This is a genomic window from Sphaerisporangium corydalis (assembly GCF_025506355.1).
Lineage (GTDB): Bacteria > Actinomycetota > Actinomycetes > Streptosporangiales > Streptosporangiaceae > Sphaerisporangium > Sphaerisporangium corydalis.
On sequence record NZ_JANZYP010000032.1, the window covers coordinates 1 to 98,761 of the forward strand.

Consider the following 98,761-nt stretch of genomic DNA (forward strand, 5'->3'; position numbering starts at 1 on the left):
GCCACGTCAACCGCGTCAAGATGCTCAAACGACAGATGTACGGCCGCGCCAACCCCGACCTCCTGCGCAAACGCGTCCTCCTCGCCGACTGACGAGGGTCAACCTCACGAAATTAGTGCCAGAGCCAGTTTTCACGCGTCGTCGACACCAGGGGCCGCCGGCTGGTGATTTGGTCGAGTTGGTCACTGAGTCGCCGGCCCAGTGAGGTTCGAGCCGGCATCGAGCACGTGTCGGTATTCAGGAGACGGCTGTCCTGCCCGCCTGGCTGATCGGTGGTCGTCGTGCGTTGCGAAGGATTGCCAGGTTGTTCGGGTGCGGGTGCGAGCCGGTCGCTTGGGCGGGTGCGGACTGGTTGCTCGGGGCACGTGCGAGGTTGTCGCTTGGGCTGGTTCGAGCTGGTCGCTTGGGCTGGTTCGAGCTGGTCGCTCGGGTAGGGGGGAGTTGGTCGCTCGGGGCGGGTGCACCTCGGTGTTTGGGTAGGGCGAGGTGGGCGTCAAGGTAGGTGCCCAGAGGGTCGATTGGGATCGATGAGGTTCGCGGGGTCTGGTCGGCCGTGGTGGTCCAGGTCTCAGGGGGCGGGGAGGCGTTCGGCCAGGTCGTGGGGTGGATCGGGGGCTTCGGGGGGTGGGCTGGAGAGGGTGGGTCCTCGGTTAAAACCGGGTGACATTTCGGAGTACTTGCCGGAATGCTGGGGGCGGGCGATGAGTTTTGTCGGTGGTGCCGGTCAGTCTTTGCATGACCACAACTTCTTGTGAGACCCAGGGCTGGGACACCAGCCATGACCACGTGATGACCGACAACCCCAATTGAGGTGCCGTGACCAGCCCACTGCTCGACTCACCCGCCAAGCCCGCGACCGTCGTATCGGGTCGCACCCCGGCCGTGGTCCGGCTGCTGGTGCTCGCCACGTTCGTGGTCATCCTCAACGAGACGATCATGATCAACGCGATCCCGCAGATCATGGCCGCGCTGCACATCAACGAGCAGAGCGCGCAATGGCTCTCGACCGCCTTCATGCTGACCATGGCCGCCGTCATCCCGGTCACCGGATGGTTCCTGCATCGCGTGTCCACCCGCGGCGCGTACACCACCGCGATGGGCTTGTTCCTGCTCGGCACGGCGCTGGCCGCCGTCGCGCCGTCGTTCGAGGTGCTGCTGGGCGCCCGCATCATCCAGGCGTCCGGTACGGCCGTGATGATGCCGCTGCTGATGACCACGCTCATGCAGGTGGTGCCTGAGGAGGACCGGGGCCGGGTGATGGGCAACGTCTCCCTGGCCATCTCGGTCGCGCCCGCCATGGGGCCGACGGTCTCGGGGGTCATCCTCAACTTCGGGTCCTGGCGGCTGCTGTTCGCCGTGGTGCTCCCCATCGCCGGGGTGATCACATGGCGCGGACTGAAGCAGCTCAAGAACGTCGGAGAGCCCGAGTTCAGCACCATCGACTGGTTGAGCGTCGTGACCGCGGCTTTCGGCTTCGGCGGGCTGGTCTACGGGCTCAGCCGGTTCGAGGGCGGCGATGTCAGCGTCGCCGGCGCGATCGTGGCCGCCGGTCTGGCCGCCATCGTCGTCTTCGTCGTCCGCCAGCTGTCGCTGCAGAAGCGCGACATTCCGCTGCTGGACCTGCGCACCCTGCGCTACCGCACCTACACGGTCGCGCTGATCCTGATGTCGGTGTCCTTCATGGCGATGCTCGGCTCGATGATCTTGCTGCCGCTGTATCTGCAGAACATCCGCGGGCTCAGTGCCCTGCAGACCGGGCTCCTCGTGATGCCGGGCGGTCTCGCGATGGGGCTGCTCGGTCCGACCGTAGGCCGCATGTTCGACCGGTTCGGCGGCAGGATCCTGGTCATCCCCGGGGCGATCGGGATCACGCTGGCGCTCACCGGCTTCACCCAGGTCTCGATGACCATGCCGTTCTGGCAGCTCCTCGGTCTGCACGCGCTGCTGATGGTGAGCCTGGCCGCGACCTTCACCCCGGTGTTCACCCTCGGGCTCGGAGCGGTTCCGCCGAGGCTCTACTCCCACGCCAGCTCGATCCTGAGCACGCTGCAACAGGTCTCCGCGGCCATCGGCACCGCGCTCGTGATCACCGTCATGGGCGCGCGCGCCGCCGCCCTGAGGGCCGAGGGGGCCACCGAGGCCCTCGCCAACCTCGGCGGCATGCGCCTGGCCTTCATCATCGGCGCCGTGCTGTCCGTGGCCGTGGTCATCACCGCACTGCTGCTTCCCGCCCGGGCGGACAACACCAGCGAGTTCGGGGAGACCCGGCCGATGGAATCGGTGTGACGGCGACGGTGAATCTCTCCACGCTCACCCGGCGCCGGTTGGTGAGCGTCACCGTCGCCCAGTACATCTATCGGGACGACGCGCCTGAAGTCACCGATGTGTGGCTCCATCTGGAGCATTTGACCATCGGTGTCGACGTGGGCGCTGACTGGTCGTTTCGGATCACCCCGGCGGAGCCGGGGCAGGGGTACACGATGGACGATCTCGGAGCCCGTGTCGAGATCGTCCCCGCTCCTGGCACGGTGCCCTTCGCCCGGTATGTGGGCGAGCTGCTCGTAGGTGTCGAGGCATGGTTCGACCCCGACGATCCTTCCGATGGTGTCGGAGCGGAGTTCGCGTTCGAGTCGGGATCAGTGCTCGCGAAGAGTTTCGGCGGTGAGTTGCACCTGGACCTCGGTTGACGTGTCCCAGAGACGCGCGCCCCGGGGTGGGGCGCGCGCTGGTGAGGGGTCAGGAGATGGTGAGGGTGCCGTTTGGGTTGCGGGCGCAGGTGATGATCGTGCGGGGGGTGGCGGTGAGGGCGCCGGAGAGGCATTGGCCGAGGACGGCGTGGCCCGCGGCGTTGGGGTGCCAGGCTTCCTGGCAGGTCTGGAAATAGGTGACGCAGGTGTTCGCCGCGCGCTGGATGCCGATCTTGTCCCAGCCGGACAGGCTGGTGATGGGCGTGCCGCTCGGCCCGTCCTGCACTCGGACCGGTGTGGCGAGCGCGCCCGCCGGGCTGCCGGGGTTCTCGCAGAGCCGGGCACCGTCGAAGGCCTTCTGGACGTCCAGCACGCGCAGGTCGGCTGTCGGGCGCTCGGCCGCCAGGGTGGTGTAGGCGTTCTTGACCAGGGTGCCGAGGTTCTGGGAGAACACGTGCCCGGGGGCGAGGCTCGCGCGGTGGATCGGGCAGCCGGCGGCGTACCGCTCGGCGCCGAGGGCGCGGAACTTGTCGCGGGTGTCGGTGCGGTCGTCCTCGTCCCGGTACTGCGGGGCGACGTCGAGCGGCAGCGGGTTGGTGTAGGTCTGCAGGACCACGCGGTGGACGCCGTCGGCGTCCACCTGGGCGAGGGTGTCGAGGACCTGGCGCAGCGCGGCGGTGGTCTCGGTGGTGGCGGCGGCGACCTCGGCGTCGGAGGCCAGGTCGGAGACGGTGCAGGGCTCCTGCGGCACGTCGCCGCCCAGGTAGGCCCAGAACTCCCACCAGCCCGTCCAGGCGTCGGCGATGAAGCGGTTGGCGCACACCGTGGCCACGTCGCCGAAGGTGAACTGGGAGTTGTTGGAGCCGAGGCCGATGAGGACGACGTCGATGTCGTGGGTCTGGGCGACGGCACGCAACTGGTCGAGCTGCGAGGCGACGGAGCGGCCGTGGGCGCGGGCGCTTGAGGGGTTGGCGATGTCGGCGGGCTGACCGCCGGAGCACGCGAGGTTGTAGCGGTCCTGGATGCCGGGGAGTGTCGCCTTGAACAAGGAGGCGTTCGCCGAGCGGTGGCAGAAGTAGGCGTTGCTGTTGTCCGCCGACCAGCCGGGGAAGGACTGCGCGGTCCCTGAGGCGTCGACGACGGGCTGGTAGTCCCCCACGCCCTCCCCGCTGACGAAGCTGTCGCCTAACGCGACGGCGGCGGTGGGCAGGGCCGCCTGCGCCGTTCCGCCCTGGACGACCTGGATGCCGACCGCGCTGACCAGGAGCGCGGCCATCGCGGCCACCCGCCGGAGAACCCTCACAACCGCCCCATTTCCTACTAAACAAGCATGAAATAACGGATATTGAGATCTCAGCATGCCGCGCGGATGGCGTCAAGATCTCCATGGGGCCCGGCCGCTTCACCTAAGAGATCGCGGATTCCGCTGATCGTCAAGCATGCGTTTGCTTGCTCGGGGTGAGGGTTCGACGGGCAGGTGGCCAGACCAGGCCGGGGGACTACTACGTTCACGATTCGATGTGCGAGGGCCCGGAGGTCCTTGTTCACTAAGTGATCGGCCGGGTGCCTGACCTCTGTGGGCGGGACATCTGGCGGACGGCGGCGGTACGCCTAGCGGACGACGTTGGGGGGTCCGTCGCCGGCGGGCCGGTGGGAGAAGCGGTCGAGCAGCAGCGTCAGGCGTCCTTCGCGGCCCTCGGGTCGCAGCCTGCCGCTGCGCATCAGCGTGACGAGTCCGTGCAGGCCGCCCCAGAATGTCTCGGTGAGCGCCTCCAGGTCGTCGTCTCCCGCCAGCGGCCGCATGGCCTCGCGGAGCTGGCCGAAGGCTTCCTGGAGTGCGAGCGGCGCCTCGGTGGTGGCGAACGGCAGGTCGACGGCGTGGGTGAACATCGCGTCGTACAGCGCGGGCCGCCGGGTGGCGAAGTCGGCGTAGGCCGCGCCGACGTCGGCCAGGGCCTGGTGCGGGCCGGTCGCCGACGTGCGTGCCGCGCGCATGCTCGCGGCGATGTCGGCGAAGCCGTCCACCGCCACCGCCGCCATGATGGCGTCCTTGCCCTTGAAGTGGCTGTAGAGGACCGGCTGGCTGTACTCGATCTCCTCGGCCAGCCGGCGCGTGGTCACCGCGTCCCAGCCCTCTGTTTCGGCCAGTTCGCGCGCGGCCGTGACGATCAGCCGTTCCCGCTCTGCTCGCTCGCGCTCCCGGCGCGTCTGGACGGACATGACCTTCATTCTAGCGCCGCTAGTGTTGTCGTCTACGGTATTCTAGTTTCGCTCTCGTATCTAGCACTGCTAGCGCAATTCCGTACAGAGGTGCCGCCGGAGAGCCTGCTGACGTGCAGGAGCTCTACGACACCTACTTCCTCAGCAGCGCGACGTGGGACGACGCCAGGTCCTGAACCCTCACAGCGGCCGGTTGCCGCGATCGTGGCGGCCGGTCACCCGAAACAGGCCAAGGACCTCGGACGGCGGGTGGCGGGCTTCGAGGAGGAGGCGTGGGCGGCGGCCCGCTTCGACCTGGTGGTCCGGGGCAACCTCGCCAAGTTCGGCGAGCATGCCGATCTGCGGGGGTTCCTGCTCGGTACCGGTGAGCGGGTGCTGGTGGAGGCGAGCCCGATGGACCGCGTCTGGGGCATCGGGATGGCGGCCGACGACGAGCGGGCCGGGCGGCCGGAGATGTGGCAGGGGCTCAACCTTCTCGGGTTCGCCCTGATGGAGGTGCGCCACGCCCTCCGGCTGAGGTGACGGCGAGCCTTACCCTGACGGGGTGAGGCGCGGTTCGGTGGTGGCGCGCATACTCGGATCCATGAGCAAGCACGGGCATCTCGCCGACTTCCTCCAGGCGCGCCGGGGTCTCCTGCGGCCCGAGGAGGTCGGGCTCCGGACGTACGGCGAGCGGCGCCGGGTGCCGGGGCTGCGGCGGGAGGAGCTCGCGATGCTCGCGGGCATCAGCGCGCCGTACTACGCCCGCCTGGAGCAGGGTCAGTCGCACAACGCCTCGCCCGAGGTGCTCGACGCCATAGCGGGTGCCCTGCGGCTGGACGAGTCAGAGCGTGCCCATCTGCACGCCCTGGCCCGTGCGCCGAGACGGGACGGAGCCGCGGGCCGGCCGCGTGCCGAACGCGTCACCCCGGCGACCACCGCCCTGCTGGCGGCCTTCGAGACCACACCCGCCATCGTGGTCGGCCGCCGCACTGACGTCCTGGCCTGGAACCGTCAAGGTCACGGGCTGTTCGCCGGCCATCTCGATCCGGATGGTCCCGGCGACCCGGCACGGCGGCCGAACATGGCCAGGCTGGTGTTCCTCGACGCGCACACCCGTGACCTGTACGCCGACTGGCCCGCCAAGGCCAGGGCCGTGGTGGGCAACCTGCGCCTGACGGCCGGGCGGTACCCGGGCGATCCGCTGCTGGCCGGGCTGATCGGCGAGCTGACCATGCGCAGCACGGAGTTCGCCGCGATGTGGGCCGATCACCGGGTCCTGGCCTGCGACGTCGCCGACTACGAGATGCGCCACCCCATGGTCGGGACGCTGACGGTCACCCAGCAGACGCTGCGGAGCCCGCAGGGAGACGGTCCGGTCCTGGTGGTGGCCACGGCCGACCCCGGTTCCCCCTCCGCGACGGCCCTGACCTTGCTCGCCCATGTGACCGCGTCGCGGGAGGCGGCCCGGCCGCGCCCCGGCGCCGAAGTCCGCCCCGCCTGATCTGAGCCCCTTCATCGGCTGACGGCGCCGGGCGCGCCGAGGCTGCCGTATGCCCAAAACCCCTATGCCCGAAAACCCGTATGCCCAAGAACCCGTATGCCCGAGAACAGTGAGGAACCATGTCCAAGCGAAGCGTAAATATCACCATGTCGGCGGTTCTGGCCGCCGCCGCCCTGGCAGTTGCCGTGCCGGCCGGCGCGGCGACCACCCGGGGGCCGCTGAAGGATGTGCGGATCGCCGCCCATTTCGACCTGGCCGCGGGCCAGCTGCCGGAGAACATCACCGTGCTGCCCGAAGGTACCGCGCAGGTCACCTTCGCCGCCGGCCGCCAGGTGGCCCAGGTCGGCCCCCGGGGCACGACGCGCGTCCTGGCGACGCTGCCCGCGCCCGCCGGCGGCGGAACCGGCACGCCGGCCCTCGGCTTCCCCTTGACCACCGGCATCGTCCGTACCTCGGACGGCACCGTTTACGTGCTGTACGCCACCGGCACGGCCGATCTGACGGGGTTGTGGCGGCTGCGCCCAGGGCGGGCCCCCCAGCGCATCGCCGCGCTGCCCGCGAACGGCCTGCCCAACGGCCTGGCGCTGGACGAGCACGGCGATCGGCTCTACATCACCGACTCGGTGCTCGGCACCGTGTGGACCGTCCCCGTTGCCGGCGGCACACCCACCGCGTGGTCCACCGCTCCCGAACTCGCCTCGACCGGCTTCCTCGGAGCCAACGGCGCGAAAGTCCACCGTGGCGCGCTGTGGGTGACCAACCTCGACCGGGGCACCCTCCTGCGCATCCCGATCGGCCCCGGAAACCGTGCAGGAACGCCGCAGGTCAAGGCGTCAGGCATGGTCGGCATCGACGATTTCGCGTTCACCGGCCGTGGCGACGAGATCCTCGCCGCCCTCGACGCCCCCAACACGGTCGTGCGCATCCGGCCGGACGGCACCGTCGCCACCGTCCTGGACGCCGCCGACGGGCTTCAGAACCCCACCTCGATCGCGCTGCTCGGCGACGAGGTGTACGTGCTCAGCGCCGCCTACACCACGGGCACCGACCCCAACCTGCTGCGCGCGCGCCTGTAGGCCCCGGCCGCGTCACAGTCGCAGTTCGGGTGGGAAGCCCGTCCACCTCAGCTCGGCGGGCAGGTGCCCCATGTCGTTGTAGAACAGGACGGACGACGGCCGACCGGGGGAGTATCGGATGACGGTCAGGGCCGCGTTGCAGTGGTTGAGGCCGAACCAGCGCCATTCTGGGGCGTCCTGCGCGGCCCGGACGAGCCACCCGATCAGGAAGTTGTGGGTGACGACCAGCTCGTGGCGCGGCTCGGCGCCGTCCACCGGGCCGGTGAACCGTTCCAGGGCCTCACGGGCGAGCAGCGGGCCCTGTTCGCGTTCTTCCGGCGTGAACGGGTCGAGGTAGCCGAGCACCCGATCGGCGAACTCCGGCGACAGCTCCTCCCTTTTCGGAAAGTAGGGGACGTAGTCTCCGGCGGCGTCCGAGACGTACGCGGGGACCCCGTCCAGCTGCTCGCCGGCCAGCCGCGCGGTGAGCGTCGCCCGGGCGGCGGGGCCGTGGTGGACGGCCGCGAACGGTATGCCCTGGAGTCTCTTCCCGAGCAGCACGGCCTGACGGCGGCCGTTCTCCGTCAGGGTGCTCTCGTCCGGCGACGCCTCGCCGTGGCGCGCCAGGTAGAGGTAACGGTCGGCCCTGTCAGTCACGCGGGAACCCTTCGCCGGCGTTCACGATCTTGGTCACCTTACCCCCGAGGGTGCCGCGCCTTAGTCGAGCCAGATCACGATACCGGTGAGGCCGTTGAGCACGGCCGCGACCCCGGCCCGGACGGCGCGGCCGGCGCGCTCGGGGGTGAAGGTGGCGGGATCGTACCCCGAGGACATGCCGAGGCCCTCGCCGCGGAACGACGCACCGGTCCAGTCGGCGGCGGTGACGTTCGCCGTGGGCTCGCCGAGCTCGGCGCCGACCACGAGGAACTTCTGGCCGAGGTGGCTGGGGGTGACCAGGGCCAGGGGGTCGACGAGGTCGTTGCCCGCGCTGATGATGAGGTCGGGCGCCAGGGCGATCGCCTGGCTGATGCCCGGGACGAACTGGTCCGGCGCCGTGGCCGTGACCGTCTTGAGGCTGGCGTGCGTCTCCTTCGCCCAATCTGTCACGGCGTTCACCAGCGTCCGGGTCTGCGGGTCCTTCCCGGCGGTGAGCAGCACCACGCGGTAGCCCTCCGAGGGACGGACCCCGTCCCACGAGCCGGGGCGCGGGGTGATCGTCGCCTCCGGGGCGGGTGATCCGGCGGGGTCGGAGAACCCCGGGCCGAGGGTGCCGACGGCGGTGGGCTTCGCGTGCGCCCCGGACCAGTCGTCGCCGGAGCCGCATCCGCTGACCAGTACGGCGGCCGCGACCGCCGCGGCCAGCGCGCCGGCCGGCAGGAGTCGACAGCGCATGGAGATCGTCCTTCGGAGTGGCGGGAAACCGTGCGCCTACTTCCTACCGCATCGTTCGCGCAGTTCACGGCAGGAGTGACGTCCGCCGGACGTGGTTCGCCGCCGGTTCGCGCGCGGGCCGCCGTTCGTTCACCTGGGCCCAGCAGATTAGGACATCAACCCCAAGGAGTCACATGTCCCACGTCGCCCGACGTCGTGCCGGTGCCCTGGCCGCCGTCGTGGCCGTGGTCGTGGCCGTCCTGCTCGGCACCGCGCCCGCCCTCGCCCACGGGTTCACCTCGACCGTGTACGTCGGCCTCACCTCGCCAGGGGCCGGGCACGTCCGGTCCGAGCTGGGCCTGGAGTACGACCTGCTCGTCGTCTCCGCCGCCGACTTCGAGAAGGACGATCCGCTCTTCCGGGAGGGCACCGCCGCGTTCGAGGCCGGTGACGCGACCAGGCAGGCCGCCGCCCTCGACGCCCATGCCGCCTCGGTGCTCGCGTACGTGACCAGGCGTTTCGCCGTGACGGCCGAGGGCCGGACGTGCGTCCCCGTCCAGGACGGCCACTTCACGATCGAGGAACGCGAGGACGTCCCGTACGCGCGGCTGGCCCTCGACTACCGGTGCCCGGCGTCCGCCGAGGAGCACGAGGTGCGCAGCGGGCTGTTCCCCGACTCCGAGAAGTACGTGCGCGACAGCAAGACGGTGGTCACCTACGACCTCGACCTGACGGCCGGGAGCGCCGCCCTCGACGCCGGGCACCGGTCGTTCTCCACGCGGCAGACCTGGGCGCAGCGGTTCTGGCAGTTCTTCCGCCTCGGGGCCGAGCACCTGCTCACCGGGCTGGACCACATCCTGTTCCTGCTGGCGCTCATCGCGGGGTCCCGCCGCCTGCGCGAGATCGTGCTGGCGGCGACGACCTTCACGCTGGCCCATTCGGTGACCTTCATCCTCGCCGCCCTCGGTCTGGTGCGGGTGCCCGCGCCGGTCGTCGAACCGGTCATCGCCCTCTCGATCGCGGTCGTCGCGGGCTGGCACCTGTGGCGGATCTGGCGGCGCCGATCGCACGCCACGGATCTCGACACGGCCGGCGGCGGTCGTCTCGGCCTGGACGCGGCGGGCTGGGCGCGGCTCGCGGTGGTCTTCTGCTTCGGCCTGGTGCACGGACTCGGCTTCGCCGCGGCGCTGGGCATCGACCAGGCGTTCTCGTGGACGCTGCTGTGGTCGCTGCTCGTCTTCAACGTGGGCATCGAGGCCGTCCAACTGACGATCATCATCGTGGTCTTCCCGCTGCTCGCGCTGCTGCGCCGCCGCAGGCCGGCCGGGCTGTGGTCGACCGGGGTGATCGCGGCGGGGGTGGCGGTGATGGGCCTGGTGTGGTTCGCGCAGCGGGTGCTCGGGACCTGAGCTCACATCACCTCTTCCGGCAAGCGCAACGACGTGCCTGTCTCACGTTCACCTTGCCGCCACCGGCCTCCGAAACCGTGACAAATGTTCTTTTTACTCATCAAATGGACGGAAATCCGATGAAGTTCGACAATCGGCGCCTCGGGCCGGTCCGACGCCGGGTGGCCGTGGGCGCCACCGCGGCCGTCATGGGCCTCACCGCGGTGTTCGCCGGCGGCCTTGCGACGGCGGCTCACGCCACCGCGGGCACGCCGCCGACCGCCATCATCCTCGGCGTGGGCGCGACCGAGTCGCAGCGCGTCGTGTCCTGGTACTCCGCGGCCGGCACCGCGCAGGTGGTCCAGGTCGTGCCGACCTCCAAGCTCGAGCACGGCAGGTTCCCCCGGCACACGGCCACCTACTCGGCCACCGTCGCCGCGAACACGGTCAACGGCGGCTTCAACGGCCACGCCACGATCGACGGCCTGAAGAAGAACACCGCGTACTCCTACCGCGTCGGCGCCGAGGGCGGCTGGTCCTCGACCTACTCCTTCAGGACCCGGGACTTCAAGGGCGACTTCGACTTCCTGTTCTTCGGCGACCCGCAGATCGGCTCGTCCGGCGACGTGGCCAAGGACGGCGCCGGCTGGGCGGACACCGTGAACGTCGCCCTCACCGCCAACCCGAAGGCCGAACTGCTGGTCTCGGGCGGCGACCAGGTCGAGGCCGCCAACACCGAGACGCAGTGGGACGCGTTCCTCGCGCCCGACAAGCTGCGCCAGTACCCGTGGGCCGCCACGATCGGCAACCACGACGTCGGCGGCAAGGCGTACGAGCAGCACTTCTGGACGCCGAACACCGACCGTTCCGCGCCGTACTACAACGGCGACGCGGCCACCCGGTCGGGCGGTGACTACTGGTACCTCTACAAGGACACGCTGTTCATCGACATCAACAGTAACGCCTACGCCACCGGCGCCGACGCCGCGCACATCGGCTTCATCACCGATGTCGTCAAGAGGCACGGCGGCCACGCCAAGTACACCGTGCTCGTGTACCACCACTCGATCTACTCGCCGGCCGATCACGCGAACGACGCCGACAACCAGCAGCGCCGCCAGGACTTCCCGACCGCCTTCTCCAAGCTCGGCGTCGACCTGGTCCTGCAGGGTCACGACCACAGCTACTCCCGCAGCTACGTGATCAAGAACGGCAAGAAGGCGAACAAGAACGAGCGGCCCGGTGCCGCGCAGGTGGAGCAGGGTCCCGGCGGCGTCATCTACGTGACGGCGAACTCCGCGTCGGGCTCGAAGTACTACGACCTCACCGCTCCTGACACCACCCAGGACCCGAACTACGGTCCCGACCCGCTGAACCCCAAGAGCCACTGGGCCAACTCGGTCGAGAGCCAGGAGCACGTCAGGACCTACGTCAGGGTCCAGGTGCGTGACGACAAGCTCATCGTCGAGGACCTGCGCAGCGGCACCTGCGCCGCGCCCAACGCCGCGGTGGAGCTGGGCAAGGTGTCGTGGTGCGGCCCGGACAGCGGCGCCAGCGCCGCCCGGCCCGTTGGTTCCGCCGTCGACAAGGTGGTGATCCGCCCGTCGGACGACGGTCACGGCCACGACGGTCATGACGGCCATGACGACGACGGCCACGGCGGCTGGGGTCACGACGGCAAGGGCGACGACCACAAGCCGGCCGCGGCCGAGGCCGCCTGGCTGCAGTAGCCGGCCGAGGGCGGCGCCGGAGAGGCCCGGCCTCATCACGCCGAGCCGATCCGGCCCGCCACCTGGTGGGGTGGGCACCGCCGGGTGGCCCCCCCCCCCCCCAAACCCCCCCCCCCCCCCACCCCCCCCCCCGCCCCCCCCCCCCCCCGTGCCGGCCCGCCACGGGGTGGGGTGGGCCCCGCGGGGGGCCCCCCCCACCGCACATCCCGCCCCACCCACGACCGCCCCACCGGACATCCCACGCCACCGCACATCCCGCCCCACCCACGACCGCCCCACCGGACATCCCACGCCACCGCACATCCCGTCCCACCCGCGACCGCCCGAGGAACACCAGATGCGCCCGCCCAGACCGTTCACGACCACAGCAGCCGGAGCCCTCGCCACCGTGGTGGTGCTGTTCGGCCTCCTCGGAATGGGGGCCGGGCCCGCCGCGGCGGACGGCGACGCCTCCTGGGCGATCTCGACGGCCGCCAACGACTTCGGGTCCGACCGGCAGAACTACAGCTACACCCTCGACCCGGGCGGGCGGATCGAGGACGGTCTCGTGGTCGTCAACCACGGCACCACGCCGCTGCGCCTCGCCGTGTACGCCGCCGACGGGTTCACCGACGAGGGAGGCGGGCTCGACCTGGTCACCAAGGACGTGACGTCGAAGCGGGTGGGCGCCTGGGTCCGCGCGGACCGGCCCGACGTGACGGTCCGGCCCGGCGGGTCGGCCGAGGTGCCGTTCATGGTCACCCTCCCGGCCGACGCCGCGCCCGGCGAGTACATGGGCGGCATCGTCACCTCGACCAGCGCGGCGGACGGCACCGGCGCGGGCCGGCGCCTCGGCATCCGGATCCGCCTGCGCGTCGGTGGCGAACTCAGGCCGGACCTGTCGGTGGAGGACCTGCGCGTGCGCTACTCGGGCACGGCCAACCCCTTCGGGAAGGGCGACGCCACCGTCACGTACACGATCCGCAACACGGGCAACGCGATCCTCGCCGCCCGGCAGTCGGTGTCGGTCTCCAGCCTCTTCGGGAGTGCCAGTGGCGGCGCGGGCCGGATCGGCGACTCGCCCCAGCTCCTCCCCGGCGACACCTGGAAGGTCTCCGTGCCGGTACACGGGGTGGTGCCCGCGCTGAGGGCGACGGGGACGGTCACCCTGGTCCCGCTGGTCACCGACGCGGCGAACTCGGTCGCCCTGCTCGCCGGGGTCGAGACGACGGCGCACGCCTGGACCGTCCCCTGGACGCTGCTGCTCCTGCTCGTCGTCCTCTGCGCCCTCGCCGCCGGGGTCGTGGCCGCTAAGCGGCGACGATCATCTGACCGATAAGCGGGTTTGAGCCTGCCTGAAAGCTGTACTCGGCGGACGGCCGATGGAAGACTTGCGGGCGTTTCGAAGTCGGCTCCAACCCCCCGGAGGAATCGTGCGCAGAGCCGCCAAGGCTTTCCTGACGCTGGCCGTCGCGCTGGCCGCTGTGACCGCGACGACCCAGCCCGCAAACGCCGTCACGAACACCTGCCGCCCTGACCTGTTCTCGGGTAAGTGCGCCAGTGGTTACACGCCCGCCAACCACACGCTCAACCGCGTGTGGATCGGCATCGACACCGGCAGTTCCATCGCCAACTGGGAGGTGTGGGACCGCGACACCGGCGTCCGTGTCGGATCGGGCAAGGTGTCGCCGAACACCAACTTCCGGGACGGGGTTTACGGACTGTACGGGAACAAGTACCAGCTCATCATCAAGGGAGCCTGGGGGATCTACGGCTTCATCTGCGACTGCTGACGCGCTGAGCGACCAGGGCCTCCGCGCGACGCGGGCCGCGAGAACGCGGGACGCGGGATGCGAGGCGTGACGCGTGGGCGTCGCGCGGAGGCCGCGGGTCAGGACGGGGTGCGGGTCAGGACGGGGCGCAGGTCAGGGCCGAGGCGGTGCCCGCTCCCGTGCCGGTGAAGCCGAAGGTGGTCGCCGCCCCGGACGCCAGGGCGCCGTTCCAGTTCAGGTTCGTGACGGTGATATTGCTCCCGCTGGTGGTGAGGGCGCCGTTCCACAACTGGGAGATCTGGCCGCTGAGCGTCCACTGGACCCGCCAGCCCTTGGTGGGGACCGAGCCGGTGTTCTTCACCGAGACCTCGCCCTGGAAGCCGCCCTGCCACTGGTTGGTGATCTTGTAGGTCGCCGTGCACGCGAGACCGGCCGTGGGGGTCGGCGTGGGCGTGACCGTCGGGGTCGGGGTGACCGTGGGGGTCGGGGTGACGGTGGGCGTCGGGGTGACGGTGGGCTGCGGCGCGGCGATGGCCAGGTCGTAGGCCCGCTGCGGCACGAACTGGCCGGCCGGGCCGATGCAGCCGTCCGATTCGCCGGGCGGCTTCACCCAGAGGAACGCGTCGATCGCGGCGTCACCGGTGGCGGTCGTGCTCCAGATGCCCGTGGCCCGTCCCCCGGGGTCGCACCACTCGCTTCCGGCGGGGCCGTTGCCGTTGCGGCTGGTGTCGATGACGGCGTGCAGCCGGGAGACGCCGGTCGCGGAGATGATGCTCTTGGCGTACGACACCAGGCCAGGGGTGGCCCGGTAGTTCGAGGTGTTGACGGCGATGCCGTCCGCGCTGTTGGCGACGTCCGCGCCGTTCAGCCGGGAGGCGGCCTCCGAGGCGGACAGCCAGGCGTCGTGGCCGATGTCGAAGTAGACCTTGACCTGCGAGGAGGTGCCCCGGAACTTCTTGCCCGCGTAGGCCATGGAGGCCTTCACCTCGGCCTGCTCGCTGGAGTTCATGCAATTCGTCATGATCGCGAGCGCGTCCGGTTCGAGGACGATGGTGGCCGGGCGGCCTCCCAGGCCGGCCGCGATCTCGTCGATCCACGCGCGGTACGACGAGTGGTTCGGGGCGCCGCCCGCGCTGGCGCCGCCGCAGTCGCGGTTCGGCATCTCGTACACCACCATGATCGGGATCTTGCCCGCCGACGCGGCCGCGCCGACGTAGGCGTCGACCTGGGAGCGCACGGTGGTGGGGTTGTAACTGGCGAACCACCGGCCCTGGGGGACGGCCGCGATCCGGTCCCTGATCACGGCGGTCCGGCTGTCGCCGGGGTTGGCGGCCACCCATTTGGCCGCGTTGGTCTGAGGATCGACGTAGAAGGCGGAGTCGGCGGCCTGGGCGGTCGGTGACATGAAGATGGCCGCCCCTGTTGCCACTACGGCGGCCGTCGCGGCGATCGCCGCGATCAAGGGCCTAGTGCGAGCCATGAGGTACTCCCGTTCCGGTTAGGTGGGAGCGCTCCCACCGCTTCTCCGGATGGTAGGGAGCCGCCGCCGGTCCCAGAAGGGCCAGGACCGGCGAGGACGGCCCCACGGGCAATAGCCGCAGGCGGGGCCGCCTGGCGTGCCTTGCCGTCAGGTGAAAGTTTCAGGTCGGAACGGGATCCCTCGCCGGACAAGGCGAAAGGCCCTCCGAACCGATTCGGAGAGCCCTTCCCATGTGACGGAAAGCGCGTCCACGTCACGGAAAACATGCGGGCGTCACGACGCCGGTGGCGCCGGGCCGGGAGGGGTCAGCGGGCCGTCATCGCGTCCAGGGTCTGGGTCATGTGCTTGCGCAGTTCGCCGAGCCGGACGTCGAGGATGATCGAGGCGATCTCGGGGTTGCCCGCGATCATCTCGCGCAGCCCGCTCATGCCGGGGCCGTGGACGAAGCTGTGCCGGACCCGGGTCTGGCCCGGGGCGTCTCCGGGCTCCAGGTCGTACCGCCAGCGGGAGGACGGGCGGTCGAGGTTCTCGTCGCGGTCGAGCACCGACCACGCGAACGCGCGCGGGGAGTCCACCTCGGTGACCACGCAGGTCACCGTCCAGACCCGTCCCTCGCGGCGGTTGGTCCCCTTGAAGCGAACGCCTTCCTCCAGCGCGTCGTCGGGGCCGAGCCAGGCCGCGTGCTCGCACTCCGGGCTCCACTCGCTGATCCGGGGTACGGCCGTGATGAGGTCCCACAGCCGCTCGGGCGGCAGGTCGACCGTGGTGTCCAGGTCGACCCGCGCTCCCGTGATGCCGAAGTCCTCCATGTCGCCCTCCACGCGTTCGCGGCACCCGAACCGATGCCTGCTCTCATTGTCGCCCGGCACCGGCGCCCGGGTGGACACTTACCGGTACACGGTTTCGAATATCGCGCCGGGGGCCGAATCGCCGGACACCGGCGCCCGTGCCGATAACTAATTGAATCCCGTAGGATCGGCGGGCGCGGGTGACGCCATTGGCCGCTCCGCCGGGCGTTCAAAGCATTTGTTCTGGGGGTTCCCGCACACGTTAATCGGCCCGGTCATCCGCCTGCAACCCCTAACGGCGCGACGCCGCCGCAGGCGCGTGGAGCCGCCGGTGAACGCGCTGGACAGGGCACTGATCGGCGGCCGGCAGGGCCGATGGCGCACGTCCTGCGCCTCCACCGTCCAAATGGACATCACGGTTATCAGCCCGGTTGGTCTGTGTCAATGACATGGCGGCGAAAGGGCCGGGGAAACGCCACGATAGGGGTCGGCGGTGCCGCCCGTGTCAGGGGTTGACCCGCACCGGCACCCAAAGGGGAAAATCCATTGAACGGCGCGCGAAATTCCGGTCACGTGACGACGGTGCCGATGTGAATGAGCAATCGAGCGGATGACACGCGCGCCGGGCGAGTGCGACGTTTTTGGTCGGCGAATAGGCGAATACCTGGCCGGGGGTGTGGGGGCATGACCCCGGCCCCGCGTTGATTGGGGAACCGATGCTGAACCGACGACGATTACTGGCGCTCGGCGCGACCGCGGGCGGGGCGATGCTGCTGCCGTTCACGAAGCTGACCCCGGTCGGCGCGAACGACGGCGAGCTTCCGCACAAGGGCTACCACCTGGGCGCGCGGACGGCGGGCACCGGCGTACGGCCGGCCCTGGCCCCGTTCTCCACGCAGATGCCGATCCTCCCGACCCTCCAGCCGGTGCAGTCGGGCCTGGACGTCGACATCTACAAGATCCCGATCAAGGCCGGGACGGCCGAGATCCTGCCCGGCGTCCAGACGCCGGTGCTCACGTACGGCGGCCGGTTCCTCGGGCCCACCATCCGGGCCAAGACGAACCGCCGCGTGAAGATCATGTACCAGAACCAGCTCGACATGCCGGCGAACGTCCACCTGCACGGCGGCCACGTGCCGTCGGTCAGCGACGGCCACCCCATGGACGTGATCCAGCCCGGCCAGGCGCGGGTGTACGACTACCCGAACACCCAGCAGGGCGCGACGCTGTGGTACCACGACCACAGCCACCACATGGAGGCCGAGCACGTCTACCGCGGCTTGCAGGGCTTCTACCTGATCGAGGACGACAGCGAGCGGCGGCTCAACCTGCCCTCCGGCGCCTACGACGTGCCGATCCTGCTCAGGGACGTGGAGTTCGACGCCAACGGCGAGCTGATCTTCTTCGACGACCCGGCGAACCGCACGACGATCCTGGCCAACGGCAAGGCGCAGCCCTACTTCCCCGTCGCCGCGCGCAAGTACCGGTTCCGGCTGCTCAACGGGTCCAACGAGCACGTCTTCCAGCTCAACCTCGGCGGCGAGACGATGACGAAGATCGCCTCGGACGGCGGCCTGCTGCCGGCTCCGGTGCCGGTCACCGAGATGCAGCTCGCCTCAGCCGAGCGGGCCGAGATCGTCGTGGACTTCGCCCGCTACCCGATCGGCACGCAGCTCGTGCTGTCCAACGGCAGCGACCCGATCCTCCGCTTCGACGTCGTGCGGCGCGCCGTCGACACCAGCCGGGTGCCCGACCAGCTGCGCCCGCTCCCCGCGCTCCCGACCCCGACGGTCACCCGCGACGTGGCGCTGAGCTTCGACCTGACCGCCGACCCCATCGGCCTGGTCAACGGCAGGCCGTTCGACCCCGCCCGGGTCGACTTCCAGATCAAGCGGGGCAGCACGGAGATCTGGAACGTCGTCAACGCCGACACCTTCGCCATCGACCACACGTTCCACATGCACCTCGTCCAGTTCAGGGTGCTGGAGCGGAACGGCGCGGCGCCCCCGCAGCATGACGCGGGGCTCAAGGACACGGTCAGGCTGCCGCCGGGCGGGTCGCTGAAGCTCCAGGCCACCTTCCGCGACTACCTGGGCAAGTACGTGTACCACTGCCACTATCTGGAGCACTCGTCCATCGGGATGATGGCCCAGATGGAGATCATCCCCTAGGGGTGACGCGCTCTCGCGGGGGTGCGTGACTACCGTTGCGGGAACCGGCACCCCCGGGAATACCGTCTGCGACATCGGCCGGGCGACGACGTCCCGGCCATGTCGGACGGAGCATCCATGATCAAGATCGTTGTGTTCGGCGCGGGCGGCAGGGCGGGCCGCCGCGCGGTCGCCGAGGCGGTCGCGCGGGGGCACCAGGTGAGCGCGGTCGTCCGCGACCCTGCGCGGCACCAGGACCTGGCCGGCGACGGCGTCACGGTGGTGACCGGCGACGTCACGCGGGCCGGCAGCGTGGCCGAGGTCGCGCGGGGCCACGACGTGGCGATCAACGCCGCCTACCAGAGCGACATGTCCTCCGAGGAGTTCTTCGTGGGCGCGGCCCGCGCCCTGCTGGACGGCCTGGCGCGGGCGGAGGTCGGCCGGCTGCTGGCGGTGGGCATCGGCACGACGCTGGAGACCGCACCGGGGGTGCGGGTCATGGACGCGCCCGGCTTCCCCGAGGACGCCCGGGTGTTCTCCCTCGGGCACGTGTCCGAGCTGGAGACCTTCCGCGCGGCGGAGACCGGGCTGGACTGGGTGGTGGTCGCCCCGCCGCCGGTCGTCCTGACCGACGACGTGCCTCCTACGGGGAGATACCGGACCGCCGTCGGCGAGCTGCCGCCCGGCGGCGGCGCGGGGCCGTTCTCCTACGCGGACCTGGCCGTCGCCCTGCTCGACGAGATCGAGACCCCGAAGCACCATCGCGTGCTGCTCGGCGTGGCCCCCTGACCCGCCGGCGTCCCCCGGCCGGGGCCGGGCGTCACTCCTCGTCCTCGCCGGTGTAGGCCTCGTACAACTCGCGGCGCAGCAGGTCGGTGCGCACCATCAGGGCGCCGAGCAGCTCCTCGTCGTTCAGGCCGTCGGTGCGCCGGAACGCCCACGACGAACGGCCCTCGTCGTCGAAGCACTTGACCAGGATGATCGCGCCCAGGGCGGTCCAGCCCTCCGGCAGCGCCGGTACGGCGAGCCCGGCCAGGGCGTCGCCCACCGGGATGTGATCGTCGTCTTCCACCGTGACTCTCCCAAGGTGTCCGAACTCCGTCGGACAAGGGTGTCCGAACTCCGTCGGAGATCGTCCCATCACCACCTTACGGTCACCTCGGTGGCCGGGTCACACCCGCTCCAGGCCAGGGCCGTGCCGTCATCGTCCCTGGTCACCGCCTCGCCGTCCGGAAAGCCACAGTGCCAGGGCGATGCCGAGGTAGGGAACGGCGGCCAGCCCGAACAGCGGCCCCGGCCCGGCCCGCTCGGACGCCAGGCCGTACGCCGCGTAGATGAGCACCGCCGCCACGTCGGTGCCGAAGCCGGCCATGGACGTCACCGTGGCCCGGGCCGCGTCGGTGATCCGTTCCTGCAGCCGGGTCTCGGCGGCGGTCATCGCCCACTGGAAGGCGCCGTAGGCGGCGGCGACCAGCGTCATCCCCCACGGGCTGCCGCCCACCGCGCCCACGGCCAGCAGGACGGCGGCGGCGGCCAGCACCGGCGCGGCCCAGCGGGTGCCGCGCCCGGCGAGCCATCCGCCGATGGCGGACCCGATGGTGACCAGGAGGACGAGCAGCGGGACCGTGGACGCGTCGACGCCGGTCGCCTCGGCGAGCAGGGGGATGTACTCGTCCAGGGCGCCGGTGCTGGAGATCGCCGTGACGAGCACGAGCGCGCTACGGACCCGGGGCGAACGCCGCACCTCCGCGATGCCCTCCCGGAGCACCTTCACGAAGCCGTCCTCGTGCTCCTGGGGGGCACGGGACTCGGGGAACGTCCATCCGGCGAGCGACCCGAGCAGGGGCACGGCGACGCTGGCGACGCCGAGCGCCAGGTAGCCGCCGGCCGCGAGGACCGGGGCGGCCACCGCGGACGCCACCATCACGGCCGTCATGCCGACCGCCTCGGACCTGCCCATGAGCCGCGCGTACGACTCCGCGGCGCCCACCCGGTCCAGTTCCTCGTACACGAGCGCCTGAAGGGTGCCCGAGCGCAGCGCGCCGCCCGCGCCCCACAGCATGAAGCCGATCGCGAAGGCGAGGTAGGACGGGAAGAACGTCCAGGTGGCGAAGCCCGCCGAGCACAGGACAGGGGCGACCACCAGCAGACGCCTGCGGGAGAAGACGTCGGCCCACAGGCCCGAGGGCACCTCCAGCGCGATGGCCGTGACCGACCAGATCACGAACAGCGAGGAGATCTCGGCGGTGGACAGCCCCGTGTCGGCGAACAGCACCGCGTAGACGGGGTACAGCAGGACGAAGTCCTGCGAGAACGCGTAGGCATAGAGCCTGCGCGCCAATCTCGACTCAGGTGAAGATCATTGTCGCCAGGTCATGGCAGCACCTTAGCCGTCACCGCGCGGTGACGAAAGCGAATTATGATCGGCCGCATGATGCCGGAGCCCGAGGCGGGTAAGCCGTTGCGGGCCGACGCCAGGCGCAACCGGGCGCGGGTGCTGGAGGCGGCAGGCGCCGTCTTCGCGGCCAGGGGCGTCGCGGCGTCCACCGAAGAGGTCGCCCGCGAGGCCGGGGTCGGCATCGGCACGGTCTTCCGGCACTTCCCGACCAAGGAGGCGCTGCTCGCGGCCGTCCTGGTCGACGTCCTGCGCGCGCTGGCCGACCAGGCGGAGGCGCTGGCCACCGCCCCCGACGCGGGCGGCGCGTTCTTCGGGTTCTTCACCCGCGTGGTGGAGCGGTCGAACACCAAGAACCTGTACGCCGACGTGCTGGCCGAGGCCGGTGTCGACGTGACGGCGGCGACGGCCGTCATCGCGCGGCGCCTGCGCGCCGCGCTGGCCGTCCTGCTGGACCGCGCCCAGCGGGCGGGGGAGGTGCGCGGCGACGTCCGCGTGCCCGAACTGCTGGCGCTGATGGTCGGCGCCTCGCGCACGGCGGGGTACGCCGCGAACGACCCTGACGTGCGCGTCCGTGCCCTGGCGATCCTCTTCGACGGCCTGCGGGCGCCCGGATATCCAGGTGCGGAAGGGCGCTCGCAGTAGGTAACCTCCGCGAGAAGGTTGGGAGAGGATCGTCGTGTCGCATGTCGAGGTCGGCCGTCTGACGTATGTACTGCCGGATGGCCGCCCGTTGCTGAACGAGGTCTCCTTCCGCGTCGGGGAGGGCGTCAAGGCGGCCCTGGTCGGGCCGAACGGCGCGGGCAAGACCACGCTCATGCGCCTGATCGCGGGCGACGTGCGGCCGGTCGAGGGCAGCGTCGCCAGCTCCGGCGGGCTCGGCATCATGCGCCAGTTCATCGGCAGCATCCGCGACGACCGCACCGTCCACGACCTGTTGCTGTCGGTCGCGCCCCAGCGGGTGCGCGAGTCGGCGCGGCGGCTGGAGGAGTCCGAGCTCGCCATGATGGAGCGCGACGACGAGAAGACCCAGATGCGCTACGCCCAGGCGATCACGGACTACACCGACGCCGGCGGCTACGACATCGAGGTGCTCTGGGACACCTGCACGATCGCCGCGCTCGGCGCGCCGTACGACAACGTGAAGTACCGCGAGGTCAACACCCTGTCGGGCGGCGAGCAGAAGCGGCTGGTGCTGGAGGCGCTGCTGCGCGGGCCCGACCAGACCCTCCTGCTGGACGAGCCCGACAACTACCTGGACGTACCGGGCAAGCTCTGGCTCGAACAGGCGCTCAGGGAGACCTCGAAGACGGTCCTGCTCGTCTCCCACGACCGGCAGCTCCTGGCCAACGCCGCCGACCGCATCGTCACCGTCGAGTCCGGCAACGTGTGGATCCACGGCGGCGGTTTCACCACCTACGCGGTGGCCCGCAGAGAGCGCAACGAGCGCCTGGACGAGCTGCGCCGCCGCTGGGACGAGGAGCACGACAAGATCAAGCGCCTGGTCGTCATGCTCAAGCAGAAGGCCATGTACAACGACGGCATGGCACCGGCCTACCACGCCGCCCAGACCCGCCTGCGGCGGTTCGAGGAGGCCGGGCCGCCCGAGGTGGCGCCGAAGGACCAGATGATCACCATGCGGCTGCGCGGCGGCCGCACGGGCAAGCGGGCGGTGATCTGCGAGGGCCTGGAGCTCACCGGCCTGATGCGGCCGTTCGACCTGGAGATCTGGTACGGGGAGCGGGTCGCCGTGCTCGGGTCCAACGGGTCGGGCAAGTCCCACTTCCTGCGGCTCGTCGCGGGTGAGGAGGTCCGGCACACCGGTGTCGCGCGGCTCGGGGCTCGGGTCGTCCCCGGGCACTTCGCCCAGACGCACGCGCGGCCGGAGCTCCAGGGGCGCACGCCCTGCGAGATCGTCATGACCGAGCACGCCCGGCTGAAGAACGAGGCGATGAAGGCGCTGGCGCGGTACGAGCTCGCGGGAAGCATCGCCGAGCAGCGCTTCGAGACGCTGTCCGGCGGCCAGCAGGCCCGGCTGCAGATCCTGCTGCTGGAGCTGTCCGGCGCGACGCTGCTGCTGCTCGACGAGCCGACCGACAACCTCGACCTCGCCAGCGCGGAGGCGCTGCAGGAGGGCTTGGACCAGTTCGCGGGCACGGTGCTGGCGGTCACCCACGACCGCTGGTTCGCGGCCGACTTCGACCGCTACCTCGTCTTCGGCGCCGACGGCCGGGTGTACGAGGCGCCGCAGCCGGTGTGGGACGAGGCGCGGGTGGTCCGCGAACGCTGAGCGCGGGCCGCGCCCGTGTCCGCGGCCGGCGCGCGGACACACCGGGCGCAGGCATATGGCCGTTAAAGGTTCCGTACGCCGCGCGCGTGTCGGAGGAATCGCCGCCGACTAACCGGGTTATGACGGCTTTGTGACCCAGCGTAGTCGAAACACGACAGCACTCGCACTCGGGCTCGGAGTGGCCGCGGCGGCGTCGCTCCTGACCGGGTGCGGCGGCGAGCAGCAGCCGAAGCAGGCGCTCAAACCGCTCGTGATCAAGGAGCAGACGTCGACGGTCACCCAGGGGACCGGCGGTTTCGTGGTGACCTGGGCCGGTGTGATCAGCAACCCGAACCGGTGGTACTTCGGCGAGAACATCGCCGCGACCATCGTCGGGCGCGACGCGGCCGGCAAGGAGGTCGTCCGCATGGAGCAGCCTCTGGACGCCGTGCCCCCGGCCGGTTCGCTCAAGTTCACCGGCCAGGCCATGGCCTCGTCCAAGCCGGTCGACGTGAAGGTGGCCTACAAGCCGGCCCAGTGGCGGCGGGCGGGGCGGATCCCGTCGGCGTTCGTGCCCTTCCCGATCTCGGCGTCCAACACCGAGAAGCTGGGCAACGGGTCCTACCTGGTGACCGGCGCGGTCGGGAACCCGTACCAGAAGGCGGCGACCAGCCTGGTGGTGACGGCGCTGCTGCGCGACAGGGCCGGGCGGCTCGTCGGCGGGGCCAGCACCTACGTGGACGACGTGCGGGCGGGCTCGCCACGCAGGTTCGTCCTCACCGTGGACAGCCTGAACGGCACGGGGCCGGTGGCGCACGCGGACATCACCGCGCGGACCTGGGGTTCCAGCGGCCGGCCGTACGAGGAGCTCGCGATGAGCGGGGCGCTGCCGCCCAGCACCGACAGACCGAAGACGCCGCCGTTCGCCAGGGACCGCGGGTACCAGGCGATGCCGGTCGACCGCCGTCCGTGAGCGCCGGGCTGACGATTCCCACTACCGGTGGCGACCGGCCCGCCCCTCTATGGATCTTGAAATCACCGGCGGGTTACGGTACGTACATGACATCCCCCCGGATTGTTCTCTTCGGCGCCACCGGGTTCACCGGCCGGCTCACCGTCGAGGCGCTTCTGGCCCGCGGCGCCCACCCTCTGCTGGCCGGGCGTGATCCGGCGCGGCTGGAGGCGCTGGCGTCGTCGCTGCCGGTCGAGCTGCGGACCGCGGTCGCCGACGTCAACCGTCCCGCGACGCTCAGGCGGCTGATCGAGCCGGGCAACGTGCTGATCTCCACCGTGGGGCCGTTCGCCCGGTGGGGGGAGCCCGCCGTGGAGGCGGCGATCGAGGCGGGCGGGGTCTATCTCGACTCCACGGGCGAGCAGACGTTCATCCGGCGGATCTTCCAGCGGTACGGGCCGGCCGCCGCGGCGTCGGGCACGACGCTGCTCACCGCTTTCGGATACGACTACGTGCCGGGGAACGTCGCGGCCTCGCTCGCGCTGGAGAAGGCGGGCCCCGAGGCGGTCCGAGTGGATATTGGATATTTTGTACAAGGTAATGCCGCTCGCCGGGCCAGTGCGGGAACCCGGGCCTCGGCGCTCGGAATGGTCCTGGAACCGATGTACGGATTCAGGGACGGCCGCATTCTCCGCGACCACGGGCGCACCAGGGTCTTCACCGTGGACGGCGACCGCAGGCATGGGCTGTCGGTGGGGGCGTCCGAGCATTTCGCCCTGCCGCGCACGCATTCGGGGCTCAGCGAGGTCAACGTGTACCTGGGCTGGCTCGGCGCGCTGACCCGGGCCGCGGGGGTGCTGTCCCGGGCCACGCCCTACATCGCGGCGGTGCCCGGCGCCAAGCGGGTCACGCACGCGCTCGCCGACCGGGTGATCCGGTCGGCGGTCCGTGAGGACCCCACGGCGGCCCGGGACGAGCCCGCCGCGTCCCGGGGTGAGGGGGTCTCGATGCAGATCGTGGCCGAGGCCTATGACCGGGGCGGCAGGAGGCTCGCCTCGGTGGAGATGCACGGCGGCGACCCGTACGACTTCACCGCGCGTGCGCTGGCGTGGGCCGCCATCACCGCCGCGACGGACGGAGTCGGGGCCACCGGAGCGGTGGGACCCGTGGAGGCCTTCGGCCTCGCGCCCCTGGTGCGCGGTTGCGCGGAGGCGGGGCTGCACGCCGTGGCGTGACCGTTCGCCCCGCCCACCGCCCGCTCGGTCGCCCACCGACCACCGGTCACCCACCGCCCGTCGCTCACCGCCCGTCGCTCACCGCCCGTCGCTCACCGCCCAGCCGCCGTGCAGCGCTCATCGCCCGGCGGTGAGCGGGCGGGTCATGCGAAATGCGGGATTTTGTGAAACGGTGGCCCCGCGATTATCGGCCGCGCAAGCGCGTCGGAAAAAGGGGGAGTCCGCCACCTCTGTCACCTGTGCTTCCCCTGCCGCGCCCATCAATGGTGATATGTCGAATTAGATGAGCATATGGTCGGCGGCGCTGGTAAACAATCTTGCTGGCTTTCATTACGGTATTAATACAACGCCGGTCATTGTCCGGGAAACGGTGGAGCGAGCAGTTACCGAGCCTTTACTGTCGGTTACATGAATGACAGCGTCCTGGTCGAGGCACTCCGGGCCCGCGATCCTGGTGCCCTCGCTGCCCTCTACGACTCCTACGCCGAGAGCATCTACAGATACGCCTGGGCCCTGCTCGAAAGCTCCGACAGCGCGCAGGTCGCGCTGCGTGACACCTTGATCGCCGCGGAGGCGCACGTCCACGCCCTCGCCGACCCCGAGCGGCTGCGCGTCTGGCTCTACGCGCTGGCGCGGGGCGAGAGCCTGCGCAGGCGGCCGGCCCCGCCGCCCGACGTCGACGCGACGAGGCCGACCACCCCGGTGCCGGAGACGGGCGACGGCGACCTGCGGGTGGTCGCCGTGAACGCTGTCGGCGCCCTGCCGGACGACGAGCGGGAGATCCTCGACCTGCTCACCCGGCACGCCATCCCCGAGGACGAGCTGGCCGCCGTGCTCGGGACCACCGGCGAGGAGGCGGACCGGCTGCGCGCCGCGTCCGCCGCCCACCTCCAGGACCTGGTCACCGCCGAGATCCTCGCGCGCGACTCCCCCCGCGACTGCGAGGAACGGGCGGAGATCCTCGCGGGGCTCCCCGGCGGGCTCGACGGTGAGACGCGGGAGGCGCTGCTCACGCACGCCGCCGGCTGCGACACCTGCGCGCCCCACCTGGAGCGGCAGGTCTCCCCGGCCAAGGTCTTCGGCCTGCTGCCCTGGCCCGTGCTGCCCGAGACCCTGCGCGTGCGGGTGATGAGCTGCTTCATCGACCCCGAGCTGGTCCCCTACCGGCGGTTCGTCGCGCGTCGGACGGGGTTGCTCGACGGCGCCGGGTTTCCCGCTCGGCCGGCCAAAGGGCATCGGCGATGGCCTCAGGCTCTTGCGGGCGCTGTGGCGGCGGTCGCGATCGTCACCGCCGCCATAATCCTGGCCGCCTCGCTGCGCGAGGTGGACGACCCGCTCTCGCAGAGCGCGTTCGGCGCCGCCTTCCCGCCGGCCCCGGCCTCCGGCGCCGGCGGCACCCCGGCGCCGCCCGAACCCACCGGGCGCCGCCTGGCCGAGCACGAGAAGGTGCCCGAGCCTCGCGGCACCGCCCTGACGGCCCCCGCGGCGGCTCCCGGGTCCGCCGTCCCGGTGCCGGTCGCCGTCGCGCGGCCCGGCCGGAACGCGTCCGCCGCGCCCGCGCGCCTGCCGGCGCCGTCGCCCGCCGCGTCCGTGCCGGTCCCGAGCAGGGTCGCCTCGCCGCCGGCCTCCCCGACGGCGACGCCCGCGCCCAGCGGGGTCGCCCCGCCCACGGCGCCCGCCCCGCCGTCCCCGGCGCCGAGCGGGCGGCCGTCCGCCGTGCCGAGCCCGACGGTGAGCCACCAGCACGGCCCCGTGCCCCCCCCCCGCCCCCCCCGCCCCCCCCCCCCGCCCCCCCCCCCCCCCCCCCCGGACCCCCCCGACCCCTCTCCTCCCGGCACGCCCGCCCCTTCGGCGTCCGCGCCCTCCGAGGGCCCGCCCTCGGCGCCGCCCCCGGCCCGGCACCACGCCCGCCGTGCGTCCGGCCACGGGCCGTCCGGGAACGGGAAGGGGAACGGGGGCACAGCGGCGCCCACCGCCACGGGAGACCCGGCGGCTCCTGACACGGGAAACCCGGGGTCCACCGATACGGGAAGCCCGGGGGCTACCGGCACGGGAAGCTCCAGGTCCGGTGGCACGGGAAGTCCGGCGTCCGGTGGCTCGGGAGGCCCGACGGCCGGTCAGGGTCCCGAGGCGGCGCCGGAGACGCCGGCGGCCACGGGGGCTCGTGTTCACCGTCCGTGACGATCCCCACCTCGGGCGCAGGGTGTTCCCCGGCCCGGTGGCGCCCGAGGTGACCGGCCTGGTGCCCCGCGTCCACCACGCGGACTGGCCGGTGTGGCTCGACCCCGGGCCGCGCATGCTGCGGGACGTGCTCGACCTGTGCCGCCTGCAGACCGCCAGGAGCCTGGCCGTGCTGTCGTGGCTGGCACACGGCCGGGTCCCCGGCGACCACGCCTGGCTCTGGCCGGGACGCCGTCTCACCGGCCCCCGGCAGCACCTCATGTACGCAGAGGCCGCCGGGGTGCCCGACGCCGCGCTCGGCCTGGTGGTCGCGAACTGGACCTGGGTGCTCGGCACCCGCTTCGCCGGCCAGGTCACCGCGCCCTACCTGGCCGGCACCGCCTACCCCGACGACGGGTTCACCGCCGCCCAGGCGACCGTGACGCTCACCCGCATCTGGGAGCGGCACGCCGAGGCGCGCCCGGCGCTCGGCGTCGCCTGGGCGGCCAGCCGCACGATCACCGACTGGTGCAAGGCGGCCGAGCTGGGCGCCGCGTACGGCCGCGAGGCCCCCGTGTTCACCTACCCCCGGGGCCCGCTCCCGCCGCCGGCCGGCGTCCGCCCGTGGATGGTCCGCCTGCTCCGCCTCTGATCACACAAAGCGACGACGGGCGTGTGCGCGATGTGACCACGGGGAAGCCTGTGGATTGGACGGTGCGAGACCACCCGGACCCTGCCCGAGGGCGGTGTTCCCCTCCTCGGGCCGGTGAGCGGAGGGGGTGCGCATGCCGCAGGAGGCGCGTCGTCGTACGGCCGTCGTGATGATCGTCCTCGCTTGCGCGCTGACGGGCGCCCCGGCGGTGTGGGCGCAGACCGGCCCCCGGCCCTTCGGGGGGAACCACTGGACGCCCGCCCCGCCGGCCGGGCAGCGGCCGGCCGGGACCGCGGGGACCGGCACGCGGCTCGGCGACCTCGCGGCCGACTGGGCGCTGACCCAGCTCGGGAAGCCGTACACCTGGGCCGCCGCGGGGCCGCGCGCCTACGACTGCTCGGGCCTGACCATGCGGGCGTGGCAGCGGGCCGGGGTCGGCCTGTCCCACTGGACCGGCACGCAGTGGACCTCGGGCCCGAAGATCTCCCTGGACGCGGTGCGCCGCGGCGACCTGCTGTTCTTCGGCCACCGCGGCCGCGACCCCGCCGCCATCCGCCACGTCGGCATCTACATCGGCGGCGGGCTGATGGTCCACGCCCCCCGGACCGGGGACGTGGTCCGCGTCGCCTCGATCTGGCGTCCGCACCTGGTGGGGGTGGTCCGCCCCCGCGACCGGGCGGCGGTGTGACGTTCGCCGCCGCCCATGGTGCCGCCGGGGGTCAGCGGTGGTGGCCCGTGGCCGGTCCCTCGCCCTCGTCGGTCTCGATGTGGTCGAGATGGCGTTTGATCGAGCGGTGGATCTCGATCTCGGCCTCCACCCGGCCGACCCAGTTGGCGCCCTCGACGGACTTTCCGGGCTCCAGGTCCTTGTAGACCTCGAAGAAGTGCTGGATCTCCAGACGGTCGAACTCGGGGACGTGGTGGATGTCGCGGATATGCTCCATGCGGGGGTCGGTGGCGGGGACGCAGAGGACCTTGTCGTCGCCGCCCTTCTCGTCGGTCATCCTGAACATCCCGACGGCCCGGCAGCTGATCAGGCAGCCGGGGAAGGTCGGTTCCTGGAGAAGGACGAGCGCGTCGAGCGGGTCGCCGTCCTCTCCCAGGGTGTCCTCGATGAAACCGTAGTCCGCGGGGTACTGCGTGGAGGTGAAAAGCAGGCGGTCCAGCCGGATCCGGCCCGTCTTGTGATCAACCTCGTACTTGTTGCGTTGTCCCTTAGGGATCTCAACGACAACGTCGAACTCCACTGCGGTTCCTCCGCTCAAGCCCCCCCGGCACTCCGGGGCGGGCGTTAATGTCTCGTAGGCGTATATCCAGGATGACGCATGTTGGAAAGAGGTCGGTGAGGTGGTGCGGCGCGAGCGGGCGGTCGCGGTGGCGACCCTCGCCCTGCTTCAGGCGTTCGTCTGCTCCGTGGGCGCGTACACCCTCGCGGGGGGCGGAGGGCTGGGCGGTGTCGCCGCGACGCCGTCCGCCGGGACCGCCACGCCCACCCGGTCTCCCGTCGCCGTAGTGACCTCGGGACCGGTCCTCGGGCCGGCCCCGGACGGATCGCCCCCGGGAAGGGGTACTTTAGCGGCCAAGCTGGCCCGCGCGCTGGGCGACTCCTCACTGGGTGACAGCGTCGGCGCGGTGGTGGTCGACATCTCCGGAGGGGCGACCCTGTTCGGCAGCAAGGCCGACGTCGGCATCACGCCCGCCTCCACCACCAAGGTCGCGACGGCCGTCGCCGCGCTGACCGCGCTCGGGCCCGACGCCAAGCTCGCGACGCGCGTCGTGCGGTCCAAGGCCGGCACGCTCACCCTGGTCGGCGGCGGCGACCCGACGCTCGCCGGGCCCAGGGCCAAGGTGTCCGGCGACTACCCGAGGTTCGCCTCGCTCGCGACGCTCGCCGCCCGCACCGCCAAGGCGCTCAAGGCCGAGGGCGTCACCTCCGTCGCCGTCGGCTACGACGACTCGCTGTTCACCGGCGCGCGCACCGCGCCCGGCTGGAAGCCGGGGTACGTGCCGGAGGGCAGCGTGGCCCCGGTGACGGCCCTGACGATCGACGAGGGCCGCCAGAACCCGTCCGCCTCGGCCCGGTACGCCGACCCGCCCCGGTCGACGGCCGAGGCCTTCGCGTCGCTGCTCGGCAAGTACGGCGTCAGGACCGGCAAGTCGGTCAGGCGGGCCCGCGCGGCCGGGGGCGCCACGGAGATCGCCAGGGTGGAGTCGCCGCCGGTGTACGAGCTGGTCGAGCACATGCTGACGGAGAGCGACAACGACGTCGCCGAGGCGCTCGCCCACCTCGTCGCGGTCAAGGAGGGCAGGCCCGGCACCTTCGCCGGCGTCTCGCAGGCGGTCCAGGGGACGCTCAAGAAGCTCGGGGTCGGCGACGGGGTCGTCGTCTACGACGGCAGCGGGCTGTCCACCCGCAACCGGATCACCCCCACCGCGCTCGCCCGCCTGATCGCCTACTCCGCCTCGCCCGCCGGCCCCAATCTGCGTTCCGTGATCAGTGGGCTGCCCATCGCCGGGTTCTCCGGCACGCTCGGCCACCGGTACGCCAAGCAGGACACAAAGGTCGCAGCGGGAGTGGTACGGGCCAAAACGGGCACGCTCAACGGGGTGAACACCCTGACGGGTCTCGCCAGGACGGCCAACGGCCGGTTGGTGGCCTTCGCGTTCATGGCCGACAACGTGCCTGATCCGCAGGGGGCCGTGGCGGCGCTCGACCGGCTGGCCGCGCTGGTCTCCAGGTGCGGTTGCTCATAACCGGACCGCACGACGTACGGTGGTGAACATGCAGGTGATCGACTGGGATCTGGCCGTTACTACCGGTATCCGCCTTGTCCGACCAGGGCCTCAGGTGAGCCGTGAGGAGGCCAGGCATGCCGTCACCGAGCTCAGGCGGCTCTCGCGCGAAGCCGAGGGGCACGTGCAGGAGTTCGCCCGCATCGACGGGGCGGCCGAGCCCGAGGAGGCCACCGTCGTGGACCGCCCGGGGTGGATCCGCGCCAACGTCGAGGGCTTCCGCGTCGTCCTTGAACCTCTGACCGACCGCATGGACTCGCGGCGCGCGCAGATCCCCGCGATCGTGGGGGCCGTCGGCTCCCGCGTGACCGGTGTCGAGGTCGGCGCCGTGCTGGCCTTCCTCGCGACGCGCGTGCTCGGGCAGTACGAACTGTTCCTGCCGCCGGACCCGAGCGGGCGCGCGGCCACGGGACGGCTCACCCTCGTCGCGCCCAACATCGTGCACACCGAGCGCGAGCTCGGCGTGAACCCCCGCGACTTCCGGCTGTGGGTGTGCCTGCACGAGGAGACCCACCGGGTGCAGTTCACCGGCGTGCCGTGGCTGCGGGAGTACGTCCGGGCGCAGATGACCGAGTTCCTGCTGGCCTCCGACCTGGACCTCGGCACCATGCTCGACCGCATGCGCGCCGCCTCCGACGCCGTCGCCGACGCGATCAAGGGCGGCGAGGGCAACCTCATCGACGCGATCCAGACGCCGGAGCAGCGGGCGATCCTCGAACGGCTGACCGCCGTGATGACGCTGGTCGAGGGGCACGGCGACTACGTCATGGACGCCGTCGGGCCCGCGGTCGTGCCGTCGGTGGCCGACATCCGCTCGAAGTTCCAGCACCGCAGGGAGGGCGGCTCCCGGTTCGACCGGACGATCAGGCGCCTGCTGGGCGTCGAGCTGAAGCTGAAGCAGTACGCCGAGGGCTCCGCGTTCGTCCGCAAGGTCGTCGACGAGGTGGGCATCGACGGGTTCAACCGGGTGTGGGGCTCGCCGACGACGCTGCCGGACCACGGCGAGATCCAGAACCCCGAGCGGTGGATCGCCCGGGTGGTCCACGCCCCGGAGCTCCCGTCGGCCAACGGGCAGGTCTAGCGGCCTCCTACGGGCAGGTGGGGCCGGTGGGCGCCCGCCTGCCCGCATAAGGGTCTTCCCCGCCTGCCCGCCTAGGGTCTTCCGGCCTGCTCGCTGGGGTCTTCCCGCCTGACTGCCCGTATGGGGCTTTCTGTAGTGGTCTGACCCTTCTTGGCCGCCCGCTCCGTGAGCCGGGCGGCCCTCGGATGCGCGCCGCGCCGGGGAGCCCGCTGGGCGCGTCCGCCCCGGTCCCACCAGACTGGGGGCATGGGACCGCATCCCGCCGTCGCGGAGATCCGCCGCGCCGTGCGACGCTCGCTCGCCGATGTGCCGAACGGCGCCCTCGTCCTCGTCGCCTGCAGCGGCGGGACCGACTCGCTGGCGCTGGCCGCCTGCCTCGGCTTCGCCGCGCCCCGCATGGGGCGCCGCGCCGGGCTCCTGAGCGTCGACCACGGCCTCCAGGAGGGCTCGGCCGAGCGGGCGCGCGGGGTGGTGGCGCTGGCCGCCGAGCTCGGTCTTGAGCCCGCCGAGGCGCATACCGTGAGCGTGGGCAGGTCCGGCGGTCCCGAGGCCGCCGCCCGGGACGCCAGGTACGAGGCGCTCTCGCTGGCCGCGGGCCGGCTGGGCGCGGCGGCGGTGTTCCTCGGGCACACTCTCGACGACCAGGCCGAGACGGTGCTGATGCGGCTGTCACGCGGCAGCGGCACCCGGTCGCTCGCCGGGATGCCGGGCACCTCGGGGATCTACCGGCGTCCCCTGCTGGGCGTGGCCCGCGCGACGACCAGGGTCGCGTGCGAGGCGCTCGGGCTCACGCCGTGGGACGACCCGCACAACGTCGACCCCGCCTACACCCGGGTGCGCGTCAGGCACGACGTGCTGCCCGTACTCGAACGGGCGCTCGGGCCGGGCGTGAAGGAGGCGCTCGCGCGGACGGCTGGCCTGTGCAGAGACGACGCCGACGCGCTCGACGCCTGGGCCGACGAGGCGTACGCGCAGGTCAGAGGCCTCGGATCGGAGCTGACCGTCGCGGGGTTGAAGGTCCTGCCCGGCGCGGTGCGGCGCCGGGTGATCCAGCGGGCCGCGCTGGCGGCGGGCGCGAACGCCTCGGCGCTGGCGGCCGTCCACATCGAACACGTCGAGCACCTGGTCACCGAATGGAGGGGACAGCGGGTGGTGGAGTTACCCGGGGGGATCGGAGTGGTCCGCCGGTATGGCACCCTGATATTCGCCAGCACCCTCTCATGAAGGAAATCCCAGGTGGACGCAGCCGACATGGGGACGGACCTGGAAAAGGTCCTCATCCCCGAGGAAGAACTTCAGGCGAAGATCAAGGAGCTCGCCGGGCAGATCGACGCGGACTACGCGGGCAGGAACCTGTTGATCGTCGGGGTGCTCAAGGGTGCGGTCATGATCATGGCTGATCTCGCGCGCGCGCTCCATATCGAGGTCCAGATGGACTGGATGGCCGTCTCGTCGTACGGGGCCGGCACCAAGTCCTCGGGCGTCGTGCGGACGCTCAAGGACCTGGACACCGACATCGCCGGACGGGACGTCCTCGTTGTCGAGGACATCATCGACTCGGGGCTGACGCTGTCGTGGCTGATCCACAACCTGCGGTCGCGCGACCCCGCCTCAGTGGAGATCTGCACGCTGCTTCGCAAGCCGGAGGCGGTGAAGGTGCCGATCGACGTGAAATACGTGGGGTTCGACATCCCTAACGAATTCGTGATCGGATACGGCCTCGACTATGCCGAGCGCTACCGGAATCTCCCCTTCATCGGCACGCTGGCGCGCCATGTTTACGGTGCGGAGTAAGCCCTGAGCGAAGTTCCAGGGCGTCAACTGGTGCGATACGCCGTTATTCGGTCTCGTCGTGGGGAACACCAGGCCGCCTGACGTACGTTGGTAGGACAAAGCCGGTGTCGCCGGGGCGGTGACCCCGTGCGGCGGCCGGTGTACCTTCGGATGTCTCGGAGGTGCGACTGCCTCCGGGTAGTCAGTAGGAGCGGTTTGGGATGCCGCTAACCCCGGGCTCGCCCGGGGCGTCAGGCCGTGTTCAGGAAGGGACGGGCCCGCAGGGGTTCCGCATCGGATGGATCTCAAGCGATTTACACGTGGGCCACTGCTGTGGATCCTGGGCATCGTCGTGCTGCTCCTCCTCGCCTCCACATTCTGGAGCGGCAACAGCAACTATGCCCAGAAGGACACTTCGTTCGTCATCAGCCAGATTCAGAACGGCGCTGTCGACAACGCGGTGATCGTTGACAAGGACCAGCGCATAGAGATCAAGACCACCCAGAAGATCGGTGGTGAGGATCGGTTCTACGCGTACTGGGTCCAGGGGCAGGGTGTGGAGCTCCAGAAGCAGCTCCAGGCCCAGGTGAACGCCAAGAAGCTGCCCGGCGGATACAAGGTCACCGTGCCGACGGAGAACTTCCTCGTCGGCCTGCTGGTGAGCTTCCTCCCGATCGTCATCATCGTCCTCATCTTCCTGTTCATCATGAACCAGATGCAGGGCGGCGGTTCCCGGGTCATGAACTTCGGGAAGTCCCGGGCCAAGCTCATCACCAAGGACACCCCCAAGACCACCTTCGCCGACGTCGCGGGCGCTGACGAGGCCATCGAGGAGCTCCAGGAGATCAAGGACTTCCTCCAGGCCCCGGCCAAGTTCCAGGCGATCGGGGCGAAGATCCCCAAGGGCGTGCTGCTGTACGGCCCGCCCGGCACCGGCAAGACCCTGCTGGCCCGCGCGGTCGCGGGCGAGGCGGGCGTGCCGTTCTACTCGATCTCCGGTTCCGACTTCGTCGAGATGTTCGTCGGCGTCGGCGCCTCCCGGGTGCGCGACCTGTTCGAGCAGGCCAAGGCGAACGCCCCGGCGATCATCTTCATCGACGAGATCGACGCCGTCGGCCGGCACCGTGGCGCGGGCCTCGGCGGCGGGCACGACGAGCGTGAGCAGACGCTGAACCAGCTTCTGGTCGAGATGGACGGCTTCGACGTCAAGGGCGGCGTGATCCTCATCGCGGCGACCAACCGGCCCGACATCCTCGACCCCGCGCTGCTGCGTCCGGGCCGGTTCGACCGCCAGGTCGTGATCGACCGTCCCGACCTGGAGGGCCGCAAGGGCATCCTTCGCGTCCACGGGCGGGGCAAGCCGTTCGCGCAGGACGTCGACCTCGACGTCATCGCCCGGCGGACCCCCGGGTTCACCGGCGCCGACCTCGCCAACGTGATCAACGAGGCCGCGCTGCTGACCGCCCGCCAGGACGAGAAGCTCATCACGATGAGCACCCTCGAGGAGTCCATCGACCGCGTGATGGCGGGCCCGGAGCGCAAGAGCCGGGTCATGTCCGACCAGGAAAAGAAGATCATCGCCTACCACGAGGGCGGGCACGCGCTGGTCGCCCACGCGCTGCCCAACTCCGACCCGGTGCACAAGATCACTATCTTGTCCCGCGGCCGGGCCCTGGGGTACACGATGACCCTTCCCATGGAGGACAAGTTCCTCGCCACCCGGTCGGAGATGCTCGACCAGCTCGCCATGCTGCTCGGCGGGCGCACGGCCGAGGAACTGGTGTTCCACGAGCCGACGACGGGCGCGGCCAACGACATCGAGAAGGCCACGACCATCGCTCGACGCATGGTCACCGAATACGGCATGAGCGAGCACCTCGGCGCCCGCAAGTTCGGCAGCGGCAACAGCGAGGTCTTCCTCGGCCGTGACATGGGCCACGAGCGCGACTACTCCGAGAAGATCGCCTCCACGATCGACGAGGAGGTCCGGCGCCTGATCGAGGCCGGGCACGACCAGGCCTGGGAGATCCTCGTCCAGTACCGCGACGTGCTCGACAACCTCGTGCTGGAGCTCATGGAGAAGGAGACGCTGTCCCGTCAGCAGGTGGTGGAGATCTTCGCGCCGATCGTGGTGCGGGAGAAGCGCCCGTCCTACTCCGGGTACGGCAAGCGGCTCCCCTCCGACCGGCCGCCGATCCTCACCCCGAAGGAGGTCGCGGGCAACGGCAACGGCGCCGCGCTTCCGGCGGGCAACCCGGCGATTCCCGGAGCCGTGCTCAACGACCACCACCCGGCCCCCCAGGACGAGGCCTGACAGGTGAGCGTGAAACTGCTCAAGGTCGACTCGTCCCGGATCGAGAAGGCCGTTCGCGAGATCCTTCTCGCGATCGGTGAGGATCCGGACCGGGACGGCCTGGTCGACACCCCGGCGCGGGTGGCCCGTGCCTACGCGGAGCAGTTCGCGGGGCTCGGGCAGACGCCGGAGGACGTCCTGACGACGATCTTCGACGCCGACCACGACGAGATGGTGCTCGTCAAGGACATCGAGGTGTTCTCCACCTGCGAGCACCACCTGGTCCCCTTCCACGGCGTCGCCCACGTCGGGTACGTGCCGAACGAGAAGGGGCAGATCACCGGCCTGTCCAAGCTGGCCAGGCTGGTGGACGTCTTCGCCAGGCGCCCGCAGGTCCAGGAGCGCATGACCTCGCAGATCGCCGACGCCCTGATGGGCGTCCTTGCGCCGCGCGGGGTCATCGTGGTGATCGAGGCCGAGCACCTCTGCATGACCATGCGAGGGGTGCGCAAGCCCGGCGCCAAGACGATCACCTCGGCGGTCCGGGGTGACTTCCGCGACAGCGACCGGACCCGCGCCGAGGCCATGGCGCTGATCCTCGGCCGCCGCTGACCCCCCGCCGAGCCGGGCTCTCCGCGCGCCGGACGTCACCGGCGCGCCGAGCCGATTCGTTATCCACAAAGCCGGACCCATGGCACAGATCGTCATCGGGGAGCACCTAGGCTTGACGCCATGACCACATGGACGGTGCCGGGCCTGCCGGCTGAGGGCCGCTGCCTGGTCATGGGCGTGGTCAACGTCACCCCCGACTCCTTCTCCGACGGCGGCGAGTGGTTCGACCCCGACGCCGCGGTGCGCCACGGCCTCGAACTGGTCGAACAGGGCGCCGACATCGTCGACGTGGGCGGCGAGTCCACCCGCCCGGGCGCGGCCAGGGTCTCCCTGACCGAGGAGTTGCGCCGGGTCGAGCCCGTCATCCGCGTCCTGTCCCAGGAGGGTGTGACGGTCAGCGTCGACACCATGCGGGCCGAGGTGGCCGACGCGGCCGTGGACGCCGGGGCGAGCATGGTCAACGACGTCAGCGGCGGCCTGGCCGATCCGGCGATGCCCCGCGTGGTCGCGGCCTCCGGCGTGCCCTACGTCGTGATGCACTGGCGCGGCCACAGCCACCTCATGGAGGACCGCGCGGTCTACTCCGACGTGGTGACCGAGGTCGCCGAGGAGCTGCGCAAGCGGGTCGACACCGTGCTCGCCGAGGGCGTGGCCGAGCACCAGATCGTCCTGGACCCCGGTCTCGGCTTCGCCAAGCGCGCCGAGCACAACTGGCCGCTGCTGGCCGGCATCGGCAGGCTCGGCGAGCTGGGCTACCCGATCATCATCGGGGCGTCGCGCAAGCGCTTCCTCGGCCGCCTGCTCGCCGATCCCGGCGGCGCGCCGAGGCCGTTCAGCGGATCCGACGACGCCACGCTCGCGGTCACCGCCCTGGCCGCCCACGCGGGCGCCTGGTGCGTGCGGGTGCATCACGTGCGCCCCAACGCCGACGCCGTCCGGGTCGCGGCGGCCTGGCAGGGGGGTGAGGAGGTTCGATGAGCACCACGGCAGCGGAGATAGAGAAGCTCAACGAGGCTTTCTACACCGCGATCGAGGGCGGCGACCTCGACCGCATGACCGAGATCTGGGCCGAGGACGCCATGGACCGGGTGGCGATGTGCGTCCACCCGGGCTGGCCGATGCTGAGCGGGCGCTCCGAGGTGCTCAGGTCCTGGGCGCTGATCATGGCCAACACGCCGTACATCCAGTTCGTGCTGACCGACGTCCGCACCACGGTGATCGGCGACGTCGCGGTCCTGACCTGCGCGGAGAACATCCTCACGGCCGCCGACACCGAGGACGCCACCTTCGCCGCCGGCCGGGTGGTCGCGACCAACACCTTCGTCAGGACGCCGGCGGGCTGGCGGCTGTGGTTCCACCACGGCTCCCCGGTCCTGCAGGGCGAGGACGACGAGGAGTCCGAGGAATGACCCTTCCCCGTGAGCGTGTGGCGCGCGACAGCGTGCGGCTGGTCGGGCTGCGGGCGCGAGGGCGCCACGGGTGCCTGCCCGCCGAGCGCGAGCTGGGCCAGGAGTTCGTGGTCGACGCCGCGCTCTTCTTCGACACGGCGCCCGCGGCGGCCGGCGACGACCTGGCCAAGACCGTCGACTACGGTGAGCTGGCCGTCAGGCTGGCCGCCATCGTCGAGGGCGAGCCGGTCGACCTGATCGAGACCCTGGCCCACCGCCTGGCGGACGCGTGCCTGGTGAACGAGCTGGTCGAGGAGGTCGAGGTCAAGGTGCACAAGCCCGCCGCGCCGATCCCGCTCCCCTTCGACGACGTGGTCGTGACTGTGACGAGGAGGCGGGAATGAAGGTCGTCCTGGCGCTCGGCAGCAACGTCGGCCGTCGCTTCGACACGCTCCAGGGCGCCGTCGACGCGCTGTTCGACGCCCCCGGGCTCGATTTCACCGCGGTGTCGCCGGTGTACGAGACCGATCCGGTCGGCGGCCCGCCTGACCAGCGTCCGTATCTGAACGCGGTGGTGGTCGGCAGCACCATGACCCTCGGCCCTAGGGCGATCCTGGAGCGCGCCCTGAGCGTGGAGACCGCCTTCGGGCGGGTCCGCCTCGAACCGTGGGGTCCCCGCACGCTCGACGTCGACCTGATCATGGTCGGTGACCTGCTGTCCGGTGAGGCCGAGCTCACGCTCCCGCATCCTCTCGCGCACGAGCGGGCGTTCGTGCTGGTGCCCTGGTCCCAGGCCGATCCGGGCGCGGTGCTCCCAGGCCGGGGGTCGGTCGCCGGGCTGCTCGCCGACCTCGACCAGCGGGGCGTGCGGCTGCGGCCCGACCTCGCCCTGCAACCGCCGGACTGACCTGGTGCCGGGGTGCCCGTGGGAACGAGGAGGATGATCGTGTGAAGCCGAGCCGTCCCGGCGTGCTCGTCGTACTGCTGGTCGCGTTCGCGGTCATGACCTGGGCCCTGTTGCAGAAGATCTATTCCGATCTGCCCACCGTGCCGTGGACGGCCATCCCGACCGTGCTCCTGCTGGCGGTCGGCGAGGGGTACAGCGGGTGGATGACCAAGGCCAGGATCGAGCGCAGGCCCGACACCGAGCCGGTGGAGCCGCTGGCGGTGGCCCGGCTGGCCGCCCTCGCCAAGGCGTCGGCGTACGTGGGGGCGGCCTTCGCGGGGGTTTTCGCCGGTTTCGTGTTCCACGTCATCCCGATGCTCGACCAGGAGACCCCGCTGCGGGACTTCTTCCTGGCCGGCGGGTCGCTGGTCGCGTGCGTGGTGCTGGTCTGCGCCGCCCTGTACCTGGAGCACTGCTGCCGGGTCCCGAAGGGGCCTGACGACGAACCCCCGGCCTGACGGGAAAACCAGCGGGGCCCCGCCGGCGGCCGGGCCCCGCGCTGCAAGGAGCCACCCATGTCCCAGAATCCCAAACCCGTTACGCAAGGGGTGTTCTTTACGGGAATCAGGTGATTAAACACAACTAGTGGGATTCATTCTGACAAGGCCAAAACGTTACTTGTCGATGTCCCCGACGACGAAGAACATCGAGCCGAGGATGGCCACCATGTCGGAGATCAGGTGGCCCGGCAGCATCTCCCTGAGCACCTGCACGTTGTTGTACGACGCGCTGCGCAGCTTGAGCCGCCACGGCGTCTTCTCGCCCCGCGACACCAGGTAGTACCCGTTGAGCCCGAGCGGGCTCTCCGTCCAGGCGTAGGTGTGGCCCTCGGGCACCTTGAGCACCTTCGGCAGCCGCTGGTTGATCGGGCCCCGCGGCAGCGACCGCAGCCGGTCCACGCAGGCGTCCGCGAGGTCGAGCGAGACCTTGACCTGGTCGAGCAGCACCTCGAAGCGGGCGTGGCAGTCGCCGGCCGAACGCGTGACCACCTTGACGGGCAGCTCACCGTAGGCGAGGTACGGCTCGTCGCGGCGCAGGTCGAGGTCGACCCCCGACGCGCGCGCTATCGGCCCGCTGACCCCGTACTGCAGGATCGTCTCGCGGTCGAGCACCCCGACCCCGCGCGTGCGGGCGACGAAGATCTCGTTGCCGGCGATCAGGTTCTCGATGTCGGGCAGCCTGCGGCGCACGTCGGCGACGGCCCGCGCGACCCGGTCGAGCCACCCGGCCGGCAGGTCCTCCTTCAGGCCGCCGACCCGGTTGAACATGTAGTGCATCCGCCCGCCGGAGATCTCCTCCATGACGGCCTGGATGGTCTCCCGCTCGCGGAAGGCGTAGAAGAGCGGCGTGATCGCGCCGAGCTCCAGGGGATAGGACCCGAGGAACATCAGGTGGTTGAGCACGCGGTTCAGCTCGGCGAGCAGGGTGCGCGCCCACACCGCGCGGACCGGGACCTCCATGCCGAGCATGCGCTCCACCGCGATGACGACGCCCAGCTCGTTGGCGAACGCCGACAGCCAGTCGTGCCGGTTGGCCAGCACGATGATCTGCCGGTAGTCCCGGACCTCGAACAGCTTCTCGGCGCCGCGGTGCATGTAGCCGATGATCGGCTCCGCCGTCGCGATGCGCTCGCCGTCCACGGTCAGCCGGAGGCGCAGCACACCGTGGGTCGAGGGGTGCTGGGGGCCGATGTTGAGGATCATGTCCTCGGTGGCCAGTTCCTTGGCCCCGGCCCCGATCCCCACGATGCGCTCGACGGGCGCCGCCCCGCTGCGAGGTTCGGTCATACCGCCCATGCTGTCACGTCAGCGCCGGGAGACAAGATCCGGCGCTGGGACGTCAGTGGCGGGAGGCGGTTTCCCTGGCCGCCGGGGCGGGATCAGGCGCGGGGACGTCAGTGGCGGATGGCGAGATCCGCGAGGGCGGAGACGAGGCGGCGGACGTGCTCCTCGGTCGTACCGATGCCGATGGACGCACGGACGGCGCCCGCGGTGCCGTCCGCGCAGTTGCCGTCGGCGGCCTGCCCGACCCCCTCCAGCAGGTGCTTGACGAAGGGGTGGGCGCAGAACCTGCCGTCGCGCACCCCGATGCCGTAGTCGGCCGAGAGCGTCTCGGCCACCTCACGCGCCGTCCAGCCCTCGACGACGAACGAGACGATGCCGACGCGCGGGTGCCCCGGCCCCCACAGGGACAGCTCGTGCACGCCCTCGATCGCGTCCAGGCCCTCGCGCAGGAGCTGGAGAAGGCGCTCCTCCTCCTTGACCAGCACCGTCCAGCCGGTGGCCGACAGGGCGTCGCAGGCGGCGGCCAGGGCGATGGCGCCGATCACGTTCGGGGTGCCGGCCTCGTGCCGCTGCTCGGGGTCCTCGCTCCACTCCGCGTCCAGCGGCAGGCCCTGCCCCGCGCCGCCGGTGACGGCCTTCGACGCGCCGCCGCCCCGCAGGTACGGCTCGGCCCGCGCCAGCCAGTCGGCCCGGCCGATCAGGGCGCCCGCACCGAACGGCGCGTACAGCTTGTGCCCGGAGAAGGCCACGTAGTCGAGGTCGAGCGCGGTCAGGTTGAGGCGGCGGTGCGGGACGAGCTGCGCGGCGTCGACCAGGATCCGCGCGCCGTGCCGGTGGGCGATGTGGGCGAGCGCGGCGATGGGCCACAGCTCGCCGGTGACGTTGGAGGCGGCGGTGACGACCAGGAGCTTGGGGCCGTCGATGGCCGCCAGGGCCTCGTCCGCCGCCCGGACCGCCTCGCCGGGGAACGCGGGCGGCGCCAGCCGTACCGCGCCGGACCAGGGCAGCAGGGAGGCGTGGTGCTCGGTCTCGAAGACGACGACGGTGGTGCCGTCGGGCAGGCAGCGGGCCAGCAGGTTCGACGCGTCGGTGGTGTTGCGGGTGAAGACGACGGCGTCACCGGGCCGGGCGCCGACGAACGCCCGCACGGTGTGCCGGGCCTGCTCGTAGCGCGAGGTGGTGAGCTGCGAGGCGTACCCGGCGCCGCGGTGCACGCTGGAGTAGGCCGGGAGCGCGGCGGTGACGGCGGCGCTCACCGGCTCCAGACAGGGCGCGCTCGCCGCGTAGTCCAGGTTGGCGTACGCCACCAGCCTGCCGCCCCTGACCGGGACCTCGAGGTCGGCGCCGAGGACGGCGGGGACGCGCGGGACCGCGCGACCCGTGAGCCCGGAAACCCGGCCGGAACCGGACAGGCCACTGCCGGACGGGCCCGTGCCGGACGAGCCGAGGGCGGAGAGGCCGGAGCCGGGGGTGCCGAGGCCGAGCGGGGATCCGGGGTCGCGCGGGGTGCCGGGGTCGCGCGGGGCAGGGGTCTCCAGAGCGGTGAGAGCAGACAACGCCGTCCTCCTAGGGTCATGGGACCCCGGCCATGGCGTTGGTGTGACGGAGCCCGCGCTTGCCCGGCGCCCATCGCGCCGGACCTGGTCCTCACCCGGGGCACCCCGCCGCGAGCGCGAGGGTTGCCGGCCAGCGAGCCGGGGCTTGGCGCTGGCACTCATGACCTATTGGGACTATAACCCAGTCCTCCGGCATTTCCGCAACCTCGGGTGGGGTGCGCCAGGGGTTCGCCCCGCTCGCGAACTTTGCCGGGCCGTCGTGCGTTGGACCAGGACCGGCCGCTACGCGATGGGCCGTGACCTGGACGTACGGCGGAGTTGAGGAGTCATTATGGACTGGGTGACCAACCCGGAGATCTGGATCGGGTTCTTCACCCTGGTCGCCCTGGAGATCGTGCTGGGCATCGACAACATCATCTTCATCTCGATCCTGGCGGGCAAGCTGCCTCCGGAGCAGCGGGACCGGGCGCGCAAGGCCGGCCTCGGGCTGGCGCTGCTGAGCCGCCTCGCCCTGCTGCTGGCGCTGTCGTGGGTGGTGCGCCTGACGGAGCCGCTGTTCGACCTGTTCGGCCACGGGATATCGGGGCGCGACCTGATCCTGATCCTGGGCGGGCTGTTCCTGCTGGGCAAGAGCGCCTTCGAGATCGGGGACAGCCTGGAGGGCTCGTCCGGGCACTCCAGCGGGAAGGTCGGCGCCTCCTTCGCCGCCGTGCTCGTGCAGATCATGCTGCTCGACGTCGTGTTCTCCCTGGACTCGGTGATCACGGCCGTCGGGATGGTGGACGAGCTGGGCGTGATGATCGCCGCGGTGATCGTCGCGGTGGTGGTCATGCTCTTCGCGGCCGGGCCGATCAGCGAGTTCGTCGAGCGGTACCCGAGCATCAAGATGCTGGCCCTGGCCTTCCTGGTGCTGATCGGCGTCGTGCTGATCGCCGAGGGGTTCGAGCAGCACATCTCCAAGGGGTACATCTACTTCGCCATGGCGTTCTCGCTGGGCGTCGAGCTGCTCAACATCCGGGCCCGCAGGAAGGCGGGCCGCCAGCGGCCCGTGGAGCTGCGGGAGCGGTACGAGGAGTCCCCCGAGCCCGGCGGCACCCCCCAGCCCTGATCCCCCAGGTGGGCGGCGTCGCGGATCGGGGAGGGCGGTGAGCCGGGGTGAAGGACCCCACCTACGATGAGTCCGTGCGATTCGACCCGTGGAATCCGGACTTCGTGGCCCACCCGTACGACGTCTACCGGGAGCTACGCGACACCGAACCGGTCAGCTACTTCGAGCCGACCGGCCAGTGGCTGGTGGCCAGGCACCGGGACGTCAACGCGGCGCTGCGCGACCGCCGCCTCGGCCGCTCCTACCTGCACCTCGCCTCGCACGAGGAGTTCGGCAGGGAGCCGGAGCCGGACTTCCAGGAGCCGTTCTGGCGGGTGATCCGCGCCGGGATGCTGGACGTGGAGCCGCCCGTCCACACCCGGCTGCGCCGGCTGGTCTCCAAGGCCTTCACCCCCCGCATGGTCGAGGAGCTCCGCCCCCGCGTGCGGCGCATCGCCGGTGAGCTGGTCGGCGGCTTCGTCGAGCGCGGCGGCGGGGACCTGCTCGCCGAGGTGGCCGAGCCGCTGCCGGTGACGGTGATCGCCGAGATGCTCGGGGTGCCCGAGGAGGACCGGCACCTGCTCCGCCCGTGGTCGGGCGACATCTGCGGAATGTACGAGCTCAGCCCCTCCGTGGAGGCCCAGCACACGGCCGTGCGCGCGGCCTCGGAGTTCGCGGAGTACCTGCGCGCGCTGGCGGCCCGGCGTCGCCGGGATCCCGGGGACGACCTGATCAGCGCGCTGGCCCAGGTGGCCGACGAGGGCGACCGGCTCACCGAGGACGAGCTGATCGGCACGTGCGTGCTGCTGCTCAACGCCGGTCACGAGGCCACCGTCAACGTCACGGGCAACGGCTGGTGGTCGCTGTTCCGCGAGCCTGGCGAGCTGGAACGGCTGCGCGGCGACCTGTCGCTGCTGCCGTCCGCCGTCGAGGAGCTGATGCGCTGGGACACCCCGCTGCAGATGTTCGAGCGGTGGGTCCTTGAGGACACCACCATCGGCGGGGTCGACATCCCGAAGGGCGTGGAGGTGGCGCTGCTGTTCGGCTCGGCCAACCGCGACCCCGAGGTCTTCGACGACCCCGACCGGCTGGACGTCGGCCGGCGCGACAACCCGCACATCTCGTTCGGGGCGGGCATCCACTTCTGCCTGGGCGCCCCGCTGGCCAGAGTGGAGCTCATCGAGTCGTTCGGCGCGCTGCTGCGGGCGGCCCCCAAGCTGGAGCTCACCGAGGACCCCGTGTGGAAGCCGAACTACGTCATCCGGGGGCTGGAGTCGCTCAAGGTGTCCACGGGCTGACCGCGCTTCCACTGGCTGAGCCAGCCGAAGCCGCCGAGCCCCGCCGGGTCGATCAGCTCGGCCTCCTGCGAGGCCTGGGCGAGCGCGCGGAGGTAGCCGCCGGGGTCGGTGCCGGCCAGGCTCAGCGGCGGCCGGGTCCCGCTGACGCCCAGGCCCCGTAAGGCGTCTCGCTGTGTGGACAACGTTGTGGATATCGCTCCGGCCCGTTCGCCGGCCGCCGCACAGGCGTCGAGCGCCACATGTGCGGTGATATCGCATGACCTGTCGGGTACGGCGGGGACGCAGGCGCCATCACGGTATCCGGTCAGGGTCCCGAAGGGCGGCCGGTTATCCACAGGGTGTGCATAATCCACCGCCACCGCGAGGCCGCGCGAAAGCCGTGAGACCACCGACGCCCAGGCCTCGTCGCGCGGCAGGCCGATCTCCGCGCGCAGCCCCGTGGAGCCGAGCGGCCACCATCGCTCCAGCCACTCCATGTCGCGGGCGCCGGGCGGGCCGCCCAGGCGCTCCCTGCCGGTCTCGGGCTCGACGAGCACCAGCCGGGGGCCGTCCGGCGTCTGCTCGGCCACGTCGAGGGGCACGTTGTCCAGCCACTCGTTGGCGATCACGAGCCCGGCGATCGTCTCGGGGAGCGTGCCGGTCCAGGTGACCTCCTTGTCGAGGTCGGCCGGGGGCGGGGAGAGGTCGACGGCGGTGACGCGCAGCCGCTCGGCCAGCTCGGGGCCCGCCGTGCGCAGCACCTGGGTCACCAGCAGCCCGTCGCCCGAGCCGACGTCCACGAGGTCGATCTCCGGGGGGTGACCGAGGGCCGCGTCGACCGTGCCCAGCAGGCGCAGCACCGCGTCGGCGAACGCGGGCGAGGCCGCGACCGAGGTCCGGAAATGACCTGAGGGGCGTTCTCGGATATAGAACCCGTTTTCACCATAAAGCGCCCGCTGCATGGCCTCCCGCCACGTGACCCACACGGGAGTGGACGTTACCAAGGATGCCCCGAGCCCATGACCGGCATGCTGACAGCCTCTTGTCAAGGCACCGGCCCGCGATAAGTTGGCAACCCAATTTCAGCGTACATAGCCGTACATATGGGATTTGATTCTTCCGGGCGGTGCGAGAAGGCCCGCCCGGCAGCCGGACGGCGGCCGGTCACCACACGACCGTTACGCTGGCAAGCTGGGCCTGGTTCGTCGAGCGTGAACAGGAACGTTATGGAGACAAGCGACCGCCCGGGACGCCTCGCGGTCGGGGTGCTCGGGGCCGGACGAGTCGGTTCCGTCCTCGGCGCGGCACTCGCGCAGGCGGGCCACCGCGTCGTCGCGGCGGCCGGGGTCTCCGACGCCTCACGCCGCCGGGCCCGCGAGCGGCTCGGCGTGGACATCTCCCAGCCCGACGACGTCATCCGCAGGGCCGACCTCGTCCTGCTCACCGTCCCCGACGACGTGCTGCCCGGCCTGGTCTCCGGGCTCGCCGCGGCCGGGGTGGACCTGCGGGGCAAGATGCTCGCGCACACCAGCGGCGCGTACGGCCTGGGCGTGCTGGACCCGGCCTCGGCCGCGGGCGCGCTGCCCTTCGCGCTCCACCCGGTGATGACCTTCACCGGCCGCGACGACGACCTGCGCCGCGTCGCGGGCTGCTCGTTCGGCGTCACCGCGCCCGAGGCGCTGCGGCCGGTGGCCGAGGCCCTGGTCATCGAGATGGGCGGCGAGCCGGTCTGGATCGCCGACGAGGGCCGCGCGCTCTACCACGCCGCACTCGCCGGGGCCGCCAACCACATGGTCACCCTGATCGCGGAGTCGCAGGAGCTGCTCAAGAAGATCGGGGTCGAGGACCCGGGACGCATGCTCGGGCCCCTGCTCGGCGCCGCGCTGGACAACGTCCTGCGGCTCGGCCTCGCCGGACTGACCGGCCCGGTCGTGCGCGGCGACGCCGGCACCGTGCGCAAGCACGTGGACGCGCTCATCCTCGCCGCGCCCGAGGCCGCGGACGCCTACGTCGCCCTGGCCCGCCTCACCGCCGACCGCGCCCTGGCCGCCGGGCTGCTCAAGCCGGAGGCCGCCGAACGCCTGCTCGACGCCCTGGGAGGCAATTCGTGGACGTGATCGTCGCCGGGGACCGGCCGGAGCTGCTGGCGGCGCGCGCCACCCTCGGCATCGGTGCGGCGTACGGCGGGCCCGATGCCGGCGGGACGCTGGCCCTGGTCCCGACCATGGGGGCCCTGCACGAGGGGCACCGGTCGCTGATCCGTCTCGCCCGCGAGCACGCCGGCCACGTCGCGGTGAGCATCTTCGTCAACCCGCTGCAGTTCGGCCCCGGCGAGGACTTCTCCCGGTACCCCCGCACGTTCGAGGCCGACCTGGAGGTGTGCGCGTCCGAGGGGGTGGGCCTGGTCTTCGCGCCGGCGGCCGACGAGATGTACCGTCCCGGCCGCCAGGTGGGCCTCTCCTCGGGGCACATGGGCACGGTCGTCGAGGGCGCGTTCCGGCCAGGGCACTTCGACGGCGTGCTGACCGTCGTGATGAAGCTGTTCAACCTCGTCCAGCCGGACACCGCCGTCTTCGGCCAGAAGGACGCCCAGCAGCTCGCCCTGATCCGCCGCATGGTCGCCGACCTCGACCTGCCGATCGCGATCGTCGGGGCGCCCACGCTCCGCGAGCCGGACGGGCTGGCCCTGTCCAGCCGCAACCGCTACCTGTCGGCTGACGACCGGGCCACCGCACTCGCGCTGTCGTCGGCTCTGCGCGAGGGCGCCCGCGAGGCCGTGCCCGGCGAGATCCTGCGCGCCGCGCGTGCCGTGCTCGACGAGGCGGCCCGGGCGACCCCGCCGCTGCTGCTCGACTACCTGGCCCTGGTGGACCCCGCGACGTTCGCCGCCGTTCCCGAGGACCACCGCGGCGAGGCCGTCCTGGTGGTCGCCGCCAAGGTCGGCACCACCCGCCTCATCGACAACACCCCCCTCACCCTGACCACCTGATCCACCCCACTGGCGCCCTCGGCAGCACCCCGCTTCGGTGACCGGAATCCCCTGCGGGCACAGGGTGATTTATGACCATTTACCTGCCATAAGTGCTCTTGTCATACCCCTCCGGGCACAGTCCGTGGGCCATCCGTTATCGTCATATTGACGAAATGAGGGGAGCCACCCATGACCCACCCGCCCATTCCCCGGCGGCTGACCGCACCCGACCCCGGCTGGACCGTACGCGCCGACGTCGTCGTAGTGGGCTCCGGCATCGCCGGGCTCACCGTCGCACTCCGCTACGCCGAACTCGCCCCCGGCGCCAGGGTGCTGGTCGTCACCAAGGACGTGCTGTCGGCCGGATCCACCCAGTGGGCCCAGGGAGGCATCGCCGCCGTCCTCGACCCCGCCGACTCCCCGGCCGACCACCTCGGCGACACCCTGGTCGCCGGCGTCGGACTATGCGACGAGGCGGCCGTACAGGCCCTGGTCACCGAGGGGCCGGGCGCGCTGGGACGGCTCATCGAGCACGGCGCGCGCTTCGACCGCGACCCGGCCGGCGGGCTGCAGCTCGGCAGGGAGGGCGGCCACCGCCGCGACCGCATCGTGCACGCCGGAGGCGACGCGACCGGCGCCGAGGTCCAGCGGGCCCTGGTGGAGGCCGTACGCGCGAACGGCGGGATCGAGGTCATCGAGCACGCGCTGGTGCTCGACCTGCTGACGGACGCCTCAGGGGCGGCGTGCGGGATCACCCTGCACGTGATGGGCGAGGGCGCCAGGGACGGCGTCGGCGCCGTACGGGCGGGCGCCGTCGTGCTCGCCACCGGCGGCATGGGACAGGTCTACGCGGCCACGACCAACCCCGTGGTCTCCACCGGCGACGGCGTGGCCCTCGCGCTGCGCGCGGGCGCCGTCGTGCGGGACCTGGAGTTCGTCCAGTTCCACCCGACCGTCCTGTGGCTCGGCGAGGACTCGACCGGCCAGCAGCCGCTCATCTCCGAGGCGGTGCGCGGCGAGGGCGCCCTGCTGCTGGACGACACCGGTGAACGGTTCATGACCGGCGTGCACGAACTCGCCGAGCTGGCCCCCCGCGACGTGGTCGCCAAGGCGATCATGCGCCGCATGCTGGAGACCGGCGCCCGGCACGTCCACCTCGACGCCCGGCACTTCGGCGAGGAGAAGTGGCGCACCCGCTTCCCGACGATCTACGCGATCTGCCTGGAGCACGGCATCGACCCGGTGCGCGACCCGATCCCGGTCGCCCCCGCCGCGCACTACGCCAGCGGCGGCGTCCGCACCGACCTGAGCGGCCGTACGAGCGTCCCTGGCCTGTACGCCTGCGGCGAGGTGGCGTGCACGGGCGTGCACGGGGCCAACCGGCTCGCCTCCAACTCCCTGCTCGAAGGCCTCGTCTTCGCCGAGCGCATCGCCGCCGACCTGGCCACGACGCCGCCCACGCCGGGCGAGCCGGCCGATGACGGCCGCACGGCGGGCCTGGCCGACCCCAGGGTGCGCCCGAGGATCCAGGGACGGATGAGCGCCGGCGCGGGCGTGCTGCGGAGCGGGCGGAGCCTGGCCGAGGTCGCCCAGGGTCTGCTCGAAGCCCGCTGGACCCCGGTCGCGGTCGAGCCGTGCACGGAGTCGTGGGAGGCCACGAACCTGCTCACCGTCGCCACGGCGCTGGCCTCGGCGGCCGGGGCGCGGGAGGAGACCCGTGGATCGCACTGGCGCGAGGACTTTCCCGACAGAAACGACGCCTGGTGGCTGGGGCACCTCGATGTGACCCTGGCGGAGGAGGGACTTTCCATGACCTACCGGCAGCACGACGAGGACCGGACGACCATGCTCCCGCACCAGGTCGAGGCCGACCTGGTGGGCGCGGGACTCGACCCCGCAGCGGTCACCGCCCTGGCCGGCACCGCGCTCGCCGAGGACCTCACCGAGCGGGGTGACGTGACGACGACCGCCACCGTTCCGGCCGGCCGGCGGGCCACCGGCGACATCGTGGCGCGCGCCGACGGCGTGGTCGCGGGGCTCGCGGTCGCCGAGGCGGTGTTCTCCCTGTCCTCACGAGGGGGCCTGGCCGTCGAGCGCCGCGTGAAGGACGGCGAGCGGGTCGCGCGCGGCGACGTGCTGATGACGGTCACCGGCCCGGCCCGTGACCTGCTCACCGCCGAGCGCACCGCGCTCAACCTGCTCACCCACCTGTCCGGGATCGCCACCCTGACCCACCGCTGGGTCCAGGCGGTGGCCGGGACGCGGGCACGCGTCCGCGACAGCCGCAAGACCCTGCCCGGGCTCCGCGCGCTGGAGAAGTACGCCGTGCGATGCGGAGGCGGTGCCAACCACCGGATGTCGCTTTCCGACGCCGCCTTGATCAAGGACAATCACGTGGTGGCGGCCGGAGGGGTCGCCGAGGCGTTCCGCGCGGTGCGACAGGCGTACCCCGGGCTGCCGATCGAGGTGGAGGTCGACCGCCTCGACCAGCTCGAAGCGGTGCTCGCGGAGGGGGCGGAGGAGATCCTGCTGGACAACTTCACCGTGCCCGAGCTGGTGCGCGCCGTGGCCCTGGTGGACGGCCGGGCCCGCCTGGAGTCCAGCGGAGGACTCACGTTGGAATCGGCGCGTGAAGTAGCCGAAACCGGTGTTGACTACCTTGCTGTGGGGGCGCTGACCCACTCCGCGCCCGCACTCGACATCGCTCTGGACCTTCGGGGGGCTTGATGCTGCTAACGATCGACGTCGGCAACACCCACACCGTGCTCGGCCTGTTCGAGGGCGAGGAGGTCATCGAGCACTGGCGCCTCGCCACCGACGCGCGGCGCACGGCCGACGAGATCGCGGTCGTCCTCCAGGGGCTGCTCGGCCAGAGCCCGCTCCTGAAGGGCGCCGACGTCAGCGGCATCGCCATCTGCTCGACGGTCCCCTCGGTGCTGAACGAGATGCGGGAGATGTGCCGGCGGTACTACGGGGACGTCACCGCCGTGATCGTCGAGCCCGGCGTGCGCACGGGCGTTCCGGTGCGCATGGACAACCCCAAGGAGGTCGGCAGCGACCGCATCGTCAACGCGCTCGCCGCCATCACCCTGTACGGCGGCCCGTGCGTGATCGTCGACTTCGGCACCGCCACCTCCTTCGACGCGGTCTCCGCCAAGGGGGAGTATGTCGGCGCGGTGACCGCCCCCGGCATCGAGATCTCGGTGGACGCCCTGGCGGCGGCGGGCGCCCAGCTCCACAAGGTGGAGCTGGTACGGCCGCGTTCGGTGATCGCCAAGAACACCGTAGAGGCGCTCCAGGCCGGGATCATCTACGGCTTCGCCGGGCAGGTGGACGGCATCGTGGAGCGGATGGCGCCCGAGCTGGCCACCGACCCCGACGACGTGACCGTCGTGGCGACCGGCTCCCTGGCGGCGCTGGTGGTGGACGAGGCCCGCTCCATCGACGTGCACGAGCCGTGGCTCACGCTCATCGGCCTGCGCCTCATCTACAACCGCAACACCACCTGAGACGGCTTCACAACTTCAGGGCCTGGATCACCTGAGGCGGCTTCAGGACTTCAGGACCCGTCCCGTGACCCCGTGATCGGTGTCGCGGCGGACCCGCCGTCGCGCGCCGCCCCCAGAGCCGCGCTCCGGACCCATGGGACGTCGAGGCCCCTCCGTCGCCGCCCGCCCTGCCGTCAGGCCCCGCAGAGGCGGTGTGGCGGCCCGCGTGAGGGGTGCCCGGCGCGGCACGGGGGCGGCCGGCCGGGGATTGAGCGGAGATCCAAATCGAGGGCGCGGCGGTCGCGCGCGCCGATTACGACGCGGCCGCATGATCCGTAATGGCGAATCCGGCCATCGGCCGCGTGTTACGCGCGAGGCCGCGTCCGGCGAATAAGGGTGAGAAAGAGCCCGTCATTTCGCCGGGTGGAATTAGGCGTATTGGTGACCGATCGTATATCCGCTCGGGGCGCCGGCCCACGGACCGCAGGCGGGGAATCGTCCGATCCACCAGGCCCTCGGGGCGCGTCGCCGGGACGGCGGCCCTCGGCCTCCCTGGTCCAGGACCGCGCGGGGCGACCCTAAGGGTTCGCGGACATGTCATGAGTAGGTCACATATGGACAGGTATGTCAATCGCGATCGGAACGCGTATCGAGGCCGGTGCTTGACGACCTTTCAACGTGGCGTTTACCGTTCCTGACGGGCGGGCTGAAGCATTCAGTATGTTGCCGAGTTCGTCGTGGGGGAGGACACCCGATGGCGTATCCGGATCTGGTTTCCCGAGGGAATGACATTCCACCGGGATCAGACGGCGTGGGATTGAGCGATGATGATCTTCTTTTGCTCGCCGAGTTGGCCAAGGGCGTCACCGTCGACAGGGTGGGCCGGCGGCTGGACGTGAGCGGGCGCACGGTACGGCGCCGCCTTCGATGCATCTGCGACCGCATCGGCGTGGCCACCGCCATCGAGGCGGTGGCGTGGGCCGCGCGGCGCAGGCTCATCTGACGCGGCGGCTCATCTGACGCGGCTGTGAGGGCCGTTCCAGGCGGTCGCAGGGGTCGCTCCGACGCGGTCGTGCGGGCCGCCCTGGGTGGCGGCGTGAGCCGTTCCCCGGGGCGATCCTCGGCCGCGGGCCCGACCGCCCCGGTCGCCTCAGCGGGCGCGGTCAGCGGTCGGCCCGGTCGTTCCGCGTCCCTCGATTCGGTCGGCGAGGGACCGGGTCGGTGGACAGACGGTTCGGTCGGTGGACGGCCGGTTCAGTCGGCGATGCGCACGCCGCCGGCGAACGGGCGGTTGCCGAGCGGGGCGACCCGTACGACGTCCCCGGTGTGCGGCGCGTGCACCATCATGCCGCCGCCGATGTAGATGCCCACGTGATGCAGGTCGGAGTAGAAGAAGACCAGGTCGCCCGGACGCAGGTCCTCGCGGCTCACGTGGGTGCCGGCGGTCCACTGGTCGCCGGTGTAGTGCGGGAGGCTGATGCCGACCTTCTGGTAGGCCCACAGGACCAGGCCGGAGCAGTCGAAGGTGGTCGGGCCAGCGGCGCCCCAGACGTAGGGCCTGAGCTGCTGGGTGAGCGCCCACTTGGCGGCCTCGGCGGCCTTGCCCTCGCCCGGGATCGGAATGTCGATCTTCGTCGCCCGGCCGAACGACTGGCCGGCCTGCGACAGGGCGCGCTTGAACAGGCTGCTCTCGGTCTTGGCGACCAGGTCGCGGATCTTGTCGCGCTGTGAGGAAAGGTTGGAGACCAGCTTCTTGACCTCGACCTCGCGGGCCTTGGCACCGGCCTTCGCGCGCTCGGCCGAGTCCATCGCCTTGGCGATCTGCGAGACCTCCTCGCCCTGCTCCATCTCCATGGCGTAGGTCGTGGCGGCGCGGTCGAGATAGCCCTCGGGGTCGCCGGACATGGCCAGCGCGAGCGAGGAGCCCATGCCGCCGGTCATGTAGGCGTCCTGGGCGTACAGCCCGGCCTTGCGGCGCTTCTCCTCAAGATCGGTCTGGCTCTTGGCGAGCGTCTTCTTGGCCAGGTCGGCCGAGCGCTGCGCCTGCTTGAGCTGCTCTCTCTGGCTGTTGTACTGCTCGGTGAGCGACTCGATCTGGTTGTAGAGGTGCTCGACCTGGTTCTTGAGCTGGTTGAGGGTCGGTTTGGGCTCCGCGGTCGCGGTCATGAGGGGCGACCCGAACGTCATGGCCGAAAGGGCGACGGTGACGAGGGCGATCCGGCGCGGCAGGCGTCGGCGGGCTCCCATGAACGTTCCGAGCCGGGAACGGAAGTCGCGTTCCCGGGCCCGGGCATGTCTGCCCGCGCTCTCTCCAGGCGTGCGCCTAGGCTGCACCAACAAGCTCCTCTCCTCGGCCGCCTACCGGGTTAGCTGACGGGTTCGGGCCGGAGTAGCCCTACCGAGCACATGACGATGGAGGATCGCGATGCCTCCCTCTCGGATTCACCCCAGGGGTGGTGGGTGCGCTGGGGGGTTTCCCCGTCGCGTCCACCGTTGGGTCCCCGGTTCCTGGTCACTTCGGGACGTGACCTCGGACTAGGCGGTTCGGCCACCGCCGTGCGATGACCGACATTGACGCTGGACACTAGTGCAGGCAAGGTTCCTGCTCAACCAGAACTGCGGATTCTGTAGAGGTTTCACAACCGACGCGTCACGGGAAGATCACGTCTCGATGTGGCAACGGAGCCACATTACCCTGCGTTGACGTCGATGTGGGGGAGTCTTGCCACAGGTAGGCCCAGGTCTGTGCCATGACGGTCTAGGAAATGTCGCCAAAAGCAGCGGATTTCTACCCAGCGCGCTCGCCCGACCACCAAGGGTGACGCCGGGGCTGTCCGGAAGGGGTTTGGGTCCGTCCGTTACTCCCCTGCGGCACTCCCCGTCGCGAGTAGAGGCCGGTGGCGGCCGGATACGCTGGCCGGTCATGGATCAGGTCGTGGAGCCCGTACCCGCCGGCGGCACTCTCGTCGTCAGGCGAGCCCGCATCACCGACGTGCGGATCATCAGGCGTCTGGTCGACAGTTACTCGGGCGACGGGCCGCGCCTGCTGCGCAAGTCGACCGTCACCCTCTACGAGGACGTCCAGGAGTTCTGGGTCGCCGAGGTCGGCGGCGAGGTCGTGGGCTGCGGGGCGCTCCACGTGCTGTGGGAGGACCTGGCCGAGATCCGCACGGTCGCCGTCGACGCGAGCCGGCGCGGGCACGGCGTCGGCCACCGCATCGTCGCGGCCCTGATCGACACGGCGCGGGAGCTCGGGGCGCGGCGGGTCTTCTGCCTGACCTTCGAAGTCGCCTTCTTCGCCAAGCATGGTTTCGCCACCATCCAGGGCACTCCGGTCTCACCGGAGGTATACGCCGAGTTGCTCGACTCCTACGATGAGGGCGTGGCGGAGTTCCTCGATCTGGAGCACGTCAAGCCGAACACTCTCGGTAACGAGCGCATGCTTCTGCATTTGCTCCCGCGATCCTGACTGCCAGGATGACGCGATGGAAAGGTGACTGTTGATGTCACTGTCGCTACGTTGGGCAACACCACAGCATGTGTGTCTGACATATGCCACATGCGAACCCGAAGTGAGGTGACACGGTGAGCACCGGACAGCCGCCGTACCCACGGGACGAACCGGACGACCAGTCGTCCGGATCTCCGCAATATGGGCAGCACAGCGCCGATCGGCCCGGCCAGGGCATCGATCCGGAGGTGACGGTCGTTCACCGACCGCAGCCGACATCAGAGAACAGCTACCCCCAGCAGTCCTACGGGCAGCAGCAGCCGTACGGCCAGCAAGGCGCGTACGGGCAGCAGAGCGGGTACGGGCAGCAGAGCGGCACGGGAGCGTACGGGCAGGGTTACCCCCAGCAGCCCGCCGCCTCGGGCCAGCAGTCCTACGGCCAGCAGGACCCGCAGGCCGGCTCCGGCCAGTCCTACGGCCAGCAGGGCTACGGCCAGCAGCAGTCCTACGGGCAGCAGGGCTACGGCCAGCAGGACTCCTACGGCCAGCAGGCCCAGCAGGGCCAGCAGGGTTACGGCCAGCAGCCCGGCTACGAGCAGCAGGGGCAGTACGGGCAGCAGCAGGGCTACGGCCAGCAGCCGCAGTACGGCCAGCAGGGCTACGGTCAGCAGCCCGCGCAGCAGCAGGGCTACGGCCAGCAGCCGCAGTACGGGCAGCAGGCCCAGCAGAGCCAGGGCTACGGCCAGCAGCCCGGCTATGACCAGCAGCAGGGATACGGTGACCAGGCCTACGGCCAGCAGCAGCAGTACGGCCAGCCCGCCCAGGACGCCTACGCCCAGCAGCAGTACGGGCAGCAGGGGTACGCCCCCGCGCCCGGCTACGGCCAGCAGGGCTACCCCCAGCCCGGCTACCAGCAGCCGTACGGCGCCACCGGGGCGCAGCCCCCGGGCGCGCCCGCTCCGCTGGCGGAGTGGTGGCAGCGCCTGGTCGCCCGGCTCATCGACGGCGTGATCCTCGCAATCCCGACGTTCATCATCACGATCGTCCTGACCGCCGTCCTCGTGACCCAGGTGAGCTTCGACCCGAACACGGGCACGATCACCGAGCCGGGCGGGATCTTCCTCTCCGGGCTGATCACGGCGCTGCTCGTCGGCCTGATCTACGTCGTCTACGAGTTCCTGATGCTCAAGCAGCGTGGCCAGACGGTGGGCAAGATCGCCATGGGCATCAAGGTGGTCACGGTCGGCGGCGTGCTCGACGCCGGCGGCCTCGCCACCGACGTGGCCGGCAAGCGCGCGGGAGTGATCTTCGGACCGCAGCTCCTGCGGTGGATCCCGATCGTCGGCTGGATCACGAGCATCTTCTCGCTCGTGAACGTCCTGTGGCTGCTGTGGGACAAGCCCCTCCAGCAGTGCCTTCACGACAAGGTCGCCGGCACGATCGTCGTCAAGACCAGATAAACACCGCACCACGGGCCGGGGGACGCCATCCCCCGGCCCTTTTCTGCCTTCTGGCGCACTGTACGGTCCGGTCGGCGCATCCCGTGTACGACCGGTGAGACGCTCCCGCCGATCCGTGAGCACTCAGGCGAAAATCCGTGAGACCCTCAGGCGAACCGTCCGTAGGACTTCGGGCGAATCGTGCGTGATCCACCGTGGGCGCCCCTTGGTGAAGATCGCCGGGCCGCCTTCCGGAACCCTCCGCGGCGAGGTCGGTGACCCGGTAACGGACAAACCCGTATATGCGATAGGACCTTGCACATTCCGCAGCTTCCTTCGCTTGTCGCGAAAGGTGATCAAATGACGGCAGAACCACCCCCCGGTAGTAACCCCTACGAGCCGCCGCCGCCCCACGGCCAGCAGTACGGCCAGCCCCAGCCCGGCTACGGTCAGCCCCAGCCCGGCTATGGCCAGCCGCAGCCCGGCTACGGAGATCCTCAGGCCGGCTACGGCGGTCCGTACGGCGCCGGTCCCGCCCCGTACGGCGGCCCGCAGGGCGCGCCGCTGCCTCCCGGGGCCCCGGCCCCGCTCGCCGAGTGGTGGGAGCGCCTCGTCGCGCGGATCATCGACGGCATCCTGTTCTCGATCGTCTACGGGATCCTGGCCTCGATCCTCACGTCGATGTTCGCCCCGTCGCTGGCGGACATCCTGGCGAACCCGAGCCTGTCGACGGGAACCCTCGTCCTGCCGGGCCTGCTGGCGGCGATCATCGCCTACGGCGCGTACGCCGCGTACGACTATGTGCTGCATTCCAAGGACGGGCAGACCCTCGGCAAGAAGGTCATGAAGATCCGCCTCGCCGGCGTCGGCGGCGGCGTCCCCGATTCCGCCGCCGTGATGAAGCGTTCGGCTATCTTCCCGGGCGTGTTGGTTCTCTACGGCATTCCCCTCCTGGGATGGCTCGCCGCCATCTTCGTCCTCGTGCTGGGCGTGCTAATCCTCACGGACAAGCCGCTGCAGCAGGGGTTGCACGACAAGGTCGCGGGGACCGTTGTGGTCAAGGCACCGCGCTGAGATCGGCTTTATGGGCGGGGCGGTCGCACGGCGGCCGCCCCGCCCGCGTTTTCCGGCGGATCGCCTTTCCGTGGCCATCCGGTAAGCCCGCTGGAGAGACGGAGAATGCTCTGGAACGGTCCTTCGCGAGGTTTGACCCTCGCCCCCGCAACGCGGGCTGACCTCGCGTGAGGATAGAGTCGGATCCTGACTCCCCGATCAGGCAACCATGGCACAGCCGCAGGGTGTCTCGTGTGACAATTAACGTGGGCGGCCCGTGAATGCCACCCCCCGCGTGGAGCGAGGATCAATGAACGATGTATTGTCCGCCTTGATACCACCCGCGGTGGTCGCCGCGGTGGTCATCGTCGGTGTCGTGAAGCTGATGCGTTCCGAAGCCGCGGGGCGGCGCCAGGAGGCCGAGGCCTCGGAGAAGTCATCTGAGGCTTCTTCCGACTGACCGGCAGGTCCGGCGGCACGTTCCCCGGAAATCCACAGGTTCGCTGAATTGTCAGCCGGGGTTACCGGGTATATGTTTGGCTGGCGAATCGAACAATGCTCTGCGAAAGGATTGCCAGATGGCCACGCAGATCCAGAAGATACTCATCGACGACCTCGATGGTGGCGAGGCCAATGAGACAGTCACCTTCGCGATTGATGGCACCGCATACGAGATTGATCTGAGCGGAGACAACGCCAAGAAGCTGCGCGAGGCGCTGTCGTCTTTCGTGTCCAGTGCGCGCAGGGCCGAGGGTGCCTCCGCCCGCGGCCGTAAGCGTGGTGGCGGCCAGCGCCCGTCGCGTGAAAAGAGCTCGGAGATCCGCGCGTGGGCGAAGGCTCACGGCATCTCGGTGAGCGAGCGCGGCCGTATTGCCTCCTCCGTGGTCGAGCAGTACGAAGCGGCACACTGACGCGCTGTTTGTGATCACTCGGCTATGGCGGCGGAGGGCCATCAATCGCCGTCATAGCCGCATGATCGTGTTATCCGAGCGTGATCGTCCGGGGCGCGGCCGAGGGGTTCACGTAAATCGGTGAAGTTAAACGTCGTTCGCTTGCGGCGTAGCGGGAACATGTGACCCCCCAACAGTAGTTGGATGGAGCGTGAACGCCCTGCTCTCGGGGAACGTCTCCTGTCTAGAGCGGTCACCGGTCGGGGCTAGCATGCGGAAGCGGCGGGCCCGGATATCCCGAGCTGCCTGACCGCTCTGTGAGGGAGCGACGAGATGTTCGAAAGGTTCACTGACCGCGCACGGCGGGTTGTCGTCCTGGCCCAAGAAGAGGCCCGGATGCTCAACCACAACTACATCGGCACTGAGCACATTCTCCTTGGCTTGATCCATGAGGGTGAAGGCGTTGCCGCCAAGGCGCTTGAGAGCCTCGGCATCAGTCTTGAGGGTGTGCGCCAGCAGGTCGAGGAGATCATCGGCCAGGGGCAGTCGGCGCCGTCGGGGCACATTCCTTTCACCCCACGCGCCAAGAAGGTCCTTGAGCTGTCGCTCCGCGAGGCCTTGCAACTGGGCCACAACTACATCGGCACCGAGCACATCCTCCTCGGTCTCATCCGCGAGGGTGAGGGCGTGGCCGCCCAGGTGCTGGTGAAGCTTGGCGCGGACCTCAACCGGGTCCGTCAGCAGGTCATCCAGTTGCTCCATGGCTACCAGGGCAAGGAGCCCGCGGCGGCGGGAGGCCCGCAGGAGTCGGCCCCGTCGACCTCGCTTGTGCTCGACCAGTTTGGCCGCAACCTGACCCAGGCCGCCCGCGAGGGCAAGCTCGACCCGGTGATCGGTCGCGACAAGGAGATCGAGCGGGTCATGCAGGTCCTGTCCCGCAGGACCAAGAACAACCCCGTCCTGGTCGGCGAGCCCGGCGTCGGCAAGACCGCCGTCGTGGAAGGGCTGTCCCAGAAGATCGTCAAGGGCGAGGTGCCCGAGACGCTCAAGGACAAGCAGCTCTACACCCTCGACCTGGGCGCGCTGGTCGCCGGCTCCCGCTACCGCGGTGACTTCGAGGAGCGCCTGAAGAAGGTGCTCAAGGAGATCCGCACGCGCGGCGACATCATCCTGTTCATCGACGAGCTGCACACCCTGGTGGGCGCGGGCGCCGCCGAGGGCGCCATCGACGCCGCGAGCATCCTGAAGCCGATGCTGGCCAGGGGCGAGCTGCAGACCATCGGCGCGACCACCCTCGACGAATACCGCAAGCACCTGGAGAAGGACGCCGCGCTCGAGCGCCGGTTCCAGCCGATCCAGGTGGCCGAGCCCTCGCTCAGCCACACGATCGAGATCCTCAAGGGCCTGCGCGACCGATACGAGGCGCACCACCGCGTGACGATCACCGACGCGGCGCTGGTGGCCGCGGCGCAGCTCGCCGACCGCTACATCAGCGACCGGTTCCTGCCGGACAAGGCGATCGACCTCATCGACGAGGCCGGCTCGCGCATGCGCATCCGCCGCATGACCGCGCCGCCGGACCTCCGCGAGTTCGACGAGAAGATCGCCCAGGTGCGCCGCGACAAGGAGTCCGCGATCGACGCGCAGGACTTCGAGAAGGCGGCGGCCCTCCGTGACCAGGAGAAGCAGCTCCAGCTCAAGCGCGACCGCCGCGAGAAGGAGTGGAAGGCCGGCGACATGGACGTCGTCGCCGAGGTCACCGAGGAGCTCATCGCCGAGGTCCTGGCGACGGCCACCGGCATCCCGGTCTTCAAGCTGACCGAGGAGGAGTCGCAGCGGCTGCTCCGCATGGAGGACGAGCTGCACAAGCGGATCATCGGCCAGGACGACGCCATCAAGGGTCTGTCCCGGGCGATCCGCCGCACGCGCGCGGGTCTGAAGGACCCGAGGCGCCCCGGTGGCTCGTTCATCTTCGCCGGCCCCTCGGGCGTCGGTAAGACCGAGCTGTCCAAGGCGCTGGCCGAGTTCCTGTTCGGGGACGAGGACGCGCTGATCATGCTGGACATGTCCGAGTTCATGGAGAAGCACACCGTCTCCCGGCTGTTCGGCTCCCCTCCCGGCTACGTCGGGTACGAAGAGGGCGGCCAGCTCACCGAGAAGGTGCGGCGCAAGCCGTTCTCCGTGGTCCTGTTCGACGAGATCGAGAAGGCCCACCCGGACATCTTCAACTCGCTCCTGCAGATCCTGGAGGACGGTCGCCTGACCGACGCCCAGGGCAGGGTCGTGGACTTCAAGAACACCGTCATCATCATGACGACCAACCTCGGCACCCGGGACATCTCCAAGGGCATCGGGGTCGGGTTCGCCAAGTCCAACGACGTCGAGGGCAACTACGACCGGATGAAGTCCAAGGTCCAGGAGGAGCTCAAGCAGCACTTCCGGCCCGAGTTCCTCAACCGCGTCGATGACACCGTGGTCTTCCACCAGCTCACCCCGGCCGAGATCATCAAGATCGTCGACCTGATGCTGGCCCAGGTGGACCTGCGGCTGAAGGACCGCGACATGGGGATGGAGCTCACGCAGGAGGCCAAGCAGCTGCTGGCCGACCGTGGCTACGACCCGGTGCTCGGCGCCCGTCCGCTCCGCCGTACGATCCAGCGCGAGCTGGAGGACTCTCTGTCGGAGAAGATCCTGTACGGCGACCTGCGCCCGGGTCAGGTCGTGAAGATCGCGATCGAGGGTGAGGGCGACGAGGCCACGTTCACCTTCGTCGGTGAGCAGCGGGCCCAGCCGGAGATCCCGGACTCGGCGGCGGCGATCGTCGAGGACGCGCCCGGCTCCAGGGCCGTCGCGGCCGCCCCGGCGGACCGCACGCGACCGTAGCTGGATCGGTTCGAGAGGACCCCCCGTGAGGATCACCTCACGGGGGGTCTTTCGTATTTCGTGAGATCACTTTGGCGCGATTCGCTATGACACCACCGAATGTAGTACTACACTCCGTAGAGCGGATCGGGCGGGCCCCGGATCGGCGGATCACAAGATCCGCGGAGTACGGCGGCCATCGCCCGGGTCCCCCCGTCGGTGTAGCGGGGGATCCGCTGCCGGGAGGACGCGGCGATCGGCTCCGCCGGGCAGACTCGGGCGGGCCAGGCCGGATCCCCGGCAGGGAGAGCACCTCCGCCGCACGCGGCCGCGTCCGGCCGCCTGAAGCCGTGGGACCGAAGCGTAGTACGCCTGGGGAGGCACCGAATGCGCCTGCGTCATGAGGACGGCACGCTGGTTCACCTGTCCTACAACGCGGGCGTGCACCCCGCGGAGGACCTGGAGAACCTGATCGCCCATCTGACCCGCTACGCCGTCCCTGTGCGGAAGCGGCTGGGCGTCGACCGGCTCGGGATCGGCCTCTGGCTGGCCCCCGGCGTCGCCGACCACCTCATCGCCGACCGCATCGAGCTCGTCCGCCTCGGCCGGTCCCTTGAGGAGCGCGGCCTGGAGGTCGTCAGCCTGAACGGCGCGGGCGGGCGCGGCATGGGGCAGGACAGCCCCGGCCCCGACTGGGCCAAGCCCGAGCGCTACCGCTACACGATGGCCCTGGCGAAGATCCTCGCCTTCCTGCTCCCCGAGGACGTCCGCTTCGGCAGCATCACCACGATCCCCATCGGCTGGCGGCGTGACTGGCCGGCCGACCTGCACGCGATCGCCTCGCGCCGGCTCGACCGGCTCTCCCGCGAGCTGCGCGGCCTGCACAGCGTGACCGGCAAGACCATCCGGGTGGGGTTCCAGCCGTGGCCGGGCTGCGTGCTGGAGACGACCGAGCAGGCCGTGAAGCGGGTGTGCGGCATCGACTCCGAGTACCTCGGGGTCTGCCTGGACGCCTGCCACCTCACCTGCGGGGTCGAGGAGCCCGGCGCCGCCCTGCGCGGGGTGGCCGCCGCCGGGGCCTCGGTGGTGAAGCTGGGCCACGTGCACAACCACACCGGGGAGATCCCGGGCACCGAGTCCATCCTGGAGAACACCCTGGCCGCGATCCTGGCCGGGCCGGGGACGGGCGGCGCGCACATCGAGGTGGAGGCGCACGGCCTGGCCTCACCGGCCAAGGGCAAGGGCCCCGCCGCCCTGGTGGCCACGCTCGCCGACGAACTCGACTGGACCCGCCGCAACCTCACCGCCCTTGGCCTCAAGCTCGCCGCCTGACCCGGCCGGCCCCGGCCTCACCGCCCCCGGCCAAGCTCGCCGCCTGACCCGCCCGGCCTCAAGCTCACCGGCCTCGAACTCGCCGCCTGACCCGGCCGGCCCGCCGGGGTCGGGGGACGTCCTACGCCTCACCGCCGGGGGCCCGGGCCGCCGGTGGTGAGGCCGGGTAATAGATCAAGCAGGGAGGCGGTAGGTGCCCTCGTCCGGCACCTCGGCCAGACCGTCGGCGACAAGGCTGTCGAGCGCCCGTTCGCGCTGGACCTCGTCGGCCCAGACCGCGTCGAGCGCGGCCTTGGGCACGGCGCCGTGGGCGTCCCTGAGGACCGCCAGGAGCCGTCCCCTGCACTGCCGGTCGGTGCCCGCGTAGGTCTGCCCGCGTCGCTCAGGACCATCGTGGGCCGGGCGTCCCGCCAGGCGCCAGGCGCAGAGGCCGGCCACGGGGCAGTCGGCGCACCGGGGCGCGCGGGCCGTGCAGACCAGGGCGCCGAGCTCCATGACCGCGACCGCCCACGTCGGCGCGTCCAGGGCGGGGAGCAGCGACTCGGCCAGCCGGCGCTCCACGGTCGTGGTGGCCTTCGGCGGGTACTCCTCCCCCCGTACGGCGCGGGCCAGCACCCGGCGCACGTTGGTGTCCAGCACGGCGTGGCTGCCGCCGTAGGCGAAGCTCGCGACGGCCGCCGCCGTGTAGTCGCCGACGCCGGGAAGGCCGCGCAGCGCGTCGTAGGAGGACGGGACCCGCCCGTCATGGTCCGCGGTGATCGCGCGGGCGCACGCGTGCAGGTTGAGCGCGCGGCGGGGGTATCCGAGGCGCCCCCAGTGGCGTACGGCCTCACCTGGCGGTTCGGCGGCGAGGGCGGCGGGGGTGGGCCAGCGTTCCATCCACTCGGTCCAGACCGGCTGGACGCGGGCCACGGGGGTCTGCTGGAGCATGATCTCGCTGACCAGGATCGCCCAGGGGCTCGCGTCCGGCCGCCGCCAGGGGAGGTCTCTGGCCTTCTCGGCGTACCAGTCGAGGATGGGGGTGTGCAGTGCGGTTCCCACGGTGCCGAGCCTAGATCGTGCTCACCCGGTGCCACGCCCATTTGCGTCACCCGCTCGTACTCGGAGATCGCGAAGGACGGCGATCGGCTGACGACCCGCCGCCGGCTCCGCTGTACGGGTGCCACGGTAGACACAAGGGCGTGAGATCCGAATCAGCCCCAGGTTAGCGCCCCCCTAACCTTCCTCACCGGTCTGAGCGGCGAAGAGAGCCGGGTCGGCGGCGGGCTCACCCGTGGTCTGGGAAGCTGGGGTGGGGGGGTGGCCCCCGGGCCCGATTCGATGAGAGACGGGCCGTGCGGCGTCGCCCCCGGGTCCGATCCGATGAGGGGTGTCGTGCGGGAGCCTCACAGTACGCCGTTGCGCCGCAGGGTCCTGGTGGCCATCGTCGGCATCGCCGCGCCGGCCGTGGCGCTGTTCGCGATCCCGCTCGCGCTGTCGGTCGAGCGGCTCTACCACGACGAGACGGCGGGCGCGCTGGGGCGCGACGCCACCTGGATCGCCGCCGCCATCCCCGACCACGTGATGAGCGGGCCCCCGGCGTCGCTGTCGCTGCCGAGAGGCGTGCCGTCCGGGCTGCGCGTCGGCGTGTACACCACCAAGGGCGACCTGCTGTTCGGCGAGGGGCCGAGGCGGTCGGACATCGCGGTCCATTCCCGCGACGGCCGCGTCCACGAGGAGGTGGAGGACGGCTACATGGCGGTCTCGGCGCCGATCCCCTCCGACGAGGTGCGCGGGGGCGTGGTGCGGGTGGCCGCGCCCTACGACCAGATCTCCGAACGCGTGCACGAGTCGTGGCTGCTCATGGCCGGGCTCGCGGTGATCGTGATCGGCCTGGCGGCCGCGTTCGCGCTGCGCCAGTCCAGGCGGCTCGCCGCGCCGCTGGAACACCTGACCCGGGCGGCGCAGGGACTCGGCGCGGGCGACTTCTCCATCCGCGCGCCGCGATCGGACGTACGGGAGGCCGACGTCGCGGGCCTGGCCCTGGAGTCGACGGCCCGCCGACTCGGTGAGGTGCTCGACCGCGAGCGCGCCTTCAGCGCCGACGTCTCCCACCAGCTCCGTACCCGCCTCACGGGCATGCTGCTGGGCCTTGAGTCGGCGCTCGCCCGCCCGGGCGCCCAGCACGAGGACGCCATCCGCACCGCCCTGGCCCGGGGCGAGCAGCTCCAGACCGTCATCGAGGACCTCGTACGGCTCACGCGGGAGAGCGACGCGGAACGTTGCCTGGACGTGCGTGCGCTCCTCCAGGAGATCCGGGGCGCCTGGTACGGGGGGCTGGCCGCGCAGGGGCGCTCGCTGGCCCTGAGCCTGCCCGACGAGCTCCCTCCCGTCGCGGCATCGCCGGCGGCGCTGCGGCAGATCCTCCAGGTCCTGCTGGACAACGCCGTCGCGCACGGGGCCGGCGAGATCACCGTGGACGTGGCCGACCTCGGGAACGGCGTCGCGATCGAGGTGGCCGACCAGGGGGCGGGCGTTCCCGAGGGGGCCGACGTGTTCGCGCGCCGCTCGGGGGACGCAGAGGGGCACGGCATCGGCCTGGCGCTGGCGCGCTCGCTCGCCGAGGCCGAGGGCGGCCGTCTCGTCCTGCGCCGCGCCGCCCCGCCGGTCTTCAGCCTCCTCCTCCCGACCCCCGGCCCTGACTGAGAGCACCCGAACCGTGGACGGCCGCCGCCCCGGCGAGGGCTCGCCTACGATCGGCATATGACGCGTGTACTGGTCGTTGAGGACGATCCGGTCATCGGCTCGGAGCTGGTGGAGGCGCTGGCGGGGAACGGCTACCAGGTGACGCTGTCGAGGACCGGCGGCGACGCGCTCGACAAGGTCAGGGACGGCGCTCCCGACCTCGTCCTGCTCGACCTCGGCCTGCCCGACGTGGACGGCGTCGCGGTGTGCCGCCGCCTCCGCGTCGCGCTGCCGTCCACCTTGATCGTCGTGCTGACCGCACGCACGCAGGAGTTCGAGGTGGTGGTCGCGCTGGACGCGGGCGCCGACGACTACCTCACCAAGCCGTTCCGGCTGACCGAGCTGCTCGCCAGGCTGCGCGCGCATCTGCGCCGCCAGGCCACCCCGCAGGGGGAGCGAACGCTGTCGGTCGGCCTCCTGCGCCTGGACCTTCCCGCGCGCCGGGCCTACGTGGGGGACGCGGAGCTGATCCTGCGGCCCAAGGAGTTCGACCTGCTCGCGGCGCTGGCCTCCCGCGCGGGCGAGGTCGTCACGCGCGAGCAGCTCATGGACGACGTGTGGGACGCCAACTGGTTCGGGCCGACCAAGACCCTGGACGTGCACGTCTTCGCGCTGCGCCGCAAGCTGAGCGAGCACGGCGAGGACCCCCAGCGCATCACCACCCTGCGGGGCCGCGGCTACCGCTACGAGATCGACGTCTGACCGCGCCGGCGCCATCGTCACGACGTCTCGCCCGCCGGTTCCGCGCGGCGCCGGGGGTTTTCTGGACATGTCAGGATCTGTAGGGGGTGCTGTCAGGGTTTGTGGGTGGGTACGTTCTCCCAGATCGGCGGGTCGGCGCCCTGTATGGTGATCGAATCACCATACTGTAAGTATGGATCCGGACACGTTCCGTGGCGACGTCGGCGTCGAGGGGCCGGACGTCTACTGGCGCCGCAGGGTGTCGGTGCTCACTGGTGCCCTCGTCGTGGTCGCCGTCGTGGCCTGGGCCTGCACCAGCGCGTCAGGCGGCTCGGGGTCGAACGCCCCGAGGCCCGCGGTGGCCGGGTCGAAGGACCCCGGCTCAGGGGCGGGCGTCGCGCCCGTGCCGTCCCCGGCCGCCACCCCGACGCCGGCGCCCACCGCCAAGCCGACGGCGACCCGTCATCCGGCCGCCAAACCCAGCCCGCACCCGAGCCGCGCCCAGCGCCCCGGCGACCCCTGCGAGCGGCCCGACCTGGTGCTCGGCCTGCGTGGCGAGTCCGAGGTGTACGCCAAGAAGGGCACCCCTAGGTTCCTGCTCACCGTCGTCAACATCGGCCGCGTCGAGTGCACGGTCGACGTCGGGCCGCGCGCCGTGGAGATCCGCATCGTCTCGGGCACCGACCGCGTCTGGTCGACCGCCGACTGCGTGAGCGGCGACGGCGTGGACGTCCGGCACCTCCGGCGCGGCATCCCGCACGTGCGCACGGTCGGCTGGGACCGACGCCGGTCCGCGCCCGACTGCCGCTCGGCCCGCCAGAAGGCCCGTGACGGCACGTACGTCGCGATGGCCAGGCTCGGGCCGCTGCGCAGCGCCAAGGTCGTCTTCCACCTCCGCTGACCCGCCTTCGGCGGGCGGGTCAGACGTAGCGTTCCAGGATGGAGGCCTCGGCCAGGCGGGAGAGGCCCTCGCGGACGCTGCGGGCGCGGGACTCGCCGACGCCGCCCACCGACTGCAGGTCGTCGATGCTCGCCGCCAGGAGCTTCTGCAGGCCGCCGAAATGGCCCACGAGCCGGTCGACGACGGTCGCGGGGAGCCGGGGGACCTTGGCCAGCAGGCGGTACCCCCGGGGGCTCACCGGGCCGTCCAGGGCCTCGGAGCCGGTGTGCCCGAGGACGCGCGCGACGGCCGTCAGGTCGAGCAGGTCGGCGGGGGAGAGCCGGTCGAGCTCCGCGAGCGAGTCGGCCACCCTGCGCGGGCGGCGCCCCGACCCGGCGGCCGGCAGGTAGTCGCGCATGATCAGGTCGCGGTCCTCGCCGACCCCGGCGACCAGCTCGGCGAGCTGCAGGGAGAGCAGGCGGCCGTCGGTGCCGAGCTCGACGACGTACCCCTCGATCTCGCCGGCGATGCGGCGCACCATCTCCAGCCGCAGCACCACCACCGCGACGTCCCTGACGGTGACGAGGTCCTCGATCTCCAGGGCCGACAGGGTGCCGGAGACCTCGTCGAGGCGCATCTTGTAGCGTTCGAGGGTCGCCAGCGCCTGGTTGGCCTTGGACAGGATCGCCGCCGACTCCTCCATGACGTAGCGCACGCCTTCGAGGTAGAGCGCGATGATGCGCATGGACTTGCTGATCGAGATCACCGGGAAGCCGGTCTGCCGCGCCACCCGCTGGGCGGTGCGGTGGCGCGTGCCGGACTCGTTGGTGGGGATGGCCGAGTCGGGCACGAGGTGGACCGCCGCCCGGACGATCTTGTCGCCCGAGCGGTTGAGCACGATGGCGCCGTCCATCTTGGCGAGCTCGCGCAGGCGGGTGGCGGAGAACTCCACGTCGAGCGAGAACCCGCCCGTGCAGACGCCCTCGACGATGTCGTCATGGCCGAGGACGATCAGAGCGCCGGTGTGGCCACGGAGAATGCGCTCCAGGCCGTCACGCAGCTCGGTGCCTGGAGCGAGCGTGGCAAGGGTGGATCTTCGGCGTTCGTCGATGCCCTTGCTGGTGTGTGCCACATGACCCCCGCTGGTCGCTGACGTGGCCCAGTTTACCGGCGAAGTGCCCGCCGGGCCCGGAGATCCTCACGTGACGTGCGTGAGCGCGTCCCAGACGTTCTCCGCCTCTGTGACGTCGAAACCCTGGGAGAAGGTCGTCGTGCGGATGGGCGACCTGGTCACGGGGACGGGATGGAGCGAGTCGCCCTCGCCGCTCGTCAGCGCGGAGGGGTCCTGGTCGAGCGATCTGGCGGGCACCAGGGCGTGGGTGAAGCCGAGGCGCGCGGCCTCGGCGACCCGCCGCCGGATGTCCCTGACCGGCCGCAGCTCCCCCGCCAGGCCGACCTCGCCGAGCACGACCAGGCCGGGCGGCAGCGGGCGGTCGCCGGCCGCGCTGGCCACGGCGAGCATCACCGCGAGGTCCACCGCGGGGTCGTTGAGCTTGATGCCGCCGACGGTGGCGGTGAACACGTCGCACCCGCTCAGGCGGGCGTTGAGCCGCCGCTCCAGCACCGCGAGGATCATCGTCACCCGGAACGGGTCGAGCCCGGAGGAGGACCGGCGGGGCTGCTGGGCCTCGGTGGGGCCGACGAGCGCCTGCACCTCGGCAGGGAGCGGGCGGGTGCCCTCGACGGTGACGGTGACGCAGGTGCCGGGCACCGGCTCGGCGCGCCGCGAGACGAACAGGCCGCTCGGGTCGGGCAGCCCCACGATGCCGCTTTCCGTGAGGTCGAAGCAGCCGATCTCGTCGGTCGGGCCGTAGCGGTTCTTGATGGACCTGACCATGCGCAGCCGGGAGTGCCGGTCGCCCTCGAAGTGCAGGACCACGTCGACGAGGTGTTCGAGCGTGCGCGGGCCGGCGATCGAGCCGTCCTTGGTGACGTGGCCGACCAGGACCGTGGACATGCCGCGCTCCTTGGCCAGGCGGACGAGGTTGCCCGTGACCTCGCGCACCTGGGTGACCCCGCCGGGGACGCCGGTCGCCTGCGCGGAGCCGATGGTCTGGACGGAGTCGACGATCAGGAGCCTCGGCTGGATCTTCTCGACATGGCTCACCAGCGCGGACAGGTCGGTCTCCGCCGCGAGGTAGAGCTGGTCCTGGATGGCGCCGATGCGGTCGGCGCGCATGCGGACCTGGGCGGTCGACTCCTCGCCGGTGACGTAGAGCACGGTTTCGTGACGCGCGATGCTGGCGGCGGCCTCCAGCAGCAAGGTGGACTTGCCGATGCCGGGCTCGCCGGCCAGCAGGACGACGGCGCCGGGCACCAGGCCCCCGCCGAGCACGCGGTCGAGCTCGCCGACCCCGGTGGTGCGCGCGCGGGCGAACTCGGCCTTGACCTGGCCGATCGGCAGCGCGGGCGCGGTCACCGCGCCGCCCTGCACGACATGGACGCCTCCGCGGGCGCCCTCCTCGTCGACCGTGCCCCACGCCTGGCACTCGCCGCAGCGGCCGACCCACTTGGCGGCCCGCCACCCGCACTCGGCACAGCGGTAACCGAGCTTCTGCGTCTTGGTCATGCGGGCACGTTATCGGCAGCCGCCGACATTCCCCGCCGCCGCGAACGGCCCGGCCCTCAGAACTGGCCCTCCAGCTCGGCCAGCAGCAGGCGCTTGGGCTTGGCGCCGAGGACCTGGCGGACCACCTCGCCGCCCCGGTACAGGTTGAGCGTGGGGAAGCCGAGCACCGAGTAGCGGGCGGCGATCTCGGGGAACTCCTCGGCGTTGAGCTTGCCGACGGTCAGGCGGCCCGCGTACTCCTTGGCGATCTCCTCAAGGATCGGTGCCACCATGCGGCAGGGCGGGCACCATTCGGTCCAGAAGTCCACCAGGACGGGCTTGTCGCTCGCGAGCACCAGCTTGTCGAAGTTCTCGGCGGTCAGTGTGATCATGTCGTCGCTCCGGTTCTGATCGCGCACCTCGGGCACGCGTCGGCGAGCTGTGAGGCCACCTCGGCCCTGCGGCCGAGCAGTGTGCGGATCTGCTCGTCGATCTCGGCCAGCTTGCGCCGGTAGACCTCGACGGACTCGGGGCAGGCGTTGCCGGCCTCGTTGCCGGCGCGCAGGCAGTCGACGAACGGCCGGGCGTCCTCCAGTGTGAACCCCACGGTCAGCAGGGAGCGGATCTCGCTGACGAGCTTCAGGTCGGCCTCGTCGTAGTCCCGGTAGCCGTTGGACGACCGCCGGGCCGGGAGCAGTCCCTGCTGCTCGTAGTAGCGCAGCGCGCGGGTGCTCACTCCGGCGCGTCTGGCCAGCTCCCCGATCCGCATCGGTCCCTCCTCGATCCCGCGCTCACGGTAACCCTTGACATCAACGTCAATGTCAAGCCGGAGCGTCCCGGCGCGCCGGGCGGGGTCAGAAGCGGCGCCACCGCAGGACGTTCGGGTAGTCGAGTTCGAGCCCCGGGGTGTCCGCGATCGCCTCCTCGGCCACGTCGGGGGCGAACTCGATGCGCAGCACCGCCTCCAGGTCGGCGCGTGCCGAGAAGACCATGCGCAGGTCGAGCTCCTGGCGCTCCCACCCCTGGCGCGACCAGAACGACTCCACCGCCGCCGCGGAGTAGCTCGGCACCGTGCGGCCGAACCAGCCGCCGAACGCCCCGCGCGTCGCGTCGAGGTCGAGGACGAACGCGGCGCCGCCCCGGCGGACCACCCGGGACAGCTCGCGCAGGCCCGGCTCGCAGCCGGGCCCGAAGAAGTACGCCCACCGGGCGGTCGCGACGTCGACGGAGGCGTCGGGGACCGGCAGTGCCTGGGCGGTGGCGGAGCGGACCGACACGCCGGGGAGCCCGCGGCAGCGTTCGGCGGCGAGCGCCGCCAGCCCGGAATGGGGCTCCACGCCGATCACCTTGCTCGCCGTGGCGGCGAAGACGGGCAGGTGGAAGCCGGTGCCGCAGCCGATGTCCAGGACGACGGCCCCGGTCCACGGCCGGATCGCGGCCATCGCGGCGTCCGCGACGCCGTCGGGGTCGACGGCCCGGTTCTCCAGCTCGTAGGTCCTCGGGGAGTTCCAGATGTTCGGACTGGGGATGGCCCCGTCCACGATCCGCGCCATGCGAACACGCTAGACCAGCCGGAACGCGGCACGGGCATGTGTGATATCCGTTGCATCCGGGTTGCGGAGCGCCACCTGGGCGCGCCCCGGCTTAGGCTGGCAGATGTGACCGACGTCATCCGAGTCCCGAACGCCAAGATCGCGTTGTCCACCGCGTCGGTGTATCCGGAGCGCACTCCGGACGCCTTCGAGCTGGCCGCGCGCCTTGGCTACGACGGCGTCGAGGTGATGGTGGGCGCCGACCCGGTGAGCCAGGACATCGACGTGCTCGAGCGCCTCTCCGACCATTACCACCTGCCCGTGCTGGCCGTGCACGCCCCCTGCCTGCTGGTCACCCAGCGGGTGTGGGGCCGTGACCCCTGGGCCAAGCTGGTCAAGGCGCAGAAGGCCGCCGAGCGGCTCGGCGCGAGCACCGTCGTGGTCCACCCGCCCTTTCGCTGGCAGCGCGACTACGCCCGCGACTTCGAGGTGGGGCTGGCCCGCATGCGCGACGAGACCGACGTGACCTTCGCGGTGGAGAACATGTTCCCGCTCCGTGCCCGCGGCGCCGAGGTCGTGCCGTACGCCCCGGGCTGGGACCCGGTCGACGAGGACTTCCCGCAGGTCACGCTCGACCTTTCGCACACCGCCGTGTCCGGTTCCGACGCGCTGGAGATGGCGGAGAAGCTCGGCGACCGGCTCGCCCACCTCCACCTCGCCGACGGCGTCGGCACCACCAACAAGGACGAGCACCTCGTGCCCGGCCGGGGCGGCCAGCCGTGCGCGCGCATCCTGGAGCGCCTGGCCACCACCGGCTACGGCGGCCTGATCGTGCTGGAGATCAACACGCGCAAGGCCACCGGGCGCACCGAACGCATCGACGACCTGGCGGAGGGCCTGGCGTTCGCCCGGTTGCATTTCGCCGCCTCATCGACGGCATGATCCAATCGACGCCATGAGCCACGAGGTGTTCGACCGCGTCGCCGAGGCCTATGACGCGGCAAGGCCGGGGTACCCGGACGGTCTCTACGACGCGCTCGCCGCGCTCTCGGGCGTCGCGCTGGGCGGCGCGACGGTGGTCGACGTGGGCGCGGGCACGGGCATCTCGACGCGGGGCCTGCTGGCCAGGGGGGCCCGGGTGGTCGCGGTCGATCCCGGCAGGCGCATGCTGGCCCGCCTGGTCGCCCGCACGGCCTCGCCGCGGGTGGCCGTGGGCGACGGCAACGCGCTGCCGCTCCGCTCGGGCACCGCCGACCTGGTCTGCTTCGCGCAGGCGTGGCACTGGCTGCGGCCCGAGGAGTCGATCAGGGAGGCCGTCAGGGTGCTGCGCCCGGGGGGTTCGGTCGCGGCCTGGTGGAACAGCGTCGACATCGGGCCCGGCTCGACCGCGACCGCCGCCGACTGGCTGGTGGCGCACGAGGTGCGGATGGCCGAGGCGTGTTCCGGCTACCGCGGCCCCGCGCTGCCCGAGTGGAGCGTGCCGCCGGTCGCGGCGGTGATGACCCGGGCGGGCCTCCCGGTCCAGGAGGCGTGGATCCACTGGACGCGCACGGTGGGCGTGGAGGACTTCCTGCTCGACCTGCGGTCCCATTCCTTCGTCGCGTCGCTGGGCGCCGGCCGGGTGGAGAGCCTGATCGGCCGGGAGCGCACCGAGCTGACCAGGGTGTTCGCGCAGGGCGAGCTCACGGTGCCGATGCGGGTGTACCTCGCGATCGCCCGCAAGGCCGGCGCGTGAGCACCCCGCGACGAGTGGGCCGGCGGCCGGGGTCGGCGGACACGCGGGGCGAGATCCTCGCGGCGGCCCGCAGGATCTTCTCGGAGAAGGGCTTCGACAAGGCCACGATCCGGGGCATCGCCCGCGAGGCCGGGGTCGACCCTGCCCTGGTCCACCACTATTTCGACACCAAGGAGGGCATCTTCGTCGCGGCGCTGCAGTTGCCGGTCGACCCCGCCAAGGTGCTCCCCCTGATCCTCGAAGGGCCGCGCGACGAGATCGGCGAGCGGCTGGTGCGGTTCCTGCTGACGATGACGGCCGAGCCGCAGGCCCGCGAGCCGATCATCGCCCTGATCCGCAGCGCGATGACCAACGAGCAGATCGTCTCGATGATCCGCGAGTTCCTCACGATGGCCGTGCTGAACCGCGTGGTGGAGGCGCTCGGCATCTCGCCGGTCCGCATGCAGGTGGCGTTCGCGCAGATGTTCGGCGTGATCCTGATGCGGTACGTGGTCCAGCTGGAGCCGCTGGCGTCGGCCGAGATCGAGGAGCTCGTGAAGATCCTCTCGCCGACGATCCAGCGCTATCTCGGAGAAGACTGACCGGCCCCGGCGCGAGCTTTTGGCAGAGCATTGTTCTAGCATCGGTTCGATCACCATCAAGGTGCGGCCATCCCCCGCGTACGCCGGCAAGTTACCGGCGAGTACTATTCGGACTGGTCGTGCCGTCACCGTGGATGACCGGTGTGTCTACGCTGGGCAGCCAACGCCGTAGTTTGGAGGACCCGTGCTCCTTGTCGCGATCATCGGGCTCGTGATGACCGCCGTGGCGGTCGCGCTGGCAGCACGCCGCGTGCTCTGGCTCCACAGGCTCGCCACCAGCGGCCAGCCCGCCCCCGAACGGCTGAGCTACGCCAGGGAGAACATCGGCGCCGAGCTCAAGGCGCAGCTCGTCGAGGTGTTCGCGCAGAAGAAGCTGCTGAAGTGGACCCCGTCCGGGATCGCGCACTTCCTGGTCTTCTGGGCCTTCGTGATCCTGGCCACGGTCTACCTGGAGGCGTACGGCGCGCTGATCCAGGGCGCGGTCACCGGCGAGCCCGACTTCCACATCCCGCTCGTCGGCAGGTGGCCGGTCCTCGGGTTCCTCCAGGACCTCATCGCGCTCGCGTGCCTGCTCGGCCTGGCGTCCTTCGCGGTCATCCGGATCAGGAACTCGCCGAAGCGGCTCGGGCGCGACTCGCGGTTCTCCGGGTCGCACCTCGGCGGCGCCTGGCTGATCCTCTTCATGATCTTCAACGTGATCTGGTCGCTGTTCCTGTTCCGCGGCGCCGCGATCAACACGGGGAACTTCCCCTACCACTCCGGCGCCTTCGGCTCCGAGGGCGTCGCCGCGCTGCTGCGCGACCTCGGCGGACCGGCCAACGAGGCACTGGAGAAGGTCGGCCTGCTCCTGCACATCGGCGTCATGCTGGTGTTCCTGGTGATCGTGGTGAACTCCAAGCACCTGCACATCTTCACCGCGCCGCTGAACGTCATGTTCTCCCGCCGCCCCGACGGCCTCGGCGCCGTGCCGGAGATGCGCAGCAACGGCAAGGTCCTCGACTTCGAGGAGGCCGACCCCGACACCGACGTCTTCGGCCGGGGCAAGATCGAGGACACCACCTGGAAGGGCTTCCTCGACTTCTACACCTGCACCGAGTGCGGCCGGTGCCAGTCGCAGTGCCCGGCCTGGAACACCGACAAGCCGCTGTCGCCCAAGATGCTCATCCTCGACCAGCGCGACCACGCCTTCGCCATCGCGCCGTACCTGCTGGCGACCGAGGAGGAGCGGGCGAACCTGCCCGAGGACGTCCTGGCGCTGGTGGGCAAGCCGCTGGTCGGCGAGAACGGTGTCATCCACCCCGACGTGCTGTGGTCGTGCACCAACTGCGGCGCCTGCGTCGAGCAGTGCCCGGTCGACATCGAGCACATCGACCACATCATGGACATGCGCCGCTACCAGGTGATGATCGAGTCGAACTTCCCGTCCGAGGCGGGCGTGATGCTCAAGAACCTGGAGAACAAGGGCAACCCGTGGGGGGTGCCGGAGACCAAGCGGGCCGAGTGGATCGAGGAGCTGGCCTCGCGCGAGGTCGACCCGATCGAGGTCCTGCTGATCGACGAGAAGGTCCCGGACGACCTCGAATACCTCTTCTGGGTGGGCTGCGCCGGCGCCCTTGAGGACCGGGCCAAGAAGACCACCAAGGCCGTCGCCGAGCTGCTCGACATCGCCGGCGTGAAGTTCGGCGTGCTCGGCCCGATGGAGGCCTGCACCGGCGACCCGGCGCGCCGCCTGGGCATGGAGTTCCTGTTCAACATGCTCGCCCAGCAGAACATCGAGACCCTCAACGAGGCCGGGGTCAAGAAGATCGTGGCCACCTGCCCGCACTGCTTCAACACCCTGGCCAACGAGTACCCGCAGCTCGGCGGCATGTTCGAGGTGGTACACCACACCCAGTTGCTGGCCAAGCTCGTCGAGGAGGGCCGGCTCACCCCGATCACCCCGATCGAGGAGAGGATCACCTACCACGACCCGTGCTTCCTCGGCCGCCACAACAAGGTGTACGCCCAGCCGCGCGACATCATGGCGAAGGTCCCCGGCGTCCAGACCCAGGAGATGCACCGCTGCAAGGACCGGGGCTTCTGCTGCGGCGCGGGCGGCGCGCGCATGTGGATGGAGGAGCGCATCGGCAAGCGGATCAACACCGAGCGCGTGGACGAGGCCCTGACCACCGACCCGGACCGCGTGTCCACCGCCTGCCCGTTCTGCCTGGTCATGCTGGGAGACGCGATCAACGAGAAGAAGAACAGCGGCCAGGCCAAGGAGTCGCTGGAGGTCGTGGACGTCGCGCAGCTCCTCGTCACATCCGTGAAAGGCCGTCCCGTGAAGGCCTGATGGACAGGGCCCGAAATCCTTTCTCCACATAACAGGAAAATCACGGTAACCTCAACGTCGCGCGGCTCTATCGACGGGGAGGGGGCGCCGGTGCGCGTTGTCGTTACCGATGCCGAGGTCACCATGGCCGATGTCCTCTCGCTGCGCCTCGCGATCTCCGAGCCGCTGGCCGAGGGTACGCGGCTGGTCCTGCGGCAGCGGGGCACCGGCACCGAGGCCGCCGTGGTGCTGGGAACGCCGGGGGCCGAGGTGCGCGACGCCTCGGTCGCGGTGTCGCTGGCGCCGCTCGGGCTGAGCCTGGGCCGCTGGGACGCCTACCTGCAGCATGATCAGGACGGCGCGTCGTCCCGCTCCCGCATCCACTGCGTCGACCCGGGCTTCTCCCTGGACCGGCTGGACGCCTACGCCCTGAGCCGGCGCACCCTGGCCTACCGGACCTACCGCACGCTCACCGGCTACCTGGCCGTCAAGATCTCGCCCGCGGAGCCGGCGGCCGACGTGCGGGCGGTCTGGTTCCGCGAGGGCCGCTTCGAGGTCACCGGGCTGCTGGCCTACACCGGGTTCGACGACGACGACGCCCACCACACCGCCCGCCTCGCCCTGCGCCGCGCGGCCGGGCCCGAGATCGCGGTGACCGCCGCCGCGACCGTCAAGGGGGTGCGGTTCCACGCCGCGCTGTCCCTGTGCGACGTGATCGCCGCGGCCCCGGAGTACGAGGGCCTGTGGGAGCCGACGCTGGAGGTCGACGGGCTCGACGTGCCGCTCCCCCTCGGCGGGCGCATCGACGACGTGGACGGCAAGCGGCGCCGCGTGCACTACCCCGACACCAAGGTGGACGGCGTGCCGGTCCGCCCCTGCTACACCGTGGACGACGAGCTCCGTCTCGAGGTGGGTGGATGAGGGTCTGCTTTCTGATCCCCTCGGTCTACGGCATGCGCGGCGACACGCGGGCCGTGCTGAACCTCGCCACCGAGCTGGCCTCCCGGCACGAGGTGGAGATCGTCAGCGTCCGGCGGGTGCGTGACACGCCGTTCTTCCCGGTCGACTCCCGCATCTCGCTGCGCTGGCTGATCGACGCCCGCCCCGGCGTCCGCCACCTGCTGCCCGGCGGCCAGATGCGCACCGAAGTGGCGCTGTGGCGCACTCTGCGCGGGCTGCGGTGCGACCTGCTGGTCACCACCAGGCCGGGGCTGAGCGTGCAGGCCGCCCGGCACGTCCCGCGCGAGACCGTGCGCATCGCCCGCGAGTGGAGCCGCCCGTCCGTCCCGCTGCCGATCCGCCGCTTCTACCCCAAGCTCGACGCGGTCGTCACCTCCACCGAGACCGCCAGGGAGGAGTTCGTCCGCATCCTCGGCGGCACCGACCGGCCGCCGGTGTTCGTCATCCCCGACGCCCTGCCCCGGGGGCCGTGGCCGCGCTCGCGCATGGACAACCGCATCATCTCGGCGGGCGGCCGGTGGCTGCCGGGCAAGGCGTTCGACCGGCTCATCGAGGCCTTCGCCGTCGTCGCCGACAAGCGGCCCGACTGGCGGCTGCGCCTGTACGGCGGCGGCCCGGAGGAGAAGCGGCTGCGGGCCCTGGTCGGCCGGCTCAGCCTGCACAACAACGTGTACTTCATGGGCACCACGCCCGACCTGCAGGGGGAGTTCGCCAAGGCCTCGCTGGTCGCGGTCACCTCCTACGCCGAGACGCCCGGCATGACGGTGATCGAGGCGCTCGGGTGCGGCGTACCGGTCGTCGGGTTCGAGGGGGCGCGCGGGCCGGGCGAGTTCGTGACCTCCGGCCACGACAGCGTCCTGGTGCCGCAGGGGGAGCGGGAGATCGAGGCGTACGCCTCGGCGCTGCTCGCGCTGGTGGACGACGAGCGCCGCCGCATGACGCTGGCCGCGGGGGCGCTCTCCTCGGCCGAGGGGCACGCCGCGCCGGTGGTCGCCGCCCGCTGGGAGACGCTGGTGGAAAGCCTGCGCGCCTGACGTGCGGCGGACGGGGTGGGATACCCCGAAGAGGTATCGTGGCCCTATGCATGGGTACAGCGGTGACAAGCAGGCTTATCTAACCAGGCTCCGGCGGATCGAGGGTCAGATCCGCGGGCTGCAGCGCATGGTCGAGGAGGACTCCTACTGCATCGACATCCTCACGCAGGTGTCGGCCGCGACGCGCGCCCTGCAGGCCGTGGCGCTGGGTCTGCTGGAGGACCACATCGGCCACTGCGTGACGGACGCGATCAACGCGGGCGGGCCCGAGGCCGAGGAGAAGGTCAAGGAGGCCTCGGCGGCGATCGCGAGGCTAGTGCGCTCGTAGCGGTTTCGCGGGAGTTTCCCGGCCCGGCCGGACTAGTCCGGACAGGGGCCGCAGGTCCCCTTTCGCAAAACCGTCCCGAACTCCCTGGGAGTCCGGGACCAGTTCCGCGAGCATCTTCAGTGGCTCACCGAAGTCCGCAATCCGAGCGCGTTGTCGAGCTCATCCAAGGTCAGCTCTCGCTCGCTGACAGCGACGGCGCTGAGCACCTCCGCGTAGAGCGCGATCTCGTCCAACGCGACACGGTCATGGACTCGTGAGTCCAGGTAGTCGTGCCCCACCGCGTCGTCCTTCCTTCCGCAGCCCACACCCACTTCGAGGTTACGACCGGGCGGCTTTCGATGACATGGCCCATCGGGACCATTCGCCGGACCCGCTCGTGCCTCCTGGAACCATTTCCCGGATCCGAGATCACAATTCAGCCAAATCCCCAGATGAGGGGACGGGGAATGATATACGCGAGGTAAGCATGGAATAACCCGATAAAGCGTTTAGATCATGGCAGCCCGGTCAGGTGTGACGAATCCATTCGGCTGAGGTTCCTGGGACTCCAGGCGTGGGATCGTCGCGCTCGTCGATCAGGCAGCTCACGGTCGCCGCGGACGTCGGGAAGCCGCGCGGCGGAGGCGGCGTACCCGTCAGGCGGCACCACGCGAGCCCCGTCGCGTACCCCGCCCCCAGAAGCGCCGCGGCCGAACCCCGGTCGGGCGGGCGCAGGGCGGCCGGCGGCTCGCCCTCCCTTGGCCAGCAGCCGCGCAGGGGGTGCCGGGGCTCGGCGAGCGTCACGTAGTACGTCTGCCGCAGCTCGGCGTCCATCCACGGGTACAGCCGCGCCGCGACCCCCGGCGCCACCGCGTGCACGTCCGCGGCGAGCAGGGAGGCCGCCACCGCACGGGGGTCGGCGCCGTGGGCGCTCACGAACTCCAGCGCCCGCACCAGGTCGTACAGGGTGTGCCGGAAGTGCTCGCCCGCCGAGGTGTCGGCCAGGACCGCGCCCCTCAGCTCATCGGGGCAGCGCGCCAGCCACGCCTGCCGCACCGTCACGGCGTCCCGGGCGGCGTGGTCCAGCCACGGCCGGGCCCGCAGCGGCTCCACCATCGCGAGCAGGGCGGCGGCCCGGGGACCGAACCTCGGGTCGGGCAGCAGCACGCGTGCGGTGTCGCCGGCCAGCGCGGCCAGGCGCAGCGCGGTGCCCTGCGCGCCGCCGTGCGACTCGGCGTACGGCTCGACCAGCGCCTCAAGCGGGGTCGGCGGCAGCCACCTGACCCAGTCGTCCCCCGGCAGCGGCCGGCTCAGGAACTCGCCGAACATCGACAGCAGCACCTCGTTGCCGTCGAACGCCGGGGCGTACGCGCACCACATGATCGTGCCCCACACCATGGCGACCGTCGCGGGCACGTCCGCGTAGAACAGCGCGCGCAGCGGCCCGGTGACGTACGGGGTGTCCGCCCGCGACACCTGGCTCGCGTCGAGCAGCGTACGTACCTGCTCGACGATCCGGTGGGGGACGTCCGGGCCGACGAAGGCCTGCGTGGAGCCCCGGTCGAACGAGAAGTCGGCCGAGGACGCCAGCAGCGGCTCGGGAACGGCCGGCGCGGGGTGCGGGGCGTGCGCCGCCGACCGTACGGTCTGGTCGGCGGGCGGCGCGGACAGGTGCCACTCGCCGTCGGACGGCTCGTGGCGGTACCAGCGGGCGTGCGCGCCGAACAGCCAGCACGCGCCGTCCGGGGTGCGCAGCAGGCGGGCCGCCATGGCCTGCGCCTGGGTGTGCGCGGGTACGGCGGACCAGCGGGGGTCCGCGACCATGGTGCGGACATCCTGCTCGATCGCGTCGAAAGGGTCCCACTGCACGGCGGCCATGCTACTTGGGCCCGGCGCCCCCACCACGACATCAGGCGGGCGCCCCGGTCAGGCGGGCGGTACCGGGCGGGCCGCGCGGTGCCGGGCGGCCTTCGCCAGGTACGCGTCCGGGGTGGCGGCGAACGACGCCCGGTCGCGGTCGGTCAGCTCGCGGACGACCGTCCCCGGGACGCCCGCCACCAGCACGCCCGCCGGGATCTTCTTGCCCGGCGTGACCACGCACCCGGCGGCGACCAGGGACCCCGCGCCGATCACGGCGCCGTTGAGCACGATGGCGCCGATGCCGACCAGCGCGCCGCTCTCCACGCGCGCGCCGTGCACCACCGCGCGGTGGCCGAGGCTCACCCGGTCGGCGAGGACGGCGGGCAGGCCCGGGTCGGCGTGCAGGCAGCACAGGTCCTGGATGTTGCACTCGTCGCCGACGTCGACCGCCTCGTCCTCGCCGCGCAGCACCGCGCCGTACCAGACGCTCGTGCCGCGCCCGAGCCGCACCCGGCCCACCACGACGGCGCCGGGCGCCACGTAGGCTTCTGGATGGACCGACGGCGCGCCCGTGTCGAGGGCGGCGATGTACGGCGAGGCCAGGGGGAACGACGGGTCCCGGAACGTCGGCTCGCTCATGACAATGATGATCTCATACGGCTTTCTTCCTGATTTTCGGACTTACTACTGGTGGGCCGTCATTCACCGGTAAGAGTCAGGCGTTCGGGTTGCGGACTTGGGCAGATGGCAGGAAAGTCGTGTCCTGACGTGTCGTTACCAAAGCACGACCCCCACTCGATTCAAGACCCCCAGGGCTCAGCCATGACGAACCAGCACGACAGCTTTCCCGACATGATGCACGAGGACCTCGGTTTCGAGGTCGTGATGCGTGGATACAGCCGCCGCCAGGTCCACGATCACATGGTCAGGACCCGCAACCAGATCCGTGACCTCGAGGAACGGCTGGCGCGGGCCATCGATCAGGCCGAGCAGGGCCGCATCGAGCTCGCGGAGGCCCGCCGGCGGCTCGCCGAGGCCCCCCAGGACTATGACGAGCTGGGGCAGCGGCTGAGCCAGATCCTCAAGCTCGCCGAAGAGGAGGCGATCTCCAAGCGCGAGGACGCGGCGGCCGAGTCCACGCGGATCCTCGACGCCGCCCAGACCGAGGCCGAGCGCCGCGTCCACGACGCGACCGCCGCCGCCGAGCAGCTGCTGGCCCAGGCGGGCTCCGACGCCGAGGAGACACTGGGGGCCGCGCGCGCGGAGTCGGACGAGACCCTGCGCGGCGCCCGCGCCGAGGCCGACCGGGTGCTCACCTCCGGGCAGCAGGAGGCCGAGCGGCTGCTGGCCGACGCCCACGCCCAGGCCGACGCGACCATCGCCTCCGCCGACGCCGAGGCCGAGTCGACGCTGAAGGCCGCGCGGGCCGAGGCCGCCGACACGCTGGCCGCCGCCCAGCGCCGCGCCGAGTCGCTGGACGAGCACACCGGCCGGCGCGTCACGTTCCTCACCGACACCCACACCGAGGTCATGCGCAGGCTCGGCGAGATGGGCTCGGTGCTGACCGACCTGCTCCACCGCGAGGGGGGCGCGGGCGCGCTGATCGACGAGGCCGCCGTGCTGCCGCCGCGTCCCGAGGTCGGCTCGGTCGACGACCTGCGCGGGGACCTGCCGCCCGCGGACGACGAGCTGCGCGTCGTGCTGGACGACGAGGACGGCGCGGAGCCCGCCCAGGCCGCGCCCTCGGCCGGGGTCCAGGACGAGATCGACGCCGGGGCCACGCGCCCGGCGAACGACGTCCACCACCCCGCCTTCGCCGACGCCCATCCCTTCGGCGGCGCGCAGGGTCACGACGACCCGCAGGGCCACAACGACTCGCACGGCGCCAACGACTCGCACGGCGCCAATGACTCTCATGGCGCCAATGACTCTCATGGCGCCAACGACTCCCACGGCGCCAACGACTCCCACGTTCCCGGCGACTCGGGCGTGCACGACGACGTGCGCGGTTTCGGTGACGCGCTCGCGCCCGACGACGAGCACGGCCGCGACGGCTCCCACGGGTTCGGCGACGCGCACGGCCCCGTCGGCGTCGGTGCGGCCGGTGACGCCGACCGCCAGTACGACGCGTACGCCGCCGACGCCGGCGCGCCCGCCGACGGCCCCGACCCGCAGGACACGATCGAGGTCGGCGGCCGTCGCGACGTCTACGGGACCGAGGACGCCCACGCGGCGAATGATCATGAAGTGCCCGCGAAGGGCCGCATCCGCGGTTTTTTCGAGGAGACCGACATCCACCTGAGCCGGGTGTCGGACCAGGCCGGCGGTGACGGGCTTCCCGCTCACCGGCCGTAGCCGTAGCAGGGCCGGTCCGGTGCGCCGGGCCGGCCGCCTGGCGGAAACCCCCGCCCCCGATCGGGTCGGAGGTTTCCGCGCTCGCCCGTCGCCGGCCGCGCCCGCGATCAGGTCTCGGGGTCGACCGGCCCGTTCTCCGGGTCGATCGACGAACCGCACTCCCGCTGCTGGAGCAGCGTCTCGCGCAGCCCCTCCGGATCGTCGGCGTCGATCGTCATCGCGCATCCGGCGTCACGTTCCCGCTCGGTGAGCAGGTGGTGCCGGGTGGCCCACCACCTGCCGGCGTCGCTCCGCCAGATGGTCCAGTCGGGAAACTCCCGGGCGATTTCGGCGAGGTGCCGGTCGAACGACATCCCGTCCACCCTTCCCGCGGTGAGGGCCAGGTTTGTACCGTTCCCCCCTCACGGTGAGGGACATCTCTAGAGAAATCAATGTTCGGGGTGGACAGGTCGACCTAACGCTTGGCCACGGGCTTGACTCAGGCGTCGAAATCGTACTGAAGTACATAGGACGCGGCGTCCATGATCATCTTGTTCAGCTCGACCGCCGCGCCCCCGCCGGCGAACGCCGACCGGCACACCTCGATCACCGGCGTGCCCGCGGGCAGCCCGAGCTTGGCCGACTCCTCCGGCGTGGGCATCCTGGCGCGCACCTCCTCGGTGAAGTGCACGGGCGCGTGCCCGAGGTCGCGCAGCCGGGCGTACACCCCGCCGGGGCCGGTGTCCTGCGCGGTGATCGGCGACCCGGTCACCAGATCGGCCGGAAAGTGGGAGGCCGCGAGCTGCACCGGCCGCCCGTCCACCGAATAACGGCGGCGGCGCACCCACACCTCGTCGCAGTCGAGCACCCGCGCGGCCTCCCCGGCCGCCGCCTCCCGGGTGATGGTGAGGTCGTCGACGGAGTACGGGCGGCCGGTGGTGTCGGAGTCCCAGATGGCCCGGCCGGTGCCCCACTGCTCGCGTGACAGGCGGCGGGAGCCGTGCCGGCGGATCGGCCGGAACTGGCGGACGTACACCCCCGAGCCGCGCCGGGGGACCGCCACGCCCTCGTTGATGAGGACGGCCAGCGCCTGCCTCGCGGTCGCCCTGGCGATGCCGTACTCGCTCATGAGGGCGTTCTCGCCCGGCAGCCGGTCCCCGTCGCGGAACTCGCCGGCCAGGATCGCCTGGCGCAGGCGGTCCGCGATCCGGCGATAGATCGGGGGTTCATGAGGTACCGGGGATTCCATCACGCTCTATCACCCTCAGTCACCAGTGGGGTCCGCGTCTCCAGAGAACTTGCCCCGCCTTGTCCACGATCGCACAGATACGCAGGTGCGTCCCGTGCTTCTTTTGAGCGAATCGTGCCCGTGTGGTGATCTTCGGGGCCTTTCGCGGCCTGTCACCGTGGACCGGTCCCGCCCGGTGCGCCTCCGGCGCGCGGGGAGGGTGGCGGGCCGGCACAGGAATGTGGCCGGCGCGACATATCGCCAAAGGTGCGACTCACCAGGGCCCCCGCCGCTTCCGTGTCCTTTCGGGGTGTATTGACAGAGGGCTCGCCTGGCAAGCAATCTGTTGCGCATAACGGGTCCCGTTTCGCCATTCACAACACCGCTTCCGGCGAGGTCCTCGCCGTCGACGACATCTGCAGGAGCGATACGTGAGCAGCCTGCTCGCCACCCTTTCCGGCGGTCTGTACACCGACGAGAACATCTTCGCCCTCGAACAGCAGCGGATCTTCGAGTCCATGTGGTTCTGCGCGGCCAGGTCCGCCGACCTCGCCCGGCCGGGCGCGTACCGCACCGTCCAGGTCGGCCGCGAGAGCGTCATCGTCAGCCGGGCCAAGGACGGCTCGGTCCGCGCCTTCCTGAACGTCTGCCGCCACCGCGGCGCCCGCCTGTGCACCGAGGAGTCGGGCGAGGTGCGGCGCGCCTTCACGTGCGCGTACCACGCGTGGACCTACGACCTGGACGGCCGGTTGATCGCGGCGCCGAACCTCACCAAGATGCCGGACATCGACCGGGTGGCGTACGGCCTGGTGAACGTGCACGTGCGCGAATGGCTCGGGTACGTGTGGGTGTGCCTGGCCGACGAGCCGCCCTCCTTCGAGCAGGACGTGCTCGGCGCGGTCGTGACACGCCTCGGCGACCTGGCCTCGATCGAGAACTACGGGATCGAGGACCTCAAGGTCGGCCGCAGGATCGTCTACGACGTCAAGGCGAACTGGAAGCTGATCGTCGAGAACTTCATGGAGTGCTACCACTGCGCGACGATCCACCCCGAGCTGACCGAGGTGCTGCCGGAGTTCGCCGACGGGTACGCCGCCCAGTACTTCGTCGGGCACGGCGCCTCCTTCGCCGCCGGCGTGGAGGGGTTCACCGTCGACGGCTCGCCGGGGGTCGACCGCATCCCCGGGGTGAGCGAGGACCAGGACCGCCGCTACTACGCGATCACCATCAAGCCGCAGGTCTTCGTCAACCTGGTGCCCGACCACGCGATCGTGCACCGGATGTACCCGCTCGCGGCCGACCGCACGATCGTGGAGTGCGACTGGCTGTTCCTGCCGGAGGTCGTGGACGGCGGCGCCGACCTCGGGCCGTCGGTCGAGCTGTTCCACAAGGTCAACGTGCAGGACTTCGACGCGTGCGAGCGGTGCCAGCCGGGGATGAGCTCGCGCGCGTACGCGCGCGGCGGCGTGCTGGTGCCGAGCGAGCACCACATCGCCATCTTCCACGACTGGGTGGCCGAACGGCTCGGCCTGCCCCGCTGACCGGCTGGGCGGGTACGCCGCCTCGGCGGGCGGTCACGTGGCCCTGGCGGGCCGGGCTCAGCCGGCGAAGCCGAGGCGGTGACTGATGTCGGCCGCGCCGCCTATCAGGACGGGGGCCAGCTCGTGGATGCGCTTCTCGCTGAAGCGGTACGCGGGCCCGGACGCGCTGACGGCCGCCACCACCTCGCCGTCGTAGGACCTGACGGCGGCGGCGATGGCGTTCAGCCCGATCTCGTACTCCTCCAGCGTCACCGCGTACCCCCGAGCGCGGGCCTCCACGAGCTGCGGGGCCAGCTCCTCGGGAGAGGTGATGGTGGCGGGGGTGAAGCGCGCGAGGCCGGCGGCGGAGAGCAGCCGGTCGCGGTGCGGGCCGTCGAGGTGGGCCAGCAGGACCTTGCCGCTGGAGGTGGCGTGCAGGGGGGTGAGCTGCCCGACCCAGTTGTGCGCCGTCACCGCCGACGGGCCGCGCACCTGGTCGAGGTTGACCGCGTAGTGGGAGCGCACGACGGCGATGTTGACGGTCTCGCCGATCTCCTCGGCCAGCCGGCGGCAGACGGGGCGGCCCTGCTGGGTGAGGTCGAGGCGGGAGGCGACGCCGCCGGCCAGGCGGATGATCCCGAAGCTGAGCCGGTACTTGCCGCGGTCCTCGGCCTGCTCCACCAGGTTGCGGGCCTCCAGGGCGCCGAGGAGCCGGAACGCGGTCGACTTGTGGACGCCGATCTCCGCCGCGATCTCGCTGACACCGGCCTCGCCGCGCTGGGAGAGGATCTCCAGCACGCTGATGGCCCGGTCGACCGACTGCACGCCGGCCGAGGAATCGTTGCCCATAGCTCGGGACTGTAGGCGGTCAGGATGGTGGCGTCCATTTGACCACGGCGCCGGGAATGGTTGCGGATGCCGCAACCTTGTGCGTCAATCGCTACAGGAAAAACGCACTGCGGTGGACGCGAGAAGAGAGCGAGACCCGGCAGGTATGTACGACTTCGTCATCGTCGGTGGTGGGTCGGCGGGCAGCGCTCTGGCGAACCGGCTGTCGGCCGACCCCGCCGTGCGCGTCCTGGTCCTGGAGGCCGGCCGTTCGGACTTCCCCTGGGACGTCTTCATCCACATGCCCGCCGCGCTGATGTTCCCCATCGGCAGCCGGTTCTACGACTGGAAGTACGAGTCCGAGCCCGAGCCCCACATGAACGGCCGCCGCATCTACCACGCGCGCGGCAAGGTGCTCGGCGGGTCGAGCAGCATCAACGGCATGATCTTCCAGCGTGGCAACCCGCTGGACTACGAGCGGTGGGGCGCCGACCCCGGCATGGGGACCTGGGACTACGCGCACTGCCTGCCGTACTTCAAGCGCATGGAGAACTGCACGGCCGACCCGGGCACCGCCTTCCGCGGCCACGACGGGCCCCTGGTCCTGGAACGCGGCCCCGCGACCGGGCCGCTGTTCGGCGCCTTCTTCGACGCCGTGCGCGAGGCGGGCTACCCGCTGACCGACGACGTGAACGGCTTCCGCCAGGAGGGGTTCGCGGCCTTCGACCGCAACATCCGCCGAGGGCGGCGCCTGTCCGCCGCCCGCGCGTACCTGCACCCGGTGAAGGGGCGCCCCAACCTGGAGATCAGAACGCGGGCCTTCGTCACGAAGATCCTTTTCGAGGGCCGGCGGGCCGTCGGCGTCGAGTACAACGGCACGACCGTGCGGGCGGGGGAGGTCATCCTGTGCGGCGGGGCCATCAACTCGCCGCAGCTCCTCCAGCTCTCGGGGGTGGGCGCCGCCGCCGAGCTGGAGGCCGTCGGCGTCCGGCCCGTCCACGACCTGCCGGGCGTCGGGGAGAACCTCCAGGACCACCTCGAGGTCTACGTGCAGTACGGGTGCAAGGAGCCGGTCTCCATGCAACCCGCCATGAAGTGGCGCAACCGCCCCTGGGTCGGCGCGCGGTGGCTGTTCCTGCGCTCGGGGCCGGGCGCCACCAACCACTTCGAGGCGGGCGGGTTCGCCCGGAGCAACGAGGACGTCGCCTACCCGAACCTGATGTTCCACTTCCTGCCCGTCGCCGTGCGCTACGACGGCTCGGCCCCGGCGGGCGGGCACGGTTACCAGGTGCACATCGGCCCGATGTACTCCGACGCGCGCGGCTCGGTGAAGATCCGCGGCACCGACCCCCGGGTCCATCCGGCGCTGCGCTTCAACTACCTGTCCACCGAGCAGGACCGCCGCGAGTGGGTCGAGGCGGTCCGCGTCGCGCGCGACATCCTCAACCAGCCCGCCATGGGCCCCTACAACGCGGGCGAGCTGTCACCGGGGCCGTCGGTCCAGACCGACCAGGAGATCCTCGACTGGGTGGCGCGCGACGGCGAGACCGCGCTGCACCCCTCGTGCACGGCGCGCATGGGGGTCGGCGAGGACGCCGTCGTGGACCCGGCGAGCATGCGCGTGCACGGCCTGGACGGGCTGCGCGTGGTCGACGCCTCGGTCATGCCGTACGTCACCAACGGGAACATCTACGCCCCGGTGATGATGGTCGCCGAGAAGGCCGCCGACCTGATCCTCGGCCACCCCCCCCTGCCCCCCGACCCGACCCCCTTCTACCGCCACCCCACCACCGCCGGGTAGCCGGAGACCGTCCCGGGCCGGAGACCGTCCCGGCCGGGGCCCGTGTCACCGGCGGCGGATCCTTCACGTCCGTGGTGCCGCGGTGGTGCGTGTTTCGGTCGGCAAGGGAAACGCGACAAGCCTTGACGAGGCCCACGCCAGGGTCGATTCTGTTCCTCGTTGAGCATTCTGGTGCGTGATACGCAACTGGATGCGAAAAGAGAGGCCCGGGACAGATCTCTGCCCCGGGGGAAGATGGAGGGCGCCCCCGGCCTCCACCCCTCGAACTGCGAGGTGACCATGACCGCGACGTCGCCGGCCGAGCTCTCGCAGCCCCCCACGGACGAGGAGCCGGTGATCCTCGATGTGCGCAACCTGTGGAAGGTCTTCGGGCCCCGCGCCGACCGGGTGGCGGGCACGCCGCTCGCCGAGCTCTCCCGAAGCGAGCTCAAGGAGCGCACGGGCTGCGTCGCCGCCGTGCGCGACGCCTCGTTCGCGGTACGGCGCGGCGAGGTCTTCGTCGTCATGGGACTGTCGGGGTCGGGCAAGTCGACCCTCGTACGCTGCCTGACCCGGCTGGTCGAGCCCACCGCCGGCGAGGTGCTGCTGGACGGGCAGGACATCCGCCTGGCCGGCGGCAAGGAGCTCCGCGAGCTGCGCCGCCGCCGGTTCGCCATGGTCTTCCAGCACTTCGGCCTGCTGCCCCACCGGCGCGTGCTGGACAACATCTCCTACGGCCTGGAGATCCGCGGCACCGGCAAGGACGCCCGCGGGCGGCGGGCCACGGAGATGCTCGACCTCGTCGGGCTCACCGGGTACGGCGACTCCTACCCCGACCAGCTCTCCGGCGGCATGCAGCAGCGGGTCGGCCTGGCCCGCGCGCTCGCCGTCGACCCCGAGGTGCTGTTCTTCGACGAGCCGTTCTCGGCCCTGGACCCGCTGATCCGCCGCGACATGCAGAACGAGGTCATCCGCCTGCACCGCGAGGTCGGCAAGACGATGATCTTCATCACGCACGACCTGAGCGAGGCGCTGAAGCTCGGCGACCGCATCCTGGTCATGCGCGACGGGCTGATCGTGCAGACCGGGACCCCCGACGAGGTGGTGGGCGCCCCCGCCGACGACTACGTGCGGGAGTTCGTGCGCGACGTGTCCCGCGCGCAGGTCCTGACCCTGCGCTGGATCATGAGGCCGCCCGGTGACGGCGACGCGCTGGACGGCCCCGAGCTGGGGCCCGACGTCGTCATCAAGGACGCCGTGCACACCGTGCTGCGCGCCGACCGCCCGGTGCGCGTCACGGCGGACGGGGAGCTGCTGGGCGTCGTGGGGAGCGCCGAGATCCTCGAGGTGATCGCCGGATGACCGCGACCGTGGTGGCGCGCCGGCCAGTGTGGTCGCGGCCGTACCTGCTCGGCGGGATCCTCGCCGCCTGGATCCTGCTGTGGATCCTGTTCCGCGGCCAGGCCACCCTGCCGCTCGGCGGCGCCGAGCTCACTCCGTTGCACGAGCGCATCGGCCAGGCGGCCGACGCCATCGACAACAGCCGGAACTCCAACCCGCTGTTCCTGTACTTCATCAACTACATCCGGCTGTTCATCGATGAGTTCGTCACGTTCGTCCAGGCGTTGATCAGCCGGCCGTCGTTCGGCCGCCCGGTGCCCGTGATCGGGTGGCTCGGCGTCGTCGCCGTCGCCACGGCCGTCGCCCTGCTGTATGGGAACGTCAGGGTCGCGCTGCTGACCGCCGCCGGTTTCGTCTCCTTCGGGCTGCTCGGCCTGTGGGAGGAGAGCATGGACACGCTGGCGCTGACGCTGGCCGCCGTCCTGCTGTCGCTGGCGATCGGCGTCCCGCTCGGGATCTGGGCGGGGCTGAGCAACCGGTTCAACCGCCTCGTCGGCCCGGTGCTCGACTTCATGCAGACGATGCCGACGTTCGTGTACCTCGCGCCGCTCACCCTGTTCTTCCTCATCGGCCCGGCGAGCGCCACCGTGGCCACGATGGTGTACGCGATCCCGCCCGCGATCCGCATCACCGCCCACGCCATCAGGGAGGTGCCCGAGGCCACCGTCGAGGCGGGCACCTCGCTCGGGTCGACCCCCTGGCAGCTCCTGCGCAAGGTGCGGCTCCCGCTGGCCAAGCGGACCATCGTCGTCGGCGTCAACCAGACGATCATGGCCGCGCTGTCCATGGTGACGATCGCCGCGCTCATCGACGCGCCCGGCCTCGGCAAGACCGTGCTGAAGGCGCTGGAGACGCTCGACGTCGGCACCTCGTTCAACGCCGGCCTGGCGATCGTGATCATGGCGATCGTGCTCGACCGGGCCACCTCGGCGGCCGGGCGCCGCGTCGAGACCGCCCACCGCGCCGGTCGCGCCCGGGGACGGCTGTGGCGCCGCGTCCAGGTGAGCGTGGTGCTGGCCGTGACCGCCGTGCTCCTGTACCTGTCCTACGTGTACGTGTGGGCCGCCGAGTTTCCCAAAGAGGCGGACATCGGGTCCTTCGTCCGCAAGGGTGCCGACGCGGCGAGCGAATGGGCGCAGGCCAACCTGTACGTCTCCACCAACGGCTTCAAGAACCTCGTCACCTACGGCCTGCTCAACCCGTTCGAGGCGGTGCTGACCGGGTCGCCGTGGTGGCTGGTGCTCCTGGTCGTGACGGTGACCGCCCTGGTCCTGGCCACCGTGCGCGTCGCGGTCGTCTGCGCCGTGTGCCTGGCGCTGCTGGTGGCGCTCGGGCTGTGGCAGGACAGCATGGTGACGCTGGCCTCGACGCTGGTGGCCACCGTGCTGGTCATGGCGCTGGGCATCGTGGTCGGGGTCTGGATGGGCCGCGACGAGCGCGCCGACCGGGTGATCCGCCCGGTGCTGGACGCCGGCCAGACCATGCCCGCCTTCGTGTACCTGGTCCCCATCCTCGGCCTGTTCGGCGCCACCCGGTTCACGGCGATCCTCGCGGCCGTCGTCTACGCCGCGCCCGTCGCGACCAAGCTCGTCGCCGACGGGATCCGCGGCGTCGCCGCCGGCGCGGTCGAGGCCGCCACGGCCGCCGGGTCCAGCGCGTGGCAGACCATCTCCAAGGTGCAGGTGCCGATGGCGCGCAGCGCCGTCACCCTGGCCGCCAGCCAGGGCCTGTGCTACGTGCTGGCCATGGTGGTGGTCGGCGGCCTGGTGGGCGCGGGGGCGCTCGGCTACGACGTCGTGTCGGGCTTCTCCCAGCTCCAGCTCCGAGGCAAGGGCCTGGCCGCGGGGCTCGCGATCGTCGTGCTCGGCACCATGCTGGCCGCGATCACCAAGTCCGCCGCCAGGCGGGCCGACGCCGCCGCCCACGGGCGGCCCTGAAATGTACGCACGACAGCCGTCCCAGGCGGCCTTCGACGCAGGAGGACCTTTGTGAGCGTTTCCAGGATGGTAGGGCCGAGGGCCGTCGTGCTCGTGGCGGCCGCCGGCCTCCTCGCCTCCGCGTGCGGCGGCGCGAAGGTCGGCGAGAGCCCCTCCGGCGCGGGATCGGCGGCCCCGGCCGCGAAGTCGTGCGGCGCGCTGAACCTCGCGATCAACCCGTGGGTGGGGTACGAGGCCAACGCCGCGGTGATCGCGTACGTGGCCGAGAAGCGGCTCGGCTGCCAGGTCACCAAGAAGGACCTCAAGGAGGAGGTGGCCTGGCAGGGGTTCGCCACCGGCGAGGTCGACGCGGTCGTGGAGAACTGGGGCCACGCCGACCTGAAGAAGAAGTACATCGACGACCAGAAGGTGGCCCTCAGCCTCGGCCCGACCGGCAACAAAGGCGTGATCGGCTGGTACGTGCCGCCGTGGATGGCGCAGAAGTACCCCGACATCACCCAGTGGAAGAACCTCGACAAGTACGCGGACCTGTTCAAGACCTCCGAGTCGGGCGGCAAGGGCCAGCTCCTTGACGGCGACCCCTCGTTCGTCACCAACGACGCCGCCCTGGTCAAGAACCTGGACCTGAACTACAAGGTCGTGTACGCCGGCAGCGAGGCGGCGCTGATCACCGGGTTCCGGCAGGCCGAGGCGCAGAAGAAGCCGATGATCGGGTACTTCTACGAGCCGCAGTGGTTCCTGTCGGAGGTCAAGCTGGTCAAGGTCGACCTGCCCGCGTACACCGAGGGGTGCGACGCCGACGCCGCGAAGGTTGCCTGCGACTACCCGCCGTACGAGCTGGACAAGGTCGTGAGCAAGAAGTTCGCCGACGCGGCCGGCCCGGCGTACCAGCTCGTCAAGAACTTCACCTGGACCAACGACGACCAGAACCTGGTGGCCAAGTACATCTCCGAGGACAAGATGTCGGCCGCGGACGCCGCGGAGAAGTGGGTCGAGGCCAACCCCGACAAGGTGAAGGCCTGGCTGCCCGCGAGCTGACCTTCGAGCCGATCCCGATCAGTACGTGTAACGGAGGTGGCAATGGCAGGCCCTCGGGTCGTCGTCATCGGAGCGGGCGTGGTGGGCGCCGCGCTCGCAGAGGAACTCTCGGCCAGAGGCTGGGACGACATCACCGTGGTGGACCAGGGCACGGTCCCCGAGACGGGCGGCTCCTCCACGCACGCCCCCGGGCTGGTGTTCCAGACCAACCCGTCCAAGACCATGACCGAGATGGCGCGCTACACCGTCGAGAAGCTCATGGGCCTCGGCTGCTTTTTGCAGGTCGGCGGTCTGGAGGTGGCCACCACCCCAGAAAGGCACGCCGAGCTGCGCAGGCGGCACGGCTGGGCGACCGCCTGGGGCGTCGAGGCCCACCTGCTCACGACCGAGGAGTGCGTGGCGCTGCACTCCCTGCTCGACCCTGGCCGGGTGCTCGGCGGCCTGCACATCCCCGCCGACGGCATCGCCAAGGCCGTGCGCGCCGTCGAGGAACAGCTCCGGCTGGCCCGCGAACGCGGCGTCCGCGTCCTTGACCGGCACGAGGTGCTGGACGTCCGCGTCGAGGACGACCGGGTGACCGCCGTCGTCACCGACCAGGGCGAGATCCCCGCCGACCTCGTCGTCTGCTGCGCCGGCATCTGGGGTCCCAAGGTCGCGGCCATGGTCGGGATGACCCTCCCGCTCACCCCGCTCGCCCACCAGCTCGCCTGGACCGGGCCCGTCCCCGCGCTCGCCGGGCAGGACCAGGAGGCGACCCGCCCGATCCTGCGCCACCAGGACGCCGACCTCTACTACCGCGAGCGGTACGACCGGCTGGCCGTCGGCTACTACGGCCACCGCCCGATGCCGGTGCGGCCCGAGGCGATCGCGCCGGTGGACGACGCCGAGGTGATGCCGTCGGTCACGCCGTTCACCCCGGCCGACTTCGCCGACGCGTGGACCGAGACCCTGTCCCTGCTGCCCCCGGCCCGGGACACCAAGGTCGAGGAGGGCATCAACGGGCTCTTCTCCTTCACCACCGACAACATGCCGCTGCTCGGCCCCTCGCCGGACGTCGAAGGGTTCTGGGTCGCCGAGGCCGTGTGGGTCACCCACTCGGCCGGCGTCGCGCGCGCCATGGCCGAATGGCTGGTCGACGGGCACTGCGCGTCGTTCGACCTGCACGAATGCGACGTCAACCGCTTCGAGCCGCACCAGCTCGCCCCGGAGTACGTCCTGACCCGCGACTGCCAGAACTTCGTCGAGGTCTACGACATCATCCACCCGCTCCAGCCGCCGGAGAACCTCCGCCCGCTGCGCGTGAGCCCCTTCCACGTGCGGCAACGCGAGCTCGGCGCCGTCCCCCTTGAGGCCTCAGGGTGGGAGCGGCCCCAGTGGTACGAGGCCAACGCCGCGCTCGCCGAAGGCCGTGACATCCCCGCGCCCGGCGACTGGGCCGCGCGCCACTGGTCGCCGATCGTCGGCGCCGAGGCGCGGGCGTCCAGGGAGGGCGTCGCGCTGTACGACATGACCGCGCTGAAACGGCTGGAGGTCGCCGGGCCGGGCGCGGCGGCGTTCCTCGACCGCGTCTCCACCGGCTCGGTCGACCGGCCCGTCGGCACGGTGACGTACTGCCTGCTGCTGGACCGGGACGGCGGCATCCGCAGCGACGTGACCATCGCCAGGCTCGGCCGAGAGCTGTTCCAGGTCGGGGCGAACGGCAACCTCGACCTCGACTGGCTGAACCGCCACCGCCCCCCGTCGGTGACCATCCGCGACATCACGCCCGGCACCTGCTGCGTCGGGGTCTGGGGACCGTTCGCCCGCGACCTGGTCGCCCCGCTCACCGAGGACGACTTCTCGGCCGAGGGGTTCCGCTACTTCCGCGCCAAGCGGGCCCACATCGGATCGGTGCCGGTCACCGCGCTGCGGCTGTCCTACATCGGCGAGCTGGGCTGGGAGCTCTACACCACCGCCGACATGGGCCTGAAGCTGTGGGACACGCTCTGGCAGGCCGGGCAGGCGTACGGCGTCACCGCCGGCGGGCGCGGCGCGTTCACCAGCCTGCGCCTGGAGAAGGGCTACCGTTCCTTCGGCACCGACATGACCTACGAGCATGACCCCTACGAGGCCGGGCTGGGCTTCGCCGTGAAGGCCGGCAAGGGCGACTACATCGGCAGGGCCGCGCTCGAGGAACGCCAGGCCTCGGTGCGCCGCCGCCTGACCTGCCTGACCACCGACGACCCCACCGGCGTCGTCATGGGCAAGGAACCCGTCTACGACGGCGAGGCCTGCGTGGGCTACGTGACCAGCGCCGCGTACGGGTACACGATCGGCAAGGCCATCGCCTACGCCTGGCTGCCCGCCCACCTCGCCAACCCCGGGCAGACCGTGCACATCGGGTACTTCGGCTGGCGGATCCCCGCCGTCGTGACGGAGGAACCGCTCTTCGACCCCGCCATGAAGCGGATCCGCGCATGACGACCACGACAGGCCGGGACCGGCTCTGGGACAGTCCCGAGCCGGAGGGCTCCTACGACGTCGTGATCGTCGGAGGCGGCGGGCACGGCATCGCCACCGCCTACTACCTGGCGAAGAACCACGGGATCACCAACGTGGCCGTGCTGGAGAAGGGGTGGCTGGCCGGCGGCAACATGGCGCGCAACACCACCATCATCCGGTCCAACTACCTGTGGGACGAGAGCGCCGGCATCTACGAGCACGCGCTGAAGCTCTGGGAGGGCCTGGAAGACGACCTCGGGTACGACGTCCAGTTCAGCCAGCGCGGCGTGCTGAACCTCGCCCACAGCCTCCAGGACGTGCGCGAGGGCGTGCGCCGCGTCAACGCCAACCGGCTGAACGGCGTGGACGCCGAATGGCTGGACCCCGGCCAGGTCACCGAGGTCTGCCCGATCGTCGACGTCCGCCAGGACGCGCGCCACCCGGTGCTCGGCGCGACCTACCAGCCCCGCGCGGGCATCGCCAAGCACGACCGCGTCGCCTGGGGGTACGCCAGGGCCGCCTCGGCGATGGGCGTCCACTTCATCGAGCACTGCGAGGTCACCGGCATCGAGACGTCGGGCGGCAGGGTCCAGGCCGTACAGACCACGAGAGGACGGATCGCGGCGGGCCGCGTCGCGATGTCCGCCGCCGGGCACTCGTCGGTGGTGGCGGGGATGGCCGGGCTGCGGCTGCCCGTGCAGAGCCACCCCCTCCAGGCCCTGGTCTCCGAACTGCTCGAACCCGTCCACCCGACCGTCGTCATGTCCAACGCCGTGCACGTCTACGTCAGCCAGGCGCACAAGGGCGAACTGGTCATGGGCGCGGGCATCGACGCCTACAACTCCTACCGCCAGCGCGGCGCCTTCCACATCATCGAACGGCAGATGGCCGCCGTACTGGAGCTGTTCCCGATCTTCTCGAGGGCGCACGTCCTGCGCACATGGGGCGGGGTGGTCGACGTCACGCCCGACGCCTCGCCCATCGTCGGCCTCACCCCGGTCGGCGGCCTGTACGTCAACTGCGGCTGGGGCACCGGCGGCTTCAAGGCGACCCCCGGCGTCGGCTGGTGCTACGCGCACACCATCGCCGGGGACGCGCCGCATCCGCTCAACGCGCCCTTCACCCTCGAACGATTCACCACCGGCGCGCTCGTGGACGAGCACGGCGCCGCCGCCGTGGCCCACTGAAGGAGAGCCCTGCCGATGCTGCTGATCCCCTGTCCGTGGTGCGGGCCCCGCGACGAGGCCGAGTTCGGGTACGGCGGGCAGGCGCACGTCGCCTACCCGGCCGACCCCGGCGCCCTCACGGACGAGGAATGGGCGCGGTACCTCTTCTTCCGCGACAACCCCAAGGGCCCGTTCGCCGAACGCTGGCACCACGCGGCCGGGTGCCGCCGCTGGTTCACCGTCACCCGGGACACCGTCACCCACGAGATCCACCCGCCGGCCTTCGCGGCGGACGGGGGTTCCCGATGACGGGCGGCCGCGAGGGCGAGGTGCTGCGGTTCACCTTCGACGGGCGGCCCTACGAGGGCCGCCGGGGCGACACCCTGGCCGCCGCACTGCTCGCCAACGGCGTACGGCGGATCGGGACCAGCGTCACGCTCGGCCGCCCCCGAGGGATCTTCGGCGCCTGGACCGAGGAACCGAACGCCGTCGTCCAGATCGAACGGCCCTTCCCCGAGCCGATGGTGCAGGCCACCACCATCCCCCTGTACGAAGGGCTGGCCGCCACCGGCCTGGCCGGGCGGGGACGGCTGTCGCCTGACCCGGACCCGGCGCGCTACGACGCGACCCACGCGCACTGCGACGTCCTCGTGGTCGGCGCGGGCCCCGCGGGCCTGACGGCGGCGCTCGCCGCCGCCCGCACCGGAGCCCGCGTGATCCTCGCGGACGACCGCCCGCACGCCGGAGGCACTCTGCCCGACACCGGCGACATGGTGGAGGGTATGCCGGGCACCGAATGGGCCCTCGGCGTGGCCGCCGAGCTGGCGTCCCTGCCGGGCGCGCGGGTGCTGCCTCGGACCAGCGTCATCGGGTACTACGACCACAACTACCTCGTGGCGGTCGAACGCCGCGGCGAGGAGGCGGTCACCCGGGAACGGGTCTGGCGGATCCGGGCCCGCAGGGTCGTCCTCGCGACCGGGGCGCACGAACGACCGATCGCCTTCGGCGGCAACGACCTGCCGGGCGTCATGCTCGCGTCGGCCGCGCGGGCGTACGTGAACCGCTACGGCGTCCTGCCCGGCCGCCGGGCCGTGATCTTCACCACGGGGGACTCCGGGTACGACGCCGCGCGCGACCTGGCGGCGGCGGGCGTGGAGGTCGCGGCCGTCGCCGACACCAGGAAGGGCCACCTGGTCACCGCCACCGCCGCCGACCCCGACCAGGGCCTCCACCGTGTCGAGATCACCTCGTCGCCCTCCCTGTCCTACCCGGTGGAGGCCGACCTGCTGCTCGTCTCCGGCGGCTGGAACCCCGTCCTGCACCTGTACGGCCAGGCCGGCGGGCGCCTGCGGTACGACGAGGGGATCGCGGCCTTCGTCCCGGACGGCACGGCACCGCCGGGTCAGGCGGCCGAGGTCATCGGCTCGGCGCGCGGGATCTTCACCCTCGCCGGATGCCTGGCCGATGGCGAGGCCGCCGGGACCGCCGCCCCACTCCCCGCCCCGCCCCCGAGCGGCCCCTCACCCGAGCACCTGTGGCTCGTCCCCTCCGGCGACTACACGAACCACTTCGTGGACCTGCAACGGGACGTCACCGTGGCCGACCTCCAGGAGGCCACCTCGGCGGGACTCCGCTCGGTGGAGCACGTCAAGCGGTACACCACGGCCGGCACGGCGCACGACCAGGGCAAGACCTCCGGCACCCTGACCAGCGCCATCATCGCCGGGCTGCTCGGCGTCGGCGTCGGCGAACTCGGCACGACCACGTTCCGCGCGCCGTACGTCCCGGTGTCCTTCGCGGCACTCGCGGGCCGCGACAGGGGAGCCCTGGCCGACCCCGTACGGGTCACCGCCCCGCACGACCGGCACGTGTCCCAGGGCGCCCTGTTCGAGAACGTCGGGCAGTGGAAACGCCCCTGGTACTACCCGCTCCCCGGGGAGGACATGGAGGCGGCGGTCCTGCGCGAGTGCCGGGCCGTACGACGGGCCACGGGCGCCATGGACGCCTCCACCCTGGGCAAGATCGACCTCCAGGGCCCCGACGCGGCCGAACTGCTCGACCGGCTCTACACCAACATGATGAGCACCCTGAAGGTGGGCGCGATCCGCTACGGCGTCATGTGCAAGCCCGACGGGATGGTCTTCGACGACGGCACCGTCATCCGCCTGGCCCCTGACCGGTTCCTGGTCACCACGACCACGGGCAACGCGGCGGCCGTCCTGGACTGGATGGAGGAGTGGCTGCAGACCGAATGGCCGCACCTGCGGGTCCGCTGCACCTCGGTCACCGAGCAGTGGGCGACGGTCGCGCTCGCCGGGCCCGGCTCGCGGGACGTCCTGGCCGGGCTGGCCCCGGACCTGGCGGTCGACGCGGCCAGCTTCCCGTTCATGACCTGGCGTGACACCGAGGTCGTGGGCATCGAGGCCCGGGTCTGCCGGATCAGCTTCTCCGGCGAGCTCGCCTACGAGATCAACGTCGCGTGGTGGCACGGCCTGGCCCTCTGGGACTCGATCATGGCGACCGGCGCGGTCACCCCGTACGGCACCGAGACCATGCACGTCCTGCGCGCCGAGAAGGGCTACCCCATCGTCGGCCAGGACACCGACGGCACGGTCACCCCCGCCGACCTCGGCATGGACTGGGTCATCTCCAAGAAGAAGCCCGACTTCCTCGGCAAACGGTCCTACAGCCGCGCCGGGTTCCTCCAGGCCGCCCGCCGCGAGCTGGTCGGCCTGCTTCCCGACGACCCTGACCTGCTCGTGCCAGAGGGCAGCCAGCTCGTCGCGTGCGACCGGCTCCCCGAACCGCCGGTGCCCATGCTCGGCCACGTCACCTCCAGCTACCGCAGCGCCGCCCTCGGCCGCACCTTCGCGCTCGCGCTGGTCACCGGGGGCCGCGCCCGCCTCGGCGACCGCCTGTACGCCCCCATCGGCGACACCCTCGCCCCCGTGACGATCACCCACTCCGTCCTCTACGACCCCGACAACACCCGCCGCGACGGCGAACCACCCACCCCGCCCGACACCCCCGCTTCGGCGGCGGGACATGAAGAACCGGCCGACGTCGCCGCCCTGTCCCACGCGGCAGGACATCGAGAAGAAGTTGATCTCCCGTCGCGGCCCCACGCTGCACCTGAGCGGTTGAGCCCGCTGACGGCCTTCCACGGCATCTCGGACACCCGGCTGCGCGTACACGAGCTCCCCTTCCTCCCCATGACGAACCTCCGCCTCCTCCGCACGACGAACCTCCACGCCGACCCCGAGCCGGCGGCCGTGTCGCGGCTGCCGGTCGAACCGGGGACGTGGCTGAGTTTCAATGGAGCGGACGTGGTGTGGCTTGGTCCCGACGAATGGCTGGTCATCGGAGACTCCGACCTCGACCTGCCGCGCTCAGAGGACGTGGCCGTGACGGACGTCTCGGCGCAGCGGACGACCCTGCTCGTCGCCGGGCCGGGCGCGCGTGATCTGCTGGCGCACGGATGCGCCCTCGACCTGCACCCGTCGGTCTTCGGCCCCGGCCGGTGCGCCCAGACCACCCTCGCCCAGGCCCAGGTCATCCTGATCGCCCGCGAGCACGACGAGTTCTGGATCCTGGTCCGCTCCTCCTACGCCCGCTACCTGACCGCCTGGCTCTCCGACGCCACCACCGACCTCTAACCCAGCACCCACTTCACCCCGTACAGCCCCGAGCCCAACTGAAAAGGTCCTCGCCTCCGGCTCGGGCAGTACTCCTATGGCCTACCGGCCCTACCGCCATTTCCCCTGACCACCGGCCGCCGCCCTCCCGACCCCCGCCTCCCGACTCCCGGCCCCCGAACCTCACGATCACTCCTCGCACACGCTGCCGTGTTTTTGGGCGCCGACGCGGTGGGACGGGGTACGGCGATTCCGGCGCCTCATACGGCGCCCAGCCGGTGAAAGGTCCTCGCCTTCGGCTCGGGCAGTATCCCCACGGCTTACCGGCCCTGCCGCCATTCCCCCGCCCTACCGGCCG

87 protein-coding genes and 2 riboswitches are annotated in these 98,761 nt (G+C 71.4%); of the genes, 63 read left to right on the top strand and 24 right to left on the bottom strand.

Going from position 1 to position 98,761, the window contains the following annotated elements:
• The first annotated feature begins 816 nt into the window (after window positions 1-816).
• Window positions 817-2,286, top strand: a complete 1,470-nt coding sequence (locus tag NYZ98_RS21715; protein ID WP_262844686.1) for an MDR family MFS transporter — start codon at window positions 817-819, stop codon at window positions 2,284-2,286.
• A complete protein-coding gene (locus NYZ98_RS21720; protein WP_262844687.1) occupies window positions 2,283-2,687 on the top strand; it encodes a hypothetical protein in 405 nt (134 codons plus the stop codon). Before NYZ98_RS21715 ends, NYZ98_RS21720 begins: the two co-directional genes overlap by 4 nt.
• Window positions 2,688-2,736: 49 nt before the next feature.
• Here the strand turns inward: NYZ98_RS21720 and NYZ98_RS21725 are convergent, their stop codons facing one another.
• A complete protein-coding gene (locus NYZ98_RS21725; protein ID WP_262844688.1) occupies window positions 2,737-3,990 on the bottom strand; it encodes an SGNH/GDSL hydrolase family protein in 1,254 nt (417 codons plus the stop codon).
• 308 nt (window positions 3,991-4,298) lie between these two features.
• On the bottom strand, window positions 4,299-4,907 hold the full coding sequence (locus NYZ98_RS21730) for a TetR/AcrR family transcriptional regulator (RefSeq protein WP_262844689.1): 609 nt from the start codon (window positions 4,905-4,907) through the stop codon (window positions 4,299-4,301).
• A gap of 90 nt (window positions 4,908-4,997) precedes the next feature.
• Here NYZ98_RS21730 and NYZ98_RS21735 point away from each other — a divergent pair, with 90 nt between their 5' ends.
• The 3 genes from NYZ98_RS21735 (at window position 4,998) to NYZ98_RS21745 (ending at window position 7,466) form a co-directional block, all read left to right on the top strand.
• Window positions 4,998-5,429: an NADAR family protein gene (locus tag NYZ98_RS21735; RefSeq protein WP_316249590.1), complete on the top strand. Its 432-nt coding sequence runs from the start codon at window positions 4,998-5,000 to the stop codon at window positions 5,427-5,429.
• Between the two features lie 61 nt (window positions 5,430-5,490).
• Window positions 5,491-6,390, top strand: a complete 900-nt coding sequence (locus NYZ98_RS21740) for a helix-turn-helix domain-containing protein (protein WP_262844690.1) — start codon at window positions 5,491-5,493, stop codon at window positions 6,388-6,390.
• Window positions 6,391-6,509: 119 nt separating this feature from the next.
• Window positions 6,510-7,466 (top strand): SMP-30/gluconolactonase/LRE family protein, encoded by a 957-nt coding sequence (locus NYZ98_RS21745; RefSeq protein WP_262844691.1) that lies wholly within the window; start codon window positions 6,510-6,512, stop codon window positions 7,464-7,466.
• A 12-nt stretch (window positions 7,467-7,478) separates the two neighbouring features.
• Here the strand turns inward: NYZ98_RS21745 and NYZ98_RS21750 are convergent, their stop codons facing one another.
• Window positions 7,479-8,102: a histidine phosphatase family protein gene (locus NYZ98_RS21750; RefSeq protein WP_262844692.1), complete on the bottom strand. Its 624-nt coding sequence runs from the start codon at window positions 8,100-8,102 to the stop codon at window positions 7,479-7,481.
• 60 nt (window positions 8,103-8,162) lie between these two features.
• Entirely contained in the window at window positions 8,163-8,837 is a 675-nt protein-coding gene (locus tag NYZ98_RS21755; RefSeq protein ID WP_262844693.1) for a type 1 periplasmic-binding domain-containing protein, read from the bottom strand.
• A gap of 173 nt (window positions 8,838-9,010) precedes the next feature.
• Between NYZ98_RS21755 and NYZ98_RS21760 the strand changes: the two genes are divergently transcribed.
• The 4 genes from NYZ98_RS21760 (at window position 9,011) to NYZ98_RS21775 (ending at window position 13,706) form a co-directional block, all read left to right on the top strand.
• A complete protein-coding gene (locus NYZ98_RS21760; RefSeq protein WP_262844694.1) occupies window positions 9,011-10,225 on the top strand; it encodes a HupE/UreJ family protein in 1,215 nt (404 codons plus the stop codon).
• Window positions 10,226-10,344: 119 nt separating this feature from the next.
• Complete coding sequence (locus tag NYZ98_RS21765) at window positions 10,345-11,934, top strand: purple acid phosphatase family protein (protein ID WP_262844695.1); 1,590 nt, start codon at window positions 10,345-10,347, stop codon at window positions 11,932-11,934.
• 337 nt (window positions 11,935-12,271) lie between these two features.
• A complete protein-coding gene (locus NYZ98_RS21770; RefSeq protein ID WP_262844696.1) occupies window positions 12,272-13,252 on the top strand; it encodes a hypothetical protein in 981 nt (326 codons plus the stop codon).
• Between the two features lie 94 nt (window positions 13,253-13,346).
• Window positions 13,347-13,706, top strand: coding sequence for a hypothetical protein (locus NYZ98_RS21775; RefSeq protein WP_262844697.1), 360 nt, complete (start codon window positions 13,347-13,349; stop codon window positions 13,704-13,706).
• A gap of 115 nt (window positions 13,707-13,821) precedes the next feature.
• Here the strand turns inward: NYZ98_RS21775 and NYZ98_RS21780 are convergent, their stop codons facing one another.
• Window positions 13,822-15,165 carry a glycoside hydrolase family 6 protein gene (locus tag NYZ98_RS21780; protein ID WP_262844698.1) on the bottom strand — a complete coding sequence of 448 codons (1,344 nt, stop codon included), beginning with the start codon at window positions 15,163-15,165 and terminating at the stop codon, window positions 13,822-13,824.
• Window positions 15,166-15,470: 305 nt separating this feature from the next.
• Window positions 15,471-16,034 (bottom strand): SRPBCC family protein, encoded by a 564-nt coding sequence (locus NYZ98_RS21785; RefSeq protein WP_262844699.1) that lies wholly within the window; start codon window positions 16,032-16,034, stop codon window positions 15,471-15,473.
• Window positions 16,035-16,669: 635 nt separating this feature from the next.
• Here NYZ98_RS21785 and NYZ98_RS21790 point away from each other — a divergent pair.
• Both NYZ98_RS21790 and NYZ98_RS21795 read left to right on the top strand, forming a co-directional pair.
• The gene (locus NYZ98_RS21790) at window positions 16,670-18,124 is read left to right on the top strand and encodes a multicopper oxidase family protein (protein ID WP_262844700.1); all 1,455 of its coding nucleotides are present in this window, start codon (window positions 16,670-16,672) and stop codon (window positions 18,122-18,124) included.
• Between the two features lie 117 nt (window positions 18,125-18,241).
• Window positions 18,242-18,892 carry an NAD(P)-dependent oxidoreductase gene (locus NYZ98_RS21795; protein ID WP_262844701.1) on the top strand — a complete coding sequence of 217 codons (651 nt, stop codon included), beginning with the start codon at window positions 18,242-18,244 and terminating at the stop codon, window positions 18,890-18,892.
• A gap of 31 nt (window positions 18,893-18,923) precedes the next feature.
• Here NYZ98_RS21795 and NYZ98_RS21800 read toward each other — a convergent pair whose 3' ends face one another.
• Together NYZ98_RS21800 and NYZ98_RS21805 are read right to left on the bottom strand one after the other, a co-directional pair.
• Window positions 18,924-19,175 (bottom strand): hypothetical protein, encoded by a 252-nt coding sequence (locus tag NYZ98_RS21800; protein WP_262844702.1) that lies wholly within the window; start codon window positions 19,173-19,175, stop codon window positions 18,924-18,926.
• Between the two features lie 129 nt (window positions 19,176-19,304).
• Window positions 19,305-20,444: an MFS transporter gene (locus NYZ98_RS21805; RefSeq protein WP_262844703.1), complete on the bottom strand. Its 1,140-nt coding sequence runs from the start codon at window positions 20,442-20,444 to the stop codon at window positions 19,305-19,307.
• A gap of 90 nt (window positions 20,445-20,534) precedes the next feature.
• Between NYZ98_RS21805 and NYZ98_RS21810 the strand changes: the two genes are divergently transcribed.
• The 7 genes from NYZ98_RS21810 (at window position 20,535) to NYZ98_RS21840 (ending at window position 28,454) form a co-directional block, all read left to right on the top strand.
• On the top strand, window positions 20,535-21,143 hold the full coding sequence (locus NYZ98_RS21810; protein WP_262844704.1) for a TetR/AcrR family transcriptional regulator: 609 nt from the start codon (window positions 20,535-20,537) through the stop codon (window positions 21,141-21,143).
• Between the two features lie 34 nt (window positions 21,144-21,177).
• Window positions 21,178-22,788: an ABC-F family ATP-binding cassette domain-containing protein gene (locus NYZ98_RS21815; RefSeq protein ID WP_262844705.1), complete on the top strand. Its 1,611-nt coding sequence runs from the start codon at window positions 21,178-21,180 to the stop codon at window positions 22,786-22,788.
• A gap of 130 nt (window positions 22,789-22,918) precedes the next feature.
• Window positions 22,919-23,740 carry an FxLYD domain-containing protein gene (locus tag NYZ98_RS21820; protein ID WP_262844706.1) on the top strand — a complete coding sequence of 274 codons (822 nt, stop codon included), beginning with the start codon at window positions 22,919-22,921 and terminating at the stop codon, window positions 23,738-23,740.
• Window positions 23,741-23,826: 86 nt separating this feature from the next.
• Entirely contained in the window at window positions 23,827-24,954 is a 1,128-nt protein-coding gene (locus tag NYZ98_RS21825; RefSeq protein ID WP_262844707.1) for a saccharopine dehydrogenase family protein, read from the top strand.
• Between the two features lie 408 nt (window positions 24,955-25,362).
• Complete coding sequence (locus NYZ98_RS21830; RefSeq protein ID WP_262844708.1) at window positions 25,363-27,135, top strand: hypothetical protein; 1,773 nt, start codon at window positions 25,363-25,365, stop codon at window positions 27,133-27,135.
• Window positions 27,119-27,766, top strand: a complete 648-nt coding sequence (locus tag NYZ98_RS21835) for a hypothetical protein (RefSeq protein WP_262844709.1) — start codon at window positions 27,119-27,121, stop codon at window positions 27,764-27,766. The genes NYZ98_RS21830 and NYZ98_RS21835 overlap by 17 nt, the downstream gene beginning before the upstream one ends.
• A 133-nt stretch (window positions 27,767-27,899) precedes the next feature.
• Entirely contained in the window at window positions 27,900-28,454 is a 555-nt protein-coding gene (locus tag NYZ98_RS21840) for a C40 family peptidase (RefSeq protein ID WP_262844710.1), read from the top strand.
• 31 nt (window positions 28,455-28,485) lie between these two features.
• On the opposite strand, the gene NYZ98_RS21845 is transcribed toward NYZ98_RS21840, so the two are convergent.
• On the bottom strand, window positions 28,486-29,013 hold the full coding sequence (locus tag NYZ98_RS21845) for an inorganic diphosphatase (protein ID WP_262844711.1): 528 nt from the start codon (window positions 29,011-29,013) through the stop codon (window positions 28,486-28,488).
• A 100-nt stretch (window positions 29,014-29,113) separates the two neighbouring features.
• Between NYZ98_RS21845 and dacB the strand changes: the two genes are divergently transcribed.
• The 11 genes from dacB (at window position 29,114) to NYZ98_RS21900 (ending at window position 39,110) form a co-directional block, all read left to right on the top strand.
• Entirely contained in the window at window positions 29,114-30,520 is a 1,407-nt protein-coding gene (dacB, locus tag NYZ98_RS21850) for a D-alanyl-D-alanine carboxypeptidase/D-alanyl-D-alanine endopeptidase (RefSeq protein ID WP_262844712.1), read from the top strand.
• Between the two features lie 28 nt (window positions 30,521-30,548).
• Window positions 30,549-31,640, top strand: a complete 1,092-nt coding sequence (locus NYZ98_RS21855; RefSeq protein ID WP_262844713.1) for a zinc-dependent metalloprotease — start codon at window positions 30,549-30,551, stop codon at window positions 31,638-31,640.
• A gap of 246 nt (window positions 31,641-31,886) precedes the next feature.
• Window positions 31,887-32,864 carry a tRNA lysidine(34) synthetase TilS gene (gene tilS / locus NYZ98_RS21860; RefSeq protein ID WP_262844714.1) on the top strand — a complete coding sequence of 326 codons (978 nt, stop codon included), beginning with the start codon at window positions 31,887-31,889 and terminating at the stop codon, window positions 32,862-32,864.
• A gap of 12 nt (window positions 32,865-32,876) precedes the next feature.
• A complete protein-coding gene (hpt, locus tag NYZ98_RS21865) occupies window positions 32,877-33,434 on the top strand; it encodes a hypoxanthine phosphoribosyltransferase (RefSeq protein WP_262844715.1) in 558 nt (185 codons plus the stop codon).
• Between the two features lie 277 nt (window positions 33,435-33,711).
• Window positions 33,712-35,727, top strand: a complete 2,016-nt coding sequence (gene ftsH, locus NYZ98_RS21870) for an ATP-dependent zinc metalloprotease FtsH (RefSeq protein WP_262844716.1) — start codon at window positions 33,712-33,714, stop codon at window positions 35,725-35,727.
• Between the two features lie 3 nt (window positions 35,728-35,730).
• Window positions 35,731-36,318, top strand: coding sequence for a GTP cyclohydrolase I FolE (gene folE, locus NYZ98_RS21875; RefSeq protein WP_262844717.1), 588 nt, complete (start codon window positions 35,731-35,733; stop codon window positions 36,316-36,318).
• Window positions 36,319-36,438: 120 nt separating this feature from the next.
• The gene (gene folP / locus NYZ98_RS21880; RefSeq protein ID WP_262844718.1) at window positions 36,439-37,296 is read left to right on the top strand and encodes a dihydropteroate synthase; all 858 of its coding nucleotides are present in this window, start codon (window positions 36,439-36,441) and stop codon (window positions 37,294-37,296) included.
• Window positions 37,293-37,727: a nuclear transport factor 2 family protein gene (locus NYZ98_RS21885; protein WP_262844719.1), complete on the top strand. Its 435-nt coding sequence runs from the start codon at window positions 37,293-37,295 to the stop codon at window positions 37,725-37,727. Before folP ends, NYZ98_RS21885 begins: the two co-directional genes overlap by 4 nt.
• Window positions 37,724-38,110: a dihydroneopterin aldolase gene (gene folB, locus NYZ98_RS21890; protein WP_262844720.1), complete on the top strand. Its 387-nt coding sequence runs from the start codon at window positions 37,724-37,726 to the stop codon at window positions 38,108-38,110. Before NYZ98_RS21885 ends, folB begins: the two co-directional genes overlap by 4 nt.
• Window positions 38,107-38,613, top strand: a complete 507-nt coding sequence (gene folK / locus NYZ98_RS21895) for a 2-amino-4-hydroxy-6-hydroxymethyldihydropteridine diphosphokinase (protein ID WP_262844721.1) — start codon at window positions 38,107-38,109, stop codon at window positions 38,611-38,613. Before folB ends, folK begins: the two co-directional genes overlap by 4 nt.
• A 41-nt stretch (window positions 38,614-38,654) precedes the next feature.
• The gene (locus NYZ98_RS21900) at window positions 38,655-39,110 is read left to right on the top strand and encodes a DUF3180 domain-containing protein (protein WP_262844722.1); all 456 of its coding nucleotides are present in this window, start codon (window positions 38,655-38,657) and stop codon (window positions 39,108-39,110) included.
• A 156-nt stretch (window positions 39,111-39,266) separates the two neighbouring features.
• Here the strand turns inward: NYZ98_RS21900 and NYZ98_RS21905 are convergent, their stop codons facing one another.
• A complete protein-coding gene (locus NYZ98_RS21905; protein WP_262844723.1) occupies window positions 39,267-40,439 on the bottom strand; it encodes an NADH-quinone oxidoreductase subunit D in 1,173 nt (390 codons plus the stop codon).
• Between the two features lie 107 nt (window positions 40,440-40,546).
• Window positions 40,547-41,848, bottom strand: a complete 1,302-nt coding sequence (locus NYZ98_RS21910) for an aminotransferase class V-fold PLP-dependent enzyme (RefSeq protein ID WP_262844768.1) — start codon at window positions 41,846-41,848, stop codon at window positions 40,547-40,549.
• A gap of 194 nt (window positions 41,849-42,042) precedes the next feature.
• A riboswitch (SAM riboswitch) is annotated at window positions 42,043-42,158 on the bottom strand.
• Window positions 42,159-42,323: 165 nt separating this feature from the next.
• Between NYZ98_RS21910 and NYZ98_RS21915 the strand changes: the two genes are divergently transcribed.
• Both NYZ98_RS21915 and NYZ98_RS21920 read left to right on the top strand, forming a co-directional pair.
• Window positions 42,324-43,100, top strand: a complete 777-nt coding sequence (locus NYZ98_RS21915; RefSeq protein WP_262844724.1) for a TerC family protein — start codon at window positions 42,324-42,326, stop codon at window positions 43,098-43,100.
• Between the two features lie 74 nt (window positions 43,101-43,174).
• A complete protein-coding gene (locus NYZ98_RS21920; protein ID WP_262844725.1) occupies window positions 43,175-44,377 on the top strand; it encodes a cytochrome P450 in 1,203 nt (400 codons plus the stop codon).
• Here NYZ98_RS21920 and NYZ98_RS21925 read toward each other — a convergent pair.
• On the bottom strand, window positions 44,332-45,342 hold the full coding sequence (locus NYZ98_RS21925) for an SAM-dependent methyltransferase (protein ID WP_262844726.1): 1,011 nt from the start codon (window positions 45,340-45,342) through the stop codon (window positions 44,332-44,334). The two genes, NYZ98_RS21920 and NYZ98_RS21925, sit on opposite strands and share 46 nt — an antisense overlap.
• A 240-nt stretch (window positions 45,343-45,582) precedes the next feature.
• Between NYZ98_RS21925 and NYZ98_RS21930 the strand changes: the two genes are divergently transcribed.
• From NYZ98_RS21930 to NYZ98_RS21950, 5 genes are all read left to right on the top strand, one after another.
• Window positions 45,583-46,473 (top strand): Rossmann-like and DUF2520 domain-containing protein, encoded by an 891-nt coding sequence (locus NYZ98_RS21930; RefSeq protein ID WP_262844727.1) that lies wholly within the window; start codon window positions 45,583-45,585, stop codon window positions 46,471-46,473.
• A gap of 23 nt (window positions 46,474-46,496) precedes the next feature.
• Window positions 46,497-47,345: a pantoate--beta-alanine ligase gene (gene panC / locus NYZ98_RS21935; protein WP_262844769.1), complete on the top strand. Its 849-nt coding sequence runs from the start codon at window positions 46,497-46,499 to the stop codon at window positions 47,343-47,345.
• 171 nt (window positions 47,346-47,516) lie between these two features.
• Window positions 47,517-50,054 (top strand): L-aspartate oxidase, encoded by a 2,538-nt coding sequence (locus NYZ98_RS21940; protein WP_262844728.1) that lies wholly within the window; start codon window positions 47,517-47,519, stop codon window positions 50,052-50,054.
• Complete coding sequence (locus tag NYZ98_RS21945; RefSeq protein WP_262844729.1) at window positions 50,054-50,836, top strand: type III pantothenate kinase; 783 nt, start codon at window positions 50,054-50,056, stop codon at window positions 50,834-50,836. The genes NYZ98_RS21940 and NYZ98_RS21945 overlap by 1 nt, the downstream gene beginning before the upstream one ends.
• Before the next feature lie 817 nt (window positions 50,837-51,653).
• Window positions 51,654-51,818, top strand: coding sequence for a helix-turn-helix domain-containing protein (locus NYZ98_RS21950; RefSeq protein ID WP_316249591.1), 165 nt, complete (start codon window positions 51,654-51,656; stop codon window positions 51,816-51,818).
• Between the two features lie 251 nt (window positions 51,819-52,069).
• On the opposite strand, the gene NYZ98_RS21955 is transcribed toward NYZ98_RS21950, so the two are convergent.
• On the bottom strand, window positions 52,070-53,062 hold the full coding sequence (locus NYZ98_RS21955; protein WP_262844731.1) for a C40 family peptidase: 993 nt from the start codon (window positions 53,060-53,062) through the stop codon (window positions 52,070-52,072).
• A gap of 92 nt (window positions 53,063-53,154) precedes the next feature.
• A riboswitch (cyclic di-AMP (ydaO/yuaA leader) is annotated at window positions 53,155-53,367 on the bottom strand.
• A gap of 371 nt (window positions 53,368-53,738) precedes the next feature.
• Here NYZ98_RS21955 and NYZ98_RS21960 point away from each other — a divergent pair.
• From NYZ98_RS21960 to NYZ98_RS21990, 7 genes are all read left to right on the top strand, one after another.
• Complete coding sequence (locus tag NYZ98_RS21960) at window positions 53,739-54,284, top strand: amino-acid N-acetyltransferase (RefSeq protein ID WP_262844732.1); 546 nt, start codon at window positions 53,739-53,741, stop codon at window positions 54,282-54,284.
• 116 nt (window positions 54,285-54,400) lie between these two features.
• The gene (locus NYZ98_RS21965) at window positions 54,401-55,726 is read left to right on the top strand and encodes an RDD family protein (protein WP_262844733.1); all 1,326 of its coding nucleotides are present in this window, start codon (window positions 54,401-54,403) and stop codon (window positions 55,724-55,726) included.
• Window positions 55,727-56,065: 339 nt separating this feature from the next.
• Window positions 56,066-56,779, top strand: coding sequence for an RDD family protein (locus tag NYZ98_RS21970; protein ID WP_262844734.1), 714 nt, complete (start codon window positions 56,066-56,068; stop codon window positions 56,777-56,779).
• A 289-nt stretch (window positions 56,780-57,068) separates the two neighbouring features.
• On the top strand, window positions 57,069-57,218 hold the full coding sequence (locus tag NYZ98_RS21975) for a hypothetical protein (protein WP_262844735.1): 150 nt from the start codon (window positions 57,069-57,071) through the stop codon (window positions 57,216-57,218).
• Between the two features lie 118 nt (window positions 57,219-57,336).
• On the top strand, window positions 57,337-57,669 hold the full coding sequence (locus tag NYZ98_RS21980) for a histone-like nucleoid-structuring protein Lsr2 (protein WP_262844736.1): 333 nt from the start codon (window positions 57,337-57,339) through the stop codon (window positions 57,667-57,669).
• 312 nt (window positions 57,670-57,981) lie between these two features.
• The gene (locus tag NYZ98_RS21985) at window positions 57,982-60,531 is read left to right on the top strand and encodes an ATP-dependent Clp protease ATP-binding subunit (RefSeq protein ID WP_262844737.1); all 2,550 of its coding nucleotides are present in this window, start codon (window positions 57,982-57,984) and stop codon (window positions 60,529-60,531) included.
• 366 nt (window positions 60,532-60,897) lie between these two features.
• The gene (locus tag NYZ98_RS21990; protein WP_262844738.1) at window positions 60,898-61,842 is read left to right on the top strand and encodes a TIM barrel protein; all 945 of its coding nucleotides are present in this window, start codon (window positions 60,898-60,900) and stop codon (window positions 61,840-61,842) included.
• 174 nt (window positions 61,843-62,016) lie between these two features.
• Here the strand turns inward: NYZ98_RS21990 and NYZ98_RS21995 are convergent, their stop codons facing one another.
• Entirely contained in the window at window positions 62,017-62,883 is an 867-nt protein-coding gene (locus tag NYZ98_RS21995; RefSeq protein ID WP_316249592.1) for an HhH-GPD family protein, read from the bottom strand.
• Between the two features lie 333 nt (window positions 62,884-63,216).
• Here NYZ98_RS21995 and NYZ98_RS22000 point away from each other — a divergent pair, with 333 nt between their 5' ends.
• The 3 genes from NYZ98_RS22000 to NYZ98_RS22010 all read left to right on the top strand — a co-directional run bounded on the left by NYZ98_RS22000 (window position 63,217) and on the right by NYZ98_RS22010 (window position 66,148).
• Window positions 63,217-64,527 carry a sensor histidine kinase gene (locus NYZ98_RS22000; RefSeq protein WP_262844739.1) on the top strand — a complete coding sequence of 437 codons (1,311 nt, stop codon included), beginning with the start codon at window positions 63,217-63,219 and terminating at the stop codon, window positions 64,525-64,527.
• A 57-nt stretch (window positions 64,528-64,584) separates the two neighbouring features.
• A complete protein-coding gene (locus NYZ98_RS22005; protein WP_262844740.1) occupies window positions 64,585-65,268 on the top strand; it encodes a response regulator transcription factor in 684 nt (227 codons plus the stop codon).
• A 172-nt stretch (window positions 65,269-65,440) separates the two neighbouring features.
• The gene (locus NYZ98_RS22010; protein ID WP_262844741.1) at window positions 65,441-66,148 is read left to right on the top strand and encodes a hypothetical protein; all 708 of its coding nucleotides are present in this window, start codon (window positions 65,441-65,443) and stop codon (window positions 66,146-66,148) included.
• A gap of 19 nt (window positions 66,149-66,167) precedes the next feature.
• Here NYZ98_RS22010 and disA read toward each other — a convergent pair whose 3' ends face one another.
• The 5 genes from disA to NYZ98_RS22035 all read right to left on the bottom strand — a co-directional run bounded on the left by disA (window position 66,168) and on the right by NYZ98_RS22035 (window position 70,288).
• On the bottom strand, window positions 66,168-67,259 hold the full coding sequence (disA, locus tag NYZ98_RS22015; RefSeq protein WP_262844742.1) for a DNA integrity scanning diadenylate cyclase DisA: 1,092 nt from the start codon (window positions 67,257-67,259) through the stop codon (window positions 66,168-66,170).
• Between the two features lie 66 nt (window positions 67,260-67,325).
• Complete coding sequence (gene radA / locus NYZ98_RS22020; RefSeq protein WP_262844743.1) at window positions 67,326-68,756, bottom strand: DNA repair protein RadA; 1,431 nt, start codon at window positions 68,754-68,756, stop codon at window positions 67,326-67,328.
• Between the two features lie 56 nt (window positions 68,757-68,812).
• On the bottom strand, window positions 68,813-69,127 hold the full coding sequence (trxA, locus tag NYZ98_RS22025; RefSeq protein WP_262844744.1) for a thioredoxin: 315 nt from the start codon (window positions 69,125-69,127) through the stop codon (window positions 68,813-68,815).
• Window positions 69,124-69,504, bottom strand: coding sequence for a MerR family transcriptional regulator (locus tag NYZ98_RS22030; RefSeq protein ID WP_262844745.1), 381 nt, complete (start codon window positions 69,502-69,504; stop codon window positions 69,124-69,126). The genes trxA and NYZ98_RS22030 overlap by 4 nt, the downstream gene beginning before the upstream one ends.
• An 85-nt stretch (window positions 69,505-69,589) precedes the next feature.
• The gene (locus tag NYZ98_RS22035) at window positions 69,590-70,288 is read right to left on the bottom strand and encodes a class I SAM-dependent methyltransferase (RefSeq protein WP_262844746.1); all 699 of its coding nucleotides are present in this window, start codon (window positions 70,286-70,288) and stop codon (window positions 69,590-69,592) included.
• 105 nt (window positions 70,289-70,393) lie between these two features.
• Here NYZ98_RS22035 and NYZ98_RS22040 point away from each other — a divergent pair, with 105 nt between their 5' ends.
• The 7 genes from NYZ98_RS22040 (at window position 70,394) to NYZ98_RS22070 (ending at window position 77,216) form a co-directional block, all read left to right on the top strand.
• Window positions 70,394-71,209 carry a sugar phosphate isomerase/epimerase family protein gene (locus tag NYZ98_RS22040; protein WP_262844747.1) on the top strand — a complete coding sequence of 272 codons (816 nt, stop codon included), beginning with the start codon at window positions 70,394-70,396 and terminating at the stop codon, window positions 71,207-71,209.
• 13 nt (window positions 71,210-71,222) lie between these two features.
• Complete coding sequence (locus NYZ98_RS22045; protein ID WP_262844748.1) at window positions 71,223-72,002, top strand: class I SAM-dependent methyltransferase; 780 nt, start codon at window positions 71,223-71,225, stop codon at window positions 72,000-72,002.
• The gene (locus NYZ98_RS22050) at window positions 71,999-72,583 is read left to right on the top strand and encodes a TetR/AcrR family transcriptional regulator (protein WP_262844749.1); all 585 of its coding nucleotides are present in this window, start codon (window positions 71,999-72,001) and stop codon (window positions 72,581-72,583) included. The genes NYZ98_RS22045 and NYZ98_RS22050 overlap by 4 nt, the downstream gene beginning before the upstream one ends.
• A 184-nt stretch (window positions 72,584-72,767) precedes the next feature.
• Complete coding sequence (locus NYZ98_RS22055) at window positions 72,768-74,915, top strand: (Fe-S)-binding protein (RefSeq protein ID WP_262844750.1); 2,148 nt, start codon at window positions 72,768-72,770, stop codon at window positions 74,913-74,915.
• A 90-nt stretch (window positions 74,916-75,005) separates the two neighbouring features.
• Complete coding sequence (locus NYZ98_RS22060) at window positions 75,006-75,815, top strand: hypothetical protein (protein ID WP_262844751.1); 810 nt, start codon at window positions 75,006-75,008, stop codon at window positions 75,813-75,815.
• Window positions 75,812-76,888, top strand: coding sequence for a glycosyltransferase (locus NYZ98_RS22065; protein WP_262844752.1), 1,077 nt, complete (start codon window positions 75,812-75,814; stop codon window positions 76,886-76,888). The genes NYZ98_RS22060 and NYZ98_RS22065 overlap by 4 nt, the downstream gene beginning before the upstream one ends.
• A 46-nt stretch (window positions 76,889-76,934) precedes the next feature.
• Window positions 76,935-77,216 carry a metal-sensitive transcriptional regulator gene (locus NYZ98_RS22070; protein ID WP_262844753.1) on the top strand — a complete coding sequence of 94 codons (282 nt, stop codon included), beginning with the start codon at window positions 76,935-76,937 and terminating at the stop codon, window positions 77,214-77,216.
• A gap of 507 nt (window positions 77,217-77,723) precedes the next feature.
• On the opposite strand, the gene NYZ98_RS22075 is transcribed toward NYZ98_RS22070, so the two are convergent.
• Window positions 77,724-79,073: a hypothetical protein gene (locus NYZ98_RS22075; RefSeq protein WP_262844754.1), complete on the bottom strand. Its 1,350-nt coding sequence runs from the start codon at window positions 79,071-79,073 to the stop codon at window positions 77,724-77,726.
• Between the two features lie 48 nt (window positions 79,074-79,121).
• Entirely contained in the window at window positions 79,122-79,694 is a 573-nt protein-coding gene (locus NYZ98_RS22080) for a gamma carbonic anhydrase family protein (RefSeq protein ID WP_262844755.1), read from the bottom strand.
• Between the two features lie 183 nt (window positions 79,695-79,877).
• Here NYZ98_RS22080 and NYZ98_RS22085 point away from each other — a divergent pair, with 183 nt between their 5' ends.
• The gene (locus NYZ98_RS22085) at window positions 79,878-81,410 is read left to right on the top strand and encodes a hypothetical protein (RefSeq protein ID WP_262844756.1); all 1,533 of its coding nucleotides are present in this window, start codon (window positions 79,878-79,880) and stop codon (window positions 81,408-81,410) included.
• 107 nt (window positions 81,411-81,517) lie between these two features.
• On the opposite strand, the gene NYZ98_RS22090 is transcribed toward NYZ98_RS22085, so the two are convergent.
• Both NYZ98_RS22090 and NYZ98_RS22095 read right to left on the bottom strand, forming a co-directional pair.
• The gene (locus NYZ98_RS22090) at window positions 81,518-81,763 is read right to left on the bottom strand and encodes a hypothetical protein (protein ID WP_262844757.1); all 246 of its coding nucleotides are present in this window, start codon (window positions 81,761-81,763) and stop codon (window positions 81,518-81,520) included.
• A 125-nt stretch (window positions 81,764-81,888) separates the two neighbouring features.
• Window positions 81,889-82,638: a GntR family transcriptional regulator gene (locus tag NYZ98_RS22095; RefSeq protein WP_262844771.1), complete on the bottom strand. Its 750-nt coding sequence runs from the start codon at window positions 82,636-82,638 to the stop codon at window positions 81,889-81,891.
• 410 nt (window positions 82,639-83,048) lie between these two features.
• Here NYZ98_RS22095 and NYZ98_RS22100 point away from each other — a divergent pair, with 410 nt between their 5' ends.
• Window positions 83,049-84,158, top strand: a complete 1,110-nt coding sequence (locus NYZ98_RS22100) for an aromatic ring-hydroxylating oxygenase subunit alpha (RefSeq protein ID WP_262844758.1) — start codon at window positions 83,049-83,051, stop codon at window positions 84,156-84,158.
• Between the two features lie 57 nt (window positions 84,159-84,215).
• Here NYZ98_RS22100 and NYZ98_RS22105 read toward each other — a convergent pair whose 3' ends face one another.
• Window positions 84,216-84,986: an IclR family transcriptional regulator gene (locus NYZ98_RS22105; RefSeq protein WP_262844759.1), complete on the bottom strand. Its 771-nt coding sequence runs from the start codon at window positions 84,984-84,986 to the stop codon at window positions 84,216-84,218.
• A gap of 145 nt (window positions 84,987-85,131) precedes the next feature.
• Here NYZ98_RS22105 and betA point away from each other — a divergent pair, with 145 nt between their 5' ends.
• The 8 genes from betA to NYZ98_RS22145 all read left to right on the top strand — a co-directional run bounded on the left by betA (window position 85,132) and on the right by NYZ98_RS22145 (window position 98,424).
• Entirely contained in the window at window positions 85,132-86,766 is a 1,635-nt protein-coding gene (betA, locus tag NYZ98_RS22110; RefSeq protein WP_262844760.1) for a choline dehydrogenase, read from the top strand.
• 279 nt (window positions 86,767-87,045) lie between these two features.
• A complete protein-coding gene (locus NYZ98_RS22115; protein ID WP_262844761.1) occupies window positions 87,046-88,107 on the top strand; it encodes a quaternary amine ABC transporter ATP-binding protein in 1,062 nt (353 codons plus the stop codon).
• The gene (locus NYZ98_RS22120) at window positions 88,104-90,083 is read left to right on the top strand and encodes an ABC transporter permease subunit (RefSeq protein ID WP_262844762.1); all 1,980 of its coding nucleotides are present in this window, start codon (window positions 88,104-88,106) and stop codon (window positions 90,081-90,083) included. Before NYZ98_RS22115 ends, NYZ98_RS22120 begins: the two co-directional genes overlap by 4 nt.
• 51 nt (window positions 90,084-90,134) lie before the next feature.
• Complete coding sequence (locus NYZ98_RS22125) at window positions 90,135-91,121, top strand: ABC transporter substrate-binding protein (protein ID WP_262844763.1); 987 nt, start codon at window positions 90,135-90,137, stop codon at window positions 91,119-91,121.
• A gap of 42 nt (window positions 91,122-91,163) precedes the next feature.
• The gene (locus tag NYZ98_RS22130; protein WP_262844764.1) at window positions 91,164-93,581 is read left to right on the top strand and encodes a GcvT family protein; all 2,418 of its coding nucleotides are present in this window, start codon (window positions 91,164-91,166) and stop codon (window positions 93,579-93,581) included.
• A complete protein-coding gene (locus NYZ98_RS22135; protein ID WP_262844765.1) occupies window positions 93,578-94,789 on the top strand; it encodes a sarcosine oxidase subunit beta family protein in 1,212 nt (403 codons plus the stop codon). The genes NYZ98_RS22130 and NYZ98_RS22135 overlap by 4 nt, the downstream gene beginning before the upstream one ends.
• A 15-nt stretch (window positions 94,790-94,804) precedes the next feature.
• Window positions 94,805-95,077: a sarcosine oxidase subunit delta gene (locus tag NYZ98_RS22140; RefSeq protein ID WP_262844766.1), complete on the top strand. Its 273-nt coding sequence runs from the start codon at window positions 94,805-94,807 to the stop codon at window positions 95,075-95,077.
• Window positions 95,074-98,424, top strand: a complete 3,351-nt coding sequence (locus tag NYZ98_RS22145) for a 2Fe-2S iron-sulfur cluster-binding protein (RefSeq protein WP_262844767.1) — start codon at window positions 95,074-95,076, stop codon at window positions 98,422-98,424. The genes NYZ98_RS22140 and NYZ98_RS22145 overlap by 4 nt, the downstream gene beginning before the upstream one ends.
• The last annotated feature ends 337 nt before the right edge of the window (window positions 98,425-98,761 follow it).

Coding starts and splice junctions, on each gene's coding strand:
- NYZ98_RS21730 (WP_262844689.1), bottom strand. CDS start 4,907: ATGTCCGTCCAGACGCGCCGGGAGCGCGAGCGAGCAGAGCGGGAACGG.
- NYZ98_RS21740 (WP_262844690.1), top strand. CDS start 5,491: ATGAGCAAGCACGGGCATCTCGCCGACTTCCTCCAGGCGCGCCGGGGT.
- NYZ98_RS21745 (WP_262844691.1), top strand. CDS start 6,510: ATGTCCAAGCGAAGCGTAAATATCACCATGTCGGCGGTTCTGGCCGCC.
- NYZ98_RS21755 (WP_262844693.1), bottom strand. CDS start 8,837: ATGCGCTGTCGACTCCTGCCGGCCGGCGCGCTGGCCGCGGCGGTCGCG.
- NYZ98_RS21760 (WP_262844694.1), top strand. CDS start 9,011: ATGTCCCACGTCGCCCGACGTCGTGCCGGTGCCCTGGCCGCCGTCGTG.
- NYZ98_RS21765 (WP_262844695.1), top strand. CDS start 10,345: ATGAAGTTCGACAATCGGCGCCTCGGGCCGGTCCGACGCCGGGTGGCC.
- NYZ98_RS21770 (WP_262844696.1), top strand. CDS start 12,272: ATGCGCCCGCCCAGACCGTTCACGACCACAGCAGCCGGAGCCCTCGCC.
- NYZ98_RS21780 (WP_262844698.1), bottom strand. CDS start 15,165: ATGGCTCGCACTAGGCCCTTGATCGCGGCGATCGCCGCGACGGCCGCC.
- NYZ98_RS21790 (WP_262844700.1), top strand. CDS start 16,670: ATGCTGAACCGACGACGATTACTGGCGCTCGGCGCGACCGCGGGCGGG.
- NYZ98_RS21795 (WP_262844701.1), top strand. CDS start 18,242: ATGATCAAGATCGTTGTGTTCGGCGCGGGCGGCAGGGCGGGCCGCCGC.
- NYZ98_RS21810 (WP_262844704.1), top strand. CDS start 20,535: ATGATGCCGGAGCCCGAGGCGGGTAAGCCGTTGCGGGCCGACGCCAGG.
- NYZ98_RS21825 (WP_262844707.1), top strand. CDS start 23,827: ATGACATCCCCCCGGATTGTTCTCTTCGGCGCCACCGGGTTCACCGGC.
- NYZ98_RS21830 (WP_262844708.1), top strand. CDS start 25,363: ATGAATGACAGCGTCCTGGTCGAGGCACTCCGGGCCCGCGATCCTGGT.
- NYZ98_RS21840 (WP_262844710.1), top strand. CDS start 27,900: ATGCCGCAGGAGGCGCGTCGTCGTACGGCCGTCGTGATGATCGTCCTC.
- NYZ98_RS21855 (WP_262844713.1), top strand. CDS start 30,549: ATGCAGGTGATCGACTGGGATCTGGCCGTTACTACCGGTATCCGCCTT.
- tilS (WP_262844714.1), top strand. CDS start 31,887: ATGGGACCGCATCCCGCCGTCGCGGAGATCCGCCGCGCCGTGCGACGC.
- ftsH (WP_262844716.1), top strand. CDS start 33,712: ATGGATCTCAAGCGATTTACACGTGGGCCACTGCTGTGGATCCTGGGC.
- folP (WP_262844718.1), top strand. CDS start 36,439: ATGACCACATGGACGGTGCCGGGCCTGCCGGCTGAGGGCCGCTGCCTG.
- NYZ98_RS21885 (WP_262844719.1), top strand. CDS start 37,293: ATGAGCACCACGGCAGCGGAGATAGAGAAGCTCAACGAGGCTTTCTAC.
- folB (WP_262844720.1), top strand. CDS start 37,724: ATGACCCTTCCCCGTGAGCGTGTGGCGCGCGACAGCGTGCGGCTGGTC.
- folK (WP_262844721.1), top strand. CDS start 38,107: ATGAAGGTCGTCCTGGCGCTCGGCAGCAACGTCGGCCGTCGCTTCGAC.
- NYZ98_RS21905 (WP_262844723.1), bottom strand. CDS start 40,439: ATGACCGAACCTCGCAGCGGGGCGGCGCCCGTCGAGCGCATCGTGGGG.
- NYZ98_RS21915 (WP_262844724.1), top strand. CDS start 42,324: ATGGACTGGGTGACCAACCCGGAGATCTGGATCGGGTTCTTCACCCTG.
- NYZ98_RS21930 (WP_262844727.1), top strand. CDS start 45,583: ATGGAGACAAGCGACCGCCCGGGACGCCTCGCGGTCGGGGTGCTCGGG.
- NYZ98_RS21940 (WP_262844728.1), top strand. CDS start 47,517: ATGACCCACCCGCCCATTCCCCGGCGGCTGACCGCACCCGACCCCGGC.
- NYZ98_RS21945 (WP_262844729.1), top strand. CDS start 50,054: ATGCTGCTAACGATCGACGTCGGCAACACCCACACCGTGCTCGGCCTG.
- NYZ98_RS21955 (WP_262844731.1), bottom strand. CDS start 53,062: ATGGGAGCCCGCCGACGCCTGCCGCGCCGGATCGCCCTCGTCACCGTC.
- NYZ98_RS21960 (WP_262844732.1), top strand. CDS start 53,739: ATGGATCAGGTCGTGGAGCCCGTACCCGCCGGCGGCACTCTCGTCGTC.
- NYZ98_RS21970 (WP_262844734.1), top strand. CDS start 56,066: ATGACGGCAGAACCACCCCCCGGTAGTAACCCCTACGAGCCGCCGCCG.
- NYZ98_RS21975 (WP_262844735.1), top strand. CDS start 57,069: ATGAACGATGTATTGTCCGCCTTGATACCACCCGCGGTGGTCGCCGCG.
- NYZ98_RS21980 (WP_262844736.1), top strand. CDS start 57,337: ATGGCCACGCAGATCCAGAAGATACTCATCGACGACCTCGATGGTGGC.
- NYZ98_RS21985 (WP_262844737.1), top strand. CDS start 57,982: ATGTTCGAAAGGTTCACTGACCGCGCACGGCGGGTTGTCGTCCTGGCC.
- NYZ98_RS21990 (WP_262844738.1), top strand. CDS start 60,898: ATGCGCCTGCGTCATGAGGACGGCACGCTGGTTCACCTGTCCTACAAC.
- NYZ98_RS22005 (WP_262844740.1), top strand. CDS start 64,585: ATGACGCGTGTACTGGTCGTTGAGGACGATCCGGTCATCGGCTCGGAG.
- NYZ98_RS22010 (WP_262844741.1), top strand. CDS start 65,441: ATGGATCCGGACACGTTCCGTGGCGACGTCGGCGTCGAGGGGCCGGAC.
- radA (WP_262844743.1), bottom strand. CDS start 68,756: ATGACCAAGACGCAGAAGCTCGGTTACCGCTGTGCCGAGTGCGGGTGG.
- trxA (WP_262844744.1), bottom strand. CDS start 69,127: ATGATCACACTGACCGCCGAGAACTTCGACAAGCTGGTGCTCGCGAGC.
- NYZ98_RS22030 (WP_262844745.1), bottom strand. CDS start 69,504: ATGCGGATCGGGGAGCTGGCCAGACGCGCCGGAGTGAGCACCCGCGCG.
- NYZ98_RS22035 (WP_262844746.1), bottom strand. CDS start 70,288: ATGGCGCGGATCGTGGACGGGGCCATCCCCAGTCCGAACATCTGGAAC.
- NYZ98_RS22045 (WP_262844748.1), top strand. CDS start 71,223: ATGAGCCACGAGGTGTTCGACCGCGTCGCCGAGGCCTATGACGCGGCA.
- NYZ98_RS22065 (WP_262844752.1), top strand. CDS start 75,812: ATGAGGGTCTGCTTTCTGATCCCCTCGGTCTACGGCATGCGCGGCGAC.
- NYZ98_RS22070 (WP_262844753.1), top strand. CDS start 76,935: ATGCATGGGTACAGCGGTGACAAGCAGGCTTATCTAACCAGGCTCCGG.
- NYZ98_RS22075 (WP_262844754.1), bottom strand. CDS start 79,073: ATGGCCGCCGTGCAGTGGGACCCTTTCGACGCGATCGAGCAGGATGTC.
- NYZ98_RS22080 (WP_262844755.1), bottom strand. CDS start 79,694: ATGAGCGAGCCGACGTTCCGGGACCCGTCGTTCCCCCTGGCCTCGCCG.
- NYZ98_RS22085 (WP_262844756.1), top strand. CDS start 79,878: ATGACGAACCAGCACGACAGCTTTCCCGACATGATGCACGAGGACCTC.
- NYZ98_RS22090 (WP_262844757.1), bottom strand. CDS start 81,763: ATGTCGTTCGACCGGCACCTCGCCGAAATCGCCCGGGAGTTTCCCGAC.
- NYZ98_RS22095 (WP_262844771.1), bottom strand. CDS start 82,638: ATGGAATCCCCGGTACCTCATGAACCCCCGATCTATCGCCGGATCGCG.
- NYZ98_RS22105 (WP_262844759.1), bottom strand. CDS start 84,986: ATGGGCAACGATTCCTCGGCCGGCGTGCAGTCGGTCGACCGGGCCATC.
- betA (WP_262844760.1), top strand. CDS start 85,132: ATGTACGACTTCGTCATCGTCGGTGGTGGGTCGGCGGGCAGCGCTCTG.
- NYZ98_RS22115 (WP_262844761.1), top strand. CDS start 87,046: ATGACCGCGACGTCGCCGGCCGAGCTCTCGCAGCCCCCCACGGACGAG.
- NYZ98_RS22120 (WP_262844762.1), top strand. CDS start 88,104: ATGACCGCGACCGTGGTGGCGCGCCGGCCAGTGTGGTCGCGGCCGTAC.
- NYZ98_RS22130 (WP_262844764.1), top strand. CDS start 91,164: ATGGCAGGCCCTCGGGTCGTCGTCATCGGAGCGGGCGTGGTGGGCGCC.
- NYZ98_RS22135 (WP_262844765.1), top strand. CDS start 93,578: ATGACGACCACGACAGGCCGGGACCGGCTCTGGGACAGTCCCGAGCCG.
- NYZ98_RS22140 (WP_262844766.1), top strand. CDS start 94,805: ATGCTGCTGATCCCCTGTCCGTGGTGCGGGCCCCGCGACGAGGCCGAG.
- NYZ98_RS22145 (WP_262844767.1), top strand. CDS start 95,074: ATGACGGGCGGCCGCGAGGGCGAGGTGCTGCGGTTCACCTTCGACGGG.